Genomic DNA, 115,343 nt, shown 5'->3' on the forward strand with positions numbered 1-115,343 from the left:
TGAAATAATTGAGTTTTATGGTTATTCCAATAAACCTATGGAATTAATGAGATCATGTGACATAACTATTAATTTTTCTGATAAAGAGCCATTTGGTAGAGTCATTATAGAATCAATAATAGTTGGTACGCCTGTTATAGTTGCGGATTCCGGAGGTGCCCCGGAAATTATAAAAATAACTCAGGGAGGGGTTATATGTAAAGATGGAGATACTAAGCAATTAGCAAGTCTAATACAAAGGTTTATGGTAATGGATAATGAAGAATATATTAATATGGTAGTTAAGGGAATAAAAGGAGTAGAAAAGCATTTTAATGTTGATGAAATATCTAAAAAGGTAATGAAGGAATACCTTGTAATTATGAAAGGATGGGAAAGAATATGAGGCTCGTACTTCTATCTGGAGGTTCTGGTAAAAGGCTTTGGCCCTTATCGAATGATTCAAGGTCTAAACAATTCCTAAAAGTACTAAAAAATTCAGAAGATGAAATGGTATCAATGGTACAAAGAGTATGGCGACAGCTAGAGAAAAATGACTTGGCTAGTAAATCTGTTATTGCTACAAGTATCGCCCAGGTGGATATGATTAATAGTCAGCTAGGAGCTGGTGTACCTATCGTAACAGAGCCAGAAAGACGAGATACATTCCCGGCAATAGCATTAGCTGCTACTTATTTATACTCTGTTCAGAATACTGATTTAAACGAAGTTGTTGGAATGTTACCAGTAGACCCTTATGTTGAAGAGCGATTCTTTAATCGGGTTAAAGATTTAGAAACTGCTTTGTTAGATTCGAAGGCAGACCTTGCATTAATGGGGGTGACACCAACATTTCCATCTGAAAAATACGGTTACATAGTTCCTAGTGAAAATGAAAGCGACAACTTTTTAATTGTAGATCATTTTAAAGAAAAACCTGAAAGGTCTAATGCTGAAGAGTTAATTGAAAAGAATGCTTTATGGAACTGTGGTGTGTTTGCATTTAAATTAAAATATATCATCAATCTATTGAATGATAAAGGCTTACCTACTGATTATAAGGAATTGTTAATTAATTATAACCTTCTACCTGAAAATAGCTTTGACTTTGAAGTAGTAGAAAAAACAGAAAATATTGTAGCTTTACCATATGACGGTTCCTGGAAAGATTTAGGTACATGGAACACCTTAACAGAAGAAATGGCCTCAAATATTACTGGCAAAGGCTTAATTAGTGAGAGTACTATTAATTCCCATATTGTAAATGAGCTTGATATTCCTATTACGTTATTAGGTATTGATAATGCAATAGTAGCTGCTAGTCCGGATGGAATCTTAGTAGCAGATAAAGAGTCCAGTCCGAAAGTCAAAGAATACGTTTCAAATATGCAAGGAAGACCAATGTATGAAGAGCGTAGATGGGGTTGGTATCGTGTGTTAGAGCACATCAAATACCAGGAAGGTAATGAAGTATTAACAAAACGTTTAGGGATCAATGCAGGGAAAAATTTAAGTTATCAAATGCATTATAAACGTAGTGAAGTATGGACTATTATTAAAGGGGAAGGAATTTTTGCACTAAATGATCAATTAAACCATGTAAGATCCGGTGACGTTATTCATATTCCTCTAGCCGCAAAACATGCGTTAAAGGCAACCACAGATATGGAATTAATTGAAGTTCAAACCGGAAGTGAATTAATAGAAGAAGATATATATAGAACCACTACCTCTTGGGAAGAAATTGAAAACTCCTGCAAAATAAACACTTAAACCCTAAATAGTGCCCCTATCACTATAAGTGTTGGGGCGCTATTTAGGGCAAGCCAATTATTATAAGGCTATGAAAAAAAGTGAATGGAAGACTATCTATAGCAGTAGGTTAATTGTAGAGGTCCATGAAAAGGAGGATATCAACCTACCTTTCAGCAAATGTTTTGAAATAAGTTGGAGGATGGGAGCATGGTTTTGTCTACGACCTTCTAGAACAGAACCAAAGATTAAATATTGCTTTGGAGTGGGCGAGCCTAATATTTTGTTGAGTGAAGACTATATTAATAATATGGTTAAAGTAATACTGACAAGCGTTGATGAAATAATTGTTCAAACAGAATAAAATTTTAGGCAGAATTAAGACTTTTACGAAAATACAAAAGCTATATCCAAAAAGATGACCCGACCAGTAAACCCTAATTTTAGTTATGGTGAGGTGATTTGGGAAAAAGAGCTTAGGACAAGAAACTTGAGTAAAGTATAATAATTTTGGTACATCAAGGTTAGATAAAGACCAAGGATTTGGAAGTCGTATTAAAAGGGATATTTCTTTTTGGTGCATGCCGCTTTATTACCCCTATTAAATGTAAAAACATATTGGAATTAGAGGTGAATGCCTATGGCTTCTAGTAGATCTAATAAAAGCAAAAAGTGGTTTAAGGTTATAACGTTACTCCTACTATTCATTTTTATTAGTGGCGGGATTTATGTCTACTCTATCTACGACAATGCGAAAGATACAGTAGATAAGAAGATGCATGCGCCGGTAGCTTCTATTGATTATCAAGTCGGGGAAAAGAAAATGAAAGAAAATAAACCGGTCAATATTCTTCTGATGGGAGTGGACGAACGTAAGAATGACCGTGGACGTTCCGATGCATTGATGGTCATGACGCTGGACCCAACAAATGACCGTATGCAGCTAATCAGTATTCCCAGGGATACGAGAACCACTCTTGTCGGAGACGGACGCCAGGATAAAATCAACCATGCTTATGCTTTTGGAGGCACTGACATGACGATTAATACCGTGGAAGATTTTCTGGATATCGAACTTGATTACTATGTCAGCATGAATATGGAAGGTCTGACAGAAATGGTAGACGCTGTCGGCGGCATCACCGTCAATAATAAACTGGACTGGAAAGATCGCGGTTATTATAAGAAAGGGTATCATTATGCCAAAGGAAAAATTGAGCTCGACGGGCCAAAGGCAATGGGATATGTGAGGATGAGGTATCAGGATCCAAATGGTGATTTTGGAAGGAACGAGCGCCAACGAGAGGTTATCGAGGGAATAATTGATAAAGGTGCTAACATTGCCTCTGTTCATAAAATTGATGACATCCTTGAGGTATTAGGTAATAACATGAGAACGAACATGGCGTTTAGTGATATGAAAAACCTTCTCACCAATTATAATAAGACAAGAGAAAATAGGGTTACATACCAAATGGTTGGCCAAGGTATTAAGGTGAATGGAATTTATTACCTTGATATTCCCGAAAATGAAGTACAGAAAGTGCACAATATGATCGAAGAATATAACTCATAGGGAAACTATCAAATTAGTGTTGTTTTTTGTTTGAATTTTACGAACGATTTTCCTTGTGATCCATCTTCTGGTAGCATACAGTTACACTAACCAGAGATGGAGGACAAAAAGATGGAAGAGAACAACTTTGCAAAAGGATGTATGTGGGGGATCTTGCTCTCTCTGCCACTATGGATCCTCATCATTCTTTTAGTCTACCTAATGACGAAGTGAATGATAATGTTTAAGGTTAAATCATTTTGGATATCATGGAGTCTATCAATGAAATACCAATCTAAGACCAGTGATTGGAGGACGATCATGTTTAAAGAAAATGATTTCATTACCGGATCCAGGTGGGCTCTACTCATCAGTATTCCTTTGTGGCTTCTCTTTTTGGGCTGGTTAAAATGGCTGGCAAGCTAAGAAACCACTCACTAAAGATCAAAAGAGCAGAAGAGGTTAGAAGTTATTTACAAAACAAGGCTTTTAGGACTTGTATCCCTCGCATTGTTACATTATAGTTACAATAGAGGTCTTTTATACTGGGTTTTTGGGAAAATTAACTTATTTGAAACTCTAAGTAGTTCCTAAGCTTAGACGTTAATGAATAGAAATCCCTTATAAAAGGTTGGTTAGTGAAGGAATGAGGAAAAAGCATGGGGAATTTTGTTTCTAATCGAAAGCTGGTTAAGTTTCTTGCCTTACTCCCTATCATCATTATTTTATATGTTAACTGGCAGATATTAAGTGTCTGGGAAACTACGATGAGTTATCTGGTCTGTTTGCTTTTAGACGTGCTCACCGTTACGTTCAGTGTCTTTATGGTTTATTTAGCAGATATTAATAGATGTAAGAAAGAGCAATCTAAACGAGGATCAACTATATGGGAAAATCTAAAGCTGAAAAAACTACTAGAATATACGAAATGTAACTGACGAACTAACAATAAACCACCCTATCCTCCTATGTTGGAGGATAGGGTGGTTTGTTATGCTATACTAGACGGATAGTTTATGAGAGAAAAAGATGGATTAAAGAAAGTGGTGAGTCGGATGATAGATATTCATTGCCATATAATTCCCGGAGTGGATGATGGCGCCTCTACTTTGGAAGATAGTATCGTAATGGCAAAAGAAGCGGTTGATCAGGGTATTGATACGATTATTGCTACCCCGCATCATAAGAATGGAGAATATGAGAATTCACGTCTTGAAATCTTTGATCATGTGCAGCAATTAAACGCTGAATTGGAACAGAGAGGGATAGCGCTGACCATACTCCCTGGACAGGAAACTCGTATCTATGGAGAAATGGTCCAGGATTTAATAAAAGAAGAGGTATTGCCGTTGAATGTTGATAGCGGTTATGTGTTTGTTGAACTCCCTTCTGACCAGGTCCCTCGTTATACGGAGCGTCTTTTATTTGATCTTCAGCGGGAAGGGATCAAACCGATTATTGTTCATCCGGAACGAAATAAAAAACTGATTCAGGAACCAGACCTGCTTTATCAATTTGTAAAAGGCGGTGCCTATACCCAGGTTACGGCTGCCAGTGTAGCTGGAAAATTTGGAAAATCGATTCAAAAGTTTTCCCATCAATTAATTGAAGCCAATCTTACTCATTTGATTGCATCGGATGCCCATAATACCCATAGTCGTGGTTTCTATTTGAAAAAAGCTTATGAAGTGATAAAGAATAAGTACGGAGCTTCATCCGTATATTATTTTATGGAAAATGCTTTTTACGTTACAGAAGGGCAGATGCTGGCAGCTAATCCTCCTGAGCATATAAAAAGAAAAAAATTCCTTGGTATTTTTTAATTTACTAAAGTCTATACATCGAATCGACAATCCTTGTCGATTCGATGTATTTTTTTTGTTATTTTGCCAAAATCATCATATTTTACTATCCAAATAATTCTTAAGATGTATGATATTACCTTTATTAAGGAGGGTGGGTGAATTTAGTCATATTTATTAATGAGACTAATAGAGTTCTATTTATTGGAAAAATTTTAAAAACAGTAGGAGGATAGTTGTTTGAATTCGGAATCTTGGGTATTAGGTAAAATTGCTCACATCTTTAAACCCTTATTATAAAACGGAAGGACTGTGTTAACATATCAATTAATAAAATGTGTTTCTTTCCAATACACCCAATAATTGGAATATTGTGCAGTTTCAGCCTATTTTTTATTGTGGAAAATAATTTCAGATTGAAATAAATTGTATCCAGCATACTTGTGCTCCCGGTCTGCCACCACTTAGCTGTAAAGAAATTTTATCGATCAAGAAGGCGGAAGGAAGGTGTAACTATTGACGTACAATAAACGCCTGGCGTTATTAATACTGATAGACTCGACCATCGTTACTTTTTCTATATTCATGTCCCATTATTTTCTGAATCCCTATATGCATGATTTCGACCGTTTGATGTTCGTGTCGTCAGTCACGCTGTTATTAACTCATCATTTGTTTTCCTATCTTTTAGATTTATACAAAAAAGTATGGCGTTACGCCAGTATTGAAGAACTTATCGGTATATTAGTTGCAGTGACAGGGTCAATTGCAGTAACTACTGTTGAACAATGGTTGTTTTTTGGTGTGGTATATGAACGAGCGTTGATTGTCACCTGGATGCTTCACATTATATTGATTGGAGGCGTTCGCTTAGCCTGGCGCTACTACAATACATATGGCTTCCATTTTGCGCTGGGGCGAAAAATAAATCAGGTCAACGAAGATCAGGAAAAAAAGCGGACGTTAATTGTCGGGGCGGGTTCTGCTGGGCAGATGCTTGCTCGACAAATGAAAGGAAATGAGCAGCAGGATATCAATTTAATTGGGTTTATTGATGATAATTTTACGCTTCACCATTTATCGGTCAATAATGTCCCTGTTCTTGGGAATACGAACGATTTGGCACAGGTGGTAAAGGATAAATCGATCAATCATATTGTTATTGCCATGCCTTCTGTAGAAAGGGAAAGAGTAAAGGAGATTATCACGGAAGCGCAGAAAATAGTGCCAAATGTTCAAACGCTCCCTATGATTGAGGATATTGCTCTTGGCAATATATCGGTTAGCCAGATTCGTGATGTTTCCATCGAGGATTTGCTTGGACGGGACCCGGTAGAATTGGATATCGATTCTATTTCTAATGAGATACAAGGGCAGACGGTGATGGTAACTGGTGCAGGAGGCTCAATCGGGTCAGAAATCTGCCGCCAGCTGGTCAAATTTAAACCGGCAAAATTGCTTTTATTAGGACACGGAGAAAACAGCATTTATACCATTCATATGGAACTAAAGCAATTAAGATTGAATACAGAACTTATTCCGCTCATAGCGGATATCCAGGATCGTGACCGTGTTATTCAGTTGGTTGGGGAGTATGTACCAGCCTATATTTATCATGCAGCTGCACATAAACATGTGCCTCTAATGGAAGCAAACCCAATGGAAGCAGTAAAGAATAACGTAATTGGAACTAAGAACGTAGCAGAAGCAGCGCATTTAGCCGGCGTGGGTAATTTTGTTCTCATTTCTTCCGATAAAGCAGTAAATCCGACGAATGTAATGGGTTCTACAAAGCGTATTGCAGAAATGGTGATTCAGCAGCTGGCTCAATCCAGCACCACGAAATTTGTAGCGGTGCGGTTTGGGAATGTACTGGGAAGCCGGGGGAGTGTTATTCCACTTTTTAAAAAGCAGATCGCCAATGGTGGACCAGTAACGGTTACCCATCCTGACATGACAAGGTACTTTATGACCATACCGGAAGCATCCCGGCTTGTGTTACAGGCAGGAGCACTAGCAGAAGGCGGAGAAATATTTGTACTTGATATGGGAGAACCAGTCAGAATCGTTGATTTAGCCAGAAATTTGATTCAGCTGTCAGGATACAACATAGAAGAAATAGGTATTGAATATACAGGGATACGACCAGGAGAAAAAATGTACGAGGAACTATTGAACGACAACGAAGGCAATCAAAAGCCTGTCTTCCCGAAGATTTTTGTTGGAAATTCAGTAGAAGTAGATTTTGACAAAGTAGATGTACTTATTAAAGAGCATTTCATATTCGATCAGCAATATTTAAAAGATTATGTCCTTTCGTTGGCCAATGATAAAGAAATCGCCTCGTATTCATTTGCTAAAGTGGATGGCTGAAATAGCGCAAAGTTCAATTAAAGATTAAAACAAATGAGATGGAGTGACTGGAATGTTTAATGGAAAGACGTTATTAATTACCGGTGGAACAGGGTCATTCGGTCATGCAGTAATGAATAAATTCTTGCAGACGGATATTAAGGAAATACGCATTTTTTCAAGAGATGAAAAAAAGCAGGATGACATGCGGAAACAGTTCAAAAATGACAAACTTAACTTCTATATCGGAGATGTGAGGGATATAAACAGTGTGAGGAATGCCATGCATGGAGTCGATTATGTCTTTCATGCGGCAGCTTTGAAGCAAGTCCCTTCATGCGAATTTTTCCCAATAGAAGCAGTGAAAACAAATGTCTTAGGAACGGAAAATGTATTATCTGCTGCCATTGAGCAAAATGTGGAAAAAGTCATTTGCCTGTCCACTGATAAGGCTGCCTACCCAATCAACGCAATGGGTATTTCAAAAGCGATGATGGAAAAAGTATTTGTGGCCAAAGCAAAGAAAGTTACAGAGGACGAAACTTCAATTACCGGAACTAGATATGGAAATGTTATGGCCTCAAGAGGCTCAGTCATTCCATTATTCATTAACCAAATCAAGAACGGAGAACCAATAACAATCACTAATCCGGAAATGACACGTTTCTTAATGAGTTTGGAAGAAGCCGTCGATTTAGTGGCTTTTGCTTTTCAAAATGCCAAGCCTGGAGACATCATGGTTCAAAAAGCACCTGCTTCTACCATTGGTGATTTGGCGCAGGCGTTGAAAGAGCTCTTTGATGCAAATAATGAAATTAAAATTATCGGAACTAGGCATGGTGAAAAGCTCTATGAAACACTGTTAACTAGAGAAGAGCATATGGTTGCTGAAGATATGGGTGGATTTTACCGCGTTCCAGCTGATCAAAGAGATCTGAATTATGATAAATATTTTGCTATTGGGGACGAGCGGTTATCCACTGAAGAAGAATATAATTCTCACAATACCGAGCGTCTCAATATTGAACAGATAAAACAAAAGCTAGTAGAACTCAAATATATTCAAAATGAATTAGAAAGTTGGAATAGTCATGAATATCTTAGTTACCGGGGCTAATGGTTTCTTAGGTAAGAACCTGGTGGCTGAACTAAAGCAACAGGACCATGAAGTTTTGCCATTTACCAGAGATAATACACTAGAAGAATTGGAAGCCTTTGTCGGTAAGGCTGATTTCATATTTCACCTGGCAGGAGTGAATCGCCCGAAAAAGGAAGAGGAATTCTACCAAGGAAACAAGGGTCTTACGGAAGAATTAATCAGTTTAATAGAAAAGAACGAGAAAAAAAATACACCAATGGTGCTTTCCTCTTCTATTCAAGCGGAAAAAGATAATCCATACGGAGCCAGTAAAAAATTAGCAGAAAAAGCTGTTATTGATTTTTACGAACAATTAGAAGCAGATGCTTATGTTTATCGTCTGCCAAACCTGTTCGGGAAATGGTCCCGTCCAAATTACAATAGTGTCGTAGCTACTTTCTGCCATAACATAGCCAGGGATCAGGACATCCAGGTAAACAATCCAGAAGCTGAGCTGGCACTTTGTTATATAGACGATGTACTGGATGAGTTTAACAATGCATTGCAGGGACATCCGACATATGAAGGGAAATATTGCACGGTCAAGCCAGTTCATCGCATTACTTTGCAAGAGTTAGCTGATACGATTATAAGTTTCAAGAAAAGTAGAAGTAATTTAAATATCCCTGATATGGGCGATTCCCTGACAAAAAAATTATACAGCACTTATTTAAGTTACTTGCCGACCGACCAGTTTTCTTATGATTTGAAAATGAATGTTGATGAGAGAGGCTCCTTTACAGAAATTTTGAAAACGCCGGAAAGAGGGCAGGTTTCGGTCAATGTATCCAAGCCTGGTATCACCAAAGGAAATCATTGGCATCACACTAAGAATGAAAAATTCCTGGTCGTAAGTGGAGAAGGTCTGATTCGTTTTCGAAAAATAGATACAGATGAGGTTATAGAATATTTTGTGAGTGGATCAAAAATGGAAGTGGTCGATATACCAGTCGGCTACACCCATTCAATTGTGAATGTTGGGGAAACGGACCTTGTGACAGTAATGTGGGCAAATGAAAAGTTTGATCCAGACAACCCAGATACGTACTACTTGGAGGTTTAGAGATGGAAAAGCTTAAAGTACTAACTGTTGTTGGAACAAGGCCGGAAATTATCCGGTTATCAGCAGTTATCAACAAATTAGAATCTTCAGATGCCATTGAACATACACTTGTTCATACTGGACAAAATTATGATTATGAATTAAATGAAGTTTTCTTTGAAGACTTTAATATAAAAAAGCCAAATTACTTTTTAAACTCAGCTAATGGTGGTTCAGTAATGGATACGGTCGGTAATATCCTCTCTAAAATAGACCCTATTTTAGAGGAGGTACAACCGGATGCTTTTTTAGTTTTAGGTGATACGAATAGCTGTTTATGTGCCATTGCTGCTAAAAAGCGCCAGATTCCCATTTTTCATATGGAAGCTGGTAATAGGTGCTTTGACCAGCGGGTACCAGAAGAGACGAATAGAAAAATAGTTGATCATATTTCTGATATTAATTTGACTTATAGTGATATTGCTAGAGAGTACTTGCTAAAGGAAGGTTTTCCTGAAGATCGAGTGATTAAAACAGGCAGTCCTATGTTTGAAGTACTTCACTCAAGAAAAGAAGATATAAAATCTTCCAATGTATTAGACAAGCTAGCGCTTAATAAAGAAGAATATTTCCTGGTATCGGCACATCGTGAGGAAAACATTAATTCTAAAGTCAACTTTTTAGATTTAGTAGATACCTTAAATGGCATTGCTGAACATTATAATTTACCTGTTATCATAAGTACTCATCCGCGTACAAAGAAAATGATTGAAGAACAAAAAATTGAATTTCATTCATTGATTAAAGTAATGAAACCATTAGGCTTCAATGACTATATTAAGTTACAAATGAATGCTAAAGCTGTTTTAAGTGACAGTGGAACCATAAGTGAAGAGTCGTCTATTCTGGGCTTTAAAGCCTTAAATTTACGCCAGGCGCATGAAAGACCAGAAGCAATGGAGGAAGCGTCTGTCATGATGACAGGCTTAAAAAAAGAGAGAGTTCTTCAAGCCTTGGAAATTTTAGAAAGTCAGAATACAGAAACATTTCATATCGTACGGGATTACAGTTTTTCTAATGTCTCCGATAAAGTATTACGCTTGATTTTATCATACAAAGATTATGTGAATCGGGTTGTATATGGAAAAGAGTAATGGAAGTAGTTGATAGTTGAGGTAGTAATATGAATTTAAATAATTTAGGAAGAAAATCTCTTCTTGTTTTTATCGGTATTATCTTTGAAAGCGCCATTGTGATGTTAGTGAATATTTTAGGTGCTAAGCTATTTGGAGTCACAGCTTATGGTGATTTCATATTAGTCTTTACTTGGGGAATGTTTATCGTCAGTTTTACTAAATTAGGATTTGATCAAAGCATTATAGCTTATGTGACAAAAGCTGATGTATTTAAAGAAGAATATGAAAAAAACAACATTGTCGTTTTTAGCTTGTTGTTTTCATTTATATTTACATTCGTGATTAGTTTTTTACTTTATATAAATGCAGAATTTATTGCGGTTAACTTGCTGAATAACCCGGGGTTGGACAATTTATTTATTATTCAAATACCAATCATCTTTTTATTAACTTTTACCCATATTTCATTAAGTATTTTAAGAGCTTTTGATAAAATAAACAACTTTACCCAAATTAAATATTTTCTTATCCCTTCTCTTGAAATATTAGTGATACTTCTTCTCTATATTATGGGAGTAGATTCAATTGCATTAGTAATTGGTAAATATGTCAGCCTTACTGTAGCTATAATAGGTATCTTTTATTTATTTAAAAATATTACGTCCATTCATTTCTTTAAATACTTGCATTTGTACAAGAAATTTATAATATTTTCTCTGCCTTTGGTACTTTCCGGGTTAATCGTATTAACTATTTCACGGATTGACATATTAATGATTGGTTATTATTTAGAAGGAGATAAGGTTGGTATTTATAACATTATCGTACAAATTTCTAAAGTGAGCTTAATTATTTTATCTACGATTAATACCATTTTTACTCCTATCTTCTCAAAATTATATGTAAGTAAGGAGTATGAGCGTTTAAAAAATACCTACCGGTCGACTACAAGATGGATCACTTTTTTCACATTGGTGTACCTATGTGAAATCATTATTTTTAACGAAGAAATTACGGCAGTGCTGGGCGAAAATTTTAAGCAGGGAACAGTCGTACTGATATTATTGACAATTGGTTATTTTATCGATACCAGTGTTGGTTCTGTAGCTAATATGAACACGATGACTGGTCGACCGTCTTATAATTTATATTCCAGTCTCCTGGTAATCATCCTTAATATTGTATTAAATATAATTTTCATCCCTAAATACGGGATAAATGGTGCCGCTATAGCTACAATGACTGCAGTTAGTCTGTCTAATATTTTGAAGTTGGTGTTACTTTACAGGCATACAAAAATCCAGCCTTATAACATTTATTATTTAAAACTATTTCTATCAGCAGCTGGTAGCTTGATTATCACAATGGGGCTAAAAGAAGTCTTTAGTAGTGAGTCAATTTTCATGCACATTACAATATTTCTGTTCTTCATTATTATCTATATATTCAGTGTGGCTTTATTAAAAGTTTCTGATGAAGATAAGCAAATGCTTACTAAATATATTAAAAAAATACGCTAAAAGGAAGTTTTATAATGCCAAGTGATGAAGCAAAAGTCCCTAATTTATTTATGGTGGGTGCTGCCAAGTCAGCAACAACTTCTATATACAACTATTTAAAAAAACATCCGGAAATCTTCTTTTCTGACCCGAAAGAACCTAGGTATCTATCATATAAACATGAACAATTTCCTCATAATGGGCCGAATGGTGAATACTATGATTCAACTTTTATTAAAACCAAAGAAGATTATATGAAGTTATTTAAAGAAGCAGCGAACGAAAAGGTTATTGGAGAAGCTTCTATCCAGTACTTATATTTTCCTGATATAGCCTTAGACATAAAGGAGTTATATCCGGACGCAAAAATAATCATATGCTTACGAAACCCAATTGACCGATCGTACTCGTCTTATATGCATAATGTAAGATCGGGTTATGAAAATTTGAGTTTTTATGATGCTTTACAAAAGGAAGAAGAGCGGATAAACCAGAATTATCCGTTTCTTTGGCATTATAAGGAGGTAGGTTTGTATTATAAGCAAGTTAAAAAGTATTTAGAGGTGTTAGGGAAAGACAACGTTAAAATTGTTTTATATGAAGATATAAATAATAATACACAGGAAGTTTTGCAAGATATTTGTGAATTCCTAGGTGTGAATGCTGATTATGAATTTCAAGATGCCGGGCAAGTTTATAATCGTTCGGGCAAATCCAGCAACCCAGTCATAAATTATTTAATAAAACAAAATCTGTTAAAAAAGATAATGAAACATCCAAGGGTACCTAAATTTATAAGGAATACTTCTTATACAATGTATCATCAATTACTGACTAAATTCCTTAAAAAAGAAAAGATGCATGAGAAAGAGAGAGCTTATTTAAAAGAATATTACAAAAGAGATGTCTTACTACTGGGAGACCTTATTAAAAGAGATACCGCTCATTGGATTGAATAAAAGATAGTTAAACACAAAATGGCTTGTTTTTATTAATCATCATAATCCAATAGTTATTTGTTTATTATCAATATCCCATGGGTCAGTTAGAAAGGATTAACTATGAAGTACTCATTTTCATTCAGTAAGTTAGTTTTATTTTTAATTTTTGCACATTTTGTAGTTGACCTTACCACACAATTTTATTACTTCTATAACAGAGAAAGTGCTATTAGAAGTCTAGTTAATTTATCTTATTTTATTTTATTTTTCATTGCAGTTCTCTATACGTTAAAAACTGATAGATTGACACTATTTAAGGAATCCTATCTTTTTTTAATTTTTTCTATAATTCCTATCGTATTAGGATTATTTGAATATAATTTAAATGGAGACTTTGCATCCCATTTTTTTAGTTTAATAATGCCGATTTTAGCTATTTCATTAGGTTTTAATATTTCAAAAAACCTAAAGGAAGAAGAAATAGTACGATTTATCAAAAGAGGTATAAATTTTATTTACTATTATAGTATTGTCATTATTATATTTTTCCAGGGTTTGGTTAATATCGGGGTGATCAAATACAGCGCTATTAATCCATTAGGATTATACACCGCAGTATTATATTTTTTATATAAAAAAAATTATTATAAAGCCATGATTGGATTAGCATTTGTCGCTGTATCCGGAAAAAGAGTGGCATTGCTGATAACATTAGTGGGTTTAATTTATTATCTAGCGACTTTGATAAGGTCTAATAAGAAATATTTACCGTATGTGGCAGGCTTTGTTTTGTTAATGAGTGGAGGATTTCTTTATTTATATAACTCAACTCGATATTTAGATAGGTTTAAGTTAATATGGCAATTTGATATTACTGATTATCATGCCATGTTAGTTGCGACAGGCGGCCGAAGTAGAGAAGTAATTGAAATTATTGAGCATCTCAATCAAAACGGTATTTCATGGTTCATCGGCAGTGGGTTTGGAACAAGCGTAGAAATATATGAAGGTTTATCCAGACATTTTTCTCATTTTTCTCCCCTTGCATATACGCTGGCTTATGGAGCGGTTTTTACAATTTTTTTATATTACTTTTTTTTGAAAGAAATATCTATCCGTAAGAAAGAACCTTTTAATCAATTATTTTGGTTTAAATTAGTATTTGTAGGTTTATTAGCTAGCACTCTCTTTAATGCTGTTGCATTTATTGATCCAAAGTATTGGGTGATTTATGGAATTACAAAGTATTACAATCTTGAACATGTAAACTCTGAGCCTTAGATATTTATTGAAAACGAAAATAAATATAGTCAAACTAAATTTGTTAAGGAGTTCGAAATGAAAATACTTATGTTAAGGCCCAACTACTTCCCGGAAGTTGCAGGAGGAACAAGACTGGCCAAAGATTTAGTTGATGATCTGATTGCTGCGGGACATCAAGTAGAGATGATCACTCCCTTTCCGGTTAAAGTAGACGAGAAAGTAAAAAGAGAATATAAAGCTAAGAAAAACGAAGTCGATCAGGACGGATCATTAGTTATCAGAAGAATAGATGTTCCAATTGAAGAAAGGAGCTTCCCGAGACGGATCATGAAAGCCTTGTTCGTTTTTCTGGGAATGTACAGGAAAGGCCTGGCTTCTAAGAATCCGGATTTGATCATGACGATCTCAATGCCTCCTTTTATTGGTCCGCTTGGTTCCATTTTAGGTAAAACCAAGAAAGTCCCTGTCGTTTATTGGGAACAGGATATCATTTCTAAGTCGATAAAAAAGGATAGTAAAATTGGGAACAGGCTGGTCAAGGGTGTCGTGAAGAAAGTTATAAATTTACTTGAAACTTTTTCTGTGAAAACCAGTACCCATACCGTTACAATATCCAACAAATTCAAAAACTATCATTTGCATGAAGATAAGGTGAATCCTAAAAAAATATCTACCATTTACAATTGGATTGATACGAGCCAGGTCAATTACGTAAAGCGGGAAAATAATGAATTGTTTCAAGAGCTGGGGTTAGATGAGGACAAGTTCTATATCACTTATTGCGGAAATATTGGGTATCCCCATAACTTAGAAACATTTATTGAAACAGCAAAAAAATTAGAGAATTATCGTGATATCGAGTTTTTAATATTTGGTGAAGGTTCTAGAAAGAAAGCTATCCAGCGTCACAGGGAGCAGCTGAATGCCGAAAACGTAAAAATGTATCCATTGGTACCGCTCGACAAAGCATCATTAGCTTACAGTATCGGAGATATCAGTATTGTAATTGGGCAGGCAGGAACTTCAGAGAACGGATTTCCGAGCAAGACCTGGAGCATCATGTCTGCTGCAAGACCAGTCGTAAGTTCCTTTGATATAGATAGTGAGCTTACCAATATAATTAGAGAAAACGAGGCAGGAATTGCAGTTCCTCCGGAGGATAGCAACGCATTAAAAGAGGCTATATTAACCATCTATCATGACCGGAGCCTGATTGATAAGATGGGCCAGAACGGACTTGCCTATGTTGAAAATAATATATCCCGGAAAGAAACAACATCAGAGGTTATTAACTTGTTCGAAAATTTACATACCAAAAATAAGGAGGGGCGCAAATGACATATACACCCGTAATCATCATTGGAGCAGGAAGGTCTGGCACAAATATGCTAAGGGATACACTAACGCAGATAAATGGAGTAAACACTTGGCCGTGTGATGAAATCAATTATATATGGCGACACCATAATGTGACCTATCCAAACGATGAATTCGATGCCGGAATGGCGACAGATCGTGTCAAGCGGTATATCCGGAAGGAATTTGACAAGATGGCAAACGCTGCCCCTACTACCCATCTAGTGGAAAAGACTTGTGCGAATTCCCTAAGGGTCGATTTTGTTTATGGAATTTTTCCCGAAGCAAAGTATATCCACATTATACGGGATGGAAGAGATGTAGTGGAATCAGCTAAAAAGCGGTGGACCGCTTCACTTGAACCATCTTATCTATCCAAAAAGCTGCAGTTCGTTCCTAAAACGGATCTTCCTATTTATGGGGTACGTTATCTGTGGAACAGAGTATATAAATTGGCATCCAGAGAGAAAAGGCTTGCTTATTGGGGGCCTAAGTTTAATCGTATGGAACAGGCCCAGGAAAGATATTCTTTAGAACAAGTATGCGCTCTTCAATGGAAGGCATGTGTAGATAAAGCGGAAGAGTCCTTCAGCAATATCCCGGATGAGCAAGTATATACCATTTATTATGAAGAGTTGACAGCGAGACCGACGGAAGAAGTTGCAAAGGTCTGTGATTTTTTAGGGATTGAATATAACAATGATACCCTTAGAGCAATTACTGCTGATATCAATAACAAAAGTGTCGGCAAAGGAGTACAAAGACTTAAAGAAAATGATCTGTTAGAAAGTATCTATTCTCTAACAAATCCAACACTGGAGAAGCATGGTTATGGGAAAGAATATGTCGCAAAAGCATAGAGATTTCAAACGATCCTTCGATTTATTAGTTTCTTTTATTGGTTTGTTTCTGTTTGGCTGGCTTATTCTGGTTGCTTACATTATTGCGGCCATTGAAACAAAAAGCAGTGGGTTTTTTGTCCAAAAACGGATTGGCATGAATGGAAAGGCATTTCGAGTAATTAAAATTAAAACGATGAAGAAAGTGCCTAACCAGAACTCGACGGTTACCACCTCCGACGATGTGCGCATTACAAAAAGCGGTAAGATATTCAGGAAATTAAAAATCGATGAACTCCCACAGCTGTTCAATGTATTTATTGGTGATATGAGTTTCGTTGGCCCAAGGCCTGATGTGGAAGGGTATGCCGACCAATTGCAAGGAGAAGATCGTATTGTGCTTTCAATCAGACCAGGTATCACTGGCCCTGCCACTTTATACTATCGAAATGAAGAAGAAATATTAGCTGCTCAGGAAAATCCGGAAAAGTATAACAATGAAGTCATTTATCCTCATAAAACGGAGATGAATAAAAGCTATATCTATAATTATTCTTTTTTAAAGGATATTTATTATATTTTCAAAACTATATTTTAGTAAATTTAGGAGTGTTAACATGACAAATCAACCACACGGTGGAAAACTAGTAAACCGCGAACTTAGTAAACAGGAAAAAGAAAGAGCTGTAGAAAATGCAAAATCTTTAAAGAAAATTACAGCCAACCCATGGGTTATCTCTGATCTTGAACTGATAGGTATTGGTGGTTTCAGTCCGCTGGAGGGGTTTATGGGTCAAAAAGATTATGAACGTGTCGTGAAAGAGCTTCGCTTGGGCGATGGCACAATTTGGAGTATTCCAATTACATTGCCTGTCACAGAGGACCAGGCGGAAGAAATCGAAACCGGCGAAGAAGTAGCACTGGTTGGCGAAGATGGTGTTATATATGGAACGATTCAAGTAGAAGAAAAGTATACGTATGATAAGGAATTGGAAGCGCAATATGTCTATGGCACGATCGAAGAAGCACACCCAGGTGTTAAGAAGATATACGAAAAAGGGAACGTCTACGTTGGCGGACCGATTACATTGCTTAATCGACCAGATCACAGTCGCTTCGAGGATTACTATATGGACCCGGCAGAAACACGCCAAATGTTTGACGATCTTGGATGGAAGACCATTGTTGGCTTTCAGACACGTAACCCTGTACACCGGGCGCACGAGCATATTCAAAAGACAGCTCTTGAAGCGGTGGATGGGCTTTTATTAAACCCGCTTGTAGGGGAAACAAAGTCAGATGACATACCAGCCGATGTTCGTATGGAAAGCTATGAAGTCATTTTGAAAAATTATTATGTAGATGACCGGGTCCGACTCGTCATTTATCCAGCAGCCATGCGATATGCAGGTCCTCGCGAGGCGATTCTGCATGCGATTGTGCGCAAGAACTATGGTTGCACCCACTTTATTGTTGGACGTGATCATGCTGGTGTAGGTGACTATTATGGCACGTATGATGCACAGGATTTAATTGCTGAATATGAAGAAGAGCTTGGAATCAACATCTTTAAGTTCGAACATGCTTTTTATTGTACGGTATGTGAAAATATGGCCTCTGCAAAAACCTGTCCGCACGACAAAGAAAACCATGTCCACTTAAGCGGTACGAAAGTTCGTGAATTACTAAGAAACGGTGAACGCCCTCCTAAAGAATTTTCTCGCCCGGAAGTTGCTGACGTTCTTATTAAAGGAATGAAGCAGCCGACAGCCTAAAGGGAGATCTATATGAATCTGGAAATGGTTATCGTGATAATCGCGATTATCTGCATGCTGGTCGGGCTATTTTTTGAGATAGCCCGGCCAGACCTTCTTGTTTTTTTTACGCTATTCTTCTTTATAGTAACGGATATTGCAACTACGGAAGAGGCACTTGTTGGCTTTTCCAATGAAGGTATGTTGACTATTGGTTTATTATTTATAGTCGCAAGAGTGTTTGAACATAGCGGATTAGTCGAGAGATTAGTCACTAAACTGTTAAAGAAAGCCGAATCACGAAAAGGAGCAATGTTTCGATTATTGTTGCCTATTTCTGGATTCTCAGGATTCCTGAATAACACTCCAATTGTGGTGACGTTAACTCCTATTGTCCGTAAGTGGGCATCGGAGCATAACATTTCACCATCAAAGTTTCTTATACCTTTGTCTTACGCATCTATATTAGGCGGCACGATCACATTAATGGGTACTTCCACTAACCTTGTTGTCCATGGGCTGCTGCTTGATTTTGGTGAAAACGGTTTTTCCTTTTTTGAATTAGCCTGGGTAGGGGTCCCGATCACACTTTTAGGACTAGTGTATCTAATATTAATCGGCCACCACATGCTGCCCGATTATAAAAGTTTGATAGAAAAGGTACGAGAAAACACAAAAGATTACCTAAGTGAAATGGTCGTCATAGAGGGGTTTCCATACAATGGTGAAACCATAGAACAAGCCCAGCTCCGTAATTTAAAAGGGCTTTACTTGATTGAAATCATTAGGGGGAATCAAAGGATTTCACCTGTAACAAGTGAAACGAAAGTTTATATCGGTGACCGGTTAATCTTTTCTGGAATGATTTCTACGATTGCTGACCTGCAAAAGCGTAAAGGATTAAAACTGGATACAGGTACTGACTTAACATTGGATGATATTAGTAATGGAAACAATCAACTAGTAGAAGTCGTGGTCTCCCATCAATCTTCCTTATTGGGAAAAAGCATTAAAGAAAGCCGTTTTAGGAAGAAATATGATGCTGGTGTCCTTGCAGTTCATAGAAATGATGAGAAAGTAGAAGGGAAAATCGGGGATATCATCCCGAAATCTGGAGACTTGATGCTTTTAATAGCAGGGCCTGAGTTGGAGAAGAATCTTGCAGATAACAATGATTTTTATCTAACCTCGCCAATAGCAAATGAAAAGTTCCAGGAGAACGAGAACAAAGGGTGGTTTTCCCTTATTCTCTTGGTCAGCATGATTAGTATGGTGACTCTTGGATTCTTATCGATTTTTAAAGCAATGGTTATCACCGTGGGAATATTAATTGCAACGAAAATTATTAGTACAGGTGAAGCGAAAGCAGCTGTTCAATTTCAAGTACTGCTATTAATTGCCAGTGCTTTGGGTATAGGCAATGTAATCATACAGACAGGTACGGCAAATTGGTTAGCAAATGAAGTGGTTTCTCTATTATTACCGTTTGGATTATTAGTTATATTGGCAACTATTTATGTTATGACTAACCTGTTTACTGAATTAATTACCAATAATGCTGCTGCGGTAATAATGTTTCCTATAGGCTATGAAATAGCTATCAGTACTGGAGTGGAACCAGCAGGGATAGCTGTTTTGGTTGCTATCGCTGCCTCGGCCAGTTTTTTGTCACCGATTGGCTACCAGACAAATTTGATTGTTTACGGACCGGGTGGCTATTCATTTAAAGATTACATTAAAGCTGGTTTTCCTTTAACACTAATCGTAATGGTATCAACGGTTCTTATTGTTTATTATAAATTTATTTAGAAGGGGTTGTATATATGAAGTCATCTAACATTACCTGGCACGAATCAACTGTTAATAAAGAAGAGCGTCAGCAAATGAATAATCATAAAAGTCCGGTGCTTTGGTTTACAGGGCTTTCAGGTTCTGGGAAGTCTACTGTATCCGTAGCATTAGAAAATGCATTATATGAACGTGGTATCCGTTCTTACCGTTTAGATGGAGATAACATTAGACATGGCCTTAATAAAAACTTAGGATTCAGTCCGGAAGATCGCAAGGAAAATATTCGTCGTATCGGTGAAGTTGCAAAGCTGATGAATGATGCCGGCTTAGTAACATTGACTGCATTTATATCCCCTTACCGTGAAGATCGTAATCAAGTACGTGAATTACTGGGTGAGGATGAATTTGTTGAGGTTTTCGTAAAATGTTCTTTAGAAGAGTGTGAGAAACGGGATCCGAAAGGTCTTTATCAGAAGGCACGTTCAGGAGAAATCAAAGGATTTACTGGGATAGACGCTCCGTATGAAGAGCCGGCCAATCCAGAAGTGGTAGTAGAGACGGATAAACAAACCTTAGAAGAATCCGTTAATTCCATTATCGACTATCTGATGAAAAAGAACTGTATATAATAGTTGGAATCGTCAGCCCTATCGCTGACGATTTTCCTTATCACCTTAGGAGGAATACTATGCAAAAGATAATTCAGGCAGCATTTGAAGCAGGTAAAGAGATTATGAAGATTTACAAAACCGATTTCGAAATCGAATTTAAAGAAGATGAGTCACCCTTAACCATGGCTGATCAACGTTCACACGAAATTATTAAAGAAGCTCTTCAAAAGAATTACCCCGACATTCCCATCCTTAGTGAGGAAGGAAAACACCTTCCTTATAATGAGCGGAAAAGGTGGAATGAGTTCTGGTTAGTCGACCCAATTGACGGGACGAAGGAGTTTATTAAGAAGAATGGGGAATTCACAGTAAATATCGCCCTAATTCGAAATGGAAAGCCTGTCATGGGAGTAGTATATGCCCCTGCGCTTGATACACTTTACGCAGCACAGGAAGGTAAAGGGGCATTTAAAATAACAAATGCATGGAATGCTGAAGCTAAAAAAGCAATTAAGCTGCCATTGCAAGAATCAGAAGCTAATCTGGCTAAGGTAGTTGCCAGTCGTTCTCATATGTCCGAGGAAACGAAAGCATATATTAATGAACTAAAAAAAGAATATGGTAAAGTTGAAACAATTTCAGCCGGAAGCTCCCTAAAGCTATGCCTGATTGCAGAAGGGAAAGCGGATTACTACCCACGTTACGCTCCGACAATGGAATGGGATACTGGTGCTGGACAGGCGATTGTAGAACTTTCAGGCGGTACAGTGAACATTGCAGAAGAACAAAAGCCACTTGTTTACAACAAAGAGGTCTTAAAAAATCCATGGTTTTTAGCAAGGAGGGCTGATTAAACTTGAAACGTATTTTCCTATCTTCCCCTCATATGAGCGGGAATGAACAAAAATACATACAAGAGGCATTTGATTTGAACTGGGTAGCTCCATTAGGAAATAATGTTGACCAGTTTGAAAAAGATTTAGCAACCTATAACCATATGGAAGGTGCCTCTGTTTTAACCTCAGGAACCGCTGCAATCCATATTGCACTAAGGTTGTTAGAAGTAGCGGAAGGGGATAAAGTATTTTGTTCCTCCCTAACTTTCATTGCTAGCGCTAATCCAATTTTGTATCAAGGAGCAGATCCGGTATTCATAGATTCTGAACCTGACACATGGAACATGTCGCCCCAGGCTTTAGAAAGAGCTTTTCAAGATGCTGAGAGTGAAGGTCAGCTGCCAAAAGCGGTGATTATTGTAAATCTGTATGGACAGAGTGCAAAAATTGAGGAATTAAAAGAAATTTGTGACCGTTATGAAGTTGCTATTATTGAAGATGCGGCCGAATCACTGGGTAGTGAATACAAAGGTAAAAAGAGCGGAACTTTTGGCAAGTTCGGTATCTACTCTTTTAATGGAAACAAAATTATTACCACTTCTGGTGGCGGTGCTTTAGTTTCAAACGATATAGAGGCCCTCAACAAATCAAGATTTTTGGCGACCCAGGCAAGAGATCAAGCGATACACTATCAACATAGTGAGCTGGGGTACAATTACCGCATGAGCAATATTGTTGCCGGGATTGGACGGGCTCAATTAAAAGTATTGGATGATCGTGTAGCTAAGCGCCGTGCAATTTTCGATAATTATGTTGAGGCATTTAAAGATCAACCAGGTTTTGATTTTATGCCAGAGCTAGAAGAAACGAAGTCGAACCGCTGGTTGACTGCTTTGACAATCAACCCAGAGGCAGCCGGGATAACGAATATGGACATTATCCATTCCTTAGGAAATGAAAATATTGAGGCTCGTCCGGTATGGAAGCCATTACATTTACAGCCATTATTCGAGGATGCTAAATACTATTCGCACGAAGAAGGTTATAGCTATTCTGATGAATTGTTTAAATATGGATTATGCCTTCCATCGGGGTCGAATATGACAGAAGAGCAGCAAAATAGAGTTATTCATACTATTAAAAAATTAATGTAAGTATAAAAGGGGCTACTCTATAAGTCTATTACAGACTTAAGAGATCGGCCCTTTTGAATTTAATAAAATTTTCAGCTCTATGTGGTAGATATCCTAAGAAAACTCCTTGAGTAAAAGGAGGACTTTTTGGCTGAAATATGTAGTGCTTTATCCGTGTTTCTTTCCTATTTAAGTTTGCCGGTAGAAATGCATGGATATTTGATTTGAAAAAGGAGGCGGACCATGCAAAAAAAGATAGGTATTCTGTGTTTAGTTACTGTCATGATATTAATTATGCCTAAAGAATTATATGCCAATAAAGATATGTTACAGCCTGGAGACCAGGGCCGTTCCGTCACTTTATTGCAAGAAAAATTAGTCCTTTTAGGTTACCTTGAAACGGAGCCTACAGGGTACTATGGAAATTTGACCGAACAAGGGGTCAGGAAACTTCAACAGGATTTTAACTTACCAGTTGATGGAGTTGTTGGATCTAGAACATCCTACCAGCTTATGGAAATTGAGAAGATGGCAAGAGTTGTACATGGAGAGGCCCGAGGAGAACCTTATACAGGAAAAGTAGCCGTGGCTGCTGTAATAAAAAATCGAATTCACTCTTTGGAATTTCCTTCATCCATAGAGGGAATAATCTACCAAGACAACGCTTTTACTCCTGTAGAAAATGGACAATTCAATTTAACCCCTGATTTTATTGCGTACCATGCTGTTAAGGATGCATGGAAAGGATGGGACCCCAGCAGTGGTTCTACTTATTTTTATAATCCTGAAACAGCTACGTCTCAGTGGATCTTTAATAATACTTCTCCTAAACTGAAAATTGGAAAGCACCTATTTGCGGGGTATGCTGAATAGTTTACTTCTGGTGTTTTATAGAAGTTTTTTCTTTGGAACATTAGGCTGTTCCTCAGTTAATTTTTCGCATCTTGAGAAAACAGTTGCAAAACTCCTATAATCAAGTAAGAAGAATAAAGAACCTTGATGGGAGCCGATCATATGGTACATGAAGCTAGGATAGAAAAAGAGTTTTTGGAAGTTATGCAAATTGAGGAAGTTGGCGAAGGGATGAGGGTATGCCTTGATTTTATCGATATATTACAACCACACGATGGCGTGTATGTCGGCAATACAGGTCATGGCTATTTAAAAGTGCTATCCGAAAATCGGGAGTCAGAAAATTACCCACCCAGACCGTTTCGTGTTAACTGTGGCGCGTTTCATCAATATTTACATCAGGAAAATAAAACCCGTTACTTACATGAATTGAATCCTGGAGAGAAAGTCATTGTGGAAGGAGAACAGGAAGAAAGAGAACTGCCACTTGGCCGTGTGAAAATTGAAAAGCGTCCATTTGTCAGAGTGGAATGTCAAAGTGAGAATGATATCGTTTCTGCTACCTTACAAAAATCTACGAGTGTTTATGTGTTAGAAGAAAACAATGGTGAAGTAGCTATCGAAGATTTAGAAATTGGCGATCGCATCCTTGGTTTGAAAGATAAGCCAGGCCGTCACTTAGGAGAACAAATCGATGAGGTGATTGTTGAAAAGTGATTTCTCATAACAAATAGCCTGACATCCTTTTGGTATTCTTGATAAGCTATTAATATAAGAAGTTTTTGAGAGAAAGGAGAAAGTTATGAGATTAGCATTCTTATCCGATATTCATGGAAACGCACGTGCCCTGGAAGCAGTGTTGGAAGATATCGAAAAAAGAAATGTCGACCAATTATTTGTTCTTGGTGATATCGCTTATCGAGGACTTGAGCCAGAGCGTTCGGTTGAATTAGTACGGGGTCTTGATTCACAAGTTATCAAAGGAAACGCAGATGAATGGATTGTCAGAGGAGTCCAGGATGGTGAAGTTCCTGATAAAGTGATCGAAGGTATGAATCAGGAAAGAGCCTGGGCACATGCCAATATGACGAGCGAGTCGGTAAACTATCTGAACGAGCTGCCAAGAGAGATAACGGAAGAATACAAAGGCATAAACATCCACGGATTCCACGCAACACCTGCTGACCTGTTTGAAGTGGTTTTACCGGATGCCACAGAGGATGAAATGAAAGATCGTTTGATGGTAAATCAACTGGCTGATGTTTATATTTACGGGCATATTCATAAGCCGTATATCCGCTATATCAATGGAAAAATGGTGGTTAATACAGGAAGCGTTGGTCTTCCTTTCGATGGGTTAGCCCAGCCATCTTACGTGTTGATCGATATCGGAGAGAATGGAGTTCAATCCTCCATTGTAAGGACGAATTATGAATTAGCTGGATTAGTGGAAGATATAGAAGTTTCTGATTACCCTCAAAAGAATGTACTGACGAACTTATTAATAAACGCATCTGTTTAAGGCTTGTTCCCATGATGGGGACAAGCCTTAAAAGATATTAATTTGGTGCCTCATCTGATTTTTAAAGCGGTTGTTCTGCCGCCATCATTTCCTCCCACTTTTCCTGAACGATCTGTTTTCCCTTTTTCACGTCAGGATGAAAATGAAAGGGTGCGTTGTCTCTTGTCTGTTCAATCTCCTCGATAGACTGTTCGATTCTGTCCTTAAGCCCTTGAACTCCATGGTTAGAAGCCATGGTCAGGCCAGCTGTCACTCCCTGGGCAATCGCAACTTTCGCTCCTTCTATTCCCGTAATGTTGCCTGCGACGTATAGCCCGTCCAATGCGGTTTCCATCCGCTCATTATGAAGCGGCACATAACCGCCAAGTTCATCTACCAAATAAAAAGGACAACCGGCAACCGCGGCCAGTTCTGTTAATGGATATAAGCCGCCTGCAATACAAACAAAGTCACAGGTAATGATTTCTTCGGTGCCTTCGATGACATCTCCATTTGGTTTGACGGTCGCCAGTTTGACAGCTGCGACTTTTTCATCTCCTAGTATCTCTGTCACTGCCTTCCGAAGATGAACAGGAATGCCCCACATCTTAAACCCGCTCTTTGGGTAAAACGTAATCCCCAAATCCTGCATGATGGAAGGCTTCATCCATTTGCTCCCTTGTCTGATCAGTGCAGATGGAGCCATGTGTGCAACATGCAGCAATTGGTTCATCACTTGTTTTGGGTGAGCGGCTTCTTCATTTAATCCGTTCATTTGCGGTAAGGTAAGGGCGGTTACCTCTACACCCGCCATTTGCAACTCAGAAGCAATAACGGCTGCAAGAGGATTGACCCCGATGATGACCCCTCTTTTTCCAGGTTTGACCCTGTGGACATTCGTCATTACTTGTGCTGCTCCTACGGACATGACACCAGGAAGCGTCCAGCCGGGAACGGGGGAGGGAGATTCGGCTGCTCCTGTGGCTAATAGCAGATGGCTGGTTTCATAGGTGTCTTTTTCTGTATATACCAACCAGACATCTCCGGATTTTTCAATGTTAAGGATAGAGGTCCCGAGTTTTATTTCGGCGCCAGATTGGTTGGCTCGTTCGTATAAGTGATTGGATTCTTTGATACCGTTCCAATACGTACCGTCTGGTTCTTCATAGAGTTGACCAAGGAGACGTCCTCCTGCTTTCATATATTCATCGACAACCAACACCTCTAATCCTTGATTAGCGGTCGTTGCTGCAGCAGAAAGGCCTGCTGGACCTGCGCCAATAATGATCACATCATACATGGGTCTCCCTCCATTCCTTTACCGGTGTTGGAAGCATCCCACTGCTTTGTATCTCCATTCCTTCTTTTAAAGGGGTGAGACAGGCACGTAGTCCTTGTTTTTCGTTGACCGTTACCCTGCATTCAAAACAGTGACCAATATTACAGTAAATGCCTCTTGGAGATCCGCTTTCTTCGTGATAACGCAGGGTGCGAATGTTATTGGCCAATAAAGCAGCTGCAATCGGTTCTCCTTCATATCCTTTATAGCTTTTGCCATTGAATAAAAAGGAGACTTCTTTTTTCCTTTCAATAGGGTCGAGGACGGGATGATCGGTAATACGTTCACTCATTCTTCTCCACCTCCTAGATCGCCGAAGCTGATTGGGCGAACAGGCGGCTGATATTTTAAGGTGACTCGGGTATGAGGAGCTTTTTCGAGCTTTTGGGTAATTTGCTGGACAAGCGGGCGACAGGTTCTGCCACCGCAATACCCCATTCCTGCACGTGTACGGAGTTTCAATTCCCTTGCCGTACAGCCAGTTCGGCTTGCGGTTTCCATTAATTCGTTATAGGTTACTTCTTCACAGCGGCAAACTAAGAAATCTTGCTGTTTCATTCTTATCACCTCTTCAAGTAGTCTGTACCTGAAAAAGAATGCAAGATTTGTGCCACTAATTAGTAATCCCGAGTTTTTTAAGGCGGTTATAAAGTGTCGCTCTTGTTATGTGCAGGTTTTTCGCACATGCTAACTTATTGCCATCCACTTTTTCTAATTCATTGATGATCATTTTCTTTTCTACTTCGTTCATTCGCTCCGTCAGGGAACGGCTCTCCGTTCCTTTATAAGTGGAAAGCTCAGACGTAGGGATGACAGGTGTTTCATAATCAAAAGGGAGGTCCTCTTTTTTTATTTCTCCGTTTTCTGAAAAAACGACGAGTCTTTCCACTACATTTTTCAGTTCTCTAATATTTCCAGGCCAGTCATGGCGCAGCAGGCACTGCATGACATTTTGTGATATACCATGAATAGGTCTGTTGTATGTAATGGAGAGTTCATGTAAGAAATAATGGGTTAATTCAATGATATCTTCGGGCCGTTCCCTTAGCGGGGGGATATCGATACTGACGACATTCAACCGGTAATAAAGGTCATCACGGAACGTGTTCTCAGCGACCATCTTTTTCAAATCACGGTTGGTAGCCGCGATCACACGAAAATCTACTTCTAATTCCTTTGTTCCTCCGACAGGATAGAATTTCTTCTCCTGTAGCAGCCGCAGAATTTTCACCTGCATGTCTAACGGCATTTCACCGATTTCATCAAGGAAAAGTGTACCTCCTTTTGCGAGTGCAGCTTTCCCTTTCTTCCCTTTAGAATCCGCACCGGAAAAAGCTCCTCTTTCATAACCGAAGATTTCACTTTCAAATAAGGAATGGGGGATAGCACCGCAATTAATAGCTACGAATGGAGCGTCTTTATCCTCGCGCAGATGGTGGGCGGCCTTCGCAAATAACTCTTTCCCGACCCCGCTTTCCCCTTGGATCAACAGCCCTGTTTGCGTGGAAGAAGCTTTTTTGATTTTATTGATCGTCTTTTTCATGGCAGGGCTTCTCCCCCGGATACGTTGAAAAGGATCGGATGATGCTGTCAATTTTGTCACTTCTTTTTCTAGATGAAACAACTTCTCTCTGGCGTTATATAGCTCATTATTCAACTTTATTTGACTGGTGATATCTGTTTCCGAAACGACTGCTCCAATGATTTCATCCTGGAAATAGACAGGATTCGAGTTAATTAAAACAACTTGGTTTTCTCGGGCTATGTGCTGTCTATGGTAAACGGATGTCCCTTTTTCTAATGTATTAAGGATCTCCAGGTGTTCCGGACTGAAAAGTTCTGTTATCGGTTTTTGGATTACTTGCTCTCGCTTCATGGAGAAGAGCTTCTCTGCTCCTTTAGTCCAACCGATGACATGCTGGTTCTTGTCAATTACCGTACAGGACTCTTCGGTTGTATGAAGGATGGTGTCGATATAGGCATGTAAATGCTGATATTTCCTAAACAAATGATGGCAGACATCTGATGGCTCCACAAATCCGGTCACCTTATGGTCTGCATCCATCATGACCAGACAGTGATTATCAGAAACAAGGGTCATGATATCCTCGAATGATTCCTCCCCATGGATAGGGGTGCAGTGCTGATAGTGCAGTGTTTTTTCGACACCTGTCAGACTGACTTCGTAAACGCTTTCATTTTTTCGTATAAAGGTTTTGGCTGCAGAAGAGGACATAATAAGTTGTTTCAGTTCTTCGTCACTTTTTTCTTCCTCTATCAAAAGAAATGATTTTTTTATGATGGGTTGTATCGAAATCTCATCAGCAATCACTCAATCTCCCTCCTAATGTGTTTAATACTTTTGACACTTTTAAAATATTTTTACACATTTCTTTGTAATGTTCAATGAAAATTCGGAAAATATCGAAGATTAAAGTTGGCACGCGTTTTGCATTAGTTATTATTGAAACGTTTGTAGAAGGGGGGAATTTTATGAAACGTCATCATGATGTGGTCGTTATTGGCGGAGGGATCATCGGGGCAGCGGTTGCTTATTACTGTTCGAAATCAGGGATTAATGTCACGGTCCTTGAAAAAAATGAACTGGCAAGCGGCACCTCCTCCCGTTGTGATGGGAATATCCTTGCGATCGACAAAGACCCTGGTTTTGATAGTCAGATGTCATTAAAAAGCCAGGAGCTCGTTCATGCATTGAACGAGGAATTGGATATTTCCTTTGAATATCGTAATCCTGGAAGTATTCTTGTTTGTGAAAACGAGCAGGAAATGGAGGCAGCTCAACAATGGGTGGATCAGCAGCAGGCTGCCGGGCTTGATTTTTGTATGCTGGACCGGGAAGATTTGCGGAATGAGTCCAAGTATTTTGCGGATGATCTCTATGGCGGACTGGAGTGCAAGACAGATTCTACTGTAAACCCCTATATGCTGACCTATTCCATGTTTGATGGTGCAGTCAGGCAAGGCGCAGACATCTACACCAAAACAGAAGTGAAAAATGTTTCTAAAGATGCAACGGGCAGCTTCGTTATTGAAACCAATCAGGGAACCTTGACCGCCAACCAAGTGGTCAATGCTGCAGGCGTATGGGCGCCAAGAATTGGCGAGATGCTCGGGGTTTCTATACCGATTGAACCAAGAAAAGGGCAATTGATCGTCGCTTCGCGGGAACAGCCGGTTGGTCTTAGAAAAGTGATGGAGTTTGGCTATCTGATTTCTAAGTTTGGCGGGGAACGGATCGTTGATCCAGTAACGGACCAATATGGCGTAGCCCTAGTATTTGAACCGACGGAAAGCCAGAATTTTTTGATCGGCAGCAGCCGGGAGTTTAACGGCTTTGATCTCAAGGTGAATCAGGAAGTGACTCGGTGTATAGCGAAAAGAGCGATGCGCTTTTATCCTGGAATGGCCGATATGGCAGTTATTCGTACATACGCCGGGCTCAGGCCGTGGACAGAAGATCATTTGCCGATTATCTCCCATGTAGACGAAGTACCAGGGTTTTATGTAGCGGCTGGACATGAAGGAGACGGTATCAGCCTGGCTGCCATCACTGGAAAAGTAATGGAGGAAATGATTGCAGGAAAAGAAACGTCCATCCCGATGGAACCATTGCGCCACGACCGTTTCAAAGAAAGGGTGACAAACTAATGAATTTCCAGCGGTTGTTTACTACTATTGATACCCATACAGGCGGCAATCCGACGAGAACCGTATTAAGCGGTGTGCCTGATTTGAAGGGAGAAACGATGTCGGAAAAAATGCTGTATATGAAAGAGCATGAAGACTGGGTACGGAAGTTTCTAATGAATGAGCCGCGGGGGCACGATGTCATGTCCGGGGCGGTGATGGTGCCTGCCTGTCATCCCGATGCAGATTTTGGTGTGATTTACATCGAGACGGGCGGTTATTTACCGATGTGCGGCCATGATACGATCGGCTTTTGCACAGCTCTAATTGAAGCAGGGATGGTGGAAGTCAAGGAGCCTTATACGTACATTTCCTTGGACACTCCGGCTGGTCTTGTGAAAACAAAAATTAAAGTAAAAGACCGAAAAGCAATCGAGGTCACTTTCAATAATGTGTCGTCCTTTTTACTGAAATCGATTGCGATTGATGTGGAAGGAGTCGGGCATGTGGAATGTGATATTGCTTATGGCGGCAATTTTTATGGCATCATTGATGCCCGAAAATTAGGGTTAGAATTAACAACAAATCGTGCATCAGAGATAGTCAATAAAGGGATAGCAATTAGGAACGCCATCAATGAAACAGAAGAAGTGGTCCATCCGGAATTTCCTTTTATTAACGGATTGACCCATATTGAATTTTACACGGACCCTGTTCACCCGGAGGCCGATCTGAAGAATACCGTTGTGGTACCGCCTGGTGGAATCGATCGTTCTCCATGCGGGACAGGGACTTCTGCTAAGCTTGCAACCCTATTCGCTCGTTCCGAAATCGGGGTAAGGGAGCCATTTGTTTATGAAAGTATCGTAGGGACATTGTTCCGAGCTCAAATTCTTGAAACCACAGCCATCAAAGAATACCCTGCCGTCCTGCCAGAGGTGACAGGTTCTGCCTGGGTGATGGGGATGCACCGGTTTTTTTATCAGGAAAATGATCCACTGAAAGAAGGATATTTAATGATCCCGCCGATGGAAGGTCATTAGAAAGGAGGAAATGTATGAATGTAGAAAAAATGTTCGCCGCCATTGACACCCATGTGGCAGGGGAAACATTCCGGATGGTAGTCCATTCCGCTCTGCAGCTTAATGCGCAAGATCTTCAAGCCGGCAAGGAAAAACTGCTGCAGAAGTACGAACAGGAGCGATCGCTGTTATTGAATGAACCGAGAGGACATCGTGCCATCAATGGTTGTATTGTCACTCCATCTGCGACAGCGGACTATGGATTGCTGTTTGTTAATCATGAGAATCAGAGCCATTTCAATTACAGCGGAGTAGTGGCCACTTTAACCGCTTTACTGGAAATGGGGAATTTGGACATAAAAAAAGATGGCATATATCAAGTGGAAACCAGTAATGGCGTTTATGATGTGCAGGCGGAATGTGAGGGAGATGTAGTGGAACAGGTGACGGTGGAGAGTGGGCCGTGTCAGCTGGTCGAATCACAACCGGATTATCATACGGTAGCTGTTGAAGAGTCGAGACATTACCTGGTCTGCCCGCTGCCTGAATCGATTCCTTCTATTACCATGGACTATTATTATTCGATACTTGAGTGGGGGAGCCGTACAGCAGGAAGTTTACCAGAGGATTCAACTGTCCAAGGAATTGTTTTACTTGAAAGGGGCTCGGACGGGGAAGTCCGTTCGGTAACGTTTGACCTGGAAGGTGCAATTGTCCGGTCACCTGGCATCGATACGACATTTGCTATTTATACTGTTTTGCTTCAAGAAGATGATAGCTTGCCGCAGTTAGTCAATCACAGTATCTTTGGAAGTTTTCTGAAGGCAAGTCGCCTGCCTGATTCTTCGGTGCGTTTTTCCATCGAGACACAGGCATTCGTAACGGGGGAGCACCAATTTATTTATAATAATGCTGATCCTTTAGAAAAAGGTTTCTTATTAAAGTAATTGTTTTCTTTACCGGTTTGTGAAAGCGCTTGCCAATTAATTTTTAAAAAGGGAGAGTGACACATGGAGACCGAAAAAAGATTACCCAAATTGTCGGAGGTCGTCTTCGTATTAGTTTCTTTCATCGTGATCATGTTTTTGTTCGTGGTACAGTTTGGCATCCCTATTCAATTAGCCTTATTGACTACATGGTTTGTCATTATGGCGGTTGGCCTCAAGATCGGATACAACTATGCGGAGATGCAGCAGGGGATAATGAAAGGCATCTATGACGGGCTAGAAGCTGTACTTATCCTGATTTCCGTCGGGGCCTTGATTGGTACGTGGATTGCCGGCGGGGTTGTTCCGAGCATCATCTATTATGGATTATCGATCATTGACCCTACTATTTTCCTGATGGCGGCTTTCATCATTTGTGCCATCACTTCCTTAGCCACGGGAACATCGTTCGGCTCGGCAGGGACAGCTGGAATTGCCATGATGGGGATCGGCGAAAGCTTTGGCTTCCCTCTTGCCTTAGTTGCAGGAGCTGTCATATCGGGCTGTTATGTCGGGGACAAGTTGTCACCATTGTCCGATACGACCGTCATGACTGCTTCACTTTCCAAAGTGAACCTGATCGAGCATATAAAGTCCATGCTTTATGTCAGTGCTCCAGCGTTTGTGGTTGCCGGTGTGCTCTTCTTAAGCGCAGGGTTTATCTCTCATGACCAAAGCGGCGATTTGAGTCAGGCAGAACAGACGATGGTCTCGCTGAATGAGTACTTCAACATTTCCTGGTATATGATCATACCCGCCGTTCTTGTCATTACACTATTGGCACTGAAAAAACCATCGATACCAGTCATTCTGTTCGGTGCGCTGCTCGGCTCCATTTGGGCTTTCCTATTTCAAAACATGCCTCTTCTGGACGCCGTTAACAGCTTGTATTCCGGTAACAATATCGAATCCGGTGTAGCCTTCATCGATAACCTCCTGAACCGAGGCGGTATTGAGTTCATGCTTGGGGTCATCGTGCTCATTATTTTTGCCCTTGGGGTAGGTGGATTAATGGAAAAAATTGGGATTCTCAAAATGATTTGTGTGACGATGCTTTCCTGGGCAAACAATGCAGGGAAAACAACGTTGACCACAATGCTATCGGGATTTTTCGGTAACTTCTTTGGCGGAGCTGCTTATGTATCGATTATAACGGCCAGTAAAATCACAGAGGAAAACTATGAACGGCTCCATATCGACAGGCGGGTATTATCGAGAAATACAGAAGCAGGAGGAACAGTGACCACACCTATGGTTCCCTGGTCTGATGGTGGTGTATTCATGGCAGCTACGCTGGGCGTTTCTACGCTTACGTATCTTCCATTCTTATGGTTCAACTTTTTAGTAGTCATCATTTCACTTGTTTATGGCTTTACCAATAAATTCATCTGGTATACCAAAGAAATCGACCATACGAAGCAAGAACAAAAAGCTATTAATTCTTAAGGATAGAGGAGGAGTTTAACAATGAAAAACTTAGAAGGTGCGTTTCCAGTATTAATCACACCGATGTATGCAGACGGAGAAGTAAATGAACAAGGCCTAAGAGAAAATATTGATTATTTTATCCGTCAAGGTGTTGCGGGTATTGTCGTCAATGGCAGTACGGGGGAGTTTGTCAGTTTAACAAAAGAAGAAAAGTTTAACATAGCAGAAATAGCTGTAGAACAAGTGAATGGTCGTATTCCTTTGGTATTCGGTACGGCTGCCGAAACAACGAAGGATGCCATTATGTTCACGCAACAGGCGGAAGCTGCCGGGGCAGATGCAGCTTTACTGATCAATTCCTATTATGCTCATCCAAAAGATGAAGAGGTTTATGAACATTTTAAAGCGGTAGCGGAATCTGTTCGATTCCCGATCATGATCTATAATAACCCGTTCACCTCAGGGGTCGATATTGGAACAGAAACGATATTAAACATAGCCAGAGATGTGGAGAACATTACCCATGTTAAGGAGTCGAGCGGGGACATTCGTAAAGCTCGGGATATTGCCAGAAAAGGAAAAGGATATATCCACACGTTTTGTGGGTCGGATGACTTGGCACTGGAATCCTTTTTGGTGGGGGCTTCCGGTTGGATCTCTGTAGCTGGAAATATCGCTCCAAGGCTTGTCACCGAATTATATAACGCCGTGCAAGAGAACAATCTCGATCGCGCTTGGGAGTTGTATGATCAGATTCTACCTCTATGTAATTTCATCGAGGGTTCCGGTAAGTATGTTCAAATCGTCAAACGAGCAATGGACCTTCAAGGACTGGCAGGTGGTCCATCGAGAAGGCCGCGCTTGCCGCTGACGGAAGAAGAAGATGCGACTTTACAGGATATTCTTAATCAGCTTACAGCAAATGCTAACCAGGAGGGGATTAAATGATTACATCTAATATCGAATTAAAACCTAAGGTGAAAGCTTTTTTGGAAGAGAACATCGAACTGTATATTAATGGAGAATATACTCCTTCCAAAAGCGGGAAAACATTTAACGTCTATAATCCGGCGACAGAAGAGGTACTTGCAGAAGTGAGCGAAGCTGAAAGTGAAGATATCGACCTGGCTGTCCAGGCGGCAAGACAAGCTTTTGAACATGGAGAATGGTCTGCGATGGCTACTGCTGACCGTGCCCATCTTATCTACAAGTTCGCTGATTTATTGGAACAAAACAGAGAAGAGCTGGCCCAGCTTGAGTCCTTGGATAACGGAAAACCATATGCTGTTGCACTGGAAGATGATATTGACGGCACCATTGAACATTTCCGCTATTATGCCGGATGGGCAACCAAAGTGCTTGGTCAGACAACACCGTTGTCACCGGATTATTTGAATTACACCGAGCATGAACCTGTAGGAGTGGTCGGCCAGATCATTCCTTGGAACTTTCCATTGTCGATGGCGTCATGGAAGCTCGGTGCAGCACTGGCTACTGGGTGTACATCTGTATTGAAACCGGCAGAACAGACTCCACTTTCTCTTCTTTATGCAGCGCGTTTGTTCAAAGAGGCTGGATTCCCTGATGGAGTTGTCAATATTGTGCCTGGATTTGGTGAAGTCGCTGGAGAGGCGATTGTCAATCATAACCAAATCGATAAGATTGCGTTTACCGGTTCCACTACAGTCGGAAAGTCCATTATGAGAAAATCAGCCGATCACCTCCGACATGTAACGCTTGAATTAGGAGGAAAATCACCGAATTTGATTTTGGAGGATGCTGATATCGAAAAGGCTATAGACGGTGCTTTCGATGGCATTATGTATAACCACGGACAGAATTGCAGTGCTGCTTCACGTGTCTATGTCCATCGCAAGCATTACGAGCATGTGGTAGAGGCGCTTGCCGAACGAGCCAAGGCTACTAAGCTTGGGCCAGGTATGGATGAAAGCACGGAAATGGGCCCACTTGTTTCTGAAGAACAACGGGATCGTGTACTTGACTATATACGCATTGGAAAAGAAGAAGGAGCCCGACTTGTAGCTGGCGGAGAAAGAGCGTATGATAAAGGATATTTTGTACAGCCGACCGTTTTTGCTGATGTAGAAGACGATATGCGAATCGCAAGGGAGGAAATCTTCGGACCTGTCGTCGTGGTGCTGCCGTTTGATACGACTGAGGAAGCAGTTCGCCGTGCCAATGATAGCGAGTATGGACTGGCTGCAGCTGTCTGGACAGAAAATATCCGAACCGGACACCAAGTTGCTCGTCGGTTGAAGGCAGGAACAGTATGGATTAATGACACAAACCAGGAAAACCCTGCAGCTGCATTTGGCGGCTATAAGCAATCAGGTATAGGTCGTGAAATGGGCACTTATGCGTTAGATAATTATACCGAAGTCAAAAGTGTTTGGGTAAATTTGAAATAAAGCTAAGGGAATAATAAAATAGGCACCTTCTCCATCGAGAAGGTGCCTATTTATATTTCATGTATCATTGTTTCTTTGTAACCATTTTGGTTCAGAAACTTGAGGTTTTCCGGAGATTGCAGTACGAACGCAATCCTCTATGCTTCCAAAATAAACGTTACAATCTACTAGTCCTGGAGCGTAGTGGGCATATTTTGCTGAATTTGTCATGATGGTTTGTGTATGTTCAGGAATAACTGGTCTTTCAATCATACACCAACAAGTATCTGTAATGAATGTCGCTCCAAACCTTTCCACTTCATCTGTTAACCCTTGCTTTCTAGCTTCCTCATAGACATATCTGCTTGTTGTAATCAATACGTTAACATCTGGATGCTTACGTTTACCACGGCAAATATCAGCGAGTTTCCAACATTCCGAAATGGAAAAGTGCGGATTACCAAAGGCTATAAGGTCAATTTTCTGATCGTTTGCTGTATTCAGCTCTCTCCAGGTATTTTGCAATTCTTCCATGGTTACTTTCCAGTGTTCCTTAGGAGGTTTATGACCCAGTGCCTCCTCCACGGTTGGTGCTTCTGGTGTAACTTCTACTATATGAAACATTCCTACAGCTCCTGATGTAGCACCAGCTGCACCGAATGCCTTTAAGTCATCGTGAGTAGGTTTGTAGTTGAGCCCATGAACCACTGGAACTTGAGACTCTACTTTCCCGCCCACTAAGTACCCTAACACTGGAAAAAAAGAATCATCTACATGGTCGAGTTTTGGCAAATCAACTAACACATCTCCTAAACGCTCTTCATCTAAGTGATACCCCGATAACGGGGCTCTCCCTGTTAGTGCAGCACATATATCCATAAAATCAGGATAGCGGTTAGTTCTTGCTCCAATCACACTATTGGCAAAAACTACTGCATTGGACTCTGCCCAAGCAATATGTTCTCCGAACTTTGGCTTGTCAGGCAACTGATAAGGGGAACAAGTGAAAGATGGTTTTGCCCCCATTTCAACGTATGCTTGGGCTAACTGATTAGCTAACTCTGCAAAAGTTGGATCGACACCCTGTTTTTCCCACCTTTGCTGGTCAACGGAGATGGAGTTCAGCGTTGTTGGAACAGAAACTTCCCCTTTTAAATTAGCTAATGTTTCTGCGAATTTAAGACTGGCCTCACCTGTATAAATACAACCGTCAATATGGGCCTGAGAAATATCAATTAGCTGTTTTGCTTTTTGTACTTCAGCCATTCTTACAATAATTTGCATAGCGATTTGTTTGGCCTTACCTTCTTTTCCTTCTAAAAGACGTTTATCCCACTCTGATAATTTAATGTTCGACACATCTAGCACCACCCATGTTTTGGATTAATTATTAATGATTGATGAATACTTTTCCATATTCATTGACTTTTATATAGCTTGCTTTTTGAGCCAAAGCAAAATCGGGTTCGTTAAGTGCAATGATCGGAAGCTTCATTTTAAATATTTCATCTGCCACAATGGCGCCTAATGAGATTATTTCATCTATTTGTTTTAAAATAATAGCACCTGGTGAATTGTTCGAATAGATGGCCTGAAGTAGAACCATACTCCCAGTACAAGAACCTCGTCCGCCAGGCAAGACAAAAACCTTTCCAGTCAGATTCTCACCGTAAAGTGGGTGATGGTGATCAATAATATCACCCGTTTCAGAATTGTACCCTCCCCAAAAACTTAAGGGGACATCCGTTGCAATAACCTCTCCTTCTCCTTTTCCTGCGACGATAACGTTTCCTGTTATATGTTTTGACTGATTCAACGGCTCCACCGATTCATCCTTAAGTTCATTATTGTTATCCATTATGGATCCCCACCTTTTAGATGATTTTAAAGATTGCTTGAATTTTACATATTCGCTTGCTTAAAGAGAATGTTTTTCACTCTCTGTGACTTGCGCTTACAATTTCCTTCTATGGGATTTTTTCTTTTATTTCTACCTTTTCATGAAATCAGTTATGGAAAATCTATTATGCTATTATAGTTTGCAAGTATCGTGCCAATCGTTAAGATGCATGATTTTATATTATTTCTTTTTGAGATATAAGGTAAGGGTGTATGATTTTTTTAAAAAGTGTTTATAAATACATTGTTTTTTAACCCATGTGCTTTAAATAAAATGCACCATTACTAATGCTGAAAGGGTTGTTTACTGGAATCAAGCGGAAGAGAAAATGTATGGGTTTAAATAAAACGAGATAGTAGTAGAGAGATAGAAGCTTCTGATTCCCCTCAGAAAGATGTACTGACAAACTTATTAATAAACGCATCGGTTTAAGTAATATCAAGCCCTAACCCCACCCCGGAGCCCGCCAATATTTGGAGGGCTCCGGGGTGGGGTTTATAGACTCTCTCGGTTGGAATAAAGTAAACAGGTGAAATGGGCTTGACTCTCTATCCAAATCTTTATAAAAACGTTGAATCTCTTTTACAGTAATGCGAAGCAGGTTCTTTAAGAAAAAATAGGGAAAACATTTCAACTATGCTGAAGCACGCCGGCGTATTTAATCGAGATAAGGAAGGGAAAGAGGCATTTAATCAAATATTGTGCCATAAAAAGGAAAGGCTGCCTAAGTCTTTCCTTTTTTAACATGTGAGGTTACTCCATAATCTTGTAAAGCTTAATTTGGAAATTTGGTTTATTATAAAGTTGACAGCTTTATGAACGTTATGTAATATGGTAACCACAATGAGGAAAGCGGTTGCGTAATAAGGAACAACTGCTTTTAAAAAAGGTGAATATTAATGATTCAATCCGTTGATCGATCTTTAATAATTTTAGAATATCTTAAACAACACCCAAAAGGTCTGGGAGTTACAGAGATAGCAAATCTTCTAGGGGTGGCTAAAAGTACTGCTCATCGTTTGATCATGACATTAGAAGAGCATGGCTATGTTAAGCAAATGGAGGAAACAAGTGTTTACCGTCTTGGACTAAAATTTTTGGAGATGAGTAATATTGTCGTCGATCAACTGAATGTAGTTGAGCTTGCTCATCCCATCATGGAGAAAATCTCTAAACAGACCGACAAAATATCCCACTTGGTTATGCTTGATGATTTTCAAGTCATCTACATTGATAAAGTGGAGACTCCATCTGCCGTTCGTATCTATTCCCAATTAGGTAGGCGGGCCCCGATTTATTGTACCGGGGTAGGAAAAGCCATAGCTGCTTACTTTGATGAAGCACAATTAAAGCGTTACCTGTCTGAAAACTCTTTTCATAAATTCACCAAAAACACTTATACAGAAGAAAAGGAATTCAAACAGGAGCTCGAGCGAATTAGAAGTAATGGATATTCCGTTGATAATGAAGAGCACGAAGAGGGTATCCGGTGTGTTGCTGTTCCCATATTCGATCATTTAAATAGAGTAAACTATTCCGTTAGTATTACAGGAACTTCCGTGCAAATGACGGACCAACGCATCCAGGAATACCTGCCACTATTAAAAGAATCTGCAAAAGAAATATCAAGTTTACTGGGTTCTGCCCAGTAAATTTTATATTCATATTATGGAACATCGTTCCTTAATAAGGAACGATAGGTGGTATACCTGCCTGAAAACATTTAAAGTCGAAATAAATGAAAGAGAATGACTTTTAAAGAAAGTTTAACTTTGTTAAAGGATTAAAGTATAAGAAAAAACTTAAGCTTTCGCCATAAGGATTTGGCGATAAGCCATGGTAGTTAGTGAGATGAGGTGATTAGATGGATGTGGTTACAATGGGAGAATCTATGGTACTGTTTGCCTCCAAGTCCCAGGGGCTGCTTAGATATGCCAATGATTTTTCCGCAAGAGTTGCAGGGGCAGAATCCAATGTTATGATCGGGCTCTCCAGGCTAGGTCACAAAGCCGGCTGGATTAGTAGAATTGGTAATGATGAATTAGGACAAAAGGTGCGCTCCTTTATACAGGGAGAGGGAGTCGATATAAGTCAGGTGAAAATTGATGAAACGTTCCCGACGGGGATTTTTTTGAAAGAGGCCCTTAGCAGTGAGCGCAGCCGGGTTTATTATTATCGCTCCCATTCGGCCGCCAGTAATATGACAGAAGAAGATATAGCAGAAGACTATATTGCCAATGCCAAATACCTGCATATTACAGGTATTACACCGGCGCTGAGTGATAATTGCTATAAAGCGGTACGCCATGCGATTTCTATTGCTAAGAAACATAAAGTGAAGGTTTGTTTTGACCCTAATTTAAGAAAAAACCTTTGGAATGAGGAGAGAGCGAGACAAGTCTTGCTCGAAATTGCCGGACTGTCCGATATATTTTTACCAGGTATTGATGAAGCTGAGTTTATGTTTGGCGTATCTGACCCCAAGTTGATCGGAGAAAAGGCCTTTCAATTAGGCGTAGGTCTATCCATCATTAAGATTGGAGCTGAAGGAGCCTATTATTTCACAAAAGAAGATAAAGGATTAGTAAAGGGGTCTCCGGTCCAACAGGTCGTTGACCCGGTTGGCGCCGGTGATGGCTTTGCAGCGGGAGTCCTTTCCGGTTTGTTAGATGGACTTAGTCCTAAAGATTCTGTTGAGAGGGGAAACGCTATTGGAGCAATGGTGACCCTTGTGCCAGGAGATGTAGAAGGGCTTCCTGATAGAAATTTATTAGATTCCTATTTTAATAAACAAGAGGATGTCAGTCGTTAGGAGGTATGAGGAAATGAATAATGTATTTAAAAAGATCGAACAGAATAAAGTGATTGCTGTCTTGAGAGGAATAGAGCCAGAGAAAGCATTACCCGCTGCTGAAGCTCTGGTCAATGGCGGGGTTAAAACACTTGAAATCACTGCTGATACTCCGAGGATAGAGGAGTTAATTGCCAAGTTGAATACTAGATTTGATGATGACGTCATTATCGGTGCTGGTACTGTTCTGGATGCTCAATCAGCAGAAAACCTCATCCATGCAGGAGCAAAATTTATATTTTCACCAAATGTTTGTACCGAAACCATCCGTGTGACGAAAGAAAAAGGCGTTATCAGTATCCCGGGAGCCTTAACCCCTACAGAAATTGTTGAAGCTTATCAGGGCGGTGCAGATGCTGTAAAAGTATTCCCGGCGAATGCTCTGGGACCCAATTATTTAAAATCAATCTATGGACCGCTTTCTCACATTCCTCTTGTACCAACAGGAGGGATTAACCAGGAGAACATGCCATCCTATTTTCAAAAAAATGTGATAGCGATTGGGCTGGGCAGCTCACTAGTAAATGCCAATTCGATTAACGATCAAAACAATTACATAGAATTGACAAATAAAGCGAAAGCGTTCATGGCAATAGTAGACAGGAAAGGAGAATAAAAATGAAAATCACATCACTAAAGTTGTATCCGGTGCCACCAAGATGGCTCTTTCTGAAAATTGAAACCGATGAAGGGATTGAAGGATGGGGAGAACCGGTAATTGAAGGAAGAGCAGATACTGTAAAGGCGGCAGTAGAAGAACTAAGCGATTATCTAATCGGTAAAAATCCGCTTCGGATCGAAGACCACTGGCAAGTTATGTACCGTTCAGGATTCTATCGCGGCGGTCCCATCCATATGAGTGCCGTCGCCGGGATCGATCAAGCGTTATGGGACATTAAAGGGAAGTACTATCAGGCGCCAGTCCACGAATTAATGGGTGGTGCATGCCGTGATTCGGTCAGGGTATATTCCTGGATCGGGGGAGACCGGCCAGCGGATGTCGGGACTGCCGCCAGGGAAGCGAAGGACGCTGGTTTTACCGCTATTAAAATGAATGGGACAGAAGAAATGCAATACATCGATTCTTATAAAAAGATCGACGAAGTATTGGAAAGAACTGCTGCGGTAAGAGAAGCTGTGGGGGATGACTTCGGCATCGGCATTGATTTTCACGGAAGGGTCCATAAACCGATGGCAAAAATACTGGCAAAAGAATTGGAGCCTTTCCGCCCGATGTTTATTGAAGAGCCGGTACTTCCTGAAAATAATGAAGCACTTAGGGATATAGCCCGTGTAACGAATATCCCGATCGCAACGGGAGAGAGAATGTATTCGAGATGGGACTTTAAGAAGCTGCTTCAGGATGGATATGTAGACATCATTCAGCCCGATCTTTCTCATGCCGGCGGCATCACTGAATGTAAGAAAATCTTTTCCATGGCGGAGGCGTATGATGTCGCAGTTGCTCCCCATTGTCCGCTTGGACCGATCGCACTTGCCTCATGCCTTCAAGTTGATGCAACAAGCCACAATGTCTTTATCCAGGAGCAGAGCCTTGGAATTCATTACAATAAGGGCAGCGATTTGCTTGACTATCTAACTGATAAATCTGTTTTTGATTATAAAGAGGGGTATGTTGAAAATTTGAAAAACCCAGGTCTTGGTGTTTCGATCAATGAGGAATTTGTGAAGCAGAAGGCAGAAGAGGGGCACCGCTGGAGAAACCCTGTCTGGCGACATAAAGATGGAACGATAGCAGAATGGTAATTAGATTGCACCTTTCCAAATGGTTAGGTGCTTTTTTATTTGTTATCTTGGTACCTTTTTACATATATATAGCCATTAAATAACACAAATTTTTCAATTTTCTATTTTAAAAGCGTTTTCATTATGTTATAGTTCCATTAAACCGGTTTAGTAAACCGATTTAGTAAAACGGTTTTGCAAAAGGATGACTAAAATGCCTATCAACAAAACGACGATCAGCGATGTAGCAAAACACGCTCGAGTATCGAAGAGTACGGTATCCCAATTTATAAATGAGCGATTTGATTACATGAGAGAAGAAACACGGGAAAGAATTGAAAAAGCTATTAAAGAACTAAACTATCAACCTAACAATGTGGCACGAAGCTTAAAACTTAAAAGCACGGCTACGATTGGAGTGGTTGTGGCGAATATTCTTCATTCCTTTTCTACCCAAGTGATACGTGCCATTGAAGATAAGTTAAATGAAAATGATTTTTCAACTATTATTTGTAATGCCGATGATGAACCGGCAAAAGAGAAGAAATATATTGAAACATTGTTAGGGAGACAGGTGGATGGATTGATTGTTTTTCCTACCAGTGGAAACCAGGGGCTCTATAAAAGCCTGGAAGACTCCAATTTTCCTATCGTATTCGTCGACCGTTATGTAAGCGATTTAAATGTTGATACTGTCTTGCTGGATAATGAAAAAGCCATTCATCTGGCGGTGGAACATCTATTAAACAATGGTTATAAAGACATAGCTATATTAACGACCTCACTGGAAAATGCGGTTGTACCCCGGTTAGAACGTATTCAAGGCTATCGGAGTGCGATGGAAAGGTTTGAGCTCCCTTTACGTGAAGACTACATCAAATCCTTGGATCTTTCGGTTATGAAAAACGGGATTTCCAAACTATTTCAGTTAGAAAAGCCGCCACAGGCGATTGTTTCAGGTAATGACTTATCCTTAATGGAATTCTTGAAATATGTGTCCGAACATAATGTGAAAATCGGTGCGGACGTCGGTTTAGTCACCATTGATGAAATCCCATACGCGGGCATTCATAACCCACCCCTCACGACGATTGCGCAGCCAGCCTTTGAAATAGGGGAAAAAGCGGTAGAATTACTGCTTCATAAGTTCGATTCCAATAAACACAATCAGCCTAAGATATATCGCTTTGATCCTTCAATAATTGTTAGAAAGTCATCAGAGAAAGCAGGTGCAAAATTATGAACGATATCATTACCATCGGGGATGCCATGATTACATTTGACCCAAGTTCTACTGGTCCCCTGCGGTTTTCTGATTGTTTTAAGAGGAAGGCAGGAGGAGCTGAATTCAATGTGGCAGTTGGATGTTCCCGACTGGGCCTTAAATCCGGATGGATTGGCCGCCTGGGGAAAGATGAGTTTGGACGATACATATATAACTTTGCCAGAGGGGAAGGCATTGATGTATCTGAGGTCAAGCTGGAAGAAGGTTACCCAACATCCTTGAACTTTAAAGAAATTCAGGCAGACGGGTCGGGGAAAACTTTTTACTATCGACATAAATCACCGACGGAGACATTATTACCTGAGACCTTGAATGAAGCTTACTTTCAATATGCGAAACTGCTTCATATTACAGGGGTATTTCCAGCAATAAGTAAGCAGAATATTCGAGTGATCGATCAGGCTGTTACCTTAGCTCATAAACATGGTGTGAAAATTTCCATGGATCCGAATATTAGATTGAAGCTGTGGAGTAAGGAAGAGGCCCGTGAGACGCTGCTGAAATGGATGCCTTATGTTGATTACTTACTAACTGGCCTTGACGAAGCTGAGTTACTATTCGGTACAAGTGATGTATCGGAACTTATTGAAAAAGCGAAGCAATATAATATTACGCATATGTTCGTCAAGCTTGGAGAAGATGGGTCTCTGCACTGGACGGAAGATGAAATTATCGAAGCCCCAGCGACCAAAGTAGACAAAGTAGCTGATACCGTCGGTGCAGGAGACGGTTTTGATGCTGGTGTGATTTGTGGATTATTAAAAGGCTGGGAGCCAAAACGAATCCTGGAATTTGCCAATACGATTGGAGCCATGGTCGTGGGAGTATATGGAGATAATGAAGGACTGCCGTATTTGGAAGAGGTTTTGGAGAGGCTTGGGGAAAAAGATTCTGTTGTAAGGTAGGTGACAAAGAAGCTTCAAGGGGCCCTCGATCATTTGACTAAATACGAGTGTATTACTATTACTGAGCAGACGTATGAATGTGCCGGTTTTATCGATTTGGGAACCGGGATGCGGGGAAGCATGAAACCCGCTCAGCACTTGGTGAAGAGGAATCATGCTAATTTGTAATGAGAGGGATTGAACATGCCAGATATCATTGTAAAAAAAGATAAATTAAAGTCTTTGGTTATCAAAAAATTAAAGGAAGCAAAGGTAAATGAAGAACACGCTAAGGTTGTTGCTGAGGTATTAGTTCACGCCGACCTTCGTGGGGTAAGTTCACACGGGGTATTGCGTACAGAACATTATGTGAAAAGACTAGGAGAAGGGGGCATGAACCCAAACCCGGAATTCCATACAGAGCAAAAAGGTTCTTCCGCTATCTTATTTGATGGCGATAACGGGATGGGGCATGTGATTACCAGAGAAGCGATGGATCATGCCATCCAGCTATCAAAAGATAACGGCATTGGAATCGTCGGTGTCGTTAACAGCAGTCACTGTGGAGCATTGTCCTATTTTGCACAACAAGCAGCAGAGCAGGATACCATCAGTATGATCGTGACGCATACCGATAGTGCCGTCGTACCTTTTGGGGGAGCTGACTCTTATTTTGGGACAAACCCAATTGCTTACGGGTTTCCAGCAAGTAAACACCGCCCGATTATCTTAGATATGGCAACAAGTAATGTTGCTTTAGGGAAGGTATTGCATGCCAGAGAAACCGGCAAAGAGATTCCGAATAACTGGGGCGTAGATGAAAATGGTACGCCAGTTACCGACCCTGATTTGGTGAAACATTTACTGCCGATTAGTGGGCCTAAAGGTTATGGGTTAGCCCTTGTTGTCGATGTGTTAACAGGCGTGCTGACTGGGTCTGCCTTTGGACCAGGCATTTCCACGATGTATGGGGACTATAAAAACTATCGCCGATTAAGTCACACCATCATAACCATCGATCCAGGATTGTTCATAGATAAAAAAGAATTCATGCAAAACATGGACCAGATGATCGATGAGTTACATGACGTCCAACCAGCAAAAGGTTTTGATTCAGTGCTGGTTCCTGGTGAGCCGGAACAGATGAAAGAAGAAGTAAGAAAAGAGGAAGGAATACCGGTCCCCGAAAGTATTTACAACTATTTGAACACTTAAGTTAAGAGGGAAAACCTCTGCTTTATATTAATCTATTAAAATATGGGAGGATACTTTTCATGAAGAAATTACTAAGCTTTTTGGTTGTATCTGCACTGATTTTGGTTTTAGCAGCTTGTGGCGGTGATGGAGAAGAAGCATCAGGATCTGGAGAGACGATCACTTGGAAAATGGGACACTTATCTAACGAAGATCACCAGTGGCATAAAACAGCGGAGAAGTTTGCTGAACTGGCTAATGAGAAAACAGACGGAAAATTAGAAATCGATATTTATCCTAACGAGCAATTAGGTTCTGAAACTGAGGTTTTAAATGGAATTGAAGCTGGTACCGTCGATATGACGATTTCTGGTGAAACAATGCAGAACTGGGCACCGGAAGCTGCATTAATGGCCGTGCCTTACGCATTTAACGGGCAAGAGCACTTGCAAAAGGTAGTAGAAGGCGAAATTGGTAAAGAAATCGAAACATCTGTGGAAGAAAATGTTGGTGTCACACCACTTTACTATCATATGCGTGCACCAAGAAACTTAACTTCCAATAAACCAATTGAATCACCTGAAGATTTAGGTGGATTTAAGATGCGCGTACCAAACGTACCATTATTTATGGATGCTTGGGAAGCTGCAGGAGCAAGACCACAGGTTATGGACTTCAGTGAAGTATTTACCGGACTGCAACAAGGGGTTATTGATGGTCAGGAAAACCCGGTTGACTTAATTCAAAGTGCTAGTTTTCCTGAAGTACAAGATTATGTAAACGTTACCGAGCACGTATACTCCTGGATTTACGTTGTAGTAGGAAACGAGCAGTTTAATTCACTTGACGAAGATATGCAGGAAGCTGTTAAAGAAGCAGCAGCTGAAGCTCAAGAATATGGTTTGGAACTATATGAAACAGAAACTGCAGAAATTGAGCAGGACCTTAAGGATCAAGGAATGGAATTTGTTGAAGTAGACCAGGAAGCTTTCGGAGAAGCTATGAAGCCAGCTGTGGAAGAAAGCCTGTCAGAAGAACAACTTGAACTTTATCAAAGAATTGTAGAAGCAGGACAATAACAACTTTCCAGGTAACATACCATCCTATTAAAGGGTGGTTTGTTACCCATTATAAAGGGTGAGCAACATGCAGGCAGTTAACATTCTTAGTCGAATACTAAAGCTTTTGACCATTCTCTGTTTTACCGCCCTCGTTATCGTTGTCATCATACAAATCACAGGGCGATACTCCCCGTTTACATTTGTTTGGACAGAGGAGCTTTCACGTTTCTTATTTATCTTTTCCATTGCCTTTGCAGCACCAATAGCGATGGAGCAACGGGAATATGTTCGAGTCGATTTATTCCTGTCCATTCTTCCAAAAAAGGCAAAAAAATATGTAGAGGCATTGATTTACCTTATCGTAGGTTTGTTTTCTGCTTACCTGGTATCTTATGCGTATGAGTTTTCGTTACTAGGTAAAAACCAGGCGTCTGCCACGCTTTCGATTAAAATGTTCTACATTAACTTAAGCATGGTTATATTATTTGCGTTTTTAGCACTGTATAGTTTTATCAATATTTATGCCGTACTCACAGACCAGCACGAAGTGGAAGAAGGTGTTCAACTATGATGGCCACCATATTGTTTGTAACCTTTATCGTTTTAATATTTCTCAGCGTTCCCATTGCGTTTAGTTTAGGGTTATCTTCCCTTGTCTATATTTTGATCGCTGATATTCCGTTAAATGTAATCCCTCAGAAAATGTTCGGGGGTATTAACTCCTTTACGTTACTTTGTATTCCAGGGTTCATTCTGGCAGGGAATTTAATGAATTCCGGTGGTATTACCGAACGAATCATCGACTTTGCAAACAAACTTGTGGGACATATTCGTGGTGGTTTAGGTCTGTCAAACGTTGGGGCATCCATGGGATTTGCCGGCATCACTGGGACAGCACTGGCGGATACTGCGAGCATCGGGTCGGTAATGATCCCCGCGATGAAAAAAGAAGGGTATGATGCTCCTTTTTCAGTAGCTGTAACTTCATCCTCTTCTACTATTGGTCCGATTATCCCGCCTTCGCTTCCAATGATCATCTTAGGAACACTTGCGACGGTATCGATCGGGGATTTATTTATAGCAGGTACGATCCCTGGTCTATTACTTGGACTTAGCTTAATGGCTGTTACTTATATCATTTCGAAAAAGAATAATTATCCTAAAGGCGAACGTCAAAAGTTCTCCGTCATTACCAAATCATTCTTTGGGGCTTTTTGGGCTCTGATGATGACGGTTATCATTTTGTTCGGAATTTTAAGCGGTTACTTTACACCAACTGAAGCATCTATCGTAGCTGTTGTGTATGCCTTACTAGTCGGTATTTTTATCTATCGTGACCTTAAGCTGCATATGCTTCCGAAAATTCTCCTGGATTCTATGGTCAGTACAGCTGGGATTTTGGTTTTAGTTGGAATGGCCAATTTATTTGGATGGATTCTGGTTAGTGAACAAATTCCACAATTGGTAGCAGACTCCATTCTTGCGATATCGGAAAATCCTATTATCGTTATTCTTTTACTTAATGTGTTGCTGTTATTTGTTGGAACGTTTATGGAAACTATTGCAGCGCTTGTCATCTTGTTTCCGGTGTTGCTGCCGGTTGCAATGGAAATTGGAATGGACCCAATACAGTTTGGGGTGTTGATGGTGCTCAACTTAATGATTGGTTTATCTACTCCTCCAGTGGGCGTTTGTTTATTCGTAGCATCCAGTATCGGAAAAGTGTCCTTAGGTCAGGCGTCAAAGGCATTACTGCCATTCTTAGGCGTTAGTTTACTCGTTTTGCTGGCGGTTAGTTTCATTCCAAGTATAACTCTATATTTACCAAGCTTATTTGATTAATAAGAAGGAGGGTTGGTCATGAAAGCAATTCAAGTAAAAGAACCAGGCACCCTGAATGTTGTTGAGATGGAAGAGCCAGCTATTGAGCAATCCAATCAAGTAAAAATACGAATGAAAGCTATGGGGATATGTGGATCTGACATGCACATTCTTCATGGGGAAAATCCTTTTGCCAGCTACCCGCGTGTGATTGGTCATGAAATTGCCGGGGAGGTTGTAGAAACAGGAGATGCTGTTGCCGGCCTGTCCGTAGGGGACAAAGTTGTTGTCGAACCAATGACATCCTGCGGGGAATGCTACGCCTGCCGACAAGGTCGTCCAAACGTTTGTGAAAACGTACAGGTTTACGGCGTACACCGGGAAGGAGGTGGCCGTGAAGTGATGGTCATGCCGGAACACCTCGTCCATAAGTTAAATAATCAATTGGACTGGTCTGAAATTGCCTTGATTGAACCCTTTACAATCGGGGCACAGTCCATCTATCGCGGGCAAGTGCAAGAAGGAGATTATGTCTTCATCATCGGTGCTGGACCTATCGGTTTATGTTGTTTGAAAATGGCAAAGCAAGCCGGTGCTAAGGTCGCGATTTCAGATTTCAATGATCAACGCCTTGATTTTGCCAAAAAATGGGGTACGGATCATGTTATCAATCCGCAACACTCTAAAGTAGAAGAAAAGGTGTTTAACTGGACTGGGGGAATGGGTGCCAATGTTGTCATCGATGCCGTTGGTTTACCGCAGACAGTGGAACAAGCGATAGAAGTGACTTCCGTCGCGGCTAGAGTGGTTTTACTTGGTTTTGATACGAAAATGTCTGAAATTGCTCAAGTAAATATTACCAAGAAAGAGTTAACTATCTGTGGTTCCCGTTTACAAACTCACCGTTTCCCGATAGTGGTTGATTTGTTTAATACGATGGAGTTTGATGTGAAAGATATGGTTAGTCACCAATTTGAATTGAATGAGGCGGAAAAAGCCTTTGAATTAATGGACAATGCTTCACCAGACGTTCGTAAAGTAATTATTAAACTATAAAGCTATTTCATTGGAAGAGGTATGCAAGGAGGCATAGTCTATGAGGATGACGATGCGCTGGTTCGGCGAAGGAAATGACCGAATCCCATTGGATCATATCAAGCAAATCCCAGGAGTTGAAGGTGTTGTCTGGTCCTTACATGATATTCCGGCCGGTGAGGAATGGCCGATGGAACGAATTTCAGAAGTAAAGGAACAGGCGGACCGTCACGGCTTGAATATTGACGTTGTTGAAAGTGTCAATGTGCATGAAGATATCAAGCTTGGTCTACCGACACGGGATAAATATATCGAAAACTACATCAAAACGATTGAAAAACTGGCTAAAGTCGGTGTGAAAGTCATTTGCTATAATTTTATGCCGGTATTTGACTGGACTCGTACCGATTTATTTAAGGAAATGGAAGATGGCTCAACCGCTTTATTTTTTGAGAATGATAAATTGAAAGATATTGAACCGATGGAACTGGTGAATACCATCTCAGAAAACTCCGCTTACACGATGCCTGGCTGGGAGCCGGAAAGACTCTCTGATTTGGCCGATTTATTTGAAAAATATAAGAACGTAACGGAAGAGGACTTATGGGAAAACCTTCAGTATTTCTTAGAAAAGGTGATTCCTGTCGCAAGGGAAAATGATATTAAAATGGGTATCCATCCCGATGATCCGCCATTTTCTGTATTTGGTCTCCCGCGTATTATCACGAATAAGCAAAACCTTGAGAGATTCTTAAAGCTGGTGGATGATCCGTATAACGGTCTCACCCTCTGCAGTGGTTCCTTAGGCGCCAATCCAGAGAACGATGTAGCCGATATGGTCCGTGCGTTTTCTGACCGCATCCATTTTGCACATATTCGTAACGTCAAAACCTATGAAAATGGTGACTTTATTGAAACGTCCCATAGGACTAAGGACGGTTCCGTCGACATCTATGAAATAGTAAAGGCCTATCACGAAATAGGTTTCACTGGTTATGCACGTCCCGATCATGGACGCCATATTTGGGGAGAAGAATGCCGGCCGGGATACGGTCTTTATGATCGTGGATTAGGCATTATGTACTTATGGGGCATTTGGGATTCCCTTCAGCGACTTGAAACAGAGGTGAAATAGCATGCTGACACTGAACGAAAATGTAAAAGGAAAAGTAGCTGTCATTACAGGTGGGAGCGGTGTACTTTGTGGAGCCATGGCTCGGGAACTTGGCCGTCAGGGTGCGAAGGTAGCAGTTTTAAACCGTAATATAGAAGCAGGAAAACAAGTAGAACAGGATATTACCGATGCTGGCGGAGAAGCCTTGGCGGTTTCATGTGATGTTCTAGATGTGGAAAGTGTTCGTGAAGCGGAACAGATCATTACGGAAAAACTAGGCGTATGCGACATATTGATCAATGGAGCCGGCGGAAATCATCCAGACGGAACGACGACAAACGAAACACTGAAGCCAGAGGATTTAGAGAACAATGATATTTCCACGTTCTTTGATATGACAACGGATGGATTTCAATTTGTTTTTAATTTGAATTTAGTCGGAACCTTTATTCCTACGCAAGTCTTTTCGAAAAAAATGATGAATTGTAAGGGAGCAACGATCATTAATATGTCATCGATGAGTGCACCGTCTCCGATGACGAAAGTACCAGCATATAGTGCAGCAAAAGCAGGAATTGAGAACTTTACCCAATGGCTGGCTGTTCATATGGCGGATGTTGGCATCCGTGTTAATGCCATTGCGCCAGGCTTCTTCCTGACAGAGCAAAACCGTAAACTATTGCTGAACGAAGATGGATCTTTAACGGAACGTTCCAATAAAATTATCACTCATACGCCACAACAACGATTCGGTAAACCTGAAGATTTACTTGGGACTCTGCTTTGGCTGGTGGATGAGGAAATGTCAGGATTTGTGACTGGTATTACCGTACCGGTTGATGGTGGATTCATGGCTTATTCCGGTGTGTAACATATTCGGAGTGGAAAGGAGTTTAACATGAGTAATGAAGTAGCGTTAAATCAGCTAGTGTCATCGGGAATTGTGGCGGTCGTGCGAAAAGTAGATCCAAATAAGGTGTATCACGTCGTCCAGGCATTTGTCGATGGCGGCGTATCAAGCATTGAAATCACCATGGAATCCGAAGGGGCTGTACGGGTTATTCGTGAGCTCAAGGAACGCTATGGGGATACGGTGTTAGTTGGAGCCGGAACGGTATTAAATAAGGACCAGGCGAGAGAAGCAATCGACGCAGGATCTGACTTTGTTTTCGCCCCAACCTTAGATAAGGAAACGATTGAATACACCAGAAGCCAGGGAGTAATAATGATTCCAGGTGTATTTACACCAACCGAAATCTATCAGGCTTATCAATGGGGAGCAAATATGGTGAAAGTATTCCCAGCGACCGTAGTTGGACCTCAATTTTTCAAAGATGTCAACGGTCCGCTTGGCCATATTCCGAAAATGCCAACCGGAGGAATCAATCTCGATAACCTGGGCGACTTTTTGAGAGCTGGTGCCGTTGCAGCTGGTATCGGTGGTTCTCTTGTGAATAAAGCAATGATTGATCAAGAGGATTGGCAAGGGTTGAAAGAATTAGCCCGGGAGTATGTAGATAAAGTTGCCGAGGTGCGTTCGGAGAAATAATCGATTATGTGAAAGAGCCTTCTGATTGGGAGGCTCTTTTTTTGTGAAAGGGTATGGCAGTGCCTCTTCCTAGTTAGGGAAAGGCACGATTTAACTACTAACATCTCAATTTTTCCCAGCACAACGGTGGTGGGATCTTTCTTTGCAATCACTGCATAAGATAGATCCTCTAAGATGAAAAACTTAACCCATTATTATTCAATTACTACCAACCATTTTAATTTTTTCTTCGCTTCTCTTCCCCAGTTCTTCACAGCATCCACAGTAGTGTTTTCTTTCTTCGCAATCTCCGCATAAGAAAGATCCTCAATGATGTAATACTTCATCCATTTCCATTGTTTTTCTGTCAATTCTTTCTGAATAGCGTTCCAAAAATAGCAGTCTTCCGGATAATCATACGTGCTGTTTTCTTCTACAGTGGCGTGCTGATCCACATAATTCTTCTCGTTCTCTGCTGCTTTGGAATGCTTGCGGATCAGATCGATGAAGCGGTGGTGGATTTTATAGTTGGCGAGCTGACGGAATGTTCCTCGTGATGGGTCGTATGTCTGGCAGGCTTCCCAGAGTGTGATGCAGCCTTCCTGGTAGAATTCCTGCTCCGGGTCGTTGATATGTAGCTTGTGGATATGGTAGTGGATCATGTTGTCGTATTGCTTCAATACTTCTTCAAATGGCTGGTCTAACAGATTCGACATGGTTATTCTCGTTTCGAGAACCGGTTCTGCAGTTATTAGATATCTACTACTATTATCTGAAGTTGGGTGTCGATTGGTGTTATAGAAAATCAAAAAAATTTGAATGGAAGCGGAGGTTATAGCTGGATGTTAAGGTGGATAAGAATTATGACGAAAGGTGTGGGGGAGAGGACGATTTGTAATAATAGGGTTCCTGGTCGAAGTAAGCGGGCCAGGTTCAGGCACCCTGGCAGGCGGGAAGGCGCTTGATGTCAGCACCTGGATCGGCATTTAAGGAAGAAGATTTTTTTTACGAAAGTTTCCTGGAATACATAGTATTGTTATGTTGGGACTGTTTCAGGACATTCTTTGCATGACTGTTCACGCCTTACCTCTTCATAATTTTACTTGTTACGATGAATGTTATCGGTACGGTGAAAATGACCGCGGCAAGCGGAGCGATATTTCCGTTGATGTGAAGGAGGTCGACAAACAAATAGATCAACAGGGAAGACACTGACATATTGACCACCTGGGTGAAAGGGAACATCAGAAATTTAGATAGCGTTGGTTTAACCTTATAGGTGAAATACACGTTCAGGAAAAAGGAAAGGACCATGCTTATGAAAAAGGAAAGGATATGGGAAGAAAGATAATGCCACCCGATCAGGTTATAAAAAAGTACATAGAAAAGATAGTAATTCGCCGTATTAAGTGCGCCGACGATGACGAACCTGGTGAATTCATTATTCCACTTTTTCACAACAAGCGTTTTCTGTAACTGACTTCCTTTGATCACAATCATCCCTCTTCCCAATGCTTTCTTTCACTAAATAATGAGGCATTTCTATATAAATTCTGCCCACATATTCTACGATTACACATAGCTCACCAGCTGCAGCTTGCTTTGAAGAATATTACGCTTCCTAACAGTTCTTTAAACCGACTAAAATGATCGGTTATACATGTTATAATGGGAGGTGCGTAAGTTCTGTTAAAGGAAGAAAGGAGTCAAATAATGGCTAAGATATATGTATTACATGAAAACGATGAATGGACGGACCATCTGACTAAGCGACTGGAGGAATTGAATCTGCCATTTGAATTATGGCATTTGCATGAAGGGACGATTGATTTATCTTCGGTACCGCCGGAAGGGATCTTTTATAACCGCATGAGTGCCTCCTCTCATACAAGGGGCCACCGATATGCACCAGAATTTGCTGAGGCTGTCTTGGCCTGGCTTGAAAGGCATGGAAGAACCGTGTTAAATGGAAGCCGTGCTTTACGGCTGGAAGTTAGTAAAGTCAATCAGTATATGGCTTTGGATCAACAGGGAATTAGAACTCCTAAAACGATAGCTTCTGTAGGAAAAGAAAATATATTGGCAGCAGCCGAAACACTGAACCTGGCTCCGTTCATAACGAAGCATAATCGTGCAGGCAAGGGGCAGGGCGTCAAATTGTTTCATTCCGTGGAAGCACTGAAAGAATATACACAAGGGGAGGCATTTGAATCCCCTATCGATGGCATCACGCTAATACAACAATATATTGAAGCACCAGAGCCGTATATTGTACGTCATGAATTTATCGGAGGTAAATTCTTATATGCGGTGAAAATCGATACATCGGAAGGGTTTGAACTTTGCCCGGCAGACGCTTGCAAAATTGATGATAATAACAATCAACCGGAAACGAGCGGGGAGAAATTTCAAATACTCGAAGGTTATAATCATCCGGTCATTCCTCAATACGAGGCATTTTTACAGGAGAATGGAATCGATGTAGCCGGTATCGAAGCCATCCAGGATAAGGAGGGAAATCTCTATACGTATGATGTAAATACGAATACGAACTATAATTCCGATGCGGAATCTGTTGCTGGGGTGTATGGCATGCTGGAATTAGCAAGGTACCTAGGAGAACAGTTGAATAAATAAGGCTTTCTCTCCGGCTGTTGACAAATGATCAGCAGCCGGAGTTTATTGTCTTCAAACTAACCACCAATATGCACATGTGATCTTTTTCATCTTCACTCACATACGCTAACTGCTACATGATTCGCCCCCAGCATACTAGCTGGCCAACGCTCATTAAATTTTTCTATGGCACTTATTGATTTTTTGAAGACTTTAATTTTTCTGAATTTATTGAAAACCAGAGGGCAATATGCTTATACTTGACTTGTATTAGATAAGCCAAAAAACGTCATAAGGAATTATGAAGGAGGCTGATAGATGTCAAATAAGAATATCTAATCAACAAAAACTACTTCATCAAGAGTAATCAAGAAAAGTGAGGTCATTCCCATGTTTTTAGATCAGTCGAACCCCGTTCCTCTTCATATTCAATTAAAAGAAATATTGGAGAAAAAGATATTTGATGGAGAGTATCAGGCTAAAGTTCCCAGTGAAAGAGAATTTATGGAGCAATTTTCGGTCAGTCGCAGTACTGTACGAGAAGCCATCAATTTACTGGTGCGCGAAGGAGTGCTGGAAAAGAAGCACGGGAAAGGTACATTTGTTTCCTTTAAGCCGATTCAAGATTGGCTGGGAGCATTAAGCAGTACAACCGAGACCATCCGTAATATGGGGATGAAACCAGGTGCGAAACTGCTCGACCATGGAGTCATTGAGCCCGCCCCGGCAATTGTGGAGACGACGGGGCTTGAAACGGCATACTTTATCAAGCGTATCCGTTATGCCGATGACATTCCGATAGCGATCGAGAACCAATACTATCCCGTCGATATTGGTACCATGCTGGCTAACTACGACATTGATAAAGGAACCTTATATGATTTGCTGGAGAAAAAGCTGGGCATTCACTTTGCTGATGCAAAACAGAATATTTCAGGCGGATGTTTCCAGGAGGCCGATGCAGAACACTTAGGAATAACCTCCGATATTTGTGCCTTAATGATTCACCGTATGATTTATGATCAGGAAGGAAGCCTGATTGAATATCAGGAAGGGTTTTATCGCTCTGATATGTACTCTTTTTCCATCAATTTATCCAGAAAAAACAGCTAAGGATATTTTATTCTTTTAACTGGTCCGAACCACCGGACGTCTGAATGACTTAGTTAGTAAAAGGAGGGTATGCAATGATAATTGGTGTGCCAAAGGAAATAAAAAATAATGAAAATCGAGTGGCTATAACTCCTGCTGGTGTTACTGCTTATAAACAGGCAGGGCATGAAGTCTGGGTGGAATCGACTGCAGGAATCGGCAGCGGTATTTCTGATCATGCTTATGAAGAGGCAGGGGCGAAGGTCGTCTCTACCCCAAAGGAAGCCTGGGCTGCTGAGATGGTTTTGAAAGTGAAGGAGCCGCAACCGGAAGAATATCAGTATTTTTATGAAGGACTCATCTTATTCACCTACTTACATCTTGCCGCTGAAGAAGAATTGACACTGGAGCTCCTCGACAAGAAAGTGACAGCCGTCGCCTATGAAACGATCCAGCTGGAAAACGGGTCGCTTCCATTGCTTACACCGATGAGCGAAGTAGCAGGACGGATGTCCGTTCAAATCGGGGCTCATTTTCTTGAAAAGCTGAATGGAGGAAAAGGTACCCTTCTAGGTGGAGTCCCTGGGGTGAAGCCGGGAAAGGTAGCTATTCTTGGCGGTGGTGTGGTAGGGACGAACGCCGCCAAGATGGCAATTGGTCTGGGTGCCGATGTGACCTTGCTGGATATCAACGCCACCCGGCTGCGCGAGCTGGATAATGAATTTCATGGCAGGCTCGGTACTGTAATGTCCAATGAGTTCAACATTGCAGAAGCTGTCGCATCTGCGGACCTTCTGATCGGCGCTGTTTTAATCCCCGGTGCCCGCGCTCCACGTCTGGTGTCTGAGGACATGGTAAAAACAATGATGAAAGGCTCGGTCATTGTAGATGTTGCCATCGACCAGGGGGGATCGATCGCAACCGCCAATCAGATTTCCACCCACGATCAGCCGACGTATGAAAAGCATGGAGTTGTTCATTACGCGGTTGCGAATATCCCTGGCGCTGTATCCCGGACGTCCACCTATGCGTTGACAAATGTGACGACTCAGTATGGTGTGCTGCTGGCTAACAAGGGTGTTATACAAGCAGCACAGGTAAATGGTTCTGTCGCAAAAGGGATTAACACTTGGAATGGAAAAGTGACACATCCTGCAGTAGCAGATGCTTTGAGACTCCCATACCAGTCTTTGGAACATAGTCTGGATGGCTACGCTGTCGTTTCTTCCTAATGGTTATTGGAGATGAGTGCTGATGTTGAGATGAATGTCCTATCGTAATCATACGTATAAAGGAGATGGGTGCCATGAAAGTGGAAATGGAAAAGGTAAGTCTGTTAGAAAAAGATTCGCAGTACCTTTGGCATGCGATGCACCGCTATAAGGAGAATCAACCGGGCATGGTCGCCGATAAAGGGGAAGGCGCATGGTTCATCGATGTGGATGGGAAGAAATATATGGATGGGGTATCTGGTCTATGGTGTTTGAATCTGGGGCACGGACGTCAGGAAATCATTAATGCGGCATCAGAACAGATGAAAGAACTTTCCTATTCTCCGCTTACGTTCGGTCATGGACCGGCGATTGAATTAGCCGCTAAGATCAGTGATTTGCTGGGGGGATCCTATCGAACCTTTTTTGCTAACAGTGGTTCGGAAGCGAATGAATGCGCCTTCAAAATTGCCCGTCAATACCATAACCAAAACGGAAATCCAGGTAAATATAAATTCATTTCCAGGTATCGGGCCTACCACGGGACTACCTTAGGGGCTCTGAGCGCAACGGCACAGGCGAACCGGAGGATGAAATATGACCCCGGTGTTCCGGGTTTCCTCCATACACCGCCACCGTACAGTTATAGGAGCATTTTTGGCACTGACGACCCAGAGCAAAGTGATTTGATGACAGCTGAAATGCTCGACCAGATGATTACTTGGGAAGGAGCCGAAACGGTAGCCGGTGTAATCATGGAACCTTTCATTTCTGGTGGAGGGGTAATCATTCCATCAATATCTTATATCCAGAAAGTAACTGAAATCTGCAAGAAACATGATGTACTTTTAATTATGGACGAAGTGGTTTCCGGTTTCGGTCGTACCGGTAAGATGTTTGGCTTCATGCATGCGGATGGGGTTCAGCCGGACATTGTAACGATGGCCAAAGGCTTAACTAGCGGGTATTTACCGCTGGGAGCTACGGCAGTCAAATCTGAAATCTATGAAAAATTTAAGGAAGCAGGCGATCATAACCATTTCCGCCATGTCTCCACCTACGGGGGACACCCAGCCTCCTGCGCAGTCGCATTGAAAAACATTGAAATTATTGAACGTGAAGGCATCGTAGAACGTGTAAACAAGCTAGGTGAGACTATCCTGGGTGAAATGAAAGGATTAATTGAACATGAAAACGTGGGAGAGGTTCGGAATATCGGTTTCCTGTATGGAATTGAAATGGTAGAAAACAAAACTACCAAAAAACCGGCAGCCGATCATTTGATTAACCCGGTCCTTCAAGCCTGTAAGGAAAAAGGGCTGATTATCGGTAGAAATGGCGATACCGTCCCAGGCTACAATAATGTACTCATCATCGCTCCTCCATTGTCCTCAACAGAAGATGATCTGAAGTTTTTAGTGAACACAGTTATAGACGCTTTTTTTAAGCAGAAATAACGCTGCCTATTGGCTTTATCCCTTAGTGAAAGGGGAATGAAACATGAATTACGAGAAGCTGCAAACCTTCATCACCGTAGCTGAAAAGAAGAGCTTTTCTGAAGCGGCAAAAATCCTATATTTATCCCAGCCTACCATTACATCCCAGATTAAATCATTAGAAAAAGACCTGAACACATCCTTGTTCGACAGGACGACTAAACAGGTACAGCTTACAGCGGCGGCTCATGTGCTCTATCGATATGCGAAGGAAATCATAAAAGTCAGTGATACGGCTAAAAAGGAAATTCTGAGCATGGCGGAACAGGTACATGGCGATTTAGAAGTTGCCTGCAGCTTGACGATCGGGGAAAATATTCTGCCTCCGATCCTCAGGGAGTTTAAATCTGCCTTTCCATTTATTCAAATGCGTGTAAATATTACTAATTCCACAAGCATTATCAAAAAAGTGAAAGATCACGTACTGGATATCGGGTTGATTGAAGCACCGATAGAAGATCCCGATCTCTATATTCAGCCTTTTATGGAAGATGAGCTAGTATTAGCCGCTCCACCTGATTATTTTGCGGAAGAATCGAACGGGATCATGCTTCCTGAAATTGCTTCCCTTCCTCTGGTATTGAGGGAAAGGGGGTCCGGGACTAGAACTGTCATGAATGAATATCTGCAAGCCAACAACATCAATCCGGAGCAACTGAAGATAGAGTTCGAGCTAGGGAGTAACGAAGCTGTTATATCTGCCGTGGAGGCGGGTCTAGGTCTTTCCATACTATCTAAAAGTGCAATTAAGAAGGAATTGCAGTTTGGCCTGCTGCAGCTGATTCCTATCGAAGAAATTACCTTCAAAAGAAACTTCTATATTGTCTATCATCAGGAAGCTGTCTTGAAAGCAACGACCGACGTATTCCTTGCCACATTGGAAGGATTGGCGGCGAAGTTATCCGATGAGCCAGCAAAAAAGAACAATCATAAATTAATTGAATTGGGAGGAATTTTAAATGGCAAAAGTAGAATCACAAGCTAAACAAGTCAAGGGACAGAAAGTGAAAATGACGCCGAGTGAAGCGATTGTTGAAACATTGGTAGCGGAAGGAGTAAAAGAGGTATATGGAATATTAGGATCTGCCTTTATGGATATGCTGGATTTGCTTCCAACGGCAGGGATCAACTTCCTTCCTGTCCGCCATGAACAGACAGCAGCCCACATGGCCGATGCCTACACTCGTGTATCCGGTGTTGCAGGGGTAGTGGTCGGGCAGAATGGACCTGGTATCACCAATATGGTTACCTCGGTAGCTGCTGCTAACCAGGCCCATACGCCGATGGTTGTCATTTCCCCGTCGGCCGGAACACCGACAATCGGATGGGATGGATTCCAGGAATGTAATCAAGTATCTGTATTCGAAAGTATTACGAAAGAGACCGTCCAGGTCACTCATGTTAGTAGAGTAGCGGATAACCTGCGTACAGCCTTCCGTATTGCCTATGCTGAAAGAGGGCCAGTATTGTTTGATATTCCAAGAGATTACTTCTACGGGGAGCTGGAAGACGAAATCCTGGAGCCGCATCAATATCGGACCGATGCTCGAGGAGCAGGCGACCCGGCGTCGCTCAGTAAAGCGGTGAATTTGTTAAAAGAAGCAGAATATCCGGTTATCATTTCCGGGAGAGGAGCGGTAGATGCAGATGGCATTGATGATGTCAAAGCGATAGCCGAACACTTGACTGCTCCTGTCGCTGTCTCCTACATGCACAATGATGCTTTTCCAGATGAACATCCGTTGGCGGTAGGTCCGATAGGGTACATGGGGTCCAAGGCAGCGATGTGTACCTTACAAAAAGCGGATGTCGTGTTAGCGATTGGCACCAGGCTCTCCGTCTTTGGAACCTTGCCATGCTATGATATTGATTATTTTCCTAAGCAGGCAAAAATCATACAGGTCGATATCAATCCTCGAAATATTGCCCGTACCCATCCGGTGGAAGTCGGTATCATTGGGGATGCCAAAGCGGCCAGTAAAGAAATCGCAGAGCGACTGAAGCGGGAAACTCCAGGCAGAACGCGTAACGGCGAACGGATGAGCGAAGTTGCAACTGAAAAAGAAAAGTGGGAAGAAGAACTTGTAGATCTTGCTATGGAGGATGGCAATCCGATCAACCCTCGCCGGGCTCTTCTAGAGCTAACCAGAGCAGTACCGGAGGGGACGATGATTTCTACAGACATCGGGAATGTGTCCTCTACGGCTAATGCCTATTTGAAATTTAATCAGCCGCGCAAACATATTGCAGCCCTGACATTTGGAAATACCGGCTTTGCATATCCGGCAGCCCTTGGAGCACAGCTGGCTGATCCGGATAGTCCGGCAGTTGCGATTATTGGAGACGGAGCCTGGGGCATGAGTTTACATGAAGTCAGCACGGCAGTAGAACAAAATATTCCAGTAGTCGCCTGTGTGTTTAATAATGGTGCCTGGTGTGCCGAGAAAAAGAATCAGGTGGATTATTATAATAACCGTTTCGTCGGTGCTGATATTGATGCACCTGATTTTGCGGAAGTGGCCAGATCCATGGGAGCTCAAGGCTACCGGGTTGATAAGCCGGAAGACGTTGGTCCAGTAGTTGCGGAAGCCATTAAATCCAGGAAGCCTGCCGTCATTGACATCCAGGTAGATGGCACGCAATTAGCACCGCCGTTCCGTAAAGATGCACTGAAGATGCCGACGCGACACCTTCAGAAATATAAGCATCTGGATGTAGAAAGCTGGGGAAATAAATAACCATTAAAGTAAAAAGCTGGCGATATGCCAGCTTTTTTTAGATCGAAAACAAATACCGTGAGCTCAATTGACTTAACGGAAGCATATTCAGCCCTAACGTCACCATATTCCGTCCTAGCTCTGCCATATACCTCCCTAACTCAAGGGTATTGTGACCTAACTCGGTAACATACCGCCTTAACGAATTAATTTGTACTTTATTATCCTTTATAACCTCTTCTGAAAATTTCCTGGACGCGATGCAGTGTAATGTACGTATCCGGGTCGATATCTTCCACCAGTTTTTTAAGTTGTACGATTTCTCTTTTATTAATGACAATATATAATACATTCTTATCTGCCTGGCTGTAGCCGCCTCTTGCTTCCAGAACCGTGACGCCTCGGGACATTTTATCCATGACTACCTGAAGGATCTCTTCACTTTTATCTGAGATGATCATGACTGCGCTGCGTTCTTCCGTTCCTTCTACTATAGCATCAATAACTTTCGCACCTACATATACAGCAATCAGCGTATACATTGCTTTTTCTTTTCCAATAACAAAGGAAGAACCAACGATAACAGCAATATCAATAATCAGCATGGCGCTGCCGACACTCCACCCGAGCCATTGGTTGAGTAAGCGTGCAAGAATGGTGGTTCCGCCTGATGTGCCCCCAGCTTTAAATATTAAACCAATTCCCATCCCTACTGCCAGACCGGCAAATAAAGCCGCTAATAGAGTGTCTCCATTTAGCTGATCGCCCCAACCAGTGGTGATATGGAGAAAAACAGAGGTGAATATGATAGAAATTATCGTTAAAAGGGTCATTCGTTTTGTAAAATACTTATACCCTATCGCGACTAGAGAAGTATTTAAGACAAAGTTCGTTATTCCAGGAGACCAGCCAAACAAGTAATAGGTAACGATCGTTATCCCTATTATACCTCCTTCTGAAAGTTTGTTAGGAATAGCAAAATAATTAATACCAATCGCAAAAATAAAAGAGCCGATAATAAGTAAAATCAAGTCTTTGCTAAATATTTTCAAAGTGCCCCGCCTCCCATCCTAACAAGCATTATAAGCGAATCTATGAAATAGGAAAAGGTGTCTTGCATTTTCATGCAAAACACCTTCTTTCTATTAAACGTATTCCGTTTGGGTCATTAGTCAGGCTTCTTTTTTTGTTGTATTGGAAGAAATACTTTCACTTTCCAGAGTTTTTCCGAAAATGTTATAATCCAGCTTCTCTTTAGGAATACGCGCAAAATCTTTTCGTTTCATCATGAAGAAAACGAATCCTATAGCAATCCAGATAAAGAGCGCAATCCATGAAGGAGTGCCTAGAAACCCAGGAGAACCTGGTACTACAAGTAACAGGAAGAAGCCGGTACTGCTTATGAGACCTAAAAGCGTCATAGCTTTTTTGGCAGGTGATACGATTACGTCTGTATCAGCAGTACTTGTCCAGCTGAAAAGGCGGTAGGCTACTGCGCAACAGTAAAAATATGCGATCGTTACGCCGATAGCTGACATGTCTACTACCCATAACAGTGCCTGCCGGCCAAAGAATGGAGCGGATAAAGTAATTAAGCAGGTGAATATGATACCCACAAAAGGGGTTTCATACTTCGGATGTAATTTAGCGAATACCCGAGGAAGAATCTCTGCTCTTCCCATCGCGAATAATAATCGGCTTGTCGCCACATAAAAGCCATTTAATCCAGTGAAAATCCCCATCGCTAATGAAATCGATAGTAGGATGACTCCAATGGTTCCGTAAGCATTTTCTACCACAAGTCCTGTCCCCCAAACCGTCTCCTGAGCAATAAGTGATTGCCAAGGCATAGCGACAGCTGTCGCAATAATCGTCAATGAATATGTGGCGGCAGCGCAGAGAAGTGCGATTACAATCAGCTTGAACGCTTTCTTAGGAGAAAAGTTAAACTCCTCCGCTGCTTGTGGAATATTATCAAATCCGACGTATGCCCAGGGAGAAATGGCTATGATGGCAATAACAGCTGATACAGCACCAATCTCAGGGTTGAATAGAGGCTGAACATTGGAAAAAGAACTGGAAGGATGGAGAATCATAGCAATGACTAATAAGCTCAAACCTGCAATTAAAGTCAGGCAGAAGATAAATTGCATAAACCCGGAGATACTGGTGCCTCTTATGTTCAAGTAGGCAAATGTAATTAGCGCAATACAGGCGACTAATACTTCTCCGCCATATACATCCCAGCCGGCGATATTATACATTAACCCTTGCATGGCTACACCTGGGAGCACGAACTTAATTAAGAGAGCAAGCGCTGACGCATTCAATGCAACAATACACATATACCCGAGGGTAAGAAACCATCCACAAAAGGAGGCATGATAACGCCCAAATCCAAAGTATGCATAAGCGAATTCCCCACCAGAAACCGGTAATTTTTGAATGAGTTGTCCGTAGCTGACCGCGATGACAATCATCAATAAAGCACCAATACTAAAACCGAGAATAACACCAAGTGGTCCGGCAGCAGCCATCCAATCGCCTGGTAAAACAAAAGCACCCCAGCCTACAGCAGAACCGAAGGCTATGGCCCAAACCCAATGTGGTTTTAACGTCTTTTTTAATTGCTTCCTTTCTTCCATTGCTTTTCCCCTTTCATTTTTGAAATGTAAGCGCTGACATTAAGAATTGATTTTATTAAACCAAAGTTCTCTAGGAAGCGCAATGGAATCTGACTATTTGAAATATTGAAACTTTAAATACCGTCTATTTCGATTTTTAATTGGAATGATAATTGACACTTTTAGTCACCTGAGTGTTTTGTGTTAATGTTATTATCTCAAGGGTATGATAGTAGGTAAATGGGTTGATATTTTCCTGAGGGGGCTTTCTACGGTGAAAGGGTCGAAGAGAAGTGAATGGGCTGGTATTTTGTTTATATTATACTTATTAATTGCTCCTTCTGCGGCAGGAGCTGCATTTGGACCGGACGAATGGCTGGAATACCGTATGAATGACAGCAATAATCCTGTTTTTAAACAGGAAGGTGTAGCTCCGCTTGAGGCCACCACCTTCAAGACGGGCGATGAAATTCGTTCGACACCGGTAGTGGCTGGTGACCGCATGTTCGTGGGCAACCATAACACCGGGGACATGTTCGCTTTTGACATCAAGACAGGCGAGCAGTTGTGGCAAAGTCAGGCGCCGAACTGGGTCCATTCGGAAATGATCTACCATGATGGCACGGTGTATGTCGGTTTTGGCAATCGTTTTTTTCAGGGTAATGGGCTCCGGGGTACGGAGGAAAGCGGCGTGATGGCAGTGGATGCAGAAACAGGTGAAACAAAGTGGCAGACAAGCACTGGAGGCGAAGTCATGCCGACTCCTGTGTTTAACGATCGGTATGTTTATGCGGCAACAGGGGACAGACAGTTGTATAAAATGGAGGCTGAAACTGGTGAAGTCTTAGATACGATTGACCTGGGTCATGTCGTCAGCATGTCCTCTCCTAACTATTATAATGGGAAATTATTTATAGGGAGCGGCCATCCGCAGCCTTATACATTTTCGGCTATTGATTTAACCAGAGATGAAGTGACGTGGCAGACAGAAATGCCGAAAGCGTTCGCCGGTCTGGACGATGTGCCACCTGCGATTGAGGATGATATTGTTGTCACGACAGCTTTGGAGGAACCGAAGCAATTGTCGCTTAAAGAGGTATATGAGCACTATGGATTGCTTGAAACCTATAAAGAAATGGGTAAGTCACTGACTGGAGACCGGAAGGAGCATCCGGAGCATGTAATCTATGCGATGGATACAGGGACGGGTGAAGTCCTTTGGAAAGAAAGCCTCGGATATGGCGAGATGGTAGAAAACAATAAATCTGGCGCCCCGATGATTTACGACGGAACAATTTATGTGGGAAGTCCGATAACTAAGAAGTTTTACGCTTATGATTTGAAGACAGGCGAGCGGCTATGGGATTTTCAAAACACCGTCATAAAAGCTCCACCGGTAGCCGATGAGGGAGTGGTTTACTTTTCTAATGCCAAAGGATTTGTCCATGCGCTCGATGCCGACACAGGGGAAGAGGTTGGACGTAAAAAACTCGGCGGTACTTTAGCACCATCTGGTCCGATCATTATGAACGATACGTTGATTGTGGGCAGCCAGGATAGCAAGGTATATGCGCTTCCGACGGAAGATATACGGAATGGGTCCGATGAATTTACCGCTGATCTCGAGCCCCCAGAGAAAAGTCAGTTCAGCTTTCTTACCGTCGTTTATGGGATACCGTTAGTTACATTTGTGGTACTGGTAACTATCCTAATTGTTGCAGTACGGAAAAGCAGAAAAACTAAAATCGAAAAATAAAATAATCTACCCCAGGTCCTCCAAAATCTGGAGGACCTGGGGTAGATAAGCAAACACCCCGGAGCCCTCCAAAATCTGGAGGACCCGGGGTGCTTCTGTTTATACAAATAGAGATACGACTATTAACATGATTAATGCTGTGAACCAGGCCAGCGTAGTCGGAATCGACCACACCATGATTTGTTCTTTGGTGTTACGGATACCGAGCATACGGTTTACTACCCAGTAAAAGCTATCATTGAAGTAAGAGAATAATAGCGAACCTGTTGTTGCACCGATAGCTGCCAGCGGCATGTAAACTCCATCCACTCCTGCCAGGATAGGCGCAGTGATGGAAGCTGCAGTAATCATCGCAACTGTGCCACTGCCTTGCACGAGACGAACAAAGCTCGAAACGAAGAATGGCAGAATGACGAGCGGTACTGCCAGGTTAACAATCTGTTCTGCTACATAATCGCCAGCGCCGCTTTCACGAAGGACGTTACCAAGGGCGCCCCCGGCACCAGTTACAAGCAGGATGATACCCGCAGATTTGATGCCTTCTTCCATCCGGTCAAGAGCGTCGACACGGCTCAATCTTGTCGTCAAGGTGTAGATCGCAAAAATCAGTCCGATACCTACAGCAATAACCGGATTACCAAGGAACTGGATATATCCGAAAATGCCTTCAGTAAGTTCTTGTGCCGTTACGACTGTATTAGCAAAGATTAAAAGAATAGGTATCAGAATAGGTGCCATCGACATGAATAAGGAAGGCAGCTGTTTGTTTTCCTGCTGATCAATGAACTCTTCATATGTTTCGGCCGGCTTGTCCGGACGAATCCAGCCCAGTCCGTCCTCGTCAGGAATCTGATGAATCTTTTTACCGATCCACTTGGCATACAATACGCCAACGATAATTAATGGTACAGAAAAAATAAGTCCCCACATAATCATTGTCCCGACGTTTACTCCGAATATTCCAGCGACACCAAGCGGACCTGGGGTTGGTGGAACGAGAGAGTGGGTAACGACAAGACCAATTGCCAACGCTACTCCGAGAGTAATAACAGAGCGCTTTGTTTTTTTAGAAATCGCTTTCACTAAAGGCGTTAAAATAACAAATGCTGAGTCAACAAAAATAGGAATGGAAACGACATAACCTGTTAATGCCATCGCCCAATCTTCCCTTTTCTTGCCTAGCATTTTTACAAACGAATAAGCGAGTCGTTCTGATGCCCCGGCTACTTCCATGACTCGACCGAGCATGACACCAAAACCGATAACGATACCGATTGATCCCAGTGTTCCCCCAAACCCGGAGGTGATCGCCTCGGATACAGATGGCGGGGCCATTCCTGCCACAAGACCGATTACAGAAGCTGATACGATCAATGCTATAAATGCATGTATTTTTGTTTTCATAACTAAGAATACCAATAAAGCAATTCCAATCACTAAACCTAAAATGATTTGACCACCTGGTGCTTCCATTTTACTTCCTCCCCATCTATCTTTTTATATTGCAAACGTGTTTAACTTAGTTAAATGAGAAAAACGAAGGCTTTCGCTATATGGACTTAGCGAGAAGCCAAGTTTTTCTTTTTATCCTCTTTATTGTTGTTTGAAATAAGGTGTGTACTTTGCAGCTGCTTTAATCGCTTCTACCATACTGACTTCACTTGCTATTCCTTTACCGGCAATATCAAACGCTGTTCCATGGTCGACAGAAGTACGAAGGTATGGCAGACCGTTAGTTACGGAAACAGTACGTTCGAAGTCATACATTTTGGCAGCGATATGACCTTGATCGTGATACAGGGACAAGACAGCGTCATATTTTCCGTTAGCCGCCTGGTGGAAAACGGAATCAGCTGGTACAGGACCATTGACCTCTACGCCTTGTTTTCTTGCTGCTTCAATTCCCGGAGTCAATTCATTGATTTCTTCTCTTCCGAAAAGTCCGCCTTCACCGGAATGCGGATTCAACCCGGCTAAAGCTAATTTAGGTTTTTCAATTCCTAACAGCTCCAATGCTTCCTTACAGCGGACTAGATAGTCTTCGACACGTTCTTTCGTCATCATTGGAATGGAATCTGCCAATGATACATGACGTGTCAGGAAGAAGATTCGAAGACTTTTCACTTCAAACATCGTCATTGGGTCGTAGGAATCCGTGAAAGCAGATAGCATGGCTGTATGGTCGATGTATGGGACTTCGCTCGCCTGTAATGATTCTTTGTTGATTGGCGGGGTACAGATGGAATCTGCTTTGCCGCTTTCTACGAGCTCGTGGGATTTTTTGATATATTCATAAGAAGCGTGTCCGCACATTCCGGACACGACACCCATCTCGTAGCTGTCAATATCGATATTATTAAGATTGATAAGGTCGATTGTACCGTGTTCATACTTTCCATTTGCTGGTTCTTCCACTTCGTTGATTTCTAGATGTGTGTCAATCGCATCCATGATTTTAGTTAGGACATTTTTGTCACCGATTACAACCGGTTTACATAGATCATAGATTTCTTTCTGAGCTAGTGACTTGATTACGATTTCCGGACCGATACCAGCCGGATCTCCAATTGGAATTGCAATGATAGATTGTGTTTGTTCACTCATGTTCATCATCCTTTTCATTTATTAGTAGAAGAAATTAAATAACTGATACATGTACTGAGAGCCTTCTTATCACCTACCATGCCCCCCTTAGTAACAACAGGCATGCCATCCAGATACCCTCCAATGAATTTTCCGTAAGCGGCAAGCGGCATCACTTCATCTTCCAGTTCTATGCCATGGGCCCGGGTAATGGATCCGACAGAGGCGGTAACATCTCCACCGCTTAAATAACACCCTCGGAAGTCTTCGCGGTTACCTTCCATCAGCCTGCGACTAATGGACGCTAAACCATCGGTGATCCTTTTTGCAAGACCTTCTTCAGTTGTAGATTCTTTATGGGCCATGCTTGAAAGGTCAAGCCGTTCCTGACCTGGATGATAGGTGGTTATTAAAATAATATCCCGGTTTTCTATAGAACTTTCTGCCTCGGCTACTACCCGGTCCACTTCTTTTTGCCATTCCTCCGTGAAGGTGGCTAGTCTTTCAGGTTTCGCATAAATCGCCTTTACTTTCCATTTTTGGATAAAGTAATCGAGCTGCAGCCCTGTTTGAGAGGTGACACTTCCAATAGTAATCAGGTACTTTTTATTCTTTGTTGTATGTTCTATTTTTTTACTCGCATAGGCAGCGGTAAATGGGCCTGGATCAACAGAAAGTATGGGCCTCTTGATATCTTTGGCTACATCAGCGATTAACTCAATGTGCTCATCGGTAACGGCATCAATACAGATGATTCTTGCGTTTTCAGCAGCTTTATTAATTTCCGCTGATAAGGTCTCTGCCCCGTTAAGCACTATATCAAGACCGATAGTATTAATCGGAAGGTTTGTTTGATTTTGAATGATATTTTCTACTCTTGACGTCTTTATTGGGCGGATCGGATCTTTTGCAACATCGGTTTCCTGTAGTGGGATATCATCCACTAAGAGAAAGCCGCCGATGGTAGTCCTCCCTGAGTCAGGAAATGAAGAGACGACGATAGCTATGGAATTTTCTCCTATAAAGGACAGCATCGCCTCGATTTCACTGCCGATATTTCCGCGGAGTGTACTATCGACCCGTTTACTGTATATTCTTGCCTGCCCATTCTTTTGGCTGTCTTCCAAGGCTTCTGTTACTCGTTTTCGTGCTTGTTCTTCAGAGGCATAACGGCTGTCCGTATCGATGCAAATGGCATCATAGCCTGTCTCGGGAACAGGTAAGCCATGAATGACTGTAGCTGTTTTAAATCCTTCTTTTGATAATTTGACACCGGTAGCATTAGCGCCGGTCAAGTCATCGCAGATTACTACTACATCCATATTTCTCGCATCCTTCCTTACCAAGTCAATATACATTGGTTTCTTTTTCTAGTTGTTGTCGAGTTTGATCATCTATTTGGTCATCAGTGATGATACCGTTTACTTCGTCAAACGTGCAGACATGAGCGAAGGCCTGTTTATTGAATTTGCTGTGATCAGCTATTACCCATTTGGCCCTGGCGCTCCGCACCATCAGTTTTTTGATATAGGCTTTTTCCATAGAAGGAGTCGAAATACCATCCGTTAAATCTACAGCATTAGCCCCCAGGAAGACTACATCTACTTTAATGTTACGCAGCATTTCCTGTACATGGGTTCCAATGAATGCGCCGATGTCTTTTTGAAGTTCTCCTCCTGTAGAGATAACGGTGGATTCTGAATGCAATAACTCCATGGAGATCTTGGCGTCGTTTGTGACAATCACAAGGTCACGTCTTGATTTAAGGAGTTTTGCGATTTCCAAATTGGTAGTTCCTGAATCTAGCAGGATACGAGAATTTTCCGGCACTAATTCTACCGCTTTTTTTGCGATCTGTTCTTTTTCTTCCTTAAAGCTCGAAAGTTTCGTTTGATAGGGAACCTCCTGAGCCATACTTTCAGGTAAGACGGCCCCGCCGTGCGATCTGACCAATTGTCCTTCTTTTTCCAAAGCAGCAAGGTCGCGGCGTATTGTCATGGCTGATACCTTAAACTTGGAAGCCAGCTGCTCGATATGGACTGTGCCGTCTATGTGTAATTCCTGGATAATATTATTTCTTCTTTCTGCCTGCAGCATTGTGTTCACCTACATCACATGTTTGATTATGTTCTATTATACGACCGCAAGTGAACAAAAGTCAACAAAATAAAACATTAAGTGTTCATTTATGTTAATGAATGTGTGGAATTAATAATGAAGGCACCCTAGGTCCTCATGATTTTTGAGGACCTGGGGTGAAAATGTATATACCTTAGGTTCTTAGCTGAGAATGTTACTGCCGATGAAGTCGCTGGAAGCTTACTTGATATCGGGGCTGCAGGGGAGTTAACTCCAGCAGAATTCAAAGAGCTGGTTTTAAAAGTGGCTATAGAGGAGTATAGCGAAGGAGAAAAATACACTGGCAGGGAAAGAGTAATTGAAACCGCCGGTGGGTAATAAGAGCGCAGAAAAGATAGCATCCAAACAGGTAGCTGAAGCATTAGAAAATATAAAAGAACTCAAATAAAGCAACGCACCCCGGAGCCCTCCAAATTCTGGAGGATCCGGGGTGTGTTTGTCTTACTTGCTGATTTTAGAATTTATTTTTTTATTGCTAAAAGTATGCGATTTATATTTTGACCCTTCTACACTTCTGGTCGTTGGTATAATTACTGTTCGCTCTATTTCATCTGTGTTTGTAATTGCGTTAAATAATTGGGTTGTGGCTACTTTTCCAAGTTCATGGGTTGGATTCTCTATCTGGATAATTGACGGAAACAAGAACGATGTAATGTCTGTGTTGCTATAACCGCCGATCAATATGTCAGAAGGTGTTGAGATTCCTCTTTCATCCAGGGTTTTGTACAAACTAAGCAGTTTTAGGTCGTCTGTTGCGAAAATTGCTGTTGGCAGAGGATTGGCTTGGAATAATTGTTGGGAGTTCTGGTAAGCTTCTGCCATTGTAAAGCCACAATTGATCATGTATTCTTCGCGGAGTGGAAGGTTGTTATCAATGAGGCATTTTTTATATCCCTCTAATCGATCGATAGAAACGTTATACTCCTGAGGTGAATATAGACATGCGATATGTTTGTGCCCTAAGTCCACCATGTATTGAACGAGGTTATAACTATCTGAAAAGTTGTTTGTATCTACGGAATAAATATTGGAATAGTCGCCGTCCACTTTCCCAATAACTACAGTCGGGATATTTAAATTATCAATTTCCCGGAAGTAATGGGAGTCCGATGGAGAGCTTAACATTATAATTCCTTTTACAATTTTGGAAGCCGTTTTAGCGATACATCTCTTAATTTCTTCAACATCGTCTTGGGAAGTTTGTAAGATGACGTCATAGTCTTCTTCTTCAGAATACCTGGATATGACATGGAGAATTTCTGAGAAAAAAGGATTGTTTTTTGTCGTGTCTGTTGACCGTGAAATTACGAGAATTGCATCAAATCCTGAAGATAAACCTCGTGCGATCTTACTAGGCTGGTAGTTCAATTCTTCAATAGCTTTTTGTATCTGATTTCTCTTTTTTGTAGAGATATTTGGATTATTATTTAAAAACCTGGAAACTGTCGATTTTGAAACATTTGCTTTATTGGCGATATCATAGATGGTTGGTTTCATTATATTCACCTCTCCCCTTTGGTACCGGTACCAAATAATACTAACAAAAGATTATTTACCTGTCATTATATAACTTATAATCAATGAATTATACTTAATAATCAAGTAATATTCACTAAAAAACAGGAATGTAGGCTTCTTTTTTTTTTACCGGTAAGTAGTTGACATGCGCTTTGTTACTATATTATGATTTTTACAAATGGCAGCGCTATCATATCATTTTTTGGGAGCGCTCCCAAAAAATCGTTCCAATTTAGTTGAAAGTTTGCTGAAGGAAGGAGGCTGTAACTCAGCCATTGGGTGTTAAGATTAAATTTTCAGGAGGCGGAATCTATGAAGCTTAAAATGAGTCGTATTGTTGCATTTTTGTTAGTTGCCGTTACGTTGATTGGGTGTTCGAGTGAGTCCGGAAGCGGTGCAGATGGGGAAGTGACGATAGAATTTATGCATACTTCCGTTGAGCAGGAACGATTGGATGTTATAAATGGTCTGATCAGTAAGTTTGAAGAAGAAAACCCTCAGATCAATATCGATCCTGTTGTTGTAGAAGAAAGCAGTTTAACTACAAAGATTGTTACGCTTGCTCAATCTGGTAAACTGCCGGAAGTGATTGAAGTTGGACAGGAATATGCCAAGGTAATGGACAAGGATTCCTTGATTGATACCGAGGCAATAAAAGAGGTAGTCAGCAATATCGGGGAAGATGAATATTACGATGGGGCGCTTAAGCTGGTTCGCACCGAAGACGGAGAAAGCTATCGTGGTGTCCCAATCAGTGGATGGGTGCAAGGTATCTGGTATAACAAGGAAATGCTGGACTCAAAGGGCTTTGAGGAACCAAAGAGTTGGGAAGACGTGAGGGAAGTGGCCGAAGCGTTTACGGACAAGTCCAATCAAAAATACGGAATTGCACTACCAACCGTAGAGAACAACTTTTCTGAACAGGCTTTTTCCCAATTTGCTCTTTCTAACAATGCAAATATACTGAATTCAGAAGGAAATGTAACATTAGAGACTCCAGAAATGAAGGAAGCGTTAGGTTACTACCAGGAGCTTTCTGAATATACGATGCCTGGTTCGAATGGTGTTACTGAGGTAAAAGATGCCTTCATGAATGACACTGTACCAATGGCTATGTACTCTACTTATATTTTGCCAGCTATCTATGATGAGGGAACTCCTGAAAACCTTGGTTATGCCATTCCTAGCAAAGAGCAGGAAGCTGTGTATGGAACAGTGAGTTCGTTGACCATCCCAGCTGGACTGGAAAATCAGCAGAAGGAAGCAGCGCAGACCTTTATTGAATTTTTGTCCGAACCTGAAAATGCTACAGAGTATATCCTGATGGCGCCAGGTGGTGCACAGCCGGTAACAAAATCAGTCGTTGAGAATGAACAGTATCAGTCTAATGAAGTAATTGAATCGTTTGGTGACTTGTCTACAGAGATAGCTGAGTCTTTTAATGATATTCAAGTTTTTGGGCTTGTTGATGGCAAAAATTATGTAAAGATGGGAGATATTACAAGCTCTAATGCGATTCCGATTATGATAAACAAAGCTACGGTAGGGGGATCCAGTGAGGAAGAGGCCATCGAAGCTGCAAAAACACAATTGGAAAAAGTAGTAGATTAATCATCTATTTCAATTTCCTGGCTGCAGGATACTCTGATTATTCTGCAGCCTTTATATTACTTGTAGTTAGAAAGGTGGAATTTCGATGGGCAAAGTGAAGCGTGAAATATCTGATAGCAAGTTAGCATTCATATTGCTACTGCCCAGTGGGTTATTAATATTAATGCTAATTGGTTATCCGATGCTTTCTAACTTCTATATCAGTTTTTTTGAACAACCGATCAATCCGAATTTACCTGCTGATTTTATCGGTTTTCAGAATTTCACGGAGACATTAACAGATCCGGAGTTTTACAAGTCTCTTGGACTTACTCTGCTTTATACCGTACTTGTTGTAGCGGGTAGTACATACTTAGGCCTGTATGTTGCTATTTTGTTCAATCGGCCGTTCCGATTCAGAAAATTGGCCAGGTCTCTGATCATTCTCTCATATGTTACCCCGTCCATTTCGCTAATTTTTGGGTGGAAGTATATGTTCAACAATGGCTACGGAATCATCAATTATATCGGAAGGGATGTACTTCATATCTTTGATACCCCTCCATTATGGTTTGATGACCCGACGAGTAGTTTTGTTTTGGTGGTACTATTTGCTATTTGGCGTTATTTTCCTTATGCCTTTATTGCGTTTCTTGCAATTCTTCAAACAATCTCGCCGACGTTATATGAAGCGGCGGAAATGGATGGAGCAAATATATGGCAGAAATTTAAGGTCGTTACTTTGCCTGCCATCATGCCAGTTATGATGACCGTCATTACCTTACGTACTATCTGGATGTTTTACATGTTTGAAGATGTTTATCTGTTAACCAATAAAGTCAACGTTCTGGGTATTTATTTATATGAAACAGCGTTTGCCTTTAATGATTTAGGAAAAGCTTCCGCCATATCGGTACTGTTATTCTTGATTATCTGTACATTGATTATTGTCATAAGAAAGAGGGTGGACTTGAATGCCAGCAGTTAGTATGAGAACGACTAAACGTGTGAAACGCGCCTTTTTTTACCTTGGCATGCTAGTCATATTAGGGATTTGTTTATTTCCCTTCTTTATCATGCTGATGACTTCATTTAAAAGTTCCCGTGAAGCGATTGCGACTAATCCAACATTTTTACCGAAAGATTGGACATTGCAGCATTTTGTCGATATTTTCAATCCATCAATTTTTCCGTATCTCACTTATTTGCAGAATAGCTTTATGGTATCTCTGACGGCATCGACGATTTCAGTCGGTTTTGCGATATTTGGCGCTTATGCTCTATCGCGGTTGAATTTCCGCGGTCGTCTGCAGATAAATGCCAGCTTTTACACCGTTTATATGTTTTCAGGGATTCTGTTAATTGTACCTTTATTTAAAATAATCTCCGGACTAGGGCTGTATGATACAAGGACATCCCTGATCATCGTCATGATTGTCCAGACATTACCGACGGCTATTTTAATGCTGAACAGTTATTTTGAAACAATTCCAAAAGACTTAGAAGAAGCAGCAAAAATAGATGGTTTAAACCGAGTGAAAATCATCTTCTATATTATTATCCCACTGTCTTTCGCAGGGATTGTATCTGTATTTGTTTATTGTTTTATGGTGGCTTGGAATGACTTCCTGTTTGCGTCTATATTCTTTTCAAGTTCAGAGAACTTCACATTACCGGTTGGGTTGTACTCATTATTCAGTACACCAGACTATATATGGGGACGTATGATGGCGGCTTCAATTGTTACCGCACTGCCGGTTGTCATCATGTATGCGATATCTGAAAGTCTAATCAAGGGCAATGTTACAGATGGAGGGGTTAAAGGATGAGTGAACTTACGAAAACATTAATTGCTACAGAACCGCGTAAAGCAGAATTGGTAGCTGTTGAAACTGCTGCTGTTGGAGTGGATGAGGTAAAAGTTAAAGTAGAATTTTCTGCACCTAAGCATGGAACAGAAGTAGTCGATTTCCGTGGAACCACTCCATTTATGGAGGAAGAGTTTTCGGAAGAGTGGAGGACCTTTGTACCAAGGAAAGATCCATCCAATAAAGGAATCGTATTTGGAGAATTTAAACTTGGCAACATGGTAGTCGGTGAAATTATTGAAACGGGAGGACAGGTTACAGATTTTTCAATTGGTGATCGTGTCTGTACGTACGGCCCTATTTCTGAATATGTGGTCGTTAAAGGGGTCGACAACCATCGTCTCTTGAAAATGCCGGAGCATGGTAAATGGCAGAATGCAGTTTGTTATGATCCAGCTCAATTTGCTTTAGGTGCGGTACGGGACGCTAACATTAAACCGGGAGATTGTGTTGCAATTTCCGGGCTTGGTGCTATTGGTCAGATTGCCGTCCAATTAGTCAAACAACTAGGGGCAAGCCTTGTAGTAGGTATAGACCCGATTGAGCATCGCCGGGAAGTCGCCAGAGAAGGCGGTGCGGATGTTTGTTTTGATCCTACTACTTGTGATACCGGATATGAAGTGAAAAAACTGACTGATAAACAAGGTGTGGATGCCTGGATTGAAACTAGTGGAATTAGTACGGCCCTGCAGGATGCCTTGAAAGGGATTGGGTATGCAGGTACTATCGCTTATATTGCTTTTGCAAAACCATTCCCGGAAGGGCTGAACTTCGGGAGAGAAGCGCACTTTAACAATGCCAGCCTGGTTTTTTCAAGAGCGGCGAGTGAACCGAATCGTGACTACCCGCGCTGGGATAGAAAGAGAATCGAAAGGACTTGCTGGCAGCTGTTGATGAATGGACATTTAGATTGTACAAAAATCATCGACCCTGTTGTTGATTTTAAAGATAGTCCAGAGGCTTATATGGAATACGTCGACCAATCCCCGAACTTAAGTATTAAACTAGGAGTCAAACACGGATAAAGAAAGGAAGATTCTATGAAACTGGCAACGCAAAACCAGAGTTTTTTTCCGGAAAATATCATGGAAAAATTCACCTATATCAAATCGTTAGGGTTCGAAGCCTTTGAGATCGACGGTAAGTTGTTAATCGACCGCAAGGATGAAGTTAAACGAGCGATTGAGGAAACAGGACTCCCTGTCAATGCAGCATGTGGGGGATATGACGGTTGGATTGGTGATTTTTCAGAAGAAAAACGAAAGAATGGGCTTAAAGAAATAGAGGGAATTTTACATGCTCTTCAGGAAATCGATGGGGAAGGCATCATCGTACCTGCTGCCTGGGGAATGTTCACTTATCGCCTGCCGCCAATGGAATCTCCGAGAAGCCAAGAAGGGGACTGGGAGGCTGTCAGTGATTCATTGCGTTACCTGGATAACATCGCTAAAAAAACAAATACCACGATTTTCCTAGAGCCGCTTAACCGATATCAGGATCATATGATCAATACGGTAGCAGAAGCGAGGAAATATATAGAAGACAATAATCTGACGCACACAAAGATCATCGGCGACTTTTACCATATGAATATTGAAGAAGATAACCTGGTCCAGTCATTACATGACAACAGAGATCTGATCAAACATATTCATTTGGCAGATAATCACCGTTACCAGCCGGGAAGTGGATCAATTGATTTTAAAACATGTTTTTCGCAGCTGGGTAACGATGGATATGACGGGTATATGACGATTGAATGCAGGGTAAGGGGCGACGAGCCTAAGCAAGCCTATCAGCGTTCCGTAGATTATCTTGCTACATTGCTTCAACGATAGAGGAGGATTCCGATGGAGAAGAAAAAGGTAGCGATTATCGGGGGAGGACAGGTGGCAGAAACGAAGCATATCAGTAACTATCAGGATTTCGACGATATTGAGATTGTGGCAGTGTTATGCAGAAGGGAAGCCAGTGCCTGTGCTTTCGCTGAACGAAATGGGATTGCCCGTGCATATACCGATTTAAGTGATTTGTTAGCCGTGGAAAAACCGGATATGGTGAGCGTATGCACGCCGAATAAGTTCCATTTAAAACATGTTACGGAAGCACTCAAATCCGGGTCCCATGTTCTCTGTGAAAAACCTCCAGGAATCTCCTCTCAGGAAGCTAAGGCTATGCATGAGTTAGCGGAATCACGTGGGCTGGTTCTTGCATATAATTTTCAGCACCGTGTATCAGAGGCTGCTCTGACGCTAAAGGAAAAAGTCCAGGAAGGGATGCTTGGTGATGTTTATTATGCCAAGCTTAGCGCTCTGCGACGGTCAGGTGTTCCCGGCTGGGGGAATTTTATTAATAAAGAACTCCAGGGCGGGGGACCGTTGATTGATATTGGCATACATATGCTGGATAGTGCTTTTTTCATCCTAGGTTTTCCTGAAGTGAAGAAGGTAACGGCAAAAATGTTCCAGAAAATCGGTCCGTTTAAAGAAGAGGGTTCATTTGGATCATGGAATCCTGACGACTACGAAGTGGAGGATGCTTTATTTGGCTTTATTGAACTTGCGAATGGCGGCCTGATACAGGTTGATACGTCATTTGCCCTCCATATGAAGCAGGCGAAAAAACTGAACATAGAGTTATGCGGCGATAAAGCAGGAGCAACTCTATATCCATTGGAGATCTATACAGATGATAAAGGTGAGCTGGTCACATTGCTTGAACAAGAGTCATCTGATGATCCAGAACGTACGGCGATTCATTCCTTTGTCCGGAAGTGTGCCGGGTCGACATCAGAAGTTATTGCAACTGGAGAAGAAGGATATAAGGTTCAACAGCTGGTTGAGCTGCTATACAAATCAGCGGAACAGGGAGAGACAATCTATCTATGACAAACCTGAAACTTTCCGAAGATACATTTAATCTAAAAAAAATAAATAAATATGCCACGCTCATGACGCTCGGAAATGGTTATATCGGCTTGCGAGGTACCCATGAAGAAAATTACTTCAACCAGAAGCGTGGGTTCTATGTGGCAGGAATCTATAATTATTCAGAAGCAGGCGAACCCGAGGAAATCGTAAACCTTCCTGATGTGGTCGGGCATGAGATTGAAATCGATGGCCAGGTTTTTTCCTCATTGACCGGGAAAAAACTTTCTTATGACCGCACGCTTCACATGGATCGTGGAGAGGTCATCACCCGCTATCTATGGGAGAGAGAAGATGGTCTGAGGTTACAGTTCGCTTTTCACCGATTGGTAGCCAAGCATGACTTGCATGTGATTGCTTCGAAAGTAATGATTACCAGTATGAACCGTGATGTAACCGTCAAACTCCGAACAGGTATAGATGCCCAGCAAACGAATCATGGCCGTCAGCATGTAAAAGAAAAACATGTACAAGTTCATGAGGAAAAATATCTCCAGGGTACATACGAAACAACGAACTCTGGACAAACGATTACATTGTTTTCGGCTTGTGCATATTCTCATGACTGCCCTGTCAACTTTTTTGCGAAAAACAGGCAGCTGCTAAGTGAGTCTGTCATTTCGCTAGGTGAAGACGAATCTTTCCAGCTGGAAAAGTTCACAACGGTAGAAACTAGTAATGATGGAGATGTTTCTGGATCAAGAGATATCGGACTTGAAAAGGTAAAGCACCTAACCGCCCAGGGATACGATGAAATATTGAAACAATCCGCCCGGGCATGGAAGCAGTTCTGGGACGCAAACCGCATTGAGATTCATTCTCCAAATCCGATGGATCAGAAAGCCATCGATTTTGCCCAGTACCATTTGGAAATTATGACGCCGAAGCATAGCAACAATATCAGTATCGGGGCGAAAGGGTTGACTGGAGAAGGATATAAAGGGCATGTGTTTTGGGATTCAGAAATTTTCATGCTTCCTTATCATCTTTATAACGATCCGGAGGTGGCCAGACAACTGCTGGAATACCGTTACCAGCGTATGCCTGAAGCGAAAAACTTAGCGACTGAGCATGGGTATCATGGTGCCCAGTTTCCTTGGGAGAGTGCGAGGACAGGGAAGGAAGAAACCCCGAAATATGCAGCTATCAACATCCGGACCGGCGAACGCCAAAAGGTAGCCTCCGCACTGGCTGAGCACCATATCGTCGCTGATATTGCTTTTGCAGTATTGCATTACTATCGTGGTACAGGTGACGAGGATTTTATGAAAGAAAAAGGGTTGGAAATGCTCGTGGAAACGAGTAAATTCTGGCTGAGTCGTGCAGAAGAAGTCGATGGAAGGCTGCAGTTATTAGGCGTAATCGGCCCTGATGAATACACCGAATTTATAGATAACAACGCATACACGAATTATATGGTTCATTATACTGTGCAAGAAACGTTAGATCTGTTGAGGGGGGTGGATAGCGAAAATCAGCAGCAGATTAAAGAAATGGAAAACTTTCTTGACCGATTATACTTGCCGGAAGTAAATGCTGATAATCTGATTCCACAAGACGATACCTTCTTGAATAAACCCATTATCGATTTGGCTCCATATAAACAACAACAGGGAAGCCAGTCGATTTTGCTTGATTATTCCCGAACGGAAGTCAATGAGATGCAAATTTTAAAACAGGCAGATGTCGTGATGTTGTTATTTCTCTTACCTGATCTGTTTTCAAGAGATGTAGTGGAAGCGAATTATCGCTATTATGAAGCACGGACGATTCATGATTCTTCCCTTAGTAAAGCGATTCACGCAATTTTGGCTATGCGTTGCGGCCATAAGACGACCGCTTATCAATTTTTCCAGGAGGCATGTTTGATTGACCTTGGCCCTAATCCTCATTCTTCAGACGATGGTATCCATGCTGCATCACTCGGTTCGATCTGGCTTGCGTTATTCAATTTCTTAAATCTGAATTTTACTGGGGAAAGGTTTAAAATTGATCCAGTACTTCCTGATACCTGGACTTATTTTAAGTTCCCATTTTCTTATCGTGGCAGGCGTATCGTCGTCGAGGTTAGTGATCAAAATCTGAAGCTGAGTAATGTTTACGGGAAACCGATTGGTGTTGAGGTTGGTGGAAATAGCTATCAGTTAACGGATTACATCGAAATACCATTACCACAAATTGTAACCTGATTACGGATAATTAATGTCAATTTTTCAAGTGAATCCTGATTGAAAGGGTTCACTTGTGTTTATACATAAAATTTTAATTAGAGGTGTGAAACCAAATGCAAGGAACTTCCGCAGAAAGTATGTTGAATAAATTAAAGTCTGTTTATGGAGTAGAGAAAGGAACTCGACTGCACAGAAATATTGATGCCCTGGTTGAAAAATACAGGGGAGAAATTGATAGCCAACAGAAGGCTTGGGTCGACCAGGAAGACATCATGCTCATCACATATGGAGACTCCATCAAAGAAGCGGGCAAAGCTCCGCTTCAATCGCTCCACGAGTTTTTGGAAGCGCAGGCCGATGGAACAATCAATGCGGTCCATTTGCTGCCATTCTATCCATATTCTTCTGATGATGGTTTTTCCGTCATAGATTATTTAGCTGTCAACCCTGACGTTGGTACATGGAAAGAAGTTGAAGAGCTTTCTAACGATTTTGACCTGATGTTCGACGCAGTAATCAATCACATATCACAAAAAAGCGACTGGTTCCAAGGATATTTGAATGGGGATCCAGATTATAAGGACTATTTCATAGCAGCTGATCCTAAGGAAGACTACAGCCAGGTCACTCGTCCACGCGCGTTGCCTTTATTAACGAAGTTTGAAACGACAGAAGGTCCCAAGTATATATGGACAACCTTCAGCGAAGACCAGATCGACCTCAATTTTGAAAGTGAGAAGCTGTTCCTTACCGTTCTGGAAGTTCTGCTAACATATGTGAAAAAAGGGGCTAGGTTCCTACGATTAGATGCCATCGGCTTTCTCTGGAAGAAAATTGGAACGTCATGCATCCATCTAGAAGAAACGCATACGATTGTACAAATTATTCGCGAGGTACTGGAAACTGTTTCTCCCGGGACGGTTATTATTACAGAAACCAATGTGCCTCATCAAGACAATATCAGCTATTTTGGTGATGGCACTAACGAAGCCCATCTAGTCTACCAGTTCCCGCTTCCCCCACTGACACTGCATTCTTTCCAGCAGGGCACTACGAAGCATCTGCTGGAATGGGCAGATTCGTTGGATCCGACAACCGCCCATACCACTTACTTTAATTTCCTCGCGTCTCATGACGGGATAGGGGTCCGTCCAGTCGAAGGAATATTGAGTGAAACTGAAGTGGGGGCGATGATCGAGAAAGTAGAAAAACGTGGCGGCCGTGTTTCTTATAAGGACAACGGAGATGGAACCAAAAGCCCGTACGAACTGAACATCAACTATCTGGATGCTCTTGTTGAGGCTGAAGATAGCACCGAATCGAAAGTTAAACGCTTTTTAGCTGCACAATCCATTTTGCTTTCAATGGTCGGCGTGCCAGGCATATATGTTCATAGCCTGCTTGGCTCCCGAAATTATGAGAAGGGCATAGAGGAAAGCGGCAGATATCGTACAATCAATAGGGAAAAGTTAGACCGTGGGACGCTTGAAAAAGAACTGGCTGATCCTTCTCATCTTCGTCATCAAGTGTTTGAAGGGTTTAAAAGGTTGATTGATATCCGTAAACAACAAATAGCCTTTCATCCTAACGCTCACCAGAAGGTACTGTTCCTTGATGACCGAGTATTTTCCATTATTCGCAGTTTTGAAAATGAACAGGTTGTTGTCCTTATCAATGTGACCGCGGAAGATGTCGTGATCCAATGTGACAGACAGTTGTTTGGATGGGATGATACAGTTATGGATTTAGTTAGGGGTAAGATGCTTGAACAGTCAGATATTACACTGGAGCCTTTTCAAGTCATGTGGCTGAAGGGCTAAGGAGAATATATTATGAATATAGTTATCAGTACGGATTCCTTCAAAGGGTCAGTCTCTAGTATCGAAGCGGCCCGTCATCTTGAAAAAGGAATTAAATACGTAGTTCCGGACGCCGACACAACGGTTATACCAGTTGCTGATGGAGGGGAAGGCACTGTCGAAGCGTTCCTCGAGGTGCTGGATGGAGAGAAATTCTATCGCACTGTCCAGGATCCACTTGGAAGGAGCATTACAGCTACTTTTGGCTGGGTAGAAAAAGAAAAGCTCGCTATTATCGAAATGGCAGCTGCATCCGGTCTCCCTTTATTGAGGGAAGAAGAAAAATCTCCTGAAATTGCATCCACCTATGGAACAGGGGAGCTGATTCGTGAAGCACTTGACTTTGGGGCAAAAAAAATTATCCTAGGCATAGGCGGTAGTGCCACCGTTGATGCAGGGACCGGTTGTTTTCAGGCGCTCGGCGTTAAATTTTTAGATAAAGGGGGATATGAAGTCCAAGAAGGCGGAGGAAATCTTGGTAACATAAAGACAATCGATCTCTCCGGTTTAGACAGCAGATTGAAACAGGTTGATTTTGTTGTCGCTTCCGATGTCAACAACCCTTTGCTCGGAGAGAATGGGGCGGTTGCTGTCTTTGGTCCGCAAAAAGGGGTTAGTTCTGATAAAATTAATCTCTTTGAACAGGGTTTTGCCAACTATGCCGATGCCGTCGAACATATGCTGGGGGAAGAGCTGACATCTATACCCGGAAGTGGAGCTGCCGGAGGGTTTGGTTTTAGTCTCAAGGCATTCCTTTCTGTTGAGATGCACAGTGGGCTTGAACTAATAGCTGAGTTGAGCCGGCTCGAGGAACATATCCAACGTGCCGATTTTGTTTTTACAGGGGAAGGTAAAATAGATGATCAGTCACTGTCAGGAAAAGTTCCTGTCGGCGTAGGACGGATTGCGCGGAAATACAACGTTCCCGTTATTGCGTTTACTGGCTCATTCGAAGGCGAGGCACAAGTACTCCGTGACGAGGGAATTACCGTAATCATACCGATTGTTGATAAACCGATGCCTTTGAAGGATGCAATCAAGTACGGAGGAGAGCTACTGGAAAGATCGGCTCAACGCGTCATGAATCTTGTGAACATTCAAAGTCATCCTTACAAGAAAATGAACCAAGATTAACTAATTCTATAAGGAAAATGTAATTACCATTGTAAAAACTGGAGGACCCGGGGTGTTTTTATTCACACCCCGGGTCCTCCAGATAGTGGTAAAACTTATTATTTTTTTGCGGCGTTTTCGCCAAGGATCAAGTAGCTGAGTTCTGCGTTAGATAGTTGGTTGTAAGTTTTTCTATTAGCTAAATAGAAAGCCACTCCAAGACCGATCCAGATGACCAGTGCTATTCTTGATTCCACTCCCAGATAAGCTGGTGAGAACGGGAGTAGCAATAATAGCATAAACACGAGGCTGGCGGTCATTCCCAATAAAGCAATGAACTTTTTCGTTGGGTTGGTCGTCACATTTGCATTCTCAACTTTTGTTGTACTGTTCCATGTATAGAATGTATATGCTGTATAGCTTGTGTAGAAATAAGCGATAGATACGCCGATGGATGACATATCAACTACCCAGAGCAATACTTCACGTCCGAACCAAGGCGCAAGGGAAGCGATGATGGCCGTGAAAATGATGCCAACATATGGTGTGCCAGACTTCGGATGAAGCTTAGAAAAAGCTGGCGGCAGTATTTTTGCCCGGGACATTGCAAACAACAGGCGGCTGGAAGAAATGGTAAAACCATTTAATCCTGTGAATATCCCCATGCTGAGTGCCAGTACTAATAAGAAGAGGCCTGTAGTCCCGAGTAAGTCGCTGATCGCTGCCCCGGTTCCCCAAATATATCCTGCTTCTACCATTTGCTCCCATGGATTAGCCATGGCAGTTGCAATAATCATCATACTGTATAAAACTAAGGCGAATACGATTGCTAGAATAATCAAACTGAAAGCTTTTTTAGAAGAAAAATTGAATTCTTCTGCTGCCTGAGGAATGTTATCAAAACCTACATATGCCCATGGTGCAATTGCTACAATTGATAGAACCGCAGCTAAGGTAGATATCTCAGGCTTGAATAAAGGCTGGATGTTTTCGAAACTTCCTTGGGGTGTGCCGCCCACAAGGGTGGTAAGAATAAAGACACCGCCAAGCATAATCAAACAGAAAATAAATTGCATTTTTCCAGATAAACCGCTGCCTTTGATATTTAAGTAAGTGAAAAAAGCTAATGCGACAGTGGCAACAAGAATTTCAACTAAGTATACGTCCCATCCGGCAATCGAATAAAGCTTAAAATTCATGGTGAAATCCGGAAAGACAAACTTGAACATCAGGGCAAATGCTGACGCGTTCAGTGCAACGATACAAATATACCCGAGTGTTAAGAACCAGCCACAAATAAATGCGTGTGTTTTCCCCATACTGATAAAAGAATAAGCGAACTCTCCGCCGGAAACAGGGAATTTTTCAATGAGAAAACCATAACTGACCGCAATCAGCCCCATCAGGATGGCTCCAATTGCAAAACCGATGATGACACCTAACGGGCCGGCTTTCCCCATCCATTCTACCGGCAGGACAAATGCTCCCCATCCGATGGATGATCCTAAGGCAATTGCCCACACCCAATGGGGCTTTAACGTTTTATCAAGAGTTTTTCTACTCATAGTTACCTCCTAGTTTTGGGATGGATTCTTTCTAAATTATTAATCCCTTATCTTTTCCCATCTTTCATATAAAGCAACCCAGTTATAGTATTTCTGATAAACAAACTTTTTAAGGGGGCTTTTGTATGTTCTGCATAATTTCCCCTTAATATTTTTAATGGGAGATATTCCATAATAAGGAATTTTCGAAAAAGTAGTAATATTATTATCAAACCTGTATATAGATTGTAACTAAGCTGAAATTGCTTCTATTTTAACGTAAGGTTAGGCTGAATACATAGCAATAAGGAGGAATTCTATCATGCAACGATTAATGTGCAAAGGTAAAATACACCGGGCAACAGTTACAGAAGCGGAATTAGATTATGTTGGGAGCATTACGATTGATAGTAAATTGATGAAAGAAGCTGACATCAAACCTTATGAAATGGTACAAGTTACAAGTCTGAAAAATGCGACAAGGTGGAAAACCTATGCTATTCCTGCTCAAGAAGGCTCAGGAAGGATCTGCCTGAATGGACCCCCAGCCCATTTGTTTTCTCCGGGGGATATCGTCATTATTCTGAGTCTTGCTCAAATGACAGATGAAGAAATTGAAACGCTTCGGCCAAGAGTCGTATTTGTAGATGAACAGAATGAAATCACTTCCGTAGAATCACATGATTTACATTGGCCGGAAGGTGTAAAGCAATAATCTAACCATAAAGGTCCAGTTGGTTGATACCAGCTGGATTTTCTTGTGGGCATATATAGGGGCAAGAGGGTGCCGGTTTCACCCCAGGTCCTCCAGATAATGGAGATTTGAAAAATAATCACCTGTATGTATCCATTTTTTGCTATAATAAGACAAGAAAAGTGAGGTTAGGCGGTGAAAAGACAAGTACGTACATGATGTCCGTTCATCACGGGATAAAATTATATAGAAATAGAGGTAGTAATTTATGAAGTTTTTAAAAGGGAATTTAATAGGACAGATTTTTGCAGCTTTTGTTTTGGCGATCGCCTTTGGTACGTTATTCAGCAATCATACTCATCTTGTACAACCGTTAGGTGATCTTTTTCTTAGGCTGATCAAATTCATTATCATTCCATTGATCCTTTCTACTTTGATTGTCGGAGTAGCCAATTCTGGCAACGTGAAGAACCTGGGTAAATTGGGTGGTAAATCGATTTTATATTATTTATCTACCACCTTTTTGGCCGTTTCCATTGGTTTGTTTTTTGCTTTTGTCATCAAACCAGGAGCGAATCTCGATGTATCCGTTGATTCTGGAGAAACGGTTAAACCTGGTGAAACAGAGGGCATTGTCGATACATTTTTAAATATTGTTCCGACCAACCCTTTCCAGTCACTAGTTGAAGGGTCGGTGCTTCAGGTTATTTTCTTTGCATTATTTATCGGTATTGCAGTTACAAGTTTGGGTAACAAAGGGAAACCGGTATATGATTTCTTTGAATCATTTGCTCAAGTTATGTACAAGATTACCGCGATGGTAATGAAAGTAGCTCCTATCGGTGTATTCGGCTTAATTGCTCCGGTAGTAGGAGACCATGGGCTGTCCATCCTGGCTCCATTACTGAAAATAATCTTAGCAATGGCTATCGCTTCTATTCTGCACGCCATCATTGTCTATTCGATAGCGGTTAAAGCTTTTGCCAATATGAACCCGATCAAGTTCTTTAAAGGTATTTCCGAAGCAGCTCTTGTAGGGTTCAGTACCTGCAGTAGTGCAGGGACACTTCCTGTCACGATGAAAAACACTCAGGAAAACCTGGGAGTATCGCGTACGACAAGCAGCTTTGTTTTACCCTTAGGTGCGACGATTAATATGGACGGAGCAGCCATCTACCAAGGGATTGCTGTTATGTTCGTTGCTCAATTTTATGGCGTCAACCTAAGTTTTATGGAACTTCTGATCGTAGTCATCACAGCTACGTTAGCTTCTATCGGTTCAGCCGGTGTACCTGGAGCAGGACTGGTTATGCTGACAATGGTACTTGCTTCGGTCAATTTACCATTAGAAGGTATCGCACTTGTAGCGGCAATCGATCGTATTTTAGACATGTTCCGTACAGCCGTCAATGTTGTCGGTGATGCCAGTGCATGTGTTGTTGTTGATTCTAAGAAAGAAGAAGATGAAAAAACTGTTGCTACAGCATCTTAGCTTATAACTTTTTAATCTCTATGAAACACCCCGGCATAATCCATATATTGGATGGTCCGGGGTGTTTTTGTTAGCTCACTGGTATTATCTATATTTTTGAGGGATCCGGGTTGAAGAACTACTAAAATTATCTATGTTTCTTTTTTAGTTCTCTATAACGAAATAATGAGGAATATTTCGTAAATAAGCGAAAAGAGAAGTTTTTTGTGGGTTAGTATTCAAAAATGTTAGTTTTAGGGCTTTTATATTCACCTTAAGATATTATATACTTGCATTAAGTTCTTTATTGAGAACATGGATGTTATTTATCTAGGTAGGTGAGGTTAGTTGAAAAAAATCATTGTCGTGATGTTTACCGTTCTGATTATTATTTTGTTCTTGGGATGGGGATATTTTTTTATTTCTAATAGCGAGGCTAATAGTATAAAAAAATACTCTTTTACTTCTCATTCTTTAAGAGGAGAATTTGCAAAAATGAACTATTCCTTTATAACAAATGGCTGGGAGCTAGTATGGCATGATGAATTTTCAGGAAATGACCTTAATTCAACATACTGGAACTTAGAAAACTGGCCTGCTGAAAAAAATAACGAATTGCAATATTATGTGCCGCAAAATGTTTTACTGGAAGATGGCTCATTAAAAATCTTAAGCAAGCGTGAGGATTTTAAAGGACGAAACTACACTTCTGGGGCTTTACATACAAAAGGAAAATTTAGTTTTTTATATGGTAAAGCTGAAATCAGGGCAAAGCTCCCTGAAGGCCAGGGGTTGTTTCCTGCCTTCTGGATGATGCCTGATAAAGATAATATATGGCTGCCTGAAATTGATATTTTGGAGATGCTTGGTCATAAAACAAATGAAATTTGGATGGTACTTCACTGGCATGACGAGAACAAACAAATGCAAAATGTATCTGCGTCTTATTCTGGAGAGAATTATGCTGAGGGGTTTCATACATTTGGAATAGAATGGTCTCCCGAACGGATTACCTGGTTTATTGATGGGGAGGAACGGTTTACTACATCAGCTTTTATTCCGGAAGAGCAAATGTATCTGTATCTTAACACAGCAATAGGTGGTGACTGGCCTGGAAGTCCTGATGAAACCACCGTCTTTCCACAATATTTCATTATTGATTATGTGAGGGTTTATAAAAAGTGGGGAGGTAATGAATGATGCTGACTACGACATTTATTCTCTTTGGTTTATTCATAGTATTTCGGCTGTTTTATATATTTGTTCCTATTTTTTCCATTAAAAATAATGATAAATTACAGCTTCTGAACGAAGAGAAAGGCATTACTGTTCTCGTTCCTGCTTATAATGAAGAAGCTATCATCACAGATTGTTTGAAGGGGTTATTGAACGTAAACTATAAAAATTTTGAAGCGATCTTTATCAATGATGGTTCTGGAGACAGGACCTTTTCTGTATTGGAAGAAATTCTAGAATTAAATCCCTTAGAAAGGGTGAAAGCTGGGGAGTTATCCCATAAACCGACTAAAGGAATCTATCAATCTGATAAATACCCCCACATATACGTCATTGATAAAATTAATGGTGGGAAAGCAGATGCTTTAAACGCAGGCATCGAACTGACTTCTAATGAGATTATTGTCACCCTAGATGCCGATAGCATACTGGATACGAATGCTTTGCAAGCAGTCAATACTACTTTTGAGGAAGATAGAGTAATTGCGGCAGGAGGGATGGTTCAGATCAGTCAGGGTTACCGAGGGAGTCACAAAAAGCCTACGCCAGTGTTCAGCACATCCGGGCTCATTCGGTTTCAAATCATTCAATATATGACTGATTTCTACTTGCATAAATTTACTCAAAGTAAAATGGGGGCTATTACTGTCATAGCTGGTGCCTTTGGAGCTTTTAGGCGTCATGCGCTATTTGAAGTTGACGGCTATCGTAATACAGTTGGAGAAGACATGGATATCACCCTGAAAATACAAAAGCTTTTAAGAACAAAATACAAAAATAAAAAAATGGTAATCATGTCTCACGCTCTCTGTTTTACAGAATGTCCTGCTACTTTCATCGATTTATATCGTCAACGAATAAGATGGCAGAAGGCTTTCATTGATTGCATATGGACTTATAAATACATGTTCTTCCGTAAATTAAGGTTTTTACCTTCTCTTTATCTGCTTTTGGATTCATTGATTTTAGGGACGTTATGTGCATTTATTGTCCTCACAGCTCCGTTTATAATTATATTGAATCCATCGAATTTTATCATTGCATTGGGGTTATTCACACTAGCTTATGTAATAGCTTTATACCAAGGGGCTGCTGCTCTCTTTATCAGCAGAAGGTATGGGGTATCTTATACCAAAAATGACTACATGCGAGTAGTGATGTTTCTTCCCTTTGAGATTATTTCTTATCGATTATTAGGGCTCCTGTTCGTTTCTTTAGGAACCATATTATATTTGAAGAATAAAAAAGGCTGGGCAGCCTCGAGGCGAGTGGGAGTCAGCTATCAGACATTTGAATAATTATGGCCTCCCGTTCTTAATAGTGAACAATGGTTGTCTTTGGAGGGAGAAATATGAAACGGATTATTTTTAATGTAGCATTTGCTGTTTCTTTTGTAGTCATTTTCGCATCGGTTTTCACTTTTTATTTGGATGAATTCGCTGGTGCTTATAATGGAATAGAAACTCTTTCACCTAGCGATCAATTGGAAATATTGGAATGTTATGATTGGTCGGAGCAGATCAGCGATTTTCCTATGGAAAATGGTAAAGGTGCTGAAGAGGTGCCGGTTCTCATATACCATCGAATTGTAGATGATGCAGCAGTTACCAAGTCACATTATGATGATTCAGCAAACCTCCATAGCACTATAGTTCTAAAATCAGAGTTCATAAAACAAATGGAATTTTTATATGAAGAGGGTTACACTGTTTTAAACTCTAAGGAATTTTTATTGTTTATGATGAATGAATTAGAAGTGCCAGAAAAAAGCGTTTTACTTACTTTTGACGATGGATATAAAGATAACTTCCGCGAAGCTTACCCTATCTTAAAAAAGTACGATTTTACAGCACTTTCTTTTCTCATTACTTCTATTATCCCGAAAAGTGATGAAAAGTATAAGGCTCAAGATGTCCAGTATTTCAGCACTCAGGATATTGAAAATAGTTGTGATATTTTCGAATTTTACAGCCATACGTTTGCCTTCCATAAGCAAACACCGGATTTAGAAGCCCACCTAAAAGAAAAAAGTAAGGAAGAAATTAAAAAAGATATTTCTGTCAGCCTCCACAATCTGAATGAACGAAACCGGGCATTTTCCTACCCATCTGGTGAGTACGATTTAGACACCATTGCGATACTGAGCGAACTTGACATCGAAATGGCCTTTTCAATCGATAAGATCAATGCAGAACCTGGAATGAACTTGTTAGAAATTCCTCGTAAAGAAATTACATCAACCACTGGTATGGAGGATTTTAAACATAAATTGATTGAAAAAAACCCAACCGATACTGGGAGTTAAAGCAAATAACGAAGAATGTCCTTATGTAATAATAGGGATCAGGTTAAATCAATCTGATTCCTATTATTATTTCAACAAGCACATCCAAAATCTGAAGACCCGGGGTGTTTTCGTTTGTACCCCAGGCCCTCCAGATATTAAGGTTTAACCTCTTTTCAAAGTCTATATTTGTTCTTTCATGGTTAGGCTTGATACTAGAGAGGGTGATGGGGATGTATGTGGATCATCAGATGTTGTTCGGAGTCGACAAGCAGATGCATTTTGTCGCTTACAGCGCTGTCTCATTATTAGTTGGGATGATGATAGTGCTAATTTCGGAAAGGCATGTGGTGAAGAGGAATATTTCTTATGCATGGATGGTCCTCGTGACCATCGGAACTTTGGAAGAGTATCGGCAATATTTCGTCCCGAATAGAAGTACTGAGTTTTTAGATGCGCTCGCCAATATAGTTGGAGTTAGTGCAGGTTTGGCTGTGCCACTGGCGATGTGGTATATATTGCAGAAGAGGATCCACGTAAAGCTGTTTGTTATCTATTATATAATGTTGATTCCGTTATTACTCGGACTGCTTTATTTGAACGAACGGCCATTTGTCACGTTCGATGCCCCTATGCAGGAGCGGGTGGAGCAGTTTGTAGCTTTTATCGGTTTTGATTAGTACCTCAGCAAATGTCATTTACTTGCTGGGGTATTTTTGCGCTTTAGAGAACTTTAACTTTGTTAAAGTATTAAAGTATAATAAATACTTAGACTTTCGCCATAAATACAGGGCGATAAGCCAAATATTTTTAATATGATTAAGTTTGGAATTCAACGTATGGAGATGGTCATCATCGTTATTATCTATTTTTTAATTGGTTTTATATCTTCTTTAGTCGGGGCGATGGCCGGCCTTGGCGGTGGTGTTATCATTAAACCGGTGCTCGATTTTGCCGGCCATTATGACCTGGCTACTATCGGTGTACTTTCGGCAGCGACTGTTTTTGCTATGTCCAGTGTTTCCTTAATAAAATCAGGAAATCTTGAGGTGAGCGTCAATGTGAAAGTGAGTTCATTGATTGCGGTTGGTTCTATTGCCGGTGGTTTAATCGGAAAATGGGTGTTCAATTACTTTGTCGTCAGTCTGGATGTGGACAGTATTATCGGCGTCGTACAATCAATCATACTGGCGCTGATTTTAATGCTTATCCTCATTTATTTTAGATGGAGCCATTTTTTCAAAAGTTATGTGCTAAAAAACTCGCTGGCAATCCTGCTTGCTGGCCTGGGGCTTGGATTTCTCTCTGCTTTTCTTGGAATCGGCGGCGGTCCGTTGAATGTTGCGGTTTTGGCATTGTTATTTTCGATGAACGGCAAGGAAGCGGTCATTAACTCGACCTTTATCATCTTTTTCTCTCAGCTCTCCGCTTTGTTTTTAGTGGCATTTACATCGGGCTATACGGATTTGGATCTTTCTATGCTTGGCTATATGATCGCTGGCGGGGTTATAGGCGGTTTTATTGGCAGCAGCCTTTTATATAGAATATCTGAAAAAGTGGTGTCAATCGTATTCACGGTCACCGTCTTTATTGTCATGGTGATCAATATTTATAATGTGTTTCAGTATTTGTAAAAGAATCGTCTTTTTAGGAGGCGTTTCTTTTTTTACATGACTATTTTATGTATGGGAAATCGGTTAAAATTCAAATAATAGAAGTATTCGGAGGAGGCGTGGCATGGCTAGGAAAATAGCGGTAATGATTCTACATGGAGCGGGAACACCAAGCGATACTTTTGCAGAGGAGATTATTCAACATATAAATAAACGTTTTCAGAAAAAAGTAGGCGAAGATGCCCTGATATTTGAACCGGTACTATGGTCTAAAGTTTTCGCATCCGAGCAGGAGCTGCTATGGGAACGCGTGCACGCGGATGCTGATCTTGATTACCAGCGGCTGCGGCGATTCACGGTTGAGTTTTTAGCCGATGCAATTGCTTATCAGCCGTCATCAGTGGAGGACAATAATTATGATAAAGTACACGAGCTGCTCGCAGGGGCTTTGAGCAACTTAGAAGAAAAGGCCGGGCCAGAAGCGCCGCTCTGTGTTATCAGCCACAGCCTTGGCTCAGTGATTGCAAGCAATTATCTGTATGATCTGCAACGGAAACAGTCGAATATCGGCACACGAACTTGGCGGAGGATTAAAAATACACCATTGGAAAATGGGGAAACGTTAGCGAATTTTTATACGATGGGCAGCCCGCTTGCTTTATGGTCACTCAGGTTCAGTGAGTTCGGCTTGCCGATTCATGTACCCGCTCCTAACTTGCCACGCCATCATGCCGGTGTCGAAGGCGAGTGGCTGAATTTTTACGACAAAGACGATATCCTCGCCTATCCTCTGAGGGGCTTGAATAAAAATTATCGCAAGGTGGTCACCGAAGATGTAGCGGTTAATGTCGGTGGACTTTTGAGAAGCTGGAATCCCTTCTCCCACAGCCAGTATGACGAGGAACGCGAATTGGTCGACCGAATTGTGGACGGGCTTGTGCGCACATGGGAAAACATGAATAAATGATATCCTGAACACCCCCGGGTCCTCCAGTAAATGGAATTTGTTAGAGGAGGGGGAAAAGGGGGAATATAAATGGTAAATGAATAACAGGAGGATTATGCCGATGAAAAAAATCCATGCTTATTTTCAAAATGAGGATCAGGCGGAAGGCGTACGAGCGAAGTTGCAGGCATTAAGGGCAGACAATATTTGGGTCGAGGAAATGCCCGATGACAACCATGAGATGATTGGGATGTTGAAGCGTGTATTCAGTCCAAGAGAAGATGGGGACAAGTATCCGATGCAGGTGCTGACAGCTGATATTGCCGAAGAGGATTACGATCGAGTGGTTGCTATCGTGCATGATAATCATGGCCATATTGAGAAATAAAAGGGAAGCGAGCAGACTTGGATCTGCTCGCTTTTTTGCGGATTATATGAGACAAACTATCAGTAAGTGAGACACGAGAGGGCGTATGAGAGAAGGTATCGAAGGAAAGAGTGACAATTTTGAAATTATGAGAGACAAAATCGTAAATAAGAGTGACACTGTCAGCCTTATATGAGAATAAAAGCCTGTTTATGAGACAAATGATACACAATCCCGTTAAGGAAAAGCGTACATTCCGACCGCTTTTCCTTTTTTAAGGTTGACGAACCCAGTTTCCTCCTCTATACTTTTACACAAGATTTGTTAACTGTTAACTTTTCAGAATATTCACAAGGAGATAGACTTATGAAGATCGAAAAGCAGAATATCAGCAATCGAGTACTCGAATACTTACGTAAGCAGATAATTCTCGGTCACTTTGAGAAAGGGGACCACCTGGTGGAAGCGACTTTGTCTAAACAGCTGGAGGTCAGTCGCGGGCCGATCAGGGAAGCGATAGCCAAGCTGGAAGCGGAAAATCTGGTGGAGAAACATTCCAACGGCAGGACAGTGGTGAAGCGGTTTGACATCATTGATATTCAAAACCTTTATGATAGCCGCATCCTGTTGGAAACGCATGCGCTCAAGCAGATTGATCCGGACATTTTAGAAATGAATAAAAGTAACCTCTATTTATTTGTGGATCTGATGCAGAAGTCGTATGAACAAAAACAGCGAGACATCGAATCGGATTTGGCCTTCCATGGCTATCTGGTGAAATTGACGGACAACCATACACTGATGCAGCTATGGACATCACTAAAAGAAGTTTTCCGTACATTGATCGACATCACAAGTGAAGTGACAGAGTCCAAGCAGCAGGAGATCATCGACCAGCATGTCAGCATCGTAGAATCACTGGCTCAGGGGAATGTACAACAAGCCAACAAACTGTTAACGGAACACCTGGAGGATGCCTGTCATTATTGTTGTGAAGGAAAGAAATCAAATATAGGGAGAGATGATTATGTCCAATCAGAAAATTAAGTGTGCCATTATCGGTTCCGGTAATATCGGAACGGATCTCATGTACAAATTGCTAAGGAGCGATAAGCTTGAGCTTACCGCGATGGTCGGGATCGATCGCAATTCTAAGGGGTTGGCGCTGGCTAAGGAACATGGGGTGAAGCCGATTTATAACGGGATTGAAGGGCTGGCAGAAGAACCAAAATTAGCAGAAATCGTCTATGAAGCTACTTCAGCAAAAGCACATGCATATAATGCGCCGATTTTAAAAAACTTAGGAATGAAAGCGGTTGATTTGACACCGGCAGCCGTAGGTCCTTTTTTAGTACCTTCGGTTAATTTGAAAGAAGAAGAGATTGCTGAGCTTGATAACGTCAATATGGTTACGTGTGGCGGACAGGCAACTATCCCAATGGTGAAAGCGATTTCTGATGTTGTGAAGGTAGATTACGCGGAAATCGTCGCATCGATCGCCAGTAAAAGTGCCGGACCTGGAACGCGTCAGAACATAGATGAATTCACGGTGACGACCGCAAAAGCATTGCGTGAAGTCGGAGGGGCTGATGAGTCGAAAGCGATCATAACGTTGAATCCGGCTGAGCCGCCGATCTTGATGAGAAATACGATTCACGTACAAACAGCAGAATCTGCAGATGCGTACCGGGAGGACATTTTGGATTCCCTGGATTCCATGTTGCAAACGGTGCAGGGTTATGTAAAAGGGTACCGATTCAAAGCGGATCCGGTGATAAAAGGGAACGTCGTGACGGTCTCTGTCGAAGTGGAAGGAAATGGAGATTTTCTACCTGAATACGCGGGCAATCTGGATATCATTACATCAGCGGCTGTGAAAACTGGAGAAGTTATGGCGGCACATCTGACGAAGGAGGAAGCGGCACAATGAGCAATAATAGAAAAGTAGTTTTTAATGACGTGACATTACGGGATGGGATGCATGCCATTTCCCATCAATATACAACCGAACAAATTGCTGAACTGACCCAGCTGATTGATGAGTCTGGCGTCGATATCATTGAAGCCACCCATGGCGACGGGTTAGGCGGAAGCTCGATACAGTATGGTTTTTCAAAAGAGTCAGAGGAAGATATCATTAAGACAGCAGTAAAAAATGCCAAGAATGCAAAAGTAGGTGTGCTGCTTCTTCCTGGTATCGGGACCATCGAACATCTCGAACGGGCAAGAGAATGGGGGGCATCTGTGGTGCGGGTTGCAACGCATTGCAGTGAAGCGGACGTTTCTGAACAACATATCAAAAAAGCGGTAGATTTGGGGATGGACACGGTTGGCTTTCTGATGATGTCCCACCGTTCGACTCCTGAAGATCTACTTGAAGAAGCGAAAAAAATGGAATCTTACGGAGCAGGAACCATTTATGTAGTAGATTCCGCCGGGGCGTTGACAATGGATGACACCCGAAGAAGGATTGCGCTTTTCAAAGAAAACTTGAGCACGGACATCGGGTTCCATGGACATAATAACCTGTCACTCGGGGTTGCCAATTCCATCGTTGCCTTGGAAGAAGGCGCAAACCGAATCGATACAAGCCTGGCTGGAATGGGCGCGGGAGCAGGGAATACGGCTACCGAACAGCTTGTTGCCGTCATGAACAAAATGGAGATACCACATACGATAGATTTATATAAAGCGATGGACGCGGCGGAAAATGTAATGAAGCCGATGATGAACCGCCCTGTCCAGATCGATCGCCTGAGTCTGACGTTAGGCTACACCGGGGTCTACTCCAGCTTCTTGTTATTCGCAGAGCGAGCTGGTAAAGAGTATGGCGTCGACCCTCGTGATATTTTGACGAAAATAAGTGAAATGGGTGCTGTCGGCGGCCAGGAAGACTGGATCATCGGGGTAGCTCAGGATTTGGCAAAAGAAAAAGCGCACGCGTAAAGAAAATGTCCAGGTGAGGAGAGTCTTCCTTGCCTGGGCATTTTTTTGATGCGAAGACCGGTAAAGGGGAGTCGTTGTACAATGGTATAATAGTATATACTGCTTTATAGAGGAGGAAGAGAATGAGAGGCAGCAATATATACATAAGAGCTTTTACAGAAAAAGATACCGATGCACTATTGAAATTACAGACAGAAAATCGTGCGTTTTTTGAAGCATTTGCGATGGATCGGAGTGAAGATTTTTACACACGAGAAACACAGGTGAAGCGGATAGAGCAGTTTGCCGAAGATATTGAACATGGCAAAGGGTATTATATGGGGATTTTCAAAAAAGATGATCATTTTCTTGTGGGGACTATCAATCTATTTTCCGTATTAAGAGGCTCCCTGCAAACTGCTTTTCTAGGATATTTTCTGGATGAAAAACATAACGGTAGAGGCTTTACGACAGAAGCTGTGAAGTTGATGGTGAGATTCGCTTTCGATGAGCTGAAACTGCATCGGATTGAAGCAGGTGTCATGCCGCGTAACTTAGCGTCCATTCGTGTGTTAGAGAAATCGGGATTTCATAAAGAAGGGATTGCCAAGAGTAATGTCCGGATAAATGGCAAGTGGGAAGATCATCAGGTGCTGGCAATCATCAATCCAGCTGATTAGTGATTATGCGCTGATAAGAGAGACAATCGCTGCGTTTGTGAGCAAAGTGCGCGTGTATGTTAGACAGTTAAAAAGATAAAAGAGACACTTTTGGAAAAAAGAGAGACAAAACCGAAAATAAGAGCGGCAAATTTGCCGGTTTATGAGAATTAATGCCTTTATATGAGACACTACATTCCTGCTGCATTAGCATTGGTGTTTTTCATTTCATTCAACCACTTTATTATTAATGATAGATTACAAGTCAGAAACTTTTTCGTGAAAATTATTGACACCGCTTACATAATCATTTAGTTTAATAGATAACAAGTTAACGAAGTGACGGAGATACGGAGACTCACGCTAAGCACATGCTTTTCCCTGGGAAAAGCATGTGCTGAGTGTGGGTCTTTTTGTGTTCCTGTTATCTTGTAAATCCAACGAAGAAGGAGTGTAAACCACATGCATGAGTTTTTAGCCGAACTGATAGGTACGATGATTCTGATTATTTTTGGCGGCGGAGTGGTTGCTGGTGTGGTGTTGAAAAATTCGAAGGCAGAAGGTGCCGGGTGGGTGGTCATTACGATTGCCTGGGGCCTTGCCGTTGCGATGGCTGTTTATGCTGTGGGACAATTTTCAGGAGCGCATATCAATCCGGCGGTTACCCTTGGGTTCGCTGCGGTAGGTGAGTTTCCGTGGGAAAAAGTTCCGATGTATATTACCGCCCAGGTGATTGGTGCATTTGTCGGTGGCGTTATCGTATTTTTGAATTACCTTCCTCACTGGAAGGAAACGGAGGACCAGGGTGCCAAGCTGGCGGTATTTTCTACAGACCCTGCGGTACGCAGTCCTTTTTCCAACCTGGTCAGTGAAATCATCGGCACATTCGTTTTGTTGATGGGATTGATGTTCATTGGTGCCAACGACTTCACGGATGGGTTGAATCCGATGATTGTCGGTGCGTTGATTGTCGCTATTGGGATGTCACTCGGTGGGACAACTGGGTATGCGATTAACCCGGCACGTGATTTGGGACCGCGAATTGCTCACGCTTTCTTGCCGATCCCGGGGAAAGGCGGATCGGATTGGAGCTATGCCTGGGTGCCGGTCATCGGTCCGGCCATTGGCGGTATATATGGTGCTGTATTTTATCGGGCCATGTTTTTAGGTGAATTCTCTACGTTATTCTGGGTTTTCAGTGCGATCATGGCTATCATTCTCGTTTCAGCTGCGATGTCCGAATTGAAAGAAGAGAGGACTGCAGTTGATCGTGTCGAAAAGAAAATAGGAGAGGTAAATTAATAAAAGGAGAGATGTTATATGGAAAAAAAGTATATTCTATCAATCGATCAGGGGACGACAAGTTCACGGGCGATTTTATTTGATGAAGCTGGAACGATTGTAGGTACCGGGCAAAAGGAATTTGAACAGTTTTTCCCGAAACCGGGCTGGGTCGAGCATGATGCCAACGAAATCTGGACGTCCGTGCTTGCCTGTATAGCAGATGTGTTAAGAAAAACAGACATCGATCCGAGCCAGGTTGCTGGGATCGGGATCACGAACCAGCGTGAAACAACTGTTGTCTGGGATAAAAACACAGGCAAGCCGGTCTATAAAGCAATCGTCTGGCAGTCCCGTCAGACGGAAGGAATCTGTAAGGACCTTCGTGAACAAGGTCATAATGACCTGTTCCGCGACAAAACAGGCTTGCTCTTAGACCCTTACTTTTCCGGGACAAAAGTGAAATGGATTCTGGATAACGTCGAAGGTGCACGTGAAAAAGCGGACAATGGAGATTTGTTATTCGGTACGATGGATACGTGGCTCGTCTACAAACTGACTGGCGGAAAGGTTCATATCACCGACTATTCCAACGCATCTCGTACGCTAATGTTCAATATTTACGACTTGAAGTGGGATGATGAACTGCTTGATATCCTTGGCGTGCCAAAAAGCATGCTGCCGGAAGTGAAGCAGTCTTCTGAAGTTTACGGAAACACTGTCGATTATCATTTCTTCGGTCACGAAGTTCCAATTGCCGGTATCGCTGGTGACCAGCAGGCGGCGTTATTCGGACAGGCTTGTTTTGAAAAAGGAATGGCGAAAAACACGTATGGAACAGGCTGCTTCATGCTAATGAATACTGGTGAAAAAGGTGTGAAGTCCGAGCATGGTCTGTTGACGACCCTGGCATGGGGGTTGGATGGAAAAGTCGAATATGCATTGGAAGGAAGTATCTTTGTCGCCGGGTCTGCGATTCAATGGCTGCGTGACGGGCTGAAACTGATCGACAGTGCACCGGAAACGGAAAACCTGGCTTCATCTGTTGATTCTACGGATGGCGTTTACCTTGTGCCGGCATTCGTCGGCCTCGGTACCCCATATTGGGACAGCGATGCTCGAGGAGCAGTATTCGGACTGACACGCGGGACTTCGAAAGAGCATTTCGTCCGTGCCACACTGGAATCATTGGCCTACCAGACTAAAGACGTACTGGATGCGATGATTGCAGACTCTGAACTTGATCTTAAGAAATTGCGCGTCGACGGTGGTGCTGTGAAAAATAACTTCCTGATGCAGTTCCAGAGTGACATTCTCGGAGTACCAGTCGAACGCCCGGTCGTGCAGGAAACCACAGCTTTAGGTTCCGCGTATCTTGCTGGTCTTGCTGTTGGCTATTGGAAAGATAAAAATGAAATCAAGCAGCAGTGGAAGAACGATCGTACGTTTGAAGGAGAAATGGAAGAAAGCAGGCAGGAAGAACTTTATAATGGATGGAAAAAAGCGGTAGCGGCTACGCGTGAATTCAAGTAAACCACTAATGACAGGCACCTTTTGATAACAAGAGGTGCCTGATTAATAGGAGGGGCTAGTAGATGAAAAAAATAATGAATGAGCCGAACCAAATCGTAACAGAAATGCTGGATGGTTTTGTTGCAGCTAAACCTGGCAAAGTCAAACGGATACCTGATACCACAGTCGTCACAAGAAAAGATTCTCCTATTCAAAATAAAGTTGGCATCGTCAGCGGGGGAGGAAGCGGCCATGAGCCTGCCCATGCCGGATACATAGGAAAGGGGATGCTCGATGCAGCCGTGGCAGGTGAAGTTTTCACCTCCCCGACGCCTGATCAGGTATTGGAAGCGATCAAAGCAGTTGATGGTGGAGCTGGGGTGTTATTGGTCATCAAAAATTACACCGGAGATGTCATGAACTTCGATATGGCAGCTGAGCTTGCCGAAGCAGAAGGCATTGATGTGGCACAGGTCGTCGTCAATGACGATGTTGCCATTGATGATGTAGATGGTCGCCGTGGCGTTGCCGGTACTGTTTTTGTTCATAAAATTGCCGGTGCTAAAGCGGAGGCAGGCGCTTCACTGGAGGAAGTGAAAAATGCCGCTGAGAAAGTGATTGCTAATGTGCGGTCAATGGGGGTAGCTCTGAGTCCATGCGTCATGCCGGCATCCGGTAAACCGAGTTTTGAACTTGGCGACGACGAAATGGAAGTAGGCATTGGCATCCACGGTGAGCCAGGAACAGAACGTAAGACTCTCGGGACAGCTGATGAAATCGCTGTTGAACTGACCAATCATATTCTGGAAGATTTGCCTGAAGCAGAAGAAATAGCCGTCATGGTGAACGGAATGGGCGCGACACCTGAAATGGAACTGAATCTCGTCAATCGCAAGGTCCAGGAGATTTTGCAGGAAAAAGGGGTAAAGACCTATAAAACGTTCGTCGGCGAGTACATGACATCCTTGGAAATGGCAGGATGCTCCGTGACTTTATTGAATTTGGACGATGAATTGAAAGAGCTGTTGGACAGCCCGTCTGATGCGCCAGCACTGCGAGTTTAAAAAGGAGGTAAGCTTATGACATTCACAGTTGAACAAGCTATCAATTGGCTTACGAAAAGCAACGAAAAAATACAGAAAAATAAAGACTATTTGTCTGAATTGGACCAGGCAATCGGAGACGGCGACCATGGAATCAACATGGCAAGAGGTTTTGATGAGGTCGTCAAGAAGCTCGATGGCAACGATTATGAGCAAGTCGCGGACGTTTTGAAGGATGCAGCGATGACGTTGATGTCAAAAGTGGGAGGCGCATCGGGACCATTGTTCGGAACGGCATTCTTGAAAATATCGATGGCAGTGAAAGGCGAAGAGGCTGTAACGTTTGGTACTTTTGTCAAAGCGTTGGAAGATGCAGTGGCAGGGGTCAAACAACGCGGCAAAGCAGAAGAAGGAGAAAAGACAATGATTGACGTCTGGTCGCCTATGGTAGAGCGGATGAAAGCTGCAGATGACTTTGATGCCAGTGTCATCCGTGATAACGCCAAGTCATCGATGGAAGCAACTAAAGATATCGTAGCGACAAAAGGTCGTGCCGCTTACTTGAAAGAACGCTCGAAAGGCCACCTCGACCCCGGCTCTGTTTCTTCTTATTATATATTTGAAGCTCTGGCCGAAAGCCTGGAAGAGGGGGCGTAGACAATGGCGAATGTAGGGATTGTGATTATATCTCACAGCGAAAAAGTTGCCGACGGAGTCAAAGATATCCTCGAACAGGCCGTCGGGCAGGTTACTGTGGAATCAGCCGGTGGGACGGAAGACGGTGAAATTGGAACCAGCCTCGAAAAAATCCAGGGTGCGATAGAGAATGTGCACAGCGCCCAGGGCACGGTTGTTTTCTATGATCTTGGCAGCGCGAAAATGAATGCCGAGATAGCGATTGAAATGCTGGAGCTTGAGAATGTGCATTTGGCGGAAGCGCCTGTGCTGGAAGGAGCTTATCTGGCTGCGGTGGAAGCAAGTATGGGAAGTGCTTTAGACGAGGTCGTGAAGGCGTTGGAAAAAGAGTTTAAGTGAAGTTTTGGGCCTTAGGAAAGAAATTTCCCGAGGCTCTTTTTTATATTTTATAAATATTTATTGATAAGATTAAGACGCACATTTAAAAGTCTAAACTCGCACGATTAACTCTGCCACTCACATGATTAAGAGAACAGACAAACTAGCAATAACATATTCATGCTGATACTTTTCAATAAGTCATTCAGAAAGAATGATAAATTTTGTTTATGATATGATAGTAATAATTTACATAATGTGCGCTATCACCTAAAGGAGCAGGACATCATGCTGCAAACTTTCAATATCTATTTGCAAAAAATCATGCCATATATGACACCTACTGCCGTAGTAATTGGTGTTCTTTTTGCTGGGTCCCTGGAACAGTTTGTTTTTCTTGTTCCCTGGATTTTTGCATTCATGACTTTTTCAGGGAGCCTCGGGTCCAACTTCAAAGATTTGAAAAAAGCCCTTAGCCATCCGCTTTCTCTGGTTGTTTGTCTAATTATTTTACATATCATTATGCCGGTCATTGCCCTGTTAACAGGTTTGTTGCTTTTTCCGAATGATATGAATACCACTGTTGGGCTGCTGCTTTCTTTTATCATCCCGACCGGAATCACCAGCCTGATCTGGGTTTCCATCTATAAAGGCAATGTCGCGCTGACCCTATCTATCATACTGTTAGATACATTGCTTGCTCCATTTGTCATTCCCCTTGTATTAAAAGTGTTCGTAGGGAATTCTGTTGAGATGAATGTTATCGACATGATGGAAGGGTTGCTTTGGATGATTGTTATTCCTTCCTTAATCGGAATGTTCGTGAATCATTATGCAAAAAAAGAGATTACGTTAAGACTGGAGGCGAACCTTGCTCCTTTTACAAAGTTAGGGATTGGGGCAGTAGTTGCTATTAACAGCTCGGCTGCCGCGCCTTATTTGAAAAATATAGATGCAAAGCTGTTTTTGATTGCTGTCACGGTGTTTAGTTTAGCTGTCGCTGCTTATCTGATCGGTTACTTTTCCGGGAAACTATTGAAGTTAGATCAGGGTTCCGTCGTATCTCTGACTTTTAATAGTGGAATGAGAAATATTAGTGGGGGAGCGGTTATCGCGATCACTTATTTTGCTCCTCCTGTTGTCGTGCCGGTTATTGTCGGTATGTTATTCCAGCAGGTGCTGGCTTCGTTTGCCGGAAGTTTTATGGCGAAGTATTCACTAAATCCTGTAAAGGAAAGTTTATGACTTATGGGAGCGTATGTGGAAGTTTTGCGAGCAGGTAAATTCCTGCTCATTTTGGCTGGATGAGAGACAAATGAAGCATTTGTGAGAAAATAAGAGCATATGAGTGAAACATACTACTGTATGAGAGACGATTTTGAAGAAAAGAGAGACAAATTCGAAAATAAGAGTGACACTATTAAAATTATATGAGAAGTAAAGCTTGTATGAGAGACAATGAAGCTTGTTGATTAAACGTTTAATCAAATCTTTCTAAATAATGGTTCCTGTCGTAAAACAGGGTGAGCGTATAAAGTAATTTGTCGATACAGCACCTATCGGGTAGAATGAAGGTGATTTCAATGAAGGCAGCAGGTGGTTGACATGAACGACAGACAAAAAGAGCTAGTCCGCATTTTGGCTCTTAATTCAAATGAATATAAACAGGTGAACGAGCTGGCAGGTACACTGGATTGCTCCGAGAAGACGGTTCGTAATGATTTAAAAGAGGTGCAGTCATTTCTAGCTGACTATCCAGCTGCTTCGTTGATCCGTAAACCCGGACTAGGAGTTCGCCTTTCCATCAGCCAGGATGAAAAGTCCCGTCTGTTCGATCGCCTGTATCAGTCTGAAACGAAGTCGGAGGAAGATCGCCTGCTTGAAATAACTTACCACTTACTAGTTAACGATCGCGCTGTTACGTTGACACAGCTTGCCGATAATTATTTTGTGAATAAAAACGTCATTAAAAATGATTTAGCATTGATTGCACGCTGGCTGCGGCGGTTTAATCTTGAATTGATTTCAAAGCAGCGGCTGGGGCATATCATTCAGGGCGGGGAGCTGCAGAAACGAAATGCGTTAGCCCGTCTCCCTGAACTCATCTCCTCACGCTCAGGCAATAATAAAGACATTTTAGACTTATTCCCTCCTTATGAGGTGAAAATCGTCAGGGATTTCCTGAAGGATATGCAGCATCACTTTTCAGTATTAACGAGCGAGGGAGACTATGAAAGCCTGTTGATTCATGCGCTTGTCATGATTAAACGGACAGCCCAGCATGCTCCCATCCAACTGAAAGATACAGAAAAAGCCTCCGTTCAAGAAACAGAGGAATACGGAATTGCTACTTGGTTTATCAAACGACTCGAGCGTGAACTAAAGATGAAGTTCCCGGAAAATGAGCAGGCTTATTTCGCACTTCATCTCGTAAGCAGTAAAGGGGTCCACCACGCACGAAAAGAAAAGGGATCCGGGGTAACGGAAATCGTGAGTCAGTTGATTTCAAAAATGAAGAGGCTTACACTCGTGGATTTTACCACGGATCAAACTTTGGTAGATGGGCTGCATACGCATTTGGAACCGACAATCAATCGGGTACAATTTGGCTTTACGATTCAAAATCCGCTTTTAAGTGATATAAAGAAAAAGTATCCATACATGTTCAGCATGGTTGTGCTTGCCTTGGAAGAATTAGCAGAAACATATGAGCTTTCCTTTCCTGAGGAAGAAGCAGCTTATTTAGTGCTCCATTTTCAAGCAGCAGTCGAGCGCCTGCAGCAAAAAAGAAATACAACAAAGAAGGTCGTGATTGTTTGCGACCTTGGTGTGGGCATGTCCCATTTGCTTCAGGCAAAGATTGAACAATCGTACACAGGTTTTGACATTATCGGAAGCGTGGGACAATGGCAAGTAGATGAAATGCTGAAGCAGCAGCCCGTAGATCTCGTAATTTCTACAAAATCATTAACTGACATAAAAGTTCCAAGCCTGGTAGTTTCTCCGCTGCTTGAAGCCCAAGACAAAAAGCGGCTGGATGATTTTTTACAAGCGATGGAAAAGGAAAACCATTCTGAACGCGGGCTGGATGGCTTAGTCGGGCTATTGGATGAGGCTTTTATTCATCTTAATGTTCGCGAGGAGCATCGGTTTAAGGTTGTCGAATTACTGGCTAATGGCTTAATGGAAAAAGGAAGGGTCACTTCACTCTTTCCCCATAGTGCTATAGCAAGAGAACGATCTTCGGCAACGTCGATTGGAGGCGGAATCGCTATTCCCCATGCACATTCGGAGGAAGTCCACCGGTCTACTGTCGCCATGGCGGTATTGAAGGAACCTTTAGAATGGGGAACGGAACATGTGTCTGTTGTGTTTCTTTTGGCGATTGCAAAAAATGACCAGCATATGACCAAACCGCTTATCCAGGCAATTTCCAGCCTAAGTGAAAGTCCGGAACTTCTTCAGCAGTTGATAAAAGCGTGGAGCGCAAGAGAAGTGATCGATATTCTAGAGTCTTTTTCTAAATAATTCATTTTTACCACAGCTCCGGTAAAAATGAATTATTTTTTATGGCGAAAAATGTCGTATTCTATAGTTACAACAAATAAGTGAGGGGGAAACGACATGAAAATACTAGCTGTAACTGCGTGTCCGGTCGGAATCGCTCATACGTATATGGCTGCTGAAAATTTACAAAAAGTAGGCGAAGAAATGGGCGTCGATATCAAGGTTGAGACACAGGGTTCGATTGGTGTGGAAAATGCGTTGACCGATAAAGATATTGAGGAAGCGGATGGCATCATCATTGCCAGTGACAAAGAAGTTTCCAAGGAGCGTTTCATTGGAAAAAAACTTATCGTCGTTGGAGTTCAGGAAGGTATCCGCCAGCCGAAAGAATTGATCAAGCGAATCCAGGACGGGGATGTATCCGTTTACAAGGCGGGGATGGCTTCTGTCGCAGAAGCGAAAAATCAAAAGAAAGAAAAAGAAAACCCGGTTTATCGTCACTTGATGAATGGTGTCTCTTACATGATCCCGTTCATCGTTGTAGGTGGTCTGTTGATAGCGCTCGCATTAGCGCTTGGAGGCGAGCAGACACCTGGTGGCATCGTCATTCCGGAAGATTCTTTCTGGAAACAGATTGAAGCATTGGGCGGCGCATCATTCACGTTCATGGTACCGATTTTAGCAGGGTTCATTGCTGTCAGTATCGCGGACCGTCCAGGTTTAGCACCTGGTATCATCGGTGGTTATATTGCTGCCAACGGAAGTTTTTACGGAAGTGAAGCAGGAGCTGGATTCATCGGTGGTATCATAGCTGGTTTCCTTGCAGGTTATGTTGTATTGGCTATCAAGAAACTTAAAGTACCACAGGCTATCCAGCCGGTCATGCCGATTATTTTTATTCCGATCATCGGTTCGTTGGTTGTCGGTTTATTGTTCATCTTCGTCATTGGTGCACCGGTAGCAAGTGTGTTCGAAGGACTTACCGGATGGCTCGAAGGTATGCAGGGCACAAGTTCAATCGTGCTGGCAATGATTCTTGGAGCTATGATCGCGGTCGATATGGGTGGTCCGTTTAATAAGGTTGCCTTTTTATTCGGGGCTGCCATGATTGGTGAAGGAAACTATGAAATCATGGGACCGATCGCTGCCGCTATCGCTATCCCGCCGATTGGCATGGGGCTTGCGACTTTTATCAACAAAAAGAAATACCAGCAGTCAGAGCGTGAAACAGGTAAAGCATCGTTTACGATGGGATTATTCGGAATCACAGAAGGTGCGATTCCTTTCGCGGCACAAGATCCGCTTCGTGTCATTCCGAGTATCATCGTCGGTTCGATGACCGGGTCTGTTATCGCGATGATGAGTAACGTTGGGGACCGTGTCGCCCACGGCGGTCCGATTGTGGCTGTGCTCGGTGCAGTAGATAACGTATTGATGTTTTTTATTGCAATCGCAGTTGGTGTAGTTGTCACCGCATTCCTCGTTAACTTTCTAAAAAAGGATGTTGCAGTAGCAGGAGTACTAGCAGGAGAAGCAGAGGTTGCCGATCAGCCTGCGGAAGAGACTACTGAGACAGAACCAGAGCCGGTGGAACAGCCAAAAGAAATCAATAAATTGACGGATATTACCACGCCTGAATTGATCAATATTGATTTGGAAGGCTCTTCACGGGATGATGTGATTGATGAATTGATTCAGACATTAGATACAGAAGGTGTCCTTGATTCCAAAACGGAATTCAAACAAGCAATTTTGAACCGCGAGCAGGAAAGCAGCACAGGACTGGGCATGAACATCGCCATTCCCCATGGAAAGTCTTCCGCTGTTAAAACGCCGGCCGTCGTGTTTGGCATTAAGCGTGACGGTGTCGACTGGAACAGCATGGACGGAACCGCTGCGAAGCTCATTTTCATGATTGCTGTACCAAAGGAACGTCAGGGCGATGATCATTTGAAAATCTTGCAGATGTTGTCTCGTCGTTTGATGGATGAGAAATTCCGCGAAGATTTATTGCATGTGAAGACTAAAGAAGAAGCGTATGGTTTGTTGGAAACGATACGTTAATAAGGAAGCGAGCAGATTAGCGTCTGCTCGCTTTTTATCTGATTTGGTATAGGAGGAATTTTTACATGCTTATTTCCCGACAGGGAGGTTACTGTAAATCGGGGAGCAGCGTCATAAATTTAAACCTCTATATACGAACATAGCTTTACTCATTTAATGTAAAGATGTAGTTATGCAAGAATCAGGGTTGATAATATTTACCTTGTGAAGTTGGAAAACTTAATAACTTATAATTTGTTAATATAAAAGTTAAACAACTACAACAAAACTCGGTGGTGAAGAAAGTGGTTCAGGATTTCATGCACAAGGACAAAAAAGATTATGGGAAAGAGAATTTGCTAAGTATAAAAAAATGGATGGTTTCGCCCCAATTTATTTTTGATAATACATCCGTCCGAAAAGCTGCAAAGCTTCTTATGGATAACGAGCTGCAATTTCTCCCCATTGTAGATCAGAAATTAAAACCGACTGGATTAATATCCCCCAAAATAATGATGGAGGCCTTACTTGATCGCCAGTCAGAAGCCTCTGTATCAAACTATGTAACTCAAGATGATTATTCTATTGTTCATATTGATGCCTCATTAATGGATGTACTCTCCCTTAACCATAGGAACTTCGCAGTGGTTGATGATGATCGGCGTCTGATTGGTTTATTAACGACTAATCATATTTTGAAGTGTCTTCACACTTATATGAAAGATATGAATCAAAAGGAACATTCTGCAGAAATTTTAAATGAAATTTTAGAGAGTGCCTACGAAGGTGTAGCGGTAGTAGATGAACATGGCATTGTACGGGAATTTAATGATGCTTATAGCCGCTTTACCGGAATCTCTCCTGAAAGTGCTATTGGACGCCATGTAGAAGAAGTAATCGATAATACCAAATTGCCAGATACATTGAAAACGGGGATGCCTGAGCGGGGGGTTATCCAGTATATTCAGGGGCAGGCGATGATTGTCCATCGAATCCCTATCTGGAAAAATGATAAAGTTGTGGGTGCCATAGGGATTTTAATCTTCGAAGGAGTGACAGAAGTTTACCGCATCTACGAACGCTTGCAAGAGAATAACCGGCAAATTCAATCGCCAGTACCACAGTCCTGTACAACTAAGAGGCAGGAGAAGCATACCATGACGCTCGATCAAATCATTGGTGATAGTGAAAGTACATCTAATAGGAAGAGATTGGCCAGGAAAGTAGCTAAAACTGATGCCACTGTATTAATTACCGGAGAAAGCGGGACAGGAAAGGAAATGTACGCGAGAGGAATACATCATTTAAGTGCTTGTTCATCTGGACCGTTTATTAGTGTGAATTGTGGCGCCATACCTGAGCATTTATTTGAGTCCGAATTATTTGGTTATGAGGAAGGTGCATTTACTGGAGCAAGGAAAGGCGGGAAACCAGGAAAGTTTGAATTAGCTGAGAATGGGACGATATTTTTAGATGAAATTGGTGAAATGCCATTAATGATGCAGGCTAAATTATTGCGGGTTCTGCAGGAGAAAAGGGTGGATCGTGTTGGAGGTGCCCATGAATATGAGATTAACGCTAGAATAATAGCTGCAACAAACCGAAACCTCCAGAAAATGGTGGAAGCGGGCGACTTTCGTGAGGATCTCTATTATCGTCTCAATATTATTGAGATCCCAATCCCTCCACTACGCGATCGAACAGAAGATATTCCTAAGTTAGTATCCTACTATATTAATAGCTTATGTAAGAGGTATCAACAGCCCAAAAAAGTCATGACTTCAGAAGCGTTGGCTTTGTTTATGAAATACACTTGGCCAGGGAATATCAGAGAGCTGATCAATACTCTTGAAAAACTAATCGTTCTGGTGGATGACAGTATAATAGGTGTACATCATTTGCCTGTGGATATTATGGGCAAGGAAAAACCAGAAGAATTACCCGATAATTCCATCACCTTAATCCATCAGGCAAAAACAATCGGGGATGAAAAAGAAAGAGAGCTAATTTGCGATGCATTGAGAAATACAGGTGGAAATAAATCGAAGGCAGCAGAGCAATTAGGAATTCATCGAACAACCTTGTATCAAAAGATAAAAAAGTATCAAATAAACAAACTGTAGTGTAGATAAAACACAGCAAACTGTAGTGGTTACGCTACATCAAAATTTCGAAATTGTCAGTATAGCAGCATTATTAACTTGGCACGCTTTTTGCATTAGTAAGGATGAAGACTAAAAAAAGGGTGTGAGTTAAATGGAGGATTATGCTGTCTTTCGAATGCCAAGTACCATTAATTATGGGCGCAATTCGTTTGAAGCACTGGGAAAAGAAGCAGCTGAAAGAGGAAATAAGGCACTTATAGTTAGTGATAAAATCATGGAAAAGTTAGGTTACATTAGTGAAGGACGTGATTACCTAACTCAGGCAGGAATTGAAAGCGCTGTCTACTTAGGGGTTGAGTCAGAACCGACAGATATTTATGTTCAAGAGGCTCTGGAATTGTTCGAAAAGGAAAAATGTGATGTTGTGATTTCAATTGGTGGTGGAAGCTGTATTGATACTGCCAAGGCAATTGCTATATTAGTAACTAACGGAGGTTATATAGGGGACTATATGGGCGGTAATAAAATAGCGGACAAAAAACCGGTTCCTCATATTGCTCTTCCGACAACGGCGGGTACAGGGTCGGAAGCAACAGATGTTACCATCATTACCAACACGAGCAATGATGTGAAGATGATGATTAAGCAGCCAGCATTTATGCCGGATGTCGCTATTGTTGATCCGTTACTGACAATTTCGTCGCCACAGCACGTAACAGCAGCAACTGGAATTGATGCTCTTAGTCATGCGGTTGAGGCTTTTATTTCAAAACGGTCCCATCCAATGACTGATTCGATGGCGCTTTCTGCAATGAAGTTAATTGTAGAAAACATTAATACTGCATATCAAAACGGAGAAAACCTGGAGGCAAGAGAATGTATGGCGTTAGGGTCCTTGCAGGCAGGCATTGCTTTTTCCAACTCGTCTGTTTGTTTAGTGCACGGCATGTCACGCCCAATCGGCGCTTTGTTCCATGTTCCACATGGGTATTCAAATGCGATGCTGCTACCGGCCATACTGGAGTACAGCAGAGAATATGCTGTAAAACGTCTTGCTGATTTGGGAAGGATTTTCTCTCCTGAATCAGATGACCTGTCGGATGAGGTAGCTGCGGATTTAGCTGTTAACTCAGTGAAAAAGTTATGTATGGATTTAAAGATCCCTAACTTAAGTGGCTGGGGTATTAATAAGGAACAATTTGAAACCGCTATCAACAAGATGGCTTCTGATGCATTAGCTAGTGGCAGCCCAGCCAATAACCCAAGAGTACCAACCCAATCAGAAATCGAAGAACTATATAACGCTTGCTATGAGTATAATTTCTCTGCAGAAAGCAACGTAGGCTAACCGGATATAGGAGGAGGGAGACATGGACGTAATCGGTTTACTTGGGCTAATTGCATCGCTTGCATTATTGATCTACCTTACGATGAAAGGCGTCAACATCATTATTGCCGCCCTAATCAGTTCTGTTTTAATAGCGGTTACCGGTGGACTGGATTTAGAAACCGCACTTAAAGAGGACTATATGAATGGATTTACTGGTTATTTCGCAGCCTGGTTTTTAGTATTTTTACTGGGTGCAATTTTTGGAAAGATCATGCAGGAAACAAAGTCCGCAGAAAGCATTGCGCAATGGATAAAAAATACCTTCGGGGCTAAACGCGCAGTATTCGCTGTGGTGGCAGCAGCGGCTATTATGACCTATGGCGGTGTCAGTTTGTTTGTTGTAGGTTTTGCGGTCTACCCGATAGCTGTTTCATTATTCCGTGCAGCTAATCTGCCGCATCGCTTCATTCCTGCTGCATTAGTTTTCGGTTCGATCTCCTTTACGATGACTGCACCAGGTTCGCCAGAAATTCAAAATATCATACCGACAGAGTTTTTTGAGACAACACCCACTGCTGGCGGGTTTATCGGTGTTTTAAGTGCATTGCTTGTCATGGTAAGTGGAGGTTTGTGGCTTGGAAGGATGGTAAGGAAAGCCTCAGCTAATGGGGAATCTTTCATGCTTCCATCTGCTTCTGCAGCAGCAATAAATGAAACAGCTTCTGCCGTGGAGGCGGGAGAGTTGGAAAGTGACTATCAATCAGAACCAGAAAAAACTAATGGATTACCGAATGTAATCGTTGCTGTTTTACCGCTTGTATTAGTCATCGTACTTTTAAATGTACTCGGACAATTCATGAATCCTACTACAGCCTTGTTAATTGCTTTGACTACAGGTATTGCCCTGGCTTGTGTATCTATGTATCGCTTTTTGACCGAGTTTTGGGGATCACTTGCTATCGGAACACAAAATGCATTAGTGGCACTTGCCAATACTTGTGCTGTTGTCGGTTTTGGAAGTGTCGCTGCACAAGTATCAGCTTTTGATAGTGTAGTGGATGGACTGGTCAACATGCCTGGGCCGCCATTGCTCGGACTGGCTGTAGGGGTGACAGTAGTTTGTGGGATAACTGGATCAGCCTCTGGTGGATTAGGAATCGCTTTGCCGATCCTTGCCCCAATCTATATGAGTCAGGGGCTGGACCCCGGTGCCATGCACCGAGTATCAGCACTGGCGTCAGGGGGGATTGATTCATTGCCTCATAACGGTTATGTAGTAACTACTGTACGGGCGATTTGTGGAGAAACTCATAAAAGAGCCTATAAACCTATCTTTATGTTAAGTGTAGTTGTTCCATTAATTGTCATGTTCTTTGCAGTATTCTTGTATTCTATTTTTTAAAAACATTTTAGGAGGAATTTTATTATGACACAAACACAAGTAAAAACACTTCAAAACTATATCGGCGGCGAATGGGTAGACGCGAAATCTGATCAAACAGAACCTGTTTACAATCCAGCAACAGGAGAAGTCATTGCCCATGTTCCCATTTCTTCTGTTAATGATGTGGAGGATGCAGTGAAAATCGCTGATGAAGCTTTTCAAGAATGGAAGGAAGTACCCGTTCCTAAACGGGCACGCATTATGTTCAAGTTTCAACAGTTACTTGTTGATAATTGGGATGAGCTGGCGAAAATCGTAACAATTGAAAATGGAAAAAGCTTCAAAGAAGCTTATGGAGAAGTTCAGCGTGGAATTGAAAATGTTGAATTCGCTGCTGGTGCTCCATCCTTGATGATGGGAGAACAACTTCCATCGATTGCAGCAGGCCTTGAGTCAGGGGTATACCGTTATCCAATCGGAGTAATCGGTGGAATCACACCATTCAACTTCCCGATGATGGTACCTGCCTGGATGTTCCCAATGGCGATTGTTACTGGTAATACATTCGTGCTGAAACCGTCCGAGCGCACGCCACTCCTTGCCAATCGTCTCGCAGAGCTCTTGGAAGAAGCGGGACTGCCAAAAGGTGTGTTCAATATTGTACATGGAGCCCATGATGTGGTTAATGGACTGCTTGACCATAAAGATATTGCAGCAATTTCATTTGTCGGATCTCAGCCCGTTGCAGAATATGTATACAAACGCGGCACAGAAAACTTAAAGCGCGTACAGGCGCTTGCGGGAGCTAAAAACCACTCTATTGTCTTGAAGGATGCGAATATCGATAATGCCACTACCCAAATCCTGAACGCTGCTTTCGGGTCTGCGGGTGAACGATGCATGGCAGCATCAGTGGTAGCGGTTGAAGATTCGGTTGCCGATGAGTTCATTGAGCTGCTAACTGATAAAGCTAATGAAATAACCATCGGAAACGGTTTGGATGAAGGAGTCTTCCTCGGACCAGTAATCAGGGAAAACCATAAGGAACGTACCCTTAACTATATTGAAGCTGGTGAGAAAGAAGGAGCCAAACTCGTTCGTGATGGCCGTAATGATGAAGATACTAAAAGAGAAGGCTATTTTGTAGGGCCAACCATTTTTGACAGCGTAACGACAGAGATGAAAATCTGGCAGGATGAAATCTTTGCTCCAGTATTGTCCATTGCCCGCGTAAAAGACCTAAATGAAGCCGTGTCACTGACCAACCAATCCCGCTTCGCCAATGGTGCTTGTATCTTTACAAGAGATGGAGGAAGTGTACGTCAATTCCGCGAAACAATCGATGCAGGTATGCTTGGTGTCAACATCGGTGTGCCAGCTCCAATGGCTTTCTTTCCATTCTCCGGCTGGAAAGACTCTTTCTACGGCGATCTTCATGCTAACGGAAAAGACGGTCTTGAATTCTATACACGCAAAAAAGTCCTGACTACCCGCTGGGTATAAAGTTAATAGTTTTTAAACCCCAGGTCCTCCAGAATTTGGAGGAACTGGGGTTTTGAACTTCTAGTGAGCAATACAGTTTTCTATTATTTACTATTTAAAAAATTCTAAAAATTTTATTTATTTTCAAGAGAAGGAGTGTTATAGTATAACCATAACTTAATAAAGTCACTGGAAAAAGTAAGTTTGAATGTATTAAAGCAAAAAAGGGAGGACAGGAGGGGACAATGAAAAAAACTGGCGGCTTGAAGCTGATGCAAGAAATCAATCAATATATCATTTTGAAAACTATTCGTGAACGCGGTCCTATATCAAGAAGCGAAATAGCGAAGCAGAACAAGTTAAGTCCTACGACGGTCACCTCCGCAGTAAATGAGCTGCTTGAAGAAGGGATGGTAACAGTAGGAGGGGTAGGAGAATCGAGTGGTGGAAGAAAGCCGGTATATCTTCAATTTGCTCCCGATAGTAAATTTATACTTGGGGTTTCTATTACTAATTCTTCTATTATAATTGGAAAATTAAACATGGAAGCAGATGTGAAAGATAAAGAGGTTTATGCTGATGATTTTCAATCTCATCCGGATGTCATCGGTTATACGCTTGACAGAATCGGTGATTATCTTGATTCGTGTGAAGATTTGTCCTTGTGCCTTGGTGTTTCGATTATCACTCCAGGAATCATAGACGCTAAAAAAGGGATCATCCGTAACAATGCTAAGATGCATCTGGAAAATATTGCGTTAAAAGAAATGGTGGAAGAGCGGTTCAGATTAAAAGCCTGGATTGATAATGATGCTAATTCCATAGCACTTGCAGAAAACAAATACGGCCATTATGGTGCTAAAAGAAATTTGATTTATATCCAGATGGGTGACGGGATAGGTTCTGGAATTGTGATCGAGGATCAGATTTTCCGTGGGTCACACGGGGGAGCTGGGGAGTTTGGTCACATTACAATTGATAATAATGGCATTCTTTGCGAATGCGGAAACAGAGGCTGCTTAGAGAATTATGTGAACTGGCCTTCCATTCAAGAAAGTATTAAGGGTCATCTAGAGAAAGGTACACCTACCAGAATGATGGATGGTCATCAAAAACTTGAGGAAGTTTCACAAGGGGATTTTTTGAAAGCGCTTCAAGATGAGGATGAACTTGCTTTGAGTGTTATAGAAGAAACTATCGAGTATATGGCAAATGGACTGGTAACCTTGGTCAATCTTTTC

General features: G+C 41.8%; 102 protein-coding genes (2 of these 102 running past the window's edge). 86 read left to right on the top strand and 16 right to left on the bottom strand.

What is annotated here, in order from left to right; translation table 11 throughout:
• The 23 genes from FHS45_RS08405 to FHS45_RS08515 all read left to right on the top strand — a co-directional run.
• Positions 1 to 385: the final stretch of a glycosyltransferase family 4 protein gene (locus FHS45_RS08405; protein ID WP_062442111.1), read on the top strand. Its footprint begins 704 nt before the window's first position; 385 of the gene's 1,089 nt are visible here — the last part of the coding sequence; its start codon lies off the left edge, out of view; the stop codon is at positions 383 to 385.
• A complete protein-coding gene (locus FHS45_RS08410; RefSeq protein ID WP_062442108.1) occupies positions 382 to 1,752 on the top strand; it encodes a sugar phosphate nucleotidyltransferase in 1,371 nt (456 codons plus the stop codon). Before FHS45_RS08405 ends, FHS45_RS08410 begins: the two co-directional genes overlap by 4 nt.
• Before the next feature lie 619 nt (positions 1,753 to 2,371).
• Positions 2,372 to 3,307 (top strand): LCP family glycopolymer transferase, encoded by a 936-nt coding sequence (locus FHS45_RS08415; protein ID WP_082411942.1) that lies wholly within the window; start codon positions 2,372 to 2,374, stop codon positions 3,305 to 3,307.
• Between the two features lie 261 nt (positions 3,308 to 3,568).
• The gene (locus FHS45_RS08420; RefSeq protein ID WP_157620149.1) at positions 3,569 to 3,712 is read left to right on the top strand and encodes a hypothetical protein; all 144 of its coding nucleotides are present in this window, start codon (positions 3,569 to 3,571) and stop codon (positions 3,710 to 3,712) included.
• A gap of 590 nt (positions 3,713 to 4,302) precedes the next feature.
• Positions 4,303 to 5,109, top strand: a complete 807-nt coding sequence (locus FHS45_RS08425; RefSeq protein ID WP_308789082.1) for a tyrosine-protein phosphatase — start codon at positions 4,303 to 4,305, stop codon at positions 5,107 to 5,109.
• 495 nt (positions 5,110 to 5,604) lie between these two features.
• Complete coding sequence (locus FHS45_RS08430) at positions 5,605 to 7,461, top strand: polysaccharide biosynthesis protein (RefSeq protein ID WP_062442099.1); 1,857 nt, start codon at positions 5,605 to 5,607, stop codon at positions 7,459 to 7,461.
• A gap of 52 nt (positions 7,462 to 7,513) precedes the next feature.
• The gene (locus FHS45_RS08435) at positions 7,514 to 8,557 is read left to right on the top strand and encodes a polysaccharide biosynthesis protein (RefSeq protein WP_062442096.1); all 1,044 of its coding nucleotides are present in this window, start codon (positions 7,514 to 7,516) and stop codon (positions 8,555 to 8,557) included.
• Positions 8,532 to 9,641, top strand: a complete 1,110-nt coding sequence (locus FHS45_RS08440) for a polysaccharide biosynthesis C-terminal domain-containing protein (protein WP_062442094.1) — start codon at positions 8,532 to 8,534, stop codon at positions 9,639 to 9,641. The genes FHS45_RS08435 and FHS45_RS08440 overlap by 26 nt, the downstream gene beginning before the upstream one ends.
• Positions 9,642 to 9,643: 2 nt before the next feature.
• On the top strand, positions 9,644 to 10,774 hold the full coding sequence (gene wecB, locus FHS45_RS08445; RefSeq protein ID WP_062442091.1) for a non-hydrolyzing UDP-N-acetylglucosamine 2-epimerase: 1,131 nt from the start codon (positions 9,644 to 9,646) through the stop codon (positions 10,772 to 10,774).
• 29 nt (positions 10,775 to 10,803) lie between these two features.
• Complete coding sequence (locus FHS45_RS08450) at positions 10,804 to 12,276, top strand: oligosaccharide flippase family protein (RefSeq protein ID WP_166761391.1); 1,473 nt, start codon at positions 10,804 to 10,806, stop codon at positions 12,274 to 12,276.
• A gap of 14 nt (positions 12,277 to 12,290) precedes the next feature.
• Complete coding sequence (locus FHS45_RS08455) at positions 12,291 to 13,214, top strand: sulfotransferase family protein (RefSeq protein ID WP_062442086.1); 924 nt, start codon at positions 12,291 to 12,293, stop codon at positions 13,212 to 13,214.
• Positions 13,215 to 13,316: 102 nt separating this feature from the next.
• The gene (locus tag FHS45_RS08460) at positions 13,317 to 14,477 is read left to right on the top strand and encodes a hypothetical protein (RefSeq protein ID WP_062442083.1); all 1,161 of its coding nucleotides are present in this window, start codon (positions 13,317 to 13,319) and stop codon (positions 14,475 to 14,477) included.
• A gap of 57 nt (positions 14,478 to 14,534) precedes the next feature.
• The gene (locus FHS45_RS08465) at positions 14,535 to 15,797 is read left to right on the top strand and encodes a glycosyltransferase family 4 protein (protein ID WP_062442081.1); all 1,263 of its coding nucleotides are present in this window, start codon (positions 14,535 to 14,537) and stop codon (positions 15,795 to 15,797) included.
• Complete coding sequence (locus tag FHS45_RS08470) at positions 15,794 to 16,675, top strand: sulfotransferase family protein (protein ID WP_062442078.1); 882 nt, start codon at positions 15,794 to 15,796, stop codon at positions 16,673 to 16,675. Before FHS45_RS08465 ends, FHS45_RS08470 begins: the two co-directional genes overlap by 4 nt.
• Positions 16,647 to 17,252 carry a sugar transferase gene (locus tag FHS45_RS08475; RefSeq protein ID WP_148350026.1) on the top strand — a complete coding sequence of 202 codons (606 nt, stop codon included), beginning with the start codon at positions 16,647 to 16,649 and terminating at the stop codon, positions 17,250 to 17,252. The genes FHS45_RS08470 and FHS45_RS08475 overlap by 29 nt, the downstream gene beginning before the upstream one ends.
• A gap of 19 nt (positions 17,253 to 17,271) precedes the next feature.
• Positions 17,272 to 18,429 (top strand): sulfate adenylyltransferase, encoded by a 1,158-nt coding sequence (gene sat / locus FHS45_RS08480; RefSeq protein WP_062442067.1) that lies wholly within the window; start codon positions 17,272 to 17,274, stop codon positions 18,427 to 18,429.
• Positions 18,430 to 18,441: 12 nt separating this feature from the next.
• Complete coding sequence (locus FHS45_RS08485) at positions 18,442 to 20,217, top strand: SLC13 family permease (protein WP_062442065.1); 1,776 nt, start codon at positions 18,442 to 18,444, stop codon at positions 20,215 to 20,217.
• A 14-nt stretch (positions 20,218 to 20,231) separates the two neighbouring features.
• A complete protein-coding gene (gene cysC, locus FHS45_RS08490) occupies positions 20,232 to 20,828 on the top strand; it encodes an adenylyl-sulfate kinase (RefSeq protein ID WP_062442062.1) in 597 nt (198 codons plus the stop codon).
• A gap of 59 nt (positions 20,829 to 20,887) precedes the next feature.
• Positions 20,888 to 21,664, top strand: a complete 777-nt coding sequence (cysQ, locus tag FHS45_RS08495; RefSeq protein ID WP_062442059.1) for a 3'(2'),5'-bisphosphate nucleotidase CysQ — start codon at positions 20,888 to 20,890, stop codon at positions 21,662 to 21,664.
• 32 nt (positions 21,665 to 21,696) lie between these two features.
• Entirely contained in the window at positions 21,697 to 22,800 is a 1,104-nt protein-coding gene (locus tag FHS45_RS08500; protein WP_062447535.1) for a DegT/DnrJ/EryC1/StrS family aminotransferase, read from the top strand.
• 222 nt (positions 22,801 to 23,022) lie between these two features.
• On the top strand, positions 23,023 to 23,652 hold the full coding sequence (locus FHS45_RS08505; protein WP_062442056.1) for a cell wall hydrolase: 630 nt from the start codon (positions 23,023 to 23,025) through the stop codon (positions 23,650 to 23,652).
• Between the two features lie 141 nt (positions 23,653 to 23,793).
• Positions 23,794 to 24,348 carry a 3-dehydroquinate synthase II domain-containing protein gene (locus FHS45_RS08510; RefSeq protein ID WP_062442052.1) on the top strand — a complete coding sequence of 185 codons (555 nt, stop codon included), beginning with the start codon at positions 23,794 to 23,796 and terminating at the stop codon, positions 24,346 to 24,348.
• Between the two features lie 85 nt (positions 24,349 to 24,433).
• Positions 24,434 to 25,153, top strand: a complete 720-nt coding sequence (locus tag FHS45_RS08515; RefSeq protein ID WP_062442049.1) for a metallophosphoesterase family protein — start codon at positions 24,434 to 24,436, stop codon at positions 25,151 to 25,153.
• A 61-nt stretch (positions 25,154 to 25,214) separates the two neighbouring features.
• Here the strand turns inward: FHS45_RS08515 and FHS45_RS08520 are convergent, their stop codons facing one another.
• Genes FHS45_RS08520 through FHS45_RS08535 form a run of 4 tightly spaced genes read right to left on the bottom strand, consistent with a single transcriptional unit; the run spans position 25,215 to position 28,803 of the window.
• On the bottom strand, positions 25,215 to 26,432 hold the full coding sequence (locus tag FHS45_RS08520; RefSeq protein ID WP_062442046.1) for an NAD(P)/FAD-dependent oxidoreductase: 1,218 nt from the start codon (positions 26,430 to 26,432) through the stop codon (positions 25,215 to 25,217).
• On the bottom strand, positions 26,425 to 26,763 hold the full coding sequence (locus tag FHS45_RS08525; protein ID WP_062442042.1) for a (2Fe-2S)-binding protein: 339 nt from the start codon (positions 26,761 to 26,763) through the stop codon (positions 26,425 to 26,427). Before FHS45_RS08525 ends, FHS45_RS08520 begins: the two co-directional genes overlap by 8 nt.
• Entirely contained in the window at positions 26,760 to 27,029 is a 270-nt protein-coding gene (locus tag FHS45_RS08530) for a (2Fe-2S)-binding protein (RefSeq protein ID WP_062442040.1), read from the bottom strand. Before FHS45_RS08530 ends, FHS45_RS08525 begins: the two co-directional genes overlap by 4 nt.
• Before the next feature lie 55 nt (positions 27,030 to 27,084).
• A complete protein-coding gene (locus FHS45_RS08535) occupies positions 27,085 to 28,803 on the bottom strand; it encodes a sigma-54 interaction domain-containing protein (RefSeq protein ID WP_062442037.1) in 1,719 nt (572 codons plus the stop codon).
• 161 nt (positions 28,804 to 28,964) lie between these two features.
• On the opposite strand from FHS45_RS08535, the gene FHS45_RS08540 reads away from it, so the two are divergent.
• The 6 genes from FHS45_RS08540 to FHS45_RS08565 all read left to right on the top strand — a co-directional run bounded on the left by FHS45_RS08540 (position 28,965) and on the right by FHS45_RS08565 (position 35,984).
• Positions 28,965 to 30,140 carry an NAD(P)/FAD-dependent oxidoreductase gene (locus tag FHS45_RS08540; RefSeq protein ID WP_062442034.1) on the top strand — a complete coding sequence of 392 codons (1,176 nt, stop codon included), beginning with the start codon at positions 28,965 to 28,967 and terminating at the stop codon, positions 30,138 to 30,140.
• Positions 30,140 to 31,162 (top strand): proline racemase family protein, encoded by a 1,023-nt coding sequence (locus FHS45_RS08545; protein ID WP_062442032.1) that lies wholly within the window; start codon positions 30,140 to 30,142, stop codon positions 31,160 to 31,162. Before FHS45_RS08540 ends, FHS45_RS08545 begins: the two co-directional genes overlap by 1 nt.
• Positions 31,163 to 31,176: 14 nt before the next feature.
• Complete coding sequence (locus tag FHS45_RS08550) at positions 31,177 to 32,088, top strand: proline racemase family protein (RefSeq protein ID WP_062442029.1); 912 nt, start codon at positions 31,177 to 31,179, stop codon at positions 32,086 to 32,088.
• 63 nt (positions 32,089 to 32,151) lie between these two features.
• Positions 32,152 to 33,573, top strand: a complete 1,422-nt coding sequence (nhaC, locus tag FHS45_RS08555; protein WP_062442025.1) for a Na+/H+ antiporter NhaC — start codon at positions 32,152 to 32,154, stop codon at positions 33,571 to 33,573.
• Between the two features lie 21 nt (positions 33,574 to 33,594).
• Positions 33,595 to 34,503 (top strand): 4-hydroxy-tetrahydrodipicolinate synthase, encoded by a 909-nt coding sequence (dapA, locus tag FHS45_RS08560; RefSeq protein WP_062442022.1) that lies wholly within the window; start codon positions 33,595 to 33,597, stop codon positions 34,501 to 34,503.
• Entirely contained in the window at positions 34,500 to 35,984 is a 1,485-nt protein-coding gene (locus FHS45_RS08565) for an aldehyde dehydrogenase family protein (protein ID WP_062442019.1), read from the top strand. Before dapA ends, FHS45_RS08565 begins: the two co-directional genes overlap by 4 nt.
• 57 nt (positions 35,985 to 36,041) lie before the next feature.
• Here the strand turns inward: FHS45_RS08565 and FHS45_RS08570 are convergent, their stop codons facing one another.
• Both FHS45_RS08570 and FHS45_RS20095 read right to left on the bottom strand, forming a co-directional pair.
• Positions 36,042 to 37,322 (bottom strand): aconitase X, encoded by a 1,281-nt coding sequence (locus FHS45_RS08570; protein WP_062442017.1) that lies wholly within the window; start codon positions 37,320 to 37,322, stop codon positions 36,042 to 36,044.
• Between the two features lie 31 nt (positions 37,323 to 37,353).
• Positions 37,354 to 37,821 (bottom strand): aconitase X swivel domain-containing protein, encoded by a 468-nt coding sequence (locus tag FHS45_RS20095; RefSeq protein ID WP_062442014.1) that lies wholly within the window; start codon positions 37,819 to 37,821, stop codon positions 37,354 to 37,356.
• 941 nt (positions 37,822 to 38,762) lie between these two features.
• Between FHS45_RS20095 and FHS45_RS08575 the strand changes: the two genes are divergently transcribed.
• From FHS45_RS08575 to FHS45_RS08645, 15 genes are all read left to right on the top strand, one after another.
• Positions 38,763 to 39,515: an IclR family transcriptional regulator gene (locus tag FHS45_RS08575; protein ID WP_062442011.1), complete on the top strand. Its 753-nt coding sequence runs from the start codon at positions 38,763 to 38,765 to the stop codon at positions 39,513 to 39,515.
• 212 nt (positions 39,516 to 39,727) lie between these two features.
• Positions 39,728 to 40,675, top strand: a complete 948-nt coding sequence (locus FHS45_RS08580; RefSeq protein ID WP_062442009.1) for a sugar kinase — start codon at positions 39,728 to 39,730, stop codon at positions 40,673 to 40,675.
• A 13-nt stretch (positions 40,676 to 40,688) separates the two neighbouring features.
• A complete protein-coding gene (locus tag FHS45_RS08585; RefSeq protein WP_062442007.1) occupies positions 40,689 to 41,330 on the top strand; it encodes a bifunctional 4-hydroxy-2-oxoglutarate aldolase/2-dehydro-3-deoxy-phosphogluconate aldolase in 642 nt (213 codons plus the stop codon).
• A 2-nt stretch (positions 41,331 to 41,332) separates the two neighbouring features.
• Positions 41,333 to 42,481: a galactonate dehydratase gene (gene dgoD / locus FHS45_RS08590; RefSeq protein ID WP_062442004.1), complete on the top strand. Its 1,149-nt coding sequence runs from the start codon at positions 41,333 to 41,335 to the stop codon at positions 42,479 to 42,481.
• A gap of 199 nt (positions 42,482 to 42,680) precedes the next feature.
• The gene (locus FHS45_RS08595; protein WP_148350184.1) at positions 42,681 to 43,703 is read left to right on the top strand and encodes a LacI family DNA-binding transcriptional regulator; all 1,023 of its coding nucleotides are present in this window, start codon (positions 42,681 to 42,683) and stop codon (positions 43,701 to 43,703) included.
• Entirely contained in the window at positions 43,700 to 44,650 is a 951-nt protein-coding gene (locus FHS45_RS08600) for a sugar kinase (protein ID WP_062441999.1), read from the top strand. Before FHS45_RS08595 ends, FHS45_RS08600 begins: the two co-directional genes overlap by 4 nt.
• Positions 44,651 to 44,818, top strand: coding sequence for a hypothetical protein (locus tag FHS45_RS08605; RefSeq protein WP_166761392.1), 168 nt, complete (start codon positions 44,651 to 44,653; stop codon positions 44,816 to 44,818).
• A 15-nt stretch (positions 44,819 to 44,833) separates the two neighbouring features.
• Positions 44,834 to 45,844: an ureidoglycolate dehydrogenase gene (gene allD / locus FHS45_RS08610; protein WP_062441997.1), complete on the top strand. Its 1,011-nt coding sequence runs from the start codon at positions 44,834 to 44,836 to the stop codon at positions 45,842 to 45,844.
• Positions 45,845 to 45,903: 59 nt separating this feature from the next.
• Entirely contained in the window at positions 45,904 to 46,902 is a 999-nt protein-coding gene (locus tag FHS45_RS08615; RefSeq protein ID WP_062441993.1) for a TRAP transporter substrate-binding protein, read from the top strand.
• Positions 46,903 to 46,969: 67 nt separating this feature from the next.
• On the top strand, positions 46,970 to 47,455 hold the full coding sequence (locus FHS45_RS08620) for a TRAP transporter small permease (protein WP_062441991.1): 486 nt from the start codon (positions 46,970 to 46,972) through the stop codon (positions 47,453 to 47,455).
• Complete coding sequence (locus FHS45_RS08625) at positions 47,452 to 48,726, top strand: TRAP transporter large permease (RefSeq protein ID WP_062441988.1); 1,275 nt, start codon at positions 47,452 to 47,454, stop codon at positions 48,724 to 48,726. Before FHS45_RS08620 ends, FHS45_RS08625 begins: the two co-directional genes overlap by 4 nt.
• 18 nt (positions 48,727 to 48,744) lie before the next feature.
• Positions 48,745 to 49,761 carry a zinc-binding alcohol dehydrogenase family protein gene (locus FHS45_RS08630; protein ID WP_062441986.1) on the top strand — a complete coding sequence of 339 codons (1,017 nt, stop codon included), beginning with the start codon at positions 48,745 to 48,747 and terminating at the stop codon, positions 49,759 to 49,761.
• 40 nt (positions 49,762 to 49,801) lie between these two features.
• The gene (gene uxuA / locus FHS45_RS08635) at positions 49,802 to 50,875 is read left to right on the top strand and encodes a mannonate dehydratase (protein ID WP_062441983.1); all 1,074 of its coding nucleotides are present in this window, start codon (positions 49,802 to 49,804) and stop codon (positions 50,873 to 50,875) included.
• 1 nt (position 50,876) lies between these two features.
• Positions 50,877 to 51,725, top strand: coding sequence for an SDR family oxidoreductase (locus FHS45_RS08640; protein WP_062441979.1), 849 nt, complete (start codon positions 50,877 to 50,879; stop codon positions 51,723 to 51,725).
• 27 nt (positions 51,726 to 51,752) lie between these two features.
• Complete coding sequence (locus FHS45_RS08645) at positions 51,753 to 52,403, top strand: bifunctional 4-hydroxy-2-oxoglutarate aldolase/2-dehydro-3-deoxy-phosphogluconate aldolase (RefSeq protein WP_062441976.1); 651 nt, start codon at positions 51,753 to 51,755, stop codon at positions 52,401 to 52,403.
• 194 nt (positions 52,404 to 52,597) lie between these two features.
• Here FHS45_RS08645 and FHS45_RS08650 read toward each other — a convergent pair whose 3' ends face one another.
• Positions 52,598 to 53,098, bottom strand: a complete 501-nt coding sequence (locus FHS45_RS08650) for a sigma-70 family RNA polymerase sigma factor (RefSeq protein WP_062441973.1) — start codon at positions 53,096 to 53,098, stop codon at positions 52,598 to 52,600.
• A gap of 367 nt (positions 53,099 to 53,465) precedes the next feature.
• Positions 53,466 to 53,876 (bottom strand): GtrA family protein, encoded by a 411-nt coding sequence (locus FHS45_RS08655; RefSeq protein WP_371872030.1) that lies wholly within the window; start codon positions 53,874 to 53,876, stop codon positions 53,466 to 53,468.
• 219 nt (positions 53,877 to 54,095) lie between these two features.
• Between FHS45_RS08655 and FHS45_RS08660 the strand changes: the two genes are divergently transcribed.
• The 6 genes from FHS45_RS08660 (at position 54,096) to xsc (ending at position 61,535) form a co-directional block, all read left to right on the top strand.
• Positions 54,096 to 55,019 carry an ATP-grasp domain-containing protein gene (locus tag FHS45_RS08660; RefSeq protein WP_062441968.1) on the top strand — a complete coding sequence of 308 codons (924 nt, stop codon included), beginning with the start codon at positions 54,096 to 54,098 and terminating at the stop codon, positions 55,017 to 55,019.
• A gap of 369 nt (positions 55,020 to 55,388) precedes the next feature.
• A complete protein-coding gene (locus FHS45_RS08665) occupies positions 55,389 to 56,111 on the top strand; it encodes a GntR family transcriptional regulator (RefSeq protein ID WP_062441965.1) in 723 nt (240 codons plus the stop codon).
• Between the two features lie 74 nt (positions 56,112 to 56,185).
• Positions 56,186 to 57,322 carry an alanine dehydrogenase gene (gene ald, locus FHS45_RS08670; protein WP_062441963.1) on the top strand — a complete coding sequence of 379 codons (1,137 nt, stop codon included), beginning with the start codon at positions 56,186 to 56,188 and terminating at the stop codon, positions 57,320 to 57,322.
• Positions 57,323 to 57,396: 74 nt separating this feature from the next.
• Entirely contained in the window at positions 57,397 to 58,758 is a 1,362-nt protein-coding gene (locus tag FHS45_RS08675) for an aminotransferase (RefSeq protein ID WP_181949522.1), read from the top strand.
• Positions 58,759 to 58,801: 43 nt separating this feature from the next.
• Positions 58,802 to 59,782, top strand: a complete 981-nt coding sequence (locus FHS45_RS08680) for a selenium metabolism-associated LysR family transcriptional regulator (protein WP_062441956.1) — start codon at positions 58,802 to 58,804, stop codon at positions 59,780 to 59,782.
• Positions 59,757 to 61,535, top strand: a complete 1,779-nt coding sequence (gene xsc / locus FHS45_RS08685) for a sulfoacetaldehyde acetyltransferase (protein ID WP_062441953.1) — start codon at positions 59,757 to 59,759, stop codon at positions 61,533 to 61,535. Before FHS45_RS08680 ends, xsc begins: the two co-directional genes overlap by 26 nt.
• Before the next feature lie 200 nt (positions 61,536 to 61,735).
• Here the strand turns inward: xsc and FHS45_RS08690 are convergent, their stop codons facing one another.
• The gene (locus FHS45_RS08690; RefSeq protein ID WP_181949521.1) at positions 61,736 to 62,566 is read right to left on the bottom strand and encodes a YitT family protein; all 831 of its coding nucleotides are present in this window, start codon (positions 62,564 to 62,566) and stop codon (positions 61,736 to 61,738) included.
• 120 nt (positions 62,567 to 62,686) lie between these two features.
• On the bottom strand, positions 62,687 to 64,159 hold the full coding sequence (locus tag FHS45_RS08695; protein WP_062441950.1) for an APC family permease: 1,473 nt from the start codon (positions 64,157 to 64,159) through the stop codon (positions 62,687 to 62,689).
• 253 nt (positions 64,160 to 64,412) lie between these two features.
• On the opposite strand from FHS45_RS08695, the gene FHS45_RS08700 reads away from it, so the two are divergent.
• Positions 64,413 to 65,894, top strand: coding sequence for an outer membrane protein assembly factor BamB family protein (locus tag FHS45_RS08700; RefSeq protein ID WP_062441947.1), 1,482 nt, complete (start codon positions 64,413 to 64,415; stop codon positions 65,892 to 65,894).
• Between the two features lie 99 nt (positions 65,895 to 65,993).
• Here the strand turns inward: FHS45_RS08700 and FHS45_RS08705 are convergent, their stop codons facing one another.
• From FHS45_RS08705 to FHS45_RS08725, 5 genes are all read right to left on the bottom strand, one after another.
• Positions 65,994 to 67,367 carry a GntP family permease gene (locus FHS45_RS08705; RefSeq protein WP_062441944.1) on the bottom strand — a complete coding sequence of 458 codons (1,374 nt, stop codon included), beginning with the start codon at positions 67,365 to 67,367 and terminating at the stop codon, positions 65,994 to 65,996.
• 120 nt (positions 67,368 to 67,487) lie between these two features.
• The gene (gene pdxA, locus FHS45_RS08710; RefSeq protein WP_062441942.1) at positions 67,488 to 68,498 is read right to left on the bottom strand and encodes a 4-hydroxythreonine-4-phosphate dehydrogenase PdxA; all 1,011 of its coding nucleotides are present in this window, start codon (positions 68,496 to 68,498) and stop codon (positions 67,488 to 67,490) included.
• Positions 68,499 to 68,512: 14 nt separating this feature from the next.
• Positions 68,513 to 69,799 carry a four-carbon acid sugar kinase family protein gene (locus FHS45_RS08715; RefSeq protein WP_062441939.1) on the bottom strand — a complete coding sequence of 429 codons (1,287 nt, stop codon included), beginning with the start codon at positions 69,797 to 69,799 and terminating at the stop codon, positions 68,513 to 68,515.
• Between the two features lie 25 nt (positions 69,800 to 69,824).
• Entirely contained in the window at positions 69,825 to 70,574 is a 750-nt protein-coding gene (locus FHS45_RS08720) for a DeoR/GlpR family DNA-binding transcription regulator (protein WP_062441937.1), read from the bottom strand.
• A 483-nt stretch (positions 70,575 to 71,057) separates the two neighbouring features.
• Positions 71,058 to 72,113, bottom strand: a complete 1,056-nt coding sequence (locus tag FHS45_RS08725; protein ID WP_082411940.1) for a LacI family DNA-binding transcriptional regulator — start codon at positions 72,111 to 72,113, stop codon at positions 71,058 to 71,060.
• Positions 72,114 to 72,446: 333 nt separating this feature from the next.
• On the opposite strand from FHS45_RS08725, the gene FHS45_RS08730 reads away from it, so the two are divergent.
• From FHS45_RS08730 to FHS45_RS08770, 9 genes are all read left to right on the top strand, one after another.
• Entirely contained in the window at positions 72,447 to 73,745 is a 1,299-nt protein-coding gene (locus tag FHS45_RS08730) for an ABC transporter substrate-binding protein (RefSeq protein WP_062441934.1), read from the top strand.
• Between the two features lie 85 nt (positions 73,746 to 73,830).
• Complete coding sequence (locus FHS45_RS08735) at positions 73,831 to 74,712, top strand: carbohydrate ABC transporter permease (protein WP_062441932.1); 882 nt, start codon at positions 73,831 to 73,833, stop codon at positions 74,710 to 74,712.
• Positions 74,699 to 75,553 (top strand): carbohydrate ABC transporter permease, encoded by an 855-nt coding sequence (locus FHS45_RS08740; RefSeq protein ID WP_208416380.1) that lies wholly within the window; start codon positions 74,699 to 74,701, stop codon positions 75,551 to 75,553. The genes FHS45_RS08735 and FHS45_RS08740 overlap by 14 nt, the downstream gene beginning before the upstream one ends.
• The gene (locus tag FHS45_RS08745; RefSeq protein WP_062441928.1) at positions 75,550 to 76,617 is read left to right on the top strand and encodes a zinc-dependent alcohol dehydrogenase; all 1,068 of its coding nucleotides are present in this window, start codon (positions 75,550 to 75,552) and stop codon (positions 76,615 to 76,617) included. The genes FHS45_RS08740 and FHS45_RS08745 overlap by 4 nt, the downstream gene beginning before the upstream one ends.
• 15 nt (positions 76,618 to 76,632) lie before the next feature.
• Entirely contained in the window at positions 76,633 to 77,430 is a 798-nt protein-coding gene (locus FHS45_RS08750; protein ID WP_062441926.1) for a sugar phosphate isomerase/epimerase family protein, read from the top strand.
• Between the two features lie 12 nt (positions 77,431 to 77,442).
• Positions 77,443 to 78,480, top strand: coding sequence for a Gfo/Idh/MocA family protein (locus FHS45_RS08755; RefSeq protein ID WP_062441925.1), 1,038 nt, complete (start codon positions 77,443 to 77,445; stop codon positions 78,478 to 78,480).
• Positions 78,477 to 80,708 (top strand): glycoside hydrolase family 65 protein, encoded by a 2,232-nt coding sequence (locus tag FHS45_RS08760; RefSeq protein ID WP_062441922.1) that lies wholly within the window; start codon positions 78,477 to 78,479, stop codon positions 80,706 to 80,708. Before FHS45_RS08755 ends, FHS45_RS08760 begins: the two co-directional genes overlap by 4 nt.
• Before the next feature lie 95 nt (positions 80,709 to 80,803).
• Complete coding sequence (locus FHS45_RS08765; protein WP_062441921.1) at positions 80,804 to 82,510, top strand: sugar phosphorylase; 1,707 nt, start codon at positions 80,804 to 80,806, stop codon at positions 82,508 to 82,510.
• Positions 82,511 to 82,522: 12 nt separating this feature from the next.
• Positions 82,523 to 83,683, top strand: a complete 1,161-nt coding sequence (locus FHS45_RS08770; RefSeq protein ID WP_062441918.1) for a glycerate kinase family protein — start codon at positions 82,523 to 82,525, stop codon at positions 83,681 to 83,683.
• A gap of 98 nt (positions 83,684 to 83,781) precedes the next feature.
• Here FHS45_RS08770 and FHS45_RS08775 read toward each other — a convergent pair whose 3' ends face one another.
• Positions 83,782 to 85,227, bottom strand: coding sequence for an APC family permease (locus FHS45_RS08775; RefSeq protein ID WP_062441915.1), 1,446 nt, complete (start codon positions 85,225 to 85,227; stop codon positions 83,782 to 83,784).
• Between the two features lie 301 nt (positions 85,228 to 85,528).
• On the opposite strand from FHS45_RS08775, the gene panD reads away from it, so the two are divergent.
• From panD to FHS45_RS08905, 26 genes are all read left to right on the top strand, one after another.
• Positions 85,529 to 85,921 (top strand): aspartate 1-decarboxylase, encoded by a 393-nt coding sequence (gene panD / locus FHS45_RS08780; RefSeq protein ID WP_062441911.1) that lies wholly within the window; start codon positions 85,529 to 85,531, stop codon positions 85,919 to 85,921.
• Between the two features lie 247 nt (positions 85,922 to 86,168).
• Positions 86,169 to 87,392, top strand: coding sequence for a dicarboxylate/amino acid:cation symporter (locus FHS45_RS08785; RefSeq protein WP_062441908.1), 1,224 nt, complete (start codon positions 86,169 to 86,171; stop codon positions 87,390 to 87,392).
• Between the two features lie 327 nt (positions 87,393 to 87,719).
• Positions 87,720 to 88,571: a glycoside hydrolase family 16 protein gene (locus tag FHS45_RS08790; protein WP_062441906.1), complete on the top strand. Its 852-nt coding sequence runs from the start codon at positions 87,720 to 87,722 to the stop codon at positions 88,569 to 88,571.
• A complete protein-coding gene (locus tag FHS45_RS08795; protein WP_062441903.1) occupies positions 88,568 to 89,905 on the top strand; it encodes a glycosyltransferase family 2 protein in 1,338 nt (445 codons plus the stop codon). Before FHS45_RS08790 ends, FHS45_RS08795 begins: the two co-directional genes overlap by 4 nt.
• Positions 89,906 to 89,958: 53 nt before the next feature.
• Positions 89,959 to 90,912, top strand: a complete 954-nt coding sequence (locus tag FHS45_RS08800; protein ID WP_062441901.1) for a polysaccharide deacetylase family protein — start codon at positions 89,959 to 89,961, stop codon at positions 90,910 to 90,912.
• Positions 90,913 to 91,142: 230 nt separating this feature from the next.
• Entirely contained in the window at positions 91,143 to 91,571 is a 429-nt protein-coding gene (locus FHS45_RS08805) for a VanZ family protein (protein ID WP_166761393.1), read from the top strand.
• A gap of 135 nt (positions 91,572 to 91,706) precedes the next feature.
• A complete protein-coding gene (locus FHS45_RS08810) occupies positions 91,707 to 92,525 on the top strand; it encodes a sulfite exporter TauE/SafE family protein (protein WP_229717841.1) in 819 nt (272 codons plus the stop codon).
• 103 nt (positions 92,526 to 92,628) lie between these two features.
• Entirely contained in the window at positions 92,629 to 93,471 is an 843-nt protein-coding gene (locus tag FHS45_RS08815; protein WP_062441896.1) for a hypothetical protein, read from the top strand.
• A gap of 100 nt (positions 93,472 to 93,571) precedes the next feature.
• Positions 93,572 to 93,838, top strand: coding sequence for a hypothetical protein (locus FHS45_RS08820; protein ID WP_062441894.1), 267 nt, complete (start codon positions 93,572 to 93,574; stop codon positions 93,836 to 93,838).
• A 345-nt stretch (positions 93,839 to 94,183) separates the two neighbouring features.
• Positions 94,184 to 94,864 carry a GntR family transcriptional regulator gene (locus tag FHS45_RS08825; RefSeq protein WP_062441891.1) on the top strand — a complete coding sequence of 227 codons (681 nt, stop codon included), beginning with the start codon at positions 94,184 to 94,186 and terminating at the stop codon, positions 94,862 to 94,864.
• Positions 94,845 to 95,747: an acetaldehyde dehydrogenase (acetylating) gene (locus FHS45_RS08830; protein ID WP_062441889.1), complete on the top strand. Its 903-nt coding sequence runs from the start codon at positions 94,845 to 94,847 to the stop codon at positions 95,745 to 95,747. Before FHS45_RS08825 ends, FHS45_RS08830 begins: the two co-directional genes overlap by 20 nt.
• A complete protein-coding gene (dmpG, locus tag FHS45_RS08835) occupies positions 95,744 to 96,763 on the top strand; it encodes a 4-hydroxy-2-oxovalerate aldolase (protein WP_062441886.1) in 1,020 nt (339 codons plus the stop codon). Before FHS45_RS08830 ends, dmpG begins: the two co-directional genes overlap by 4 nt.
• Positions 96,764 to 96,885: 122 nt before the next feature.
• Positions 96,886 to 97,422 carry a GNAT family N-acetyltransferase gene (locus tag FHS45_RS08840; protein ID WP_062441884.1) on the top strand — a complete coding sequence of 179 codons (537 nt, stop codon included), beginning with the start codon at positions 96,886 to 96,888 and terminating at the stop codon, positions 97,420 to 97,422.
• Between the two features lie 441 nt (positions 97,423 to 97,863).
• Positions 97,864 to 98,703, top strand: coding sequence for an MIP/aquaporin family protein (locus tag FHS45_RS08845; RefSeq protein ID WP_062441882.1), 840 nt, complete (start codon positions 97,864 to 97,866; stop codon positions 98,701 to 98,703).
• Between the two features lie 18 nt (positions 98,704 to 98,721).
• Positions 98,722 to 100,215: a glycerol kinase GlpK gene (glpK, locus tag FHS45_RS08850; RefSeq protein ID WP_062441880.1), complete on the top strand. Its 1,494-nt coding sequence runs from the start codon at positions 98,722 to 98,724 to the stop codon at positions 100,213 to 100,215.
• 62 nt (positions 100,216 to 100,277) lie between these two features.
• Positions 100,278 to 101,258: a dihydroxyacetone kinase subunit DhaK gene (gene dhaK / locus FHS45_RS08855; RefSeq protein WP_062441878.1), complete on the top strand. Its 981-nt coding sequence runs from the start codon at positions 100,278 to 100,280 to the stop codon at positions 101,256 to 101,258.
• A gap of 15 nt (positions 101,259 to 101,273) precedes the next feature.
• Positions 101,274 to 101,894, top strand: a complete 621-nt coding sequence (gene dhaL, locus FHS45_RS08860; RefSeq protein WP_062441876.1) for a dihydroxyacetone kinase subunit DhaL — start codon at positions 101,274 to 101,276, stop codon at positions 101,892 to 101,894.
• A gap of 3 nt (positions 101,895 to 101,897) precedes the next feature.
• Complete coding sequence (gene dhaM, locus FHS45_RS08865; RefSeq protein ID WP_062441873.1) at positions 101,898 to 102,272, top strand: dihydroxyacetone kinase phosphoryl donor subunit DhaM; 375 nt, start codon at positions 101,898 to 101,900, stop codon at positions 102,270 to 102,272.
• Positions 102,273 to 102,539: 267 nt separating this feature from the next.
• Entirely contained in the window at positions 102,540 to 103,496 is a 957-nt protein-coding gene (locus FHS45_RS08870) for a bile acid:sodium symporter family protein (RefSeq protein WP_062441869.1), read from the top strand.
• A 360-nt stretch (positions 103,497 to 103,856) separates the two neighbouring features.
• Positions 103,857 to 105,779, top strand: a complete 1,923-nt coding sequence (locus tag FHS45_RS08875) for a BglG family transcription antiterminator (RefSeq protein WP_062441866.1) — start codon at positions 103,857 to 103,859, stop codon at positions 105,777 to 105,779.
• 96 nt (positions 105,780 to 105,875) lie between these two features.
• Positions 105,876 to 107,822 carry a PTS fructose transporter subunit IIABC gene (locus FHS45_RS08880; RefSeq protein WP_062441863.1) on the top strand — a complete coding sequence of 649 codons (1,947 nt, stop codon included), beginning with the start codon at positions 105,876 to 105,878 and terminating at the stop codon, positions 107,820 to 107,822.
• A 299-nt stretch (positions 107,823 to 108,121) separates the two neighbouring features.
• Positions 108,122 to 109,924 (top strand): sigma-54-dependent Fis family transcriptional regulator, encoded by a 1,803-nt coding sequence (locus FHS45_RS08885; RefSeq protein WP_062447524.1) that lies wholly within the window; start codon positions 108,122 to 108,124, stop codon positions 109,922 to 109,924.
• A 133-nt stretch (positions 109,925 to 110,057) separates the two neighbouring features.
• Entirely contained in the window at positions 110,058 to 111,254 is a 1,197-nt protein-coding gene (locus FHS45_RS08890) for an iron-containing alcohol dehydrogenase (RefSeq protein ID WP_062441860.1), read from the top strand.
• A 22-nt stretch (positions 111,255 to 111,276) separates the two neighbouring features.
• On the top strand, positions 111,277 to 112,638 hold the full coding sequence (locus tag FHS45_RS08895; protein WP_062441857.1) for a GntP family permease: 1,362 nt from the start codon (positions 111,277 to 111,279) through the stop codon (positions 112,636 to 112,638).
• A 24-nt stretch (positions 112,639 to 112,662) separates the two neighbouring features.
• Positions 112,663 to 114,123 (top strand): CoA-acylating methylmalonate-semialdehyde dehydrogenase, encoded by a 1,461-nt coding sequence (locus FHS45_RS08900; protein ID WP_062441854.1) that lies wholly within the window; start codon positions 112,663 to 112,665, stop codon positions 114,121 to 114,123.
• A gap of 224 nt (positions 114,124 to 114,347) precedes the next feature.
• A protein-coding gene (locus FHS45_RS08905) for an ROK family transcriptional regulator (RefSeq protein WP_062441851.1) crosses the window boundary here: on the top strand, positions 114,348 to 115,343 show its 5' portion. The gene runs 204 nt beyond the window's last position; the window shows 996 of its 1,200 coding nt (coding positions 1-996); the start codon lies at positions 114,348 to 114,350; its stop codon lies off the right edge, out of view.

This window comes from Thalassobacillus devorans (assembly GCF_011761345.1).
Taxonomy (GTDB): domain Bacteria; phylum Bacillota; class Bacilli; order Bacillales; family Halobacillaceae; genus Thalassobacillus; species Thalassobacillus devorans.

Excerpts from the sequence above, each read along its gene's own strand:
- FHS45_RS08410 (WP_062442108.1), top strand. The coding sequence starts at position 382 with ATGAGGCTCGTACTTCTATCTGGAGGTTCTGGTAAAAGGCTTTGGCCC.
- FHS45_RS08415 (WP_082411942.1), top strand. The coding sequence starts at position 2,372 with ATGGCTTCTAGTAGATCTAATAAAAGCAAAAAGTGGTTTAAGGTTATA.
- FHS45_RS08420 (WP_157620149.1), top strand. The coding sequence starts at position 3,569 with ATGAAATACCAATCTAAGACCAGTGATTGGAGGACGATCATGTTTAAA.
- FHS45_RS08425 (WP_308789082.1), top strand. The coding sequence starts at position 4,303 with ATGAGAGAAAAAGATGGATTAAAGAAAGTGGTGAGTCGGATGATAGAT.
- FHS45_RS08435 (WP_062442096.1), top strand. The coding sequence starts at position 7,514 with ATGTTTAATGGAAAGACGTTATTAATTACCGGTGGAACAGGGTCATTC.
- FHS45_RS08440 (WP_062442094.1), top strand. The coding sequence starts at position 8,532 with ATGAATATCTTAGTTACCGGGGCTAATGGTTTCTTAGGTAAGAACCTG.
- wecB (WP_062442091.1), top strand. The coding sequence starts at position 9,644 with ATGGAAAAGCTTAAAGTACTAACTGTTGTTGGAACAAGGCCGGAAATT.
- FHS45_RS08450 (WP_166761391.1), top strand. The coding sequence starts at position 10,804 with ATGAATTTAAATAATTTAGGAAGAAAATCTCTTCTTGTTTTTATCGGT.
- FHS45_RS08455 (WP_062442086.1), top strand. The coding sequence starts at position 12,291 with ATGCCAAGTGATGAAGCAAAAGTCCCTAATTTATTTATGGTGGGTGCT.
- FHS45_RS08460 (WP_062442083.1), top strand. The coding sequence starts at position 13,317 with ATGAAGTACTCATTTTCATTCAGTAAGTTAGTTTTATTTTTAATTTTT.
- FHS45_RS08465 (WP_062442081.1), top strand. The coding sequence starts at position 14,535 with ATGAAAATACTTATGTTAAGGCCCAACTACTTCCCGGAAGTTGCAGGA.
- FHS45_RS08470 (WP_062442078.1), top strand. The coding sequence starts at position 15,794 with ATGACATATACACCCGTAATCATCATTGGAGCAGGAAGGTCTGGCACA.
- FHS45_RS08475 (WP_148350026.1), top strand. The coding sequence starts at position 16,647 with ATGGGAAAGAATATGTCGCAAAAGCATAGAGATTTCAAACGATCCTTC.
- sat (WP_062442067.1), top strand. The coding sequence starts at position 17,272 with ATGACAAATCAACCACACGGTGGAAAACTAGTAAACCGCGAACTTAGT.
- FHS45_RS08485 (WP_062442065.1), top strand. The coding sequence starts at position 18,442 with ATGAATCTGGAAATGGTTATCGTGATAATCGCGATTATCTGCATGCTG.
- cysC (WP_062442062.1), top strand. The coding sequence starts at position 20,232 with ATGAAGTCATCTAACATTACCTGGCACGAATCAACTGTTAATAAAGAA.
- cysQ (WP_062442059.1), top strand. The coding sequence starts at position 20,888 with ATGCAAAAGATAATTCAGGCAGCATTTGAAGCAGGTAAAGAGATTATG.
- FHS45_RS08500 (WP_062447535.1), top strand. The coding sequence starts at position 21,697 with ATGAGCGGGAATGAACAAAAATACATACAAGAGGCATTTGATTTGAAC.
- FHS45_RS08505 (WP_062442056.1), top strand. The coding sequence starts at position 23,023 with ATGCAAAAAAAGATAGGTATTCTGTGTTTAGTTACTGTCATGATATTA.
- FHS45_RS08510 (WP_062442052.1), top strand. The coding sequence starts at position 23,794 with ATGGTACATGAAGCTAGGATAGAAAAAGAGTTTTTGGAAGTTATGCAA.
- FHS45_RS08515 (WP_062442049.1), top strand. The coding sequence starts at position 24,434 with ATGAGATTAGCATTCTTATCCGATATTCATGGAAACGCACGTGCCCTG.
- FHS45_RS08520 (WP_062442046.1), bottom strand. The coding sequence starts at position 26,432 with ATGTATGATGTGATCATTATTGGCGCAGGTCCAGCAGGCCTTTCTGCT.
- FHS45_RS08525 (WP_062442042.1), bottom strand. The coding sequence starts at position 26,763 with ATGAGTGAACGTATTACCGATCATCCCGTCCTCGACCCTATTGAAAGG.
- FHS45_RS08530 (WP_062442040.1), bottom strand. The coding sequence starts at position 27,029 with ATGAAACAGCAAGATTTCTTAGTTTGCCGCTGTGAAGAAGTAACCTAT.
- FHS45_RS08540 (WP_062442034.1), top strand. The coding sequence starts at position 28,965 with ATGAAACGTCATCATGATGTGGTCGTTATTGGCGGAGGGATCATCGGG.
- FHS45_RS08545 (WP_062442032.1), top strand. The coding sequence starts at position 30,140 with ATGAATTTCCAGCGGTTGTTTACTACTATTGATACCCATACAGGCGGC.
- FHS45_RS08550 (WP_062442029.1), top strand. The coding sequence starts at position 31,177 with ATGAATGTAGAAAAAATGTTCGCCGCCATTGACACCCATGTGGCAGGG.
- nhaC (WP_062442025.1), top strand. The coding sequence starts at position 32,152 with ATGGAGACCGAAAAAAGATTACCCAAATTGTCGGAGGTCGTCTTCGTA.
- dapA (WP_062442022.1), top strand. The coding sequence starts at position 33,595 with ATGAAAAACTTAGAAGGTGCGTTTCCAGTATTAATCACACCGATGTAT.
- FHS45_RS08565 (WP_062442019.1), top strand. The coding sequence starts at position 34,500 with ATGATTACATCTAATATCGAATTAAAACCTAAGGTGAAAGCTTTTTTG.
- FHS45_RS20095 (WP_062442014.1), bottom strand. The coding sequence starts at position 37,821 with ATGGATAACAATAATGAACTTAAGGATGAATCGGTGGAGCCGTTGAAT.
- FHS45_RS08575 (WP_062442011.1), top strand. The coding sequence starts at position 38,763 with ATGATTCAATCCGTTGATCGATCTTTAATAATTTTAGAATATCTTAAA.
- FHS45_RS08580 (WP_062442009.1), top strand. The coding sequence starts at position 39,728 with ATGGATGTGGTTACAATGGGAGAATCTATGGTACTGTTTGCCTCCAAG.
- FHS45_RS08585 (WP_062442007.1), top strand. The coding sequence starts at position 40,689 with ATGAATAATGTATTTAAAAAGATCGAACAGAATAAAGTGATTGCTGTC.
- dgoD (WP_062442004.1), top strand. The coding sequence starts at position 41,333 with ATGAAAATCACATCACTAAAGTTGTATCCGGTGCCACCAAGATGGCTC.
- FHS45_RS08600 (WP_062441999.1), top strand. The coding sequence starts at position 43,700 with ATGAACGATATCATTACCATCGGGGATGCCATGATTACATTTGACCCA.
- allD (WP_062441997.1), top strand. The coding sequence starts at position 44,834 with ATGCCAGATATCATTGTAAAAAAAGATAAATTAAAGTCTTTGGTTATC.
- FHS45_RS08615 (WP_062441993.1), top strand. The coding sequence starts at position 45,904 with ATGAAGAAATTACTAAGCTTTTTGGTTGTATCTGCACTGATTTTGGTT.
- FHS45_RS08620 (WP_062441991.1), top strand. The coding sequence starts at position 46,970 with ATGCAGGCAGTTAACATTCTTAGTCGAATACTAAAGCTTTTGACCATT.
- FHS45_RS08625 (WP_062441988.1), top strand. The coding sequence starts at position 47,452 with ATGATGGCCACCATATTGTTTGTAACCTTTATCGTTTTAATATTTCTC.
- FHS45_RS08630 (WP_062441986.1), top strand. The coding sequence starts at position 48,745 with ATGAAAGCAATTCAAGTAAAAGAACCAGGCACCCTGAATGTTGTTGAG.
- uxuA (WP_062441983.1), top strand. The coding sequence starts at position 49,802 with ATGAGGATGACGATGCGCTGGTTCGGCGAAGGAAATGACCGAATCCCA.
- FHS45_RS08640 (WP_062441979.1), top strand. The coding sequence starts at position 50,877 with ATGCTGACACTGAACGAAAATGTAAAAGGAAAAGTAGCTGTCATTACA.
- FHS45_RS08645 (WP_062441976.1), top strand. The coding sequence starts at position 51,753 with ATGAGTAATGAAGTAGCGTTAAATCAGCTAGTGTCATCGGGAATTGTG.
- FHS45_RS08650 (WP_062441973.1), bottom strand. The coding sequence starts at position 53,098 with ATGTCGAATCTGTTAGACCAGCCATTTGAAGAAGTATTGAAGCAATAC.
- FHS45_RS08660 (WP_062441968.1), top strand. The coding sequence starts at position 54,096 with ATGGCTAAGATATATGTATTACATGAAAACGATGAATGGACGGACCAT.
- FHS45_RS08665 (WP_062441965.1), top strand. The coding sequence starts at position 55,389 with ATGTTTTTAGATCAGTCGAACCCCGTTCCTCTTCATATTCAATTAAAA.
- ald (WP_062441963.1), top strand. The coding sequence starts at position 56,186 with ATGATAATTGGTGTGCCAAAGGAAATAAAAAATAATGAAAATCGAGTG.
- FHS45_RS08675 (WP_181949522.1), top strand. The coding sequence starts at position 57,397 with ATGAAAGTGGAAATGGAAAAGGTAAGTCTGTTAGAAAAAGATTCGCAG.
- FHS45_RS08680 (WP_062441956.1), top strand. The coding sequence starts at position 58,802 with ATGAATTACGAGAAGCTGCAAACCTTCATCACCGTAGCTGAAAAGAAG.
- xsc (WP_062441953.1), top strand. The coding sequence starts at position 59,757 with ATGGCAAAAGTAGAATCACAAGCTAAACAAGTCAAGGGACAGAAAGTG.
- FHS45_RS08695 (WP_062441950.1), bottom strand. The coding sequence starts at position 64,159 with ATGGAAGAAAGGAAGCAATTAAAAAAGACGTTAAAACCACATTGGGTT.
- FHS45_RS08705 (WP_062441944.1), bottom strand. The coding sequence starts at position 67,367 with ATGGAAGCACCAGGTGGTCAAATCATTTTAGGTTTAGTGATTGGAATT.
- pdxA (WP_062441942.1), bottom strand. The coding sequence starts at position 68,498 with ATGAGTGAACAAACACAATCTATCATTGCAATTCCAATTGGAGATCCG.
- FHS45_RS08715 (WP_062441939.1), bottom strand. The coding sequence starts at position 69,799 with ATGGATGTAGTAGTAATCTGCGATGACTTGACCGGCGCTAATGCTACC.
- FHS45_RS08720 (WP_062441937.1), bottom strand. The coding sequence starts at position 70,574 with ATGCTGCAGGCAGAAAGAAGAAATAATATTATCCAGGAATTACACATA.
- FHS45_RS08725 (WP_082411940.1), bottom strand. The coding sequence starts at position 72,113 with ATGAAACCAACCATCTATGATATCGCCAATAAAGCAAATGTTTCAAAA.
- FHS45_RS08730 (WP_062441934.1), top strand. The coding sequence starts at position 72,447 with ATGAAGCTTAAAATGAGTCGTATTGTTGCATTTTTGTTAGTTGCCGTT.
- FHS45_RS08735 (WP_062441932.1), top strand. The coding sequence starts at position 73,831 with ATGGGCAAAGTGAAGCGTGAAATATCTGATAGCAAGTTAGCATTCATA.
- FHS45_RS08740 (WP_208416380.1), top strand. The coding sequence starts at position 74,699 with ATGCCAGCAGTTAGTATGAGAACGACTAAACGTGTGAAACGCGCCTTT.
- FHS45_RS08745 (WP_062441928.1), top strand. The coding sequence starts at position 75,550 with ATGAGTGAACTTACGAAAACATTAATTGCTACAGAACCGCGTAAAGCA.
- FHS45_RS08750 (WP_062441926.1), top strand. The coding sequence starts at position 76,633 with ATGAAACTGGCAACGCAAAACCAGAGTTTTTTTCCGGAAAATATCATG.
- FHS45_RS08755 (WP_062441925.1), top strand. The coding sequence starts at position 77,443 with ATGGAGAAGAAAAAGGTAGCGATTATCGGGGGAGGACAGGTGGCAGAA.
- FHS45_RS08760 (WP_062441922.1), top strand. The coding sequence starts at position 78,477 with ATGACAAACCTGAAACTTTCCGAAGATACATTTAATCTAAAAAAAATA.
- FHS45_RS08765 (WP_062441921.1), top strand. The coding sequence starts at position 80,804 with ATGCAAGGAACTTCCGCAGAAAGTATGTTGAATAAATTAAAGTCTGTT.
- FHS45_RS08770 (WP_062441918.1), top strand. The coding sequence starts at position 82,523 with ATGAATATAGTTATCAGTACGGATTCCTTCAAAGGGTCAGTCTCTAGT.
- FHS45_RS08775 (WP_062441915.1), bottom strand. The coding sequence starts at position 85,227 with ATGAGTAGAAAAACTCTTGATAAAACGTTAAAGCCCCATTGGGTGTGG.
- panD (WP_062441911.1), top strand. The coding sequence starts at position 85,529 with ATGCAACGATTAATGTGCAAAGGTAAAATACACCGGGCAACAGTTACA.
- FHS45_RS08785 (WP_062441908.1), top strand. The coding sequence starts at position 86,169 with ATGAAGTTTTTAAAAGGGAATTTAATAGGACAGATTTTTGCAGCTTTT.
- FHS45_RS08795 (WP_062441903.1), top strand. The coding sequence starts at position 88,568 with ATGATGCTGACTACGACATTTATTCTCTTTGGTTTATTCATAGTATTT.
- FHS45_RS08800 (WP_062441901.1), top strand. The coding sequence starts at position 89,959 with ATGAAACGGATTATTTTTAATGTAGCATTTGCTGTTTCTTTTGTAGTC.
- FHS45_RS08805 (WP_166761393.1), top strand. The coding sequence starts at position 91,143 with ATGTTGTTCGGAGTCGACAAGCAGATGCATTTTGTCGCTTACAGCGCT.
- FHS45_RS08810 (WP_229717841.1), top strand. The coding sequence starts at position 91,707 with ATGATTAAGTTTGGAATTCAACGTATGGAGATGGTCATCATCGTTATT.
- FHS45_RS08815 (WP_062441896.1), top strand. The coding sequence starts at position 92,629 with ATGGCTAGGAAAATAGCGGTAATGATTCTACATGGAGCGGGAACACCA.
- FHS45_RS08820 (WP_062441894.1), top strand. The coding sequence starts at position 93,572 with ATGAAAAAAATCCATGCTTATTTTCAAAATGAGGATCAGGCGGAAGGC.
- FHS45_RS08825 (WP_062441891.1), top strand. The coding sequence starts at position 94,184 with ATGAAGATCGAAAAGCAGAATATCAGCAATCGAGTACTCGAATACTTA.
- FHS45_RS08830 (WP_062441889.1), top strand. The coding sequence starts at position 94,845 with ATGTCCAATCAGAAAATTAAGTGTGCCATTATCGGTTCCGGTAATATC.
- dmpG (WP_062441886.1), top strand. The coding sequence starts at position 95,744 with ATGAGCAATAATAGAAAAGTAGTTTTTAATGACGTGACATTACGGGAT.
- FHS45_RS08840 (WP_062441884.1), top strand. The coding sequence starts at position 96,886 with ATGAGAGGCAGCAATATATACATAAGAGCTTTTACAGAAAAAGATACC.
- FHS45_RS08845 (WP_062441882.1), top strand. The coding sequence starts at position 97,864 with ATGCATGAGTTTTTAGCCGAACTGATAGGTACGATGATTCTGATTATT.
- glpK (WP_062441880.1), top strand. The coding sequence starts at position 98,722 with ATGGAAAAAAAGTATATTCTATCAATCGATCAGGGGACGACAAGTTCA.
- dhaK (WP_062441878.1), top strand. The coding sequence starts at position 100,278 with ATGAAAAAAATAATGAATGAGCCGAACCAAATCGTAACAGAAATGCTG.
- dhaL (WP_062441876.1), top strand. The coding sequence starts at position 101,274 with ATGACATTCACAGTTGAACAAGCTATCAATTGGCTTACGAAAAGCAAC.
- dhaM (WP_062441873.1), top strand. The coding sequence starts at position 101,898 with ATGGCGAATGTAGGGATTGTGATTATATCTCACAGCGAAAAAGTTGCC.
- FHS45_RS08870 (WP_062441869.1), top strand. The coding sequence starts at position 102,540 with ATGCTGCAAACTTTCAATATCTATTTGCAAAAAATCATGCCATATATG.
- FHS45_RS08875 (WP_062441866.1), top strand. The coding sequence starts at position 103,857 with ATGAACGACAGACAAAAAGAGCTAGTCCGCATTTTGGCTCTTAATTCA.
- FHS45_RS08880 (WP_062441863.1), top strand. The coding sequence starts at position 105,876 with ATGAAAATACTAGCTGTAACTGCGTGTCCGGTCGGAATCGCTCATACG.
- FHS45_RS08885 (WP_062447524.1), top strand. The coding sequence starts at position 108,122 with ATGCACAAGGACAAAAAAGATTATGGGAAAGAGAATTTGCTAAGTATA.
- FHS45_RS08890 (WP_062441860.1), top strand. The coding sequence starts at position 110,058 with ATGGAGGATTATGCTGTCTTTCGAATGCCAAGTACCATTAATTATGGG.
- FHS45_RS08895 (WP_062441857.1), top strand. The coding sequence starts at position 111,277 with ATGGACGTAATCGGTTTACTTGGGCTAATTGCATCGCTTGCATTATTG.
- FHS45_RS08900 (WP_062441854.1), top strand. The coding sequence starts at position 112,663 with ATGACACAAACACAAGTAAAAACACTTCAAAACTATATCGGCGGCGAA.